73 protein-coding genes and 1 riboswitch (1 of these 74 running past the window's edge) are annotated in these 115,343 nt (G+C 60.3%); of the genes, 51 read left to right on the top strand and 22 right to left on the bottom strand.

The window, feature by feature from the left end; translation table 11 throughout:
• The 8 genes from Mal15_RS01890 to Mal15_RS01860 form a co-directional block, all read left to right on the top strand.
• Positions 1-155, top strand: partial view of a sodium-dependent transporter gene (locus tag Mal15_RS01890; protein ID WP_147866197.1) — the 3' end only. It extends 1,447 nt beyond the left edge of the window; the window shows 155 of its 1,602 coding nt (coding positions 1,448-1,602); its start codon lies beyond the left edge, outside the window; its stop codon occupies positions 153-155.
• Positions 156-183: 28 nt separating this feature from the next.
• Complete coding sequence (locus tag Mal15_RS34865) at positions 184-306, top strand: hypothetical protein (protein ID WP_261344583.1); 123 nt, start codon at positions 184-186, stop codon at positions 304-306.
• Positions 307-321: 15 nt separating this feature from the next.
• Positions 322-1,653 carry an alkaline phosphatase family protein gene (locus tag Mal15_RS01885; protein ID WP_147866196.1) on the top strand — a complete coding sequence of 444 codons (1,332 nt, stop codon included), beginning with the start codon at positions 322-324 and terminating at the stop codon, positions 1,651-1,653.
• Positions 1,654-2,281: 628 nt separating this feature from the next.
• On the top strand, positions 2,282-20,698 hold the full coding sequence (locus tag Mal15_RS01880) for a beta-propeller fold lactonase family protein (RefSeq protein WP_167546584.1): 18,417 nt from the start codon (positions 2,282-2,284) through the stop codon (positions 20,696-20,698).
• Between the two features lie 200 nt (positions 20,699-20,898).
• Positions 20,899-22,095 (top strand): amino acid aminotransferase, encoded by a 1,197-nt coding sequence (locus Mal15_RS01875; RefSeq protein ID WP_147866194.1) that lies wholly within the window; start codon positions 20,899-20,901, stop codon positions 22,093-22,095.
• The gene (locus tag Mal15_RS01870) at positions 22,092-22,910 is read left to right on the top strand and encodes a hydroxypyruvate isomerase family protein (protein WP_147866193.1); all 819 of its coding nucleotides are present in this window, start codon (positions 22,092-22,094) and stop codon (positions 22,908-22,910) included. The genes Mal15_RS01875 and Mal15_RS01870 overlap by 4 nt, the downstream gene beginning before the upstream one ends.
• Positions 22,911-23,768: 858 nt before the next feature.
• On the top strand, positions 23,769-24,809 hold the full coding sequence (locus Mal15_RS01865) for a ferrochelatase (protein ID WP_147866192.1): 1,041 nt from the start codon (positions 23,769-23,771) through the stop codon (positions 24,807-24,809).
• 271 nt (positions 24,810-25,080) lie between these two features.
• Complete coding sequence (locus Mal15_RS01860) at positions 25,081-25,989, top strand: tetratricopeptide repeat protein (RefSeq protein ID WP_147866191.1); 909 nt, start codon at positions 25,081-25,083, stop codon at positions 25,987-25,989.
• 244 nt (positions 25,990-26,233) lie between these two features.
• Here the strand turns inward: Mal15_RS01860 and Mal15_RS01855 are convergent, their stop codons facing one another.
• From Mal15_RS01855 to galE, 9 genes are all read right to left on the bottom strand, one after another.
• Positions 26,234-27,076, bottom strand: a complete 843-nt coding sequence (locus Mal15_RS01855) for a hypothetical protein (RefSeq protein ID WP_147871802.1) — start codon at positions 27,074-27,076, stop codon at positions 26,234-26,236.
• 344 nt (positions 27,077-27,420) lie between these two features.
• The gene (gene fabF / locus Mal15_RS01850) at positions 27,421-28,710 is read right to left on the bottom strand and encodes a beta-ketoacyl-ACP synthase II (protein ID WP_147866190.1); all 1,290 of its coding nucleotides are present in this window, start codon (positions 28,708-28,710) and stop codon (positions 27,421-27,423) included.
• 180 nt (positions 28,711-28,890) lie between these two features.
• Positions 28,891-29,136, bottom strand: a complete 246-nt coding sequence (locus Mal15_RS01845) for an acyl carrier protein (RefSeq protein ID WP_095739641.1) — start codon at positions 29,134-29,136, stop codon at positions 28,891-28,893.
• Positions 29,137-29,400: 264 nt separating this feature from the next.
• Positions 29,401-30,159, bottom strand: coding sequence for a 3-oxoacyl-[acyl-carrier-protein] reductase (gene fabG / locus Mal15_RS01840; protein ID WP_147866189.1), 759 nt, complete (start codon positions 30,157-30,159; stop codon positions 29,401-29,403).
• Between the two features lie 54 nt (positions 30,160-30,213).
• The gene (gene fabD / locus Mal15_RS01835) at positions 30,214-31,134 is read right to left on the bottom strand and encodes an ACP S-malonyltransferase (protein ID WP_199773798.1); all 921 of its coding nucleotides are present in this window, start codon (positions 31,132-31,134) and stop codon (positions 30,214-30,216) included.
• A gap of 121 nt (positions 31,135-31,255) precedes the next feature.
• Entirely contained in the window at positions 31,256-31,438 is a 183-nt protein-coding gene (gene rpmF, locus Mal15_RS01830; protein WP_147866187.1) for a 50S ribosomal protein L32, read from the bottom strand.
• Between the two features lie 276 nt (positions 31,439-31,714).
• On the bottom strand, positions 31,715-32,731 hold the full coding sequence (locus tag Mal15_RS01825) for a class I SAM-dependent methyltransferase (RefSeq protein ID WP_147866186.1): 1,017 nt from the start codon (positions 32,729-32,731) through the stop codon (positions 31,715-31,717).
• 196 nt (positions 32,732-32,927) lie between these two features.
• Positions 32,928-34,880, bottom strand: coding sequence for a c-type cytochrome domain-containing protein (locus Mal15_RS01820; protein ID WP_167546582.1), 1,953 nt, complete (start codon positions 34,878-34,880; stop codon positions 32,928-32,930).
• 95 nt (positions 34,881-34,975) lie between these two features.
• Positions 34,976-35,968 carry a UDP-glucose 4-epimerase GalE gene (galE, locus tag Mal15_RS01815; RefSeq protein WP_147866184.1) on the bottom strand — a complete coding sequence of 331 codons (993 nt, stop codon included), beginning with the start codon at positions 35,966-35,968 and terminating at the stop codon, positions 34,976-34,978.
• Positions 35,969-36,095: 127 nt separating this feature from the next.
• Between galE and xerD the strand changes: the two genes are divergently transcribed.
• A complete protein-coding gene (gene xerD, locus Mal15_RS01810; RefSeq protein ID WP_147866183.1) occupies positions 36,096-37,049 on the top strand; it encodes a site-specific tyrosine recombinase XerD in 954 nt (317 codons plus the stop codon).
• A gap of 5 nt (positions 37,050-37,054) precedes the next feature.
• On the opposite strand, the gene Mal15_RS01805 is transcribed toward xerD, so the two are convergent.
• Together Mal15_RS01805 and Mal15_RS01800 are read right to left on the bottom strand one after the other, a co-directional pair.
• Positions 37,055-37,717: an FHA domain-containing protein gene (locus Mal15_RS01805; RefSeq protein WP_147866182.1), complete on the bottom strand. Its 663-nt coding sequence runs from the start codon at positions 37,715-37,717 to the stop codon at positions 37,055-37,057.
• Positions 37,718-37,806: 89 nt separating this feature from the next.
• Positions 37,807-39,030: a class I SAM-dependent rRNA methyltransferase gene (locus Mal15_RS01800; RefSeq protein WP_147866181.1), complete on the bottom strand. Its 1,224-nt coding sequence runs from the start codon at positions 39,028-39,030 to the stop codon at positions 37,807-37,809.
• A 177-nt stretch (positions 39,031-39,207) separates the two neighbouring features.
• Here Mal15_RS01800 and Mal15_RS01795 point away from each other — a divergent pair, with 177 nt between their 5' ends.
• A complete protein-coding gene (locus Mal15_RS01795) occupies positions 39,208-39,486 on the top strand; it encodes a ferredoxin family protein (protein ID WP_147866180.1) in 279 nt (92 codons plus the stop codon).
• Between the two features lie 149 nt (positions 39,487-39,635).
• On the opposite strand, the gene Mal15_RS01790 is transcribed toward Mal15_RS01795, so the two are convergent.
• Positions 39,636-40,241 (bottom strand): HNH endonuclease, encoded by a 606-nt coding sequence (locus Mal15_RS01790; protein ID WP_147866179.1) that lies wholly within the window; start codon positions 40,239-40,241, stop codon positions 39,636-39,638.
• Between the two features lie 573 nt (positions 40,242-40,814).
• Between Mal15_RS01790 and Mal15_RS01785 the strand changes: the two genes are divergently transcribed.
• From Mal15_RS01785 to Mal15_RS01705, 17 genes are all read left to right on the top strand, one after another.
• Positions 40,815-42,677 carry a DUF2339 domain-containing protein gene (locus Mal15_RS01785; protein WP_147866178.1) on the top strand — a complete coding sequence of 621 codons (1,863 nt, stop codon included), beginning with the start codon at positions 40,815-40,817 and terminating at the stop codon, positions 42,675-42,677.
• Between the two features lie 272 nt (positions 42,678-42,949).
• A complete protein-coding gene (gene gltX / locus Mal15_RS01780; protein ID WP_147866177.1) occupies positions 42,950-44,500 on the top strand; it encodes a glutamate--tRNA ligase in 1,551 nt (516 codons plus the stop codon).
• An 87-nt stretch (positions 44,501-44,587) separates the two neighbouring features.
• Positions 44,588-45,940: a cytochrome c gene (locus Mal15_RS01775; protein WP_147866176.1), complete on the top strand. Its 1,353-nt coding sequence runs from the start codon at positions 44,588-44,590 to the stop codon at positions 45,938-45,940.
• A 185-nt stretch (positions 45,941-46,125) separates the two neighbouring features.
• A complete protein-coding gene (locus Mal15_RS01770) occupies positions 46,126-47,832 on the top strand; it encodes a glutamine--tRNA ligase/YqeY domain fusion protein (protein WP_147866175.1) in 1,707 nt (568 codons plus the stop codon).
• A gap of 154 nt (positions 47,833-47,986) precedes the next feature.
• Positions 47,987-49,732 (top strand): dockerin type I domain-containing protein, encoded by a 1,746-nt coding sequence (locus tag Mal15_RS01765; protein WP_147866174.1) that lies wholly within the window; start codon positions 47,987-47,989, stop codon positions 49,730-49,732.
• A 44-nt stretch (positions 49,733-49,776) separates the two neighbouring features.
• Entirely contained in the window at positions 49,777-50,898 is a 1,122-nt protein-coding gene (locus tag Mal15_RS01760) for an aminotransferase class I/II-fold pyridoxal phosphate-dependent enzyme (protein ID WP_233903230.1), read from the top strand.
• Positions 50,899-51,071: 173 nt separating this feature from the next.
• A riboswitch (cyclic di-GMP riboswitch) is annotated at positions 51,072-51,148 on the top strand.
• A 60-nt stretch (positions 51,149-51,208) separates the two neighbouring features.
• A complete protein-coding gene (locus Mal15_RS01755; RefSeq protein ID WP_147866172.1) occupies positions 51,209-51,640 on the top strand; it encodes a response regulator transcription factor in 432 nt (143 codons plus the stop codon).
• 69 nt (positions 51,641-51,709) lie between these two features.
• The gene (locus Mal15_RS01750) at positions 51,710-52,000 is read left to right on the top strand and encodes a hypothetical protein (RefSeq protein WP_147866171.1); all 291 of its coding nucleotides are present in this window, start codon (positions 51,710-51,712) and stop codon (positions 51,998-52,000) included.
• A gap of 32 nt (positions 52,001-52,032) precedes the next feature.
• Positions 52,033-52,578, top strand: a complete 546-nt coding sequence (locus Mal15_RS01745; protein ID WP_147866170.1) for a chemotaxis protein CheW — start codon at positions 52,033-52,035, stop codon at positions 52,576-52,578.
• Positions 52,575-53,990, top strand: a complete 1,416-nt coding sequence (locus tag Mal15_RS01740) for a methyl-accepting chemotaxis protein (protein WP_199773797.1) — start codon at positions 52,575-52,577, stop codon at positions 53,988-53,990. The genes Mal15_RS01745 and Mal15_RS01740 overlap by 4 nt, the downstream gene beginning before the upstream one ends.
• A complete protein-coding gene (locus Mal15_RS01735; protein WP_147866168.1) occupies positions 53,987-57,010 on the top strand; it encodes a hybrid sensor histidine kinase/response regulator in 3,024 nt (1,007 codons plus the stop codon). Before Mal15_RS01740 ends, Mal15_RS01735 begins: the two co-directional genes overlap by 4 nt.
• Before the next feature lie 82 nt (positions 57,011-57,092).
• Positions 57,093-58,748, top strand: a complete 1,656-nt coding sequence (locus tag Mal15_RS01730) for a response regulator (RefSeq protein ID WP_167546581.1) — start codon at positions 57,093-57,095, stop codon at positions 58,746-58,748.
• Positions 58,745-60,430 (top strand): FHA domain-containing protein, encoded by a 1,686-nt coding sequence (locus tag Mal15_RS01725; protein ID WP_147866166.1) that lies wholly within the window; start codon positions 58,745-58,747, stop codon positions 60,428-60,430. The genes Mal15_RS01730 and Mal15_RS01725 overlap by 4 nt, the downstream gene beginning before the upstream one ends.
• A gap of 47 nt (positions 60,431-60,477) precedes the next feature.
• The gene (locus tag Mal15_RS01720; protein WP_147866165.1) at positions 60,478-61,368 is read left to right on the top strand and encodes a hypothetical protein; all 891 of its coding nucleotides are present in this window, start codon (positions 60,478-60,480) and stop codon (positions 61,366-61,368) included.
• Between the two features lie 15 nt (positions 61,369-61,383).
• Positions 61,384-62,430: a formylglycine-generating enzyme family protein gene (locus Mal15_RS01715; protein WP_147866164.1), complete on the top strand. Its 1,047-nt coding sequence runs from the start codon at positions 61,384-61,386 to the stop codon at positions 62,428-62,430.
• A gap of 88 nt (positions 62,431-62,518) precedes the next feature.
• Complete coding sequence (locus tag Mal15_RS01710) at positions 62,519-63,427, top strand: TRAFAC clade GTPase domain-containing protein (protein WP_147866163.1); 909 nt, start codon at positions 62,519-62,521, stop codon at positions 63,425-63,427.
• A gap of 5 nt (positions 63,428-63,432) precedes the next feature.
• The gene (locus Mal15_RS01705; RefSeq protein ID WP_147866162.1) at positions 63,433-64,206 is read left to right on the top strand and encodes a GAP1-N2 domain-containing protein; all 774 of its coding nucleotides are present in this window, start codon (positions 63,433-63,435) and stop codon (positions 64,204-64,206) included.
• A gap of 55 nt (positions 64,207-64,261) precedes the next feature.
• Here Mal15_RS01705 and Mal15_RS01700 read toward each other — a convergent pair whose 3' ends face one another.
• Positions 64,262-66,109 carry a M64 family metallopeptidase gene (locus Mal15_RS01700; protein ID WP_167546580.1) on the bottom strand — a complete coding sequence of 616 codons (1,848 nt, stop codon included), beginning with the start codon at positions 66,107-66,109 and terminating at the stop codon, positions 64,262-64,264.
• Positions 66,110-66,405: 296 nt separating this feature from the next.
• Between Mal15_RS01700 and Mal15_RS01695 the strand changes: the two genes are divergently transcribed.
• The 3 genes from Mal15_RS01695 to Mal15_RS01685 all read left to right on the top strand — a co-directional run bounded on the left by Mal15_RS01695 (position 66,406) and on the right by Mal15_RS01685 (position 74,359).
• Positions 66,406-72,648, top strand: a complete 6,243-nt coding sequence (locus Mal15_RS01695) for a lamin tail domain-containing protein (protein ID WP_167546579.1) — start codon at positions 66,406-66,408, stop codon at positions 72,646-72,648.
• Between the two features lie 131 nt (positions 72,649-72,779).
• Positions 72,780-73,538, top strand: coding sequence for a PEP-CTERM sorting domain-containing protein (locus Mal15_RS01690; protein WP_167546578.1), 759 nt, complete (start codon positions 72,780-72,782; stop codon positions 73,536-73,538).
• A gap of 38 nt (positions 73,539-73,576) precedes the next feature.
• Positions 73,577-74,359 carry a hypothetical protein gene (locus Mal15_RS01685; protein WP_147866158.1) on the top strand — a complete coding sequence of 261 codons (783 nt, stop codon included), beginning with the start codon at positions 73,577-73,579 and terminating at the stop codon, positions 74,357-74,359.
• Positions 74,360-74,406: 47 nt separating this feature from the next.
• Here the strand turns inward: Mal15_RS01685 and Mal15_RS01680 are convergent, their stop codons facing one another.
• The 3 genes from Mal15_RS01680 to Mal15_RS33870 form a co-directional block, all read right to left on the bottom strand.
• Positions 74,407-75,603 carry a DUF1552 domain-containing protein gene (locus tag Mal15_RS01680; RefSeq protein WP_147866157.1) on the bottom strand — a complete coding sequence of 399 codons (1,197 nt, stop codon included), beginning with the start codon at positions 75,601-75,603 and terminating at the stop codon, positions 74,407-74,409.
• A 126-nt stretch (positions 75,604-75,729) separates the two neighbouring features.
• Positions 75,730-78,144 carry a DUF1592 domain-containing protein gene (locus tag Mal15_RS01675; RefSeq protein WP_147866156.1) on the bottom strand — a complete coding sequence of 805 codons (2,415 nt, stop codon included), beginning with the start codon at positions 78,142-78,144 and terminating at the stop codon, positions 75,730-75,732.
• 121 nt (positions 78,145-78,265) lie between these two features.
• Entirely contained in the window at positions 78,266-78,802 is a 537-nt protein-coding gene (locus Mal15_RS33870) for a Uma2 family endonuclease (protein ID WP_167546577.1), read from the bottom strand.
• 287 nt (positions 78,803-79,089) lie between these two features.
• On the opposite strand from Mal15_RS33870, the gene Mal15_RS01665 reads away from it, so the two are divergent.
• The 9 genes from Mal15_RS01665 (at position 79,090) to mscL (ending at position 91,869) form a co-directional block, all read left to right on the top strand.
• Positions 79,090-80,466 (top strand): sulfatase-like hydrolase/transferase, encoded by a 1,377-nt coding sequence (locus Mal15_RS01665; RefSeq protein ID WP_147866154.1) that lies wholly within the window; start codon positions 79,090-79,092, stop codon positions 80,464-80,466.
• 106 nt (positions 80,467-80,572) lie between these two features.
• On the top strand, positions 80,573-81,070 hold the full coding sequence (locus Mal15_RS01660; RefSeq protein ID WP_147866153.1) for an EF-hand domain-containing protein: 498 nt from the start codon (positions 80,573-80,575) through the stop codon (positions 81,068-81,070).
• A gap of 722 nt (positions 81,071-81,792) precedes the next feature.
• Positions 81,793-83,049, top strand: a complete 1,257-nt coding sequence (locus Mal15_RS01655) for a metallophosphoesterase family protein (protein ID WP_147866152.1) — start codon at positions 81,793-81,795, stop codon at positions 83,047-83,049.
• The gene (locus tag Mal15_RS01650) at positions 83,046-86,879 is read left to right on the top strand and encodes an AAA family ATPase (protein ID WP_147866151.1); all 3,834 of its coding nucleotides are present in this window, start codon (positions 83,046-83,048) and stop codon (positions 86,877-86,879) included. The genes Mal15_RS01655 and Mal15_RS01650 overlap by 4 nt, the downstream gene beginning before the upstream one ends.
• 493 nt (positions 86,880-87,372) lie before the next feature.
• Positions 87,373-87,903, top strand: coding sequence for a prepilin-type N-terminal cleavage/methylation domain-containing protein (locus Mal15_RS01645; protein WP_147866150.1), 531 nt, complete (start codon positions 87,373-87,375; stop codon positions 87,901-87,903).
• A 189-nt stretch (positions 87,904-88,092) separates the two neighbouring features.
• Positions 88,093-89,103: a hypothetical protein gene (locus Mal15_RS01640; RefSeq protein ID WP_147866149.1), complete on the top strand. Its 1,011-nt coding sequence runs from the start codon at positions 88,093-88,095 to the stop codon at positions 89,101-89,103.
• Positions 89,096-89,707: a hypothetical protein gene (locus tag Mal15_RS01635; RefSeq protein ID WP_147866148.1), complete on the top strand. Its 612-nt coding sequence runs from the start codon at positions 89,096-89,098 to the stop codon at positions 89,705-89,707. Before Mal15_RS01640 ends, Mal15_RS01635 begins: the two co-directional genes overlap by 8 nt.
• Positions 89,708-89,958: 251 nt before the next feature.
• A complete protein-coding gene (locus Mal15_RS01630; RefSeq protein ID WP_147866147.1) occupies positions 89,959-91,194 on the top strand; it encodes a hypothetical protein in 1,236 nt (411 codons plus the stop codon).
• Positions 91,195-91,338: 144 nt separating this feature from the next.
• Positions 91,339-91,869, top strand: coding sequence for a large conductance mechanosensitive channel protein MscL (mscL, locus tag Mal15_RS01625; RefSeq protein ID WP_147866146.1), 531 nt, complete (start codon positions 91,339-91,341; stop codon positions 91,867-91,869).
• A 200-nt stretch (positions 91,870-92,069) separates the two neighbouring features.
• On the opposite strand, the gene Mal15_RS01620 is transcribed toward mscL, so the two are convergent.
• Together Mal15_RS01620 and Mal15_RS34480 are read right to left on the bottom strand one after the other, a co-directional pair.
• Complete coding sequence (locus Mal15_RS01620; protein WP_233903228.1) at positions 92,070-92,675, bottom strand: DinB family protein; 606 nt, start codon at positions 92,673-92,675, stop codon at positions 92,070-92,072.
• 21 nt (positions 92,676-92,696) lie between these two features.
• Positions 92,697-93,227, bottom strand: a complete 531-nt coding sequence (locus Mal15_RS34480; RefSeq protein WP_233903227.1) for a hypothetical protein — start codon at positions 93,225-93,227, stop codon at positions 92,697-92,699.
• Positions 93,228-93,416: 189 nt separating this feature from the next.
• Between Mal15_RS34480 and Mal15_RS01610 the strand changes: the two genes are divergently transcribed.
• From Mal15_RS01610 to Mal15_RS01590, 5 genes are all read left to right on the top strand, one after another.
• Positions 93,417-95,468 (top strand): efflux RND transporter periplasmic adaptor subunit, encoded by a 2,052-nt coding sequence (locus tag Mal15_RS01610; RefSeq protein ID WP_147866145.1) that lies wholly within the window; start codon positions 93,417-93,419, stop codon positions 95,466-95,468.
• Positions 95,469-95,521: 53 nt separating this feature from the next.
• A complete protein-coding gene (locus Mal15_RS01605) occupies positions 95,522-96,478 on the top strand; it encodes an efflux RND transporter periplasmic adaptor subunit (protein ID WP_167546576.1) in 957 nt (318 codons plus the stop codon).
• Between the two features lie 79 nt (positions 96,479-96,557).
• Entirely contained in the window at positions 96,558-98,801 is a 2,244-nt protein-coding gene (locus tag Mal15_RS01600; protein WP_233903226.1) for an HlyD family efflux transporter periplasmic adaptor subunit, read from the top strand.
• Between the two features lie 287 nt (positions 98,802-99,088).
• Positions 99,089-99,490 carry a DUF3467 domain-containing protein gene (locus Mal15_RS01595; protein ID WP_147866143.1) on the top strand — a complete coding sequence of 134 codons (402 nt, stop codon included), beginning with the start codon at positions 99,089-99,091 and terminating at the stop codon, positions 99,488-99,490.
• Positions 99,491-99,823: 333 nt separating this feature from the next.
• Positions 99,824-100,408, top strand: coding sequence for an LURP-one-related/scramblase family protein (locus tag Mal15_RS01590; RefSeq protein WP_147866142.1), 585 nt, complete (start codon positions 99,824-99,826; stop codon positions 100,406-100,408).
• A gap of 281 nt (positions 100,409-100,689) precedes the next feature.
• On the opposite strand, the gene Mal15_RS01585 is transcribed toward Mal15_RS01590, so the two are convergent.
• The gene (locus Mal15_RS01585; protein WP_147866141.1) at positions 100,690-100,914 is read right to left on the bottom strand and encodes a hypothetical protein; all 225 of its coding nucleotides are present in this window, start codon (positions 100,912-100,914) and stop codon (positions 100,690-100,692) included.
• Positions 100,915-101,477: 563 nt separating this feature from the next.
• On the opposite strand from Mal15_RS01585, the gene Mal15_RS01580 reads away from it, so the two are divergent.
• A complete protein-coding gene (locus tag Mal15_RS01580) occupies positions 101,478-101,894 on the top strand; it encodes a secondary thiamine-phosphate synthase enzyme YjbQ (RefSeq protein ID WP_147866140.1) in 417 nt (138 codons plus the stop codon).
• A gap of 126 nt (positions 101,895-102,020) precedes the next feature.
• On the opposite strand, the gene Mal15_RS01575 is transcribed toward Mal15_RS01580, so the two are convergent.
• The gene (locus tag Mal15_RS01575; protein ID WP_147866139.1) at positions 102,021-104,759 is read right to left on the bottom strand and encodes an MGH1-like glycoside hydrolase domain-containing protein; all 2,739 of its coding nucleotides are present in this window, start codon (positions 104,757-104,759) and stop codon (positions 102,021-102,023) included.
• A gap of 516 nt (positions 104,760-105,275) precedes the next feature.
• Positions 105,276-106,472 carry a phosphoglycerate kinase gene (locus Mal15_RS01570; RefSeq protein ID WP_147866138.1) on the bottom strand — a complete coding sequence of 399 codons (1,197 nt, stop codon included), beginning with the start codon at positions 106,470-106,472 and terminating at the stop codon, positions 105,276-105,278.
• Positions 106,473-106,748: 276 nt separating this feature from the next.
• Between Mal15_RS01570 and Mal15_RS01565 the strand changes: the two genes are divergently transcribed.
• The 3 genes from Mal15_RS01565 (at position 106,749) to Mal15_RS01555 (ending at position 110,054) form a co-directional block, all read left to right on the top strand.
• On the top strand, positions 106,749-107,837 hold the full coding sequence (locus tag Mal15_RS01565; RefSeq protein WP_147866137.1) for a hypothetical protein: 1,089 nt from the start codon (positions 106,749-106,751) through the stop codon (positions 107,835-107,837).
• A 258-nt stretch (positions 107,838-108,095) separates the two neighbouring features.
• Positions 108,096-108,782: a DUF2461 domain-containing protein gene (locus Mal15_RS01560; RefSeq protein ID WP_147866136.1), complete on the top strand. Its 687-nt coding sequence runs from the start codon at positions 108,096-108,098 to the stop codon at positions 108,780-108,782.
• A 66-nt stretch (positions 108,783-108,848) separates the two neighbouring features.
• Complete coding sequence (locus Mal15_RS01555) at positions 108,849-110,054, top strand: nucleoside monophosphate kinase (protein ID WP_199773796.1); 1,206 nt, start codon at positions 108,849-108,851, stop codon at positions 110,052-110,054.
• Positions 110,055-110,187: 133 nt separating this feature from the next.
• Here the strand turns inward: Mal15_RS01555 and Mal15_RS01550 are convergent, their stop codons facing one another.
• Positions 110,188-111,081 (bottom strand): hypothetical protein, encoded by an 894-nt coding sequence (locus Mal15_RS01550; protein WP_147866134.1) that lies wholly within the window; start codon positions 111,079-111,081, stop codon positions 110,188-110,190.
• Positions 111,082-111,589: 508 nt separating this feature from the next.
• Between Mal15_RS01550 and Mal15_RS01545 the strand changes: the two genes are divergently transcribed.
• The 3 genes from Mal15_RS01545 to Mal15_RS01535 all read left to right on the top strand — a co-directional run bounded on the left by Mal15_RS01545 (position 111,590) and on the right by Mal15_RS01535 (position 115,085).
• Positions 111,590-113,530, top strand: a complete 1,941-nt coding sequence (locus Mal15_RS01545) for a preprotein translocase subunit SecA (protein WP_167546575.1) — start codon at positions 111,590-111,592, stop codon at positions 113,528-113,530.
• A 242-nt stretch (positions 113,531-113,772) separates the two neighbouring features.
• Positions 113,773-114,258, top strand: a complete 486-nt coding sequence (locus Mal15_RS01540; protein ID WP_167546574.1) for a methylated-DNA--[protein]-cysteine S-methyltransferase — start codon at positions 113,773-113,775, stop codon at positions 114,256-114,258.
• Positions 114,255-115,085, top strand: coding sequence for a class I SAM-dependent methyltransferase (locus Mal15_RS01535; RefSeq protein WP_147866131.1), 831 nt, complete (start codon positions 114,255-114,257; stop codon positions 115,083-115,085). Before Mal15_RS01540 ends, Mal15_RS01535 begins: the two co-directional genes overlap by 4 nt.
• Positions 115,086-115,343: the final 258 nt, after the last annotated feature.

Here is a 115,343-nt window from a genome sequence, read left to right as displayed (position 1 = left end):
CCGTCACTCAGGGATACCTGTCAAAGATCGCCGGCGACGAAGTCATCCTGATGTCGCTGTTGTTCATCGGAGGCACGATCGCGTTTTTGGCAGTGATGGTGCACGTGGCCGGAATTCGCTGGCGACAGCAGGGCCGATTCGACAATTTGAAATGAGTTACCTGAAACCTGGACTTTGAATTCAATGAATACCTATGGCTGGATCGTGATGACGGCCTCGGTCGGCTCGGTGGTGACCTTGTTGACGTATTGTCTGTACCGCGTGCTGACGATGCCGCCGGTCCCCGATGACGATCCCGAAACCTGAAGCGGACCTGAGTGAATGGATCGGGTTTGTGTGATCAATGTGGTCGGGCTGACCGCTCGGCTGCTCGCCGACGCGCCGGCGATTCGTTCGCTCGCCGGCAACCCGTCGCGTGACGCGCTCGCCGCGGGCGGCAAGAACTTCATGCCGTGGACGAGCCCGTTGCCGGCGGTCACGTGCACGTCCCAGGCGACGATGCTGACCGGATTGGCGCCACGCGATCACGGCGTGGTCGGCAACGGTTGGTACTATCGCGAGACGCAGGAGATTCGGTTCTGGCAACAAGCCCGCTCGCTGGTCCAGGGGCCGGCGTTCTATGACGGCTTCGAAACCGCAAAGATGTTTTGGTGGTTCAACCAGTCGTCGACGGCGCGATACAGCTGTACGCCCAAGCCACACTACGGGTGTGACGGCAGCAAAGTCTTCGACGTCCTGGACCACACCGAGTGCGACTTGACCGCGCGGCACGGCGCGTTCCCCTTTTTCACCTTCTGGGGCCCCGGTGCCGGGTTGCCGTGCAGCCGCTGGATCGCCGAAGCGACGGCGACGGTGATGCGTGAAAAGCAGCCGCAGATCGCGCTCGCCTATCTGCCGCATCTGGATTACGACTTCCAACGGTTCCCCGATCATGATCCGGCCCGCGTTGCCGAAGTCGACCAGTGCGTCCAAACCATCTTGTCCGCCGCCGATGACATCGGGGCGCAGGTGGTGATTGTGTCGGAGTACGGATTGGTCCCCGCCAACCGCCCGATTCACATCAATCGAATTCTTCGCCAGGCCGGATGGCTGTCGGTGCGGAACGGTCCGTTCGGTGAGGTGCTGATGCCGGGGGAATCGAAGGCGTTTGCAGTCGCCGACCATCAATTGGCGCACGTCTACGTCAACGACCCGGGCTCGGTTGCCGCGGTGCGAAGGGAACTGGAATCGGCCCCGGGGATCGACGGCGTGTTTGAACCCGGCGAACTTGAATTGGATCATCCACGCAGCGGCGAACTGATCGCATTAGCCGATCGCGATGCCTGGTTCACGTACTACTACTGGAACGACGACGCACTGGCACCCGATTTCGCCCGCACGGTGGATATCCATCGCAAACCGGGCTACGACCCGTGCGAGCTGTTCATGACCAGCAAGGCACGGATGGCGGGGCGGTTGCTGCAAAAGAAGCTCGGCATGCGCTACAAGATGGACGTGATTCCGTTGGATGCGACGCTGGTCCGCGGCAGCCATGGTCTGCACCCGGATCCGATCGACGGCCCGATCGTGATCGGACCTTCGGACAAGCATCCGCTGCCGGCCGACATGCGAGGCTTTGCGGACTACGTCCGGTCGCTGCTACGCGGCCGTTGAACGCGCCGCCCGCGTTCTGTCGCCCTCGTCCCAAGGCTCCGCCTGGGAACGCAAATGCCGGCGTGGCTCCGCCACACGTCGACTGCCATCGCGAGGCGGAGCTGCCATCGCGAGGCGGAGCTGCCATCGCGAGGCGGAGCCTGGGCTGCGCAAGATCGGGATCCTGCGGTGGTTCAGAATTCAAGCGAAATCATTCCGCGACGAACGGTCGACTCACAGCAGCTATCGAGCGACGAAACACGCGTAACATCAGCCGATTCGCGCAAGCGTTCGGGCCGCAAGCATCGATGGAGGCCCAGCGTCCATGAAGCCCGTAGGCTGGCTCCATACGGCTGATCCAATCAACAGGCCGTGGCGCTTCCCGCTGGCATGCGGCTGGAAACACCGCCCTTGGCGGGGACCCGCCAGTTTTTTGCGGCGCGGCGCGGCAACCGTTAAGCTAGCGGACCACTCATACCACCGGTCTGCTTCCCTTCCTCCTCCTCCGGATCACCAAGCCTCCGCGTTCGCTTTCCCTCCCGGCGACTCGGTGGCTGGTGCGCTCATGATGATGCACTCCCCACGCAAGCTCCGACGCTCAACGTCTCGCCGTGTCGCCTCGCGACAGCCTTCTCAATCACGACGCCGGATGCTTTACGAGGCATTGGAAGCGCGTCATTTGTTGACGGCGTCGATCGAAGGTTTGGTCTTCGGCGACACCAATCAAGATGGCATCCAGAACCTTGCCGAAACGGGGATCGCCGGCGTCACGGTCTATTCCGACTTGAACAGCAACGGCACGCGGGACGCCGGCGAGCCGTTCACGCAAACCACGGCCGATGATCCGGGAACGCCGGGCGTGGACGAACTCGGCCGCTACGTGATCGACAACCTGAGCGAGCAGACCCATCACGTGACGATCGAGCTGTCGGCGAACACGCGGCAGACCGCGCCGTTTTCACCGGCCACGGGCATGGCGTTACGCCTGTTCGAAGACGCGATTCGACCGGTCCAAACCAACGGCTCCGGGCCGTCGGACATTCAGGTCTCCGCCGACGGTCAATTTGTGTTTGTCGGGTGGGACCAAGGGCGACGGATCACGACGTTTACCCGGCGTGTCCAAGACGGCCAACTGGCGTACCAGTCGGAATTGTACGACACCGAGTTGTATGGGATTCGTCGCAGCGTAGCATCATCGGACGGAAACTTTCTGTACGTTCCGGCGGAGTACTCCGATGCAATCAACGTGTTGCAAATCGATTCGGCGGGAACGCTGTCAGTCGTCCAAACGATCACGATCAGCGCGGACAGCAACCTGGACCGGGTCAACGCATTAACGCTTGCACCGGACGGATCACAACTGCTGGCGACGTCAACCACAACAAAATCATTGTTGATCTATGATGTCGATTCTGCCTCCGGCACACTGACCTTGTCGCAAACCTTCAAAGAAGGCGTTGACGGTGTCACGGGTTTGAATTTTCCGGCTCAGGCGAGAGTTTCCCCCGATGGAACGTTGGTCGCCGTCGCAACCCAAGCGAGCGGTAATCCGCTGACGTTGTTGGACCGCGATCCGGTGACGGGAATCGTCACGCCCAGCGGCACGAGTCTGGCGTTGGGGTCCAACCGGGACGTCATCTTCTCCGACGACGGGCGGTTTCTATACGTCGCCGATTTCAATGGGCGGCTGTGGACGTTGACTCGGGACGAAGTCAACGGGGATGTCCAGGTCCAAGGTTCGATCAACCTGGGCACGAAGCGTTTGGACAAATTGGTGATGCGCCCCGATCAAGCCGGGATCTACGCGACGTCCAGCTACACCGATTCACTTTTGACATTCCATCGCGACCCGGCCAGCGGCGCAGTGACGTTGGACCAGACCTTTGACCCGAGCGATGTGTCGGGGTTGTCGGACGCCGAGGGCATTGCGATCAGCCCCGATGGCAAGCATCTTTACCTAGCCTCGCAACGTAGCAATCGAATTCAAACCTTTTGGACGAACGCCACGGGGCAGACTCCGGTGCCATCGTTGGTCACCACGATCAGTGGGCAAACCGTCACGGACATCAACTTTGCGGTCAGCGACGCTTCACCGCGGGTGACGGAGATTTCAACGACGTCGGTCAGCCCCGAACCTGCCGACTCGGTCACCTTTGCCGTCGTGTTTGATGAGGCGGTGACGGGCGTCGACACGAGTGATTTCCAGCTGATTGACAGTGGCTTGCCTCAAGCGGCGATCACCTCAGTCAGCGGCAGTGGAACCGACTACACAGTCACCGTATCCACACCGAACTATTCGGGCAATCTGCAACTGCAACTGGTCGACGACGACACGATTGTTGACGTGAATTCGGTTCCATTGGGCGGCAACGGCACGGGGGCGGTGGCAGCTCGGACGGCACCACTTCTGGTCGATTCTCTGCCGCCGCAAGTTGTCGCCCTTGCGGCGTCCAACGATGTCGCTCCGATGGCACGTGCCCTCTCGTTCTACGTGACGTTTGACGAATCGGTCAGCGGCGTCGATGTCACTGACTTTCAAACCATGGACGCCGGCGGCGCGGTGGGAACGGTCGACGCCGTGGTCGCAACGGGTGATGCGAGTGTCTACCGGATCGATGTCAGCGTAAGCGGTACGGCGGGAAGCGTTGCGCTCCGGCTGATCGACGACGACACGATCGTTGATGTGGCTGCCAACCCGCTCGGTGATGTCGGCACCGCCGGCGGTGCATCCGGTGACGGATCGTTTCAATCGTCCGCAGCCGTGATCGATGATGCCCGGATCGTCGGACGCGTTCGGATCGATGGCAACGGCGATGGCTTATTCGATTCCGACGAGTTCGGCCAACCCGGTATCACGGTCTACGCCGACACCAATCTGAATGGAACGCTGGACGCGGGCGAACCATCCGCGGTCACCCAGAGCGATGACCCTGGGACAAGTGAGGTCGATGAATCCGGGACCTACGAATTGACCAGCCTTGCGACGGGAACGACGTACTCATTGCGTATCGATTCGTCTCAACATCGTCAAACCACACCTGTTTTGTACGCCGTCGATGATGGGACGCTGACGTTTGCGGATTCTGTTTTTGGGGGCTCCAGCACGTCGGATTCCCTGTATAGCGTTGACGGCATCACGGTGACCAACGACGGAAAGCAGCTCTATGCGATCTCGCCGTTTGGTAACAAGGTCAGCCTGTTCACGCGTGAATCGGTCAGTGCCCCGTTTGCTTATGAAACCTCTTGGTCGGACGCCACACCAGGGTTTTCGGGACTGGCAAGTCCAACCTTGTTGATCTTCCGTCCCGATGAACAGTTCGGGTACCTGTTGGCGGGCAATACGATCTATGTGGTCCAGCGCGACCGCGTCAGTGGTGAATTGAGTGTCACCAGCACGGTCGACGGTGCGACCAGTGACGACAGCACGTTTCACCGTATTTTTTCTGCGTCGATCAGCCCCGACGGTCAGTATCTCTACACCGCCGGTGTTTATAGCGACACGCTTTCGGTGTATCGGATCGACGCCACGACGGGGGCGTTAGCGCTGATCCAAGAACTGCGACAGGGAGTCGACGGCGTCCAAGGCTTGGACTATCCCGACAGGGTTCAGGTCTCGCCAGACGGGGCGTATGTCTTTGTCCATTCCTTCTTCAAAGCGGCAATGACCATCTATGCCGTCACGCCGGGAAGCGGCCGTCTGGTCGAATCCAAGTTTTTCGCGTCGGTCCCCTCCGCTTTCGACATCGCCTTTTCGCCGGACGGAGATTTCGCCTACTCCACCAGCCAGTCCACCACATCCGACAAGATCCGAGTGTTCCACTTGGACGCCGGCCAATGGACGCAACTGCCCGGCACCAGCGTCGGATTGAACAACCCGCGTGATCTGGAAATCAGTGCGGACGGACGTTTTGTGTATGTGGCCGATGCAACGGCGGACGCTGTCATCGCCTTTTCGCGTGACACCCAATCCGGCGCGCTGACGCTGTTGCAAACGCTCAACGACGTTACACCACACGATTCGTTAAACGGTGTCGAGTTCATCAAGTTGTCGCCGGACGGGCGAGAATTGTTTGCCGCCGCGTCGCAGGATCACAGCTTGACTCGGTTGACGCGGCTCAGCGGCGCCGTGACCGAACGACCACACGCGATCACGACGACCCATCGCGAAACCGGCGGCGTCGACTTCGGAATTCGCAATTTGTTTCCTTCGGTCACCGATTTCGTCTCAGCCGTCGCCGGCCCGATCTCGGATCCGACGCTGACGTTCACGGCAACGTTTGACGAAGCGGTCAGCGGAGTGGGGCCAGAGGATTTCCAGATCGAATCGACGGGGATCCATGATGCATCGATCGTCGAGGTGACCGGCGGACCGACACAGTACAACGTCGTGATTGACACAGGCAGCGGCGACGGAACGCTGCAGTTGCGACTGGTGGATGATGACAGCATCGTCAATGCGGCATCCTATCCGCTCGGCGGCGTCGGCGCGGGCAACGGTGGCCTGCTTTCGGATCCGGTAACGATTCAAAAAACGGGGAACATCGCCGGCCGTCTGGTTCATGATGTGGATGAAGACGGCTATGCAGACCTGGGCGAAGTCGGGCTTGCCGGCGCCACGGTCTTCGTGGATGTCAATGCCAACGGTGTGCTTGATCCGGACGAGCCGTTTGCAGTGTCGCTCGCCGATGATCCGGCGACGACAGGTGTCGATGAAGCGGGGACCTATCGCGTCCAGGGTGTCGCCCCCGGGGATGCCGTGATCGTTGTGATCCCGCCGCCAGGCTTTGAACTGTCCAACCCGGCGAACCGCGCCGCACCGGTCGGGAACACGTACTTCGTCCGGTCGATCAAAGATGGGACGTCGGGGGCGAACTATTTGGATGAAGCCGCCGGGGTCACGACCAGCCCGGACGGCAACTACTTGTACGTTGCGTCCTTCAACGACGATTCGGTCACGGTGTTTTCTCGCGATGCCGTGACGGGGCAATTGACCGTCGTCCAGCAGGTCGTCGACAACGTTGGTGGCGTGTCAGGTTTATGGGGCGCCCAGTCGATCGCGATCACACAGGATGGTGAAAACCTGTACGTGGCGTCCGCGCTCGACAACGCCCTGGTGATGTTCGACCGCGACCCGCTGACCGGTCAGTTGACGTTCCTGGGGAAACTGACCGACGGAATCGGTGGAGTGGATGGGCTTAACGAAGCCGTCGGAGTTCAAGTCAGCGACGACGGCATCCATCTGTACGTCGCGGCAGTGGGCGACGATTCGGTCACCGCGTTCACACGCGATCCGTCCACGGGACTGGTTTCTTACACGCGAAAGTATGTCGGCAGCACCAATGGCGCCTTTGCCGCCGAAATCAGTCCCGACCAACGACACGTTTATGTTTCCGGAACGAGCAGTTCGGCGATCACCGTTTACGATCGTGACGCGTCGAGCGGATTGTTGAGTTTGAAACAGACCGTTCGTCAGTCGGACGCGGGCGTCGATGGACTCTCTGGCGTTGTCGGCATGTCGGTCAGCCCCGACGGCAAGAACGTGTACGCGGCAGGATATTATGGCGACAAGATCGCCGTGTTTGATCGCGACACCACAACCGGTTTGTTGTCGTTCCTTCATACGACTGCTGATCCCAACGGCGGTTCAGTTGCGGGTCCAATTTCGGTGTTGGCCAGTCCGGACGGACACCATGTCGTGGCGATGTATGAATTGTACGATGCCATCCAAATCTTTGATCGTGACCCGTCGACCGGGCAGTTGACGTTGTCACAGCAGTTCCGCGACGGTGTCGGCGGCGTGGACGGTTTGAATGGCGCGTGGGACGCCGAGTTTTCCGATGACGGGCGCTCTCTCTATGTGGTCGGTGCCTACGACGACGCCGTCGTCATTTTTGACCGCAACGCCGGTCCATGGGTCGCGGCAACGGTCCAGGCGTCCGTGTCGACCGGGACGACGACCAACCTGCCCGAATTCGCAGCGTTCAACGTCGCCCCACAAGGTGTCTCGATCGACTACGACGGTCCCCTTCCGGTCACCGCCGACACGATCGACGTCCAGATCACCTTCAGTGAACCGGTGGTCGGGTTTGACGCCGACGACGTGCAACTGGGCGGTTCACTCACCTCGGCAACGGTGACCGACGTGGTCGGATCGGGCAGCAATTACACCGCGACGATCTCCCTGGGTATCGAGCAGGGCACGCTGGTCGTCACGGTGCTGGACGACGGATCGATCGACGACGCCTACGGACTTGACCTGGGCGGCCCCGCCATCGGCGACGGCACGTTTTCTTCTCCGGTGTTCGATGTCGACCGACTCGCTCCGGTCGTCGCATCCATCGAAAACATCGTCAACGCCGCGACCTCGATCCGTCGACTGGAGTTTGAGGTAACGTTCAGCGAACCCGTCACTCAAGTCGACACAAGTGACTTTCAAGTGGTTGCCAACGGACTGTCGGATGTCGCGATCGATTCGGTCACCGGTGCTGATGATCGCTACACGGTCGTGGTCACCAACACCGCCGGCACGGGAACCTTGACGCTCAGTCTGGTTGACGATGACACCATCATTGACGTCGTCGGGCTCCCGCTGGGTGGGACAGGTTTGGGCAACGGAGACTTCGCCGGTGCGGCCCAACAAGTCGAACCAGCGTTGTTGACCGGCCGCATCTTTCACGACCTGGATGACGACGGATACGGTGATGTCGCCGAACCGGGGATCGGAGGCATCACCGTCTATCTGGATGAAAACACGAACGGCATCCGAGACGCCGGCGAACCGTTTGTCGTGACGGCCGATGACGATCCGGGAACGACCGGCATCGACGAGTCGGGGACCTATTCGATCACGACCGAACAAACCGGCCCGGCGACGCTGGCCATCGATCTCGCCTCGTCGCAATACCTGCAGACCTCGCCCCGGCAATTCAGCGGTGGCACGGGATTTCTGACGCACCAGCAAACCATCACCACCGACCCGCTGGCGGTGACTGTGTTCGGCAGTTACGGCGTCGAAGTTTCACCGGATGGCAACTTCGTCGTGCTGCAGGTGACCGATGATGGGGGCGGTATCGCGGTGTTTCGACAGCACTCTGAAGGGACGTTGGAGTCATTGCACTGGTATCCTGCGGGCAGCTTGACCGATTTTGGCGATCCGCAATCGCCGACGTTCTCCCCCACCGGCGAGTTTCTGTTCCTCTATTCCAAGCAGAGTAAGCGACTGCAAACCTATGCATTTGACTTGGGCGACGGTTCGCTCACGCAGGTGCAAAGTCTAGATCTGGCGGCGGCCATCCCCAGCAATTTTGCCAATCTGGATCTGCGGATCAGTCCCGACGGAAAAAACCTGTACGCGACGTCCTATTCCGAAAGCACGCTTCGCGTGTTCGGCGTCGATCCGGCCACGGGCGTGGTCACACTGCTTCAGACCTTCCACGACTGGGCCGAAACGCCGCGACTGCAAAACGCATCGGGACTGACGATTTCTCCGGACGGCCGGCACGTCTATGTCGGCAGTTTTGCCGAATACTACATCAACGCGTTTGATCGCGATCCGATCGATGGCACGCTGACCAAGATCCAAGAACTGCCCGATGTGCGTCGTCCGTCGCGGTTACTCAGTTCACCCGACGGCGAATTCATCATCGTCAGTGCTTGGGACACCTTCACGGGTCAGGACCTGGTCACGTTGCGGCGCGATCCGGAGACGGGGTTATTGAGCGTTCATTCACGACGCGTGATGCCGGCGACGCCCTCGGGGGCGTCACTGTCGCCCGATGGCACGTCGCTGCACTATGCCGACGACGATTACGCGGATTTGAACACCCTGACCCGCGACCCGGTGACCGGTGCGTTCACGGCGCTGGATGTGTTAACCGATGATGTCGACGTGCCAGGAATGCGCGGCGTCGATGACACCGCCGTCAGCCCCGACGGCAGGTACCTGTATGCCGTCAACGGGTTTGAACGCAACCTACACCTTTTCACGCGTGACCAGGGAAATCGCAGCGTCATCCCTCACTTGACGTCGCTTGAATTTGGTGCCCAAGACACAACCTTCAACTTTGGAATCTTCAACCCGCCGCCGACGCTGGTGTCGGCGACTTCAAATCGCAATGACCCGACCACAGAATCCTCGGCGACGATCAGCATCGAATTCGATGAACCGGTGACCGGATTCGATTCCGACGACTTGTCCTTCACCGCCGCGACGTTGACGGAGTTCCCGACAGCGACGATCGGAACCGTCACCGGTGGGCCGTCGACGTACTCGGTCACCTTGACCGGACTGGCGGGGTCGAGTCAGGTCGAGTTGATTTTGAATGATGATGATACGGTGGTCGACTCCCTCGGCGCACCGCTCGGCGGAGTCGGAACCGAAGCCCTGTCCTTGATTTCGTTTTCGGTCGACAATGTCGCTCCGTCAGTGCAGGGATGGCTGCCCGGTGCCGGGACCACGACGACCGACGCAGTGATCGCGTTTACCGTGACCTTTGACGAGCCCGTCCAGGGTGTCGACGTCGATGATTTCCAGCTGGACGCCGTCGACGTCACCGGGGCGTCGATCGTGGATGTGACCGGGGCCGATGACACGTACACGATCAACGTCAATACCGGCAGCGGCGACGGAACGCTGACGGTGCAACTGGTCGACAACGATTCGATCACCGACCTACTGGCGCAACCGCTGGGCGGTCCAGGTGTCGGCAATGGCGATTCAAGTTCAAATGCGGTGACGATCATCAAGACGGGGACGATCACGGGAACGCTGTGGCATGACTTCAACGAGAACGGCGTACGTGACCAGGCCGAAGGCGGTGTCGTCGGGGTCACGGTTTATCTGGATCTAAACGACAACGGTCAGTTCGACGCCGCGACCGAGCCGAGTGACGTGACCGATGCCGACGATCCGGGCACCGTGCAAGACGACGAAGCCGGACGGTATCAACTCTTCAACGTCGATCCGGGCGAGTATTCCGTGCGTGTCGACTCCGCCGTGTGGAGTGCGTTGGCGGACACCGACTGGGAAAACGTGACGGCCAGCACGTACACGGACCAGGTAACCTTCAGGGCTGACAACAAGTCGCTGCGTCTGAGTCCCGATGGACGTCACCTGTACGTGTTTGATCACGTGACGAACTCAATTGCGGTCTTGGCAATGCCGCAAACCGCATCGGACTCCTTGACCGAAGTTCAAGTCTTGGCCGATCAATTCGACGAATTCACCAATTACGCCGGTGACATCGCGTTCACGCCTGACGGCGCGTTCATGTACGTGTCAGAAGACAGCAGCAGACGCGTCGCAGTGTACGCGCGGAATACCAGTGACGGCACGTTGGTTCGAAAACAATTGGTTTTGGCACAGGACATCGGCCCCTACACTTTGGAGGTCTCGCCCGATGGCAAGCACCTGTACCTCGGCGGAGGCTACATCGCGCCGTACGCGATCAACCCTGATGAAGGGACGTTGACCGGGCTTGCCAGAACCGACACGCCGGCACGGGTCCAAGACATTGCCTTCAGCAGTGACGGGACCAAGCTGTACGCCGTCGATTACGGCAACGTCCTGATGCGGGTCTACACACGCGACCCCGCAACCGGCGGGATCACGCAGATCCAGGCGACCGGCTCACAAAGCACCCCCAATCTTTACAGCAATTGGTCGGTCGAAATCGCCGACAACGACCGTGACGTGTACGTCGCGGCACCGCTGAATGATCTGGTCTGGCATTTCCACGCGGCGGCCGACGGGACGCTGTCGTACTTCAGCAAGTTGGATCTCGATCACGATGGGGTTCGTGATCTGCCGATGGACCTGCAACTCAGCCCGGATGGGGACGTCTTGTTCGCAGCGTTGGGATTGGACGACGCGATTCAGATTCTGTACCGGTCGCCCGATGGCAGTTTGACCGAGGGACCGATCTACGGCACCAAGGATCCTTCGATCACTAATATCTATCAAAACACGTCGTCCTTGATGGCGGTTTCTGCGGCGGGTGACGCCGTGGTTCGCGTCAATAACCGGTCCGGGTCGATCGAACTCTATCGCGGCGAGCGGAGGGAAGCGATCACGGTGACGGTAGCGTCGGCGACTGTCACTGACGCCGACCTGGGCGTCACCACACCGGCACCGGAAGTGGTGTCGGTGACGACCACGGCGACGAGTCCCTGGACCGGCGACTCGTTGCAGTACGAGGTCACCTTCAATGAAGACGTCACCGGTGTCGATGCCGGCGATTTCCAAATCCTGTCGTCCTCGATCAGCGGTGCGGCGATCGATGCGGTAAGCGGAAGCGGGACGACGTACAGCGTCACAGTCGACCTGAGCTCTGCTTACGGACAAGGTGATCTGTCGATCGAACTGATTGACGACGACACGATCAGGAATGATCGCGATGTACCGCTGCTGGGATACGGCGTCGGTTCGGCAGCGGTCTCACCGGTGATTACGATCGATTTGCCCGCGCCGACGTTGGATTCATTGGTGTTCACCAGCGGGACGGCCAGCGAGATGCAGTTCACCGCGACGTTCAACCAGAGTGTCACGGGCGTCGACGTGTCTGATTTCGACTTGGAATTCGTTTCCGGTGATTTGGCGGGAGTTTCCATGGCTTCGGTTGCCGATGGCCCGACCGTTTACACCGTCACGGTGGACCTTGCCTCCGTCACCGGACAAGGCGAATTTTACGTGTTCCTGAAGGACGACGACTCGATCATCAACGGCCGGTCGATCCCTTACGACGGCGTCGGGGTTTCACCGACCACGCCTCGGTCGGACACGGTCCAAGTTGATTTTTCCAACCCCTCCGTTTCGTCCATCACCGCCGATCCGTCGCCGCTGTTGGATTACTCCGACATCCTGTTCGAAGTCACCTTCTCCGAGTCGGTGTTTAACGTCGATGCCGCAGATTTCTCGATCCTCCGGTCCGGCGTTGTGGGGACATCGATCCGGTCCGTCACCGGACTTCCCGACGGCAGAACGTTCCAGGTGCTCGTCGATTCGGGATCTTTGGATGGCACCATCCAATTGTCGCTGGTGGACAACGACACGATCATCGATGGGCTCGGCAATCCGCTGGGCGGACCGGGGCTCGGCAATGGTGACCATTCCAGCGAGATCGTGCCCGTTGAGCGATCCCCTCGTCGCGCCCTATCGGGGCACATCTTCTTTGACACCGATGGGGATGGTGTCCGTGACCCGGGGGAACGCGGAGTCGACGCGGCGGTGGTCTATCTCGATTTGGACAATGATGGTCAACGTGACGCGAATGAGCCGGTCGGCACAGCGGCCAGCGATAACCCGCAAACGCCCGGCGTGGACGAAGGCGGATTCTATCGCTTCGGCAGCCTTCCCCTGGGGCAGTACATTTTGCGTGTCCGGCCCGATGTGCGTTGGATCGATGACATCAACAACTTTACGTCCGTGACACTGGAATTCACGACGACTGAAGGAGTTGCCGATTTAGGCGTGACGGAAAACCTGGCGGCGATCAACGGCCTGGTTTATGACGACTTGAACCGAGACGGCGTGCTGGACGCGGGCGAACCCGGATTGGCAGGATGGACGCTGTACATCGACGATAACCAAAACGACCAATTGGACGCGGGCGAACGCACGGCGGTGACGTCGGCCGATGACCCGCAAACCCCCGAGGATGAAACCGGACGGTATTCGTTCTCGCCGCTCGAATTCCAATCACACCGGGTGCAGTTGGTCAGCCGGCCGGAGTTCTTTTCAACGACACCTACGTATTTGGACCGCACGATCGCCGGCGGGACGAGTGTCGAAATCGCCAATTTCGGGACCACTCCGAATTTGACGCGAATCAGCGGCGCGGTTTTCAACGACAGCGATGGCGACGGCATTCGCTCGGCCGGTGAATCGGGGCTGGCCGATTGGACGGTGTTCCTGGATGAAAACCAGAACGGTCAATGGGATTCCGGCGAACCGACGATGCAGACCTTGGCCGATGATCCGGGGACGACGTCGATCGATGAAGCGGGGATGTTCGAGTTCACGACGATCGGCCTGGGAACCCATGTGGTCTATGCGTCGCAGCCCACGAGTTACTTGAACACCAGTCCAAATCCGGTGTCCGTCTCGTTCACGGCCAGCACCGACACGGCAGACGTCAGTTTCGCGTTGGTGGCCAACGACACAACGCTTTCCGGTTATGTCTTTGACGACGTCGATCGCGATGGCGTCCGGGATGCCGGAGAAGTCGGGGTGTCCGGTGCGCGGGTGTATTTGGATCTCAACAACAGCGAATCCTACAATGTCGGGGAACCGTACCAATACAGCGCTGCGGACGGACATTACGAATTGCTGCATGTCGTTCCTGGCGACTATGTCTTGCGTGCAACGCTGCCGCCGTTGCACGAAGCGACAAGTCCGGCACACAACGTAACGGTCGCACTCAATCAGGTGATCACCGATCTGAATTTCGGCGCACGTTACCTCGGCTACCAAATCTCCGGCACGCAGTTTGATGACTTGAACGACAACGGAGTGCGCGACGCGGGCGAACCACCGCTGAGCGGCGTCGTAGTGTTTGCCGATTTAAACGACAACGGTTTTCCGGATTCCGGCGAGCCACAGACGACATCGGGATCCGATGGCGACTACGTGCTCACCGGGACGCAACCGGGAACGTTCACCATCCGCGCGATTTCACCGGAGTATTATCGTCCCAGCGCCTCGTACCCGTCGCGCGAGCGATTGTTCGGCATCTCCGACCGACACTTCCAGTTGGGAAACCACAACAAACTGACGCTCTTCGAATTCGACCCGGTCAGCGGGGATGTGTTGGGGGAATTCGTTGTGGATAATCCAGACACAACCGAGACCACGCTCACCTTCGACGGACAGAATCTGGTTCTGATCAACAGCGATGCTCACGAGCTGAATCAATTGGCGTTCGATGGAACGGAGATCCTGGAGTTCAAACTGCCGCGAGAAGCGACCGGGGCCCCCTACCCGGTCTTCGGCGTGTCCAATCCGGTGATGATCGGCGGGTTTTTGTTCATCGTTGCCGGTTCGAGGACGGACAACATGGAATTGTGGCGAACGGATTTGTATCCCGATGGATTGGGCGCAAATTACATTTCCGCCGGCGACTGGAAATTCCTCGGCCCGATCACGTTGACCAATCCACCGGCAACACAGGGCGTGACGCTGTCGCTGATGCGAGCCAGCACGACTTCGGCCGACGGGCGAAACATCCTGGTCGGCGTGAACGCCTCGGCGCCGTTTCTGAACCATTGGCTGCAGATCGATCCGTACTCGCAGACCGCCGTATTGGTCAACGATTTCAACACCGCGGATTATGAACGCGGCATGGCGCGAATCGGTGACGAAGTGTTCGTGGCCTACCCGGTGCCGTTCACCAACACGGACGGCCAGATCATCGTTTACAACAACTCCGGCGGCATCAACCGAACATTAAACGGATTCCCGGCGCAGCAGGGACTGGCCGGCGGGCTGTACCGCGACAACGGGATTGTCGTCACCCTGGCCGAACGTGAATCGGTTGCCGATGTCAATCATTTCCATCACGCCGAATTGGGATCGATCAGCGGCAACGTTGCCAGGGATCTGGACGTCAGCGGGACCATCGATGCGGGTGAACCGGCGCTGGCCGACGTGACGGTGTATATCGACCTGAACCGAAACTGGCAATTCGATCCCGGCGAACCCTCGGCGGTCAGTGACCCGAACGGTGACTACACGATCGGCGGATTGATTCCCGATCGATACACCGTTCGTCAGGTTGCACCGGCCGATCACGACGGGTTTGCCGTCGCCGACCCGATCACCCGACTGTTCACGCAGGGGACCGACGACGGTGTTTCAACGATCTATGAAATCGACACCGATTCGGGGGCGGTGGTGAATCAGTTCCCATCGCCCGGAGCCGTCGAAGCCCACGCCGGCATGACGATGTACGAAGGCGATCTGTATCTGGCCAAGTCGAATCAATTGTTCCGCATCGATCCGGACAGCGGTGAGGTCTTGGAAACGATTCCCACCACGCCGGGGTTGAAAGACGCGATCGAAATCCGCGAAGGCATCGCCTACATGACTCAATACAACGGCGAGGGGATCGAACAATTCGACCTTCGCCGCCGCCGCTTGATCACGCAGCTTGACATTCACGCGATCAACAACATCACCGGACTCGGATATGTCATTCGCACCCAAGGAGCCGCGGTCGACCGCGAAAGTTTCATTCTCGAGATGCGTTCGGGAACGTACAACGTCGACTTTCGCACCGGGCTGATCATCCCGCACACGCCGGCCCACAGTTTCCCCTGGAACGCTTACTTGGCCGCCGCCGGAGGTGAATCGTTTACCTTCGCCACGCAAGGCTTCGTTCTGCGGACGATCGCGACGACGTCCACCGAACCGTACAACGCGCCCGGGGCGGTGACGTATCGCAACCTCTATTCCGGGGTCGCTGGAACGGTCAGCGACTATGGCGCCGAAGTCGACCTGGCCGCCGAGCACACCGTCTGGGTGACGCACGGTGATTCGGTCACCGGGATCGATTTTGGAAATCAGCCCGAGGTGGGCACGGTCAGCGGTGTGCAGTTCAGCGATGACAACGGCAACGGCATCCGCGACGTCGGTGAATCGCCGTTGGCCGGCGTCACCGTGTTTATCGATGAAAACGCCAACGGGTTTGCCGATCCCGGGGAGCGGCAAACCGTCAGCGCGGCCGACGGGACGTACCTGTTTGCCGATGTCCCGGTGGGCCAGCACCTGATTCGCGCCGAGTCGCCCGATCTTCATCGCCCGACCAATTTCAGCGGCGTCCGCGACCGACTGTTCGGTGTCTCAGCCGTCAGCAACACGGAAAGTCCCACCGGCAACTACCTGCAGATTCGTGAAATCGACCCGGTCACCGGGGATCGGATCAGCACGATCGACACGACGATCGCGATGACCGTGGCCCAAACCGCCGCATTTGATGGGCGACGATTGATTGTGGTCGACAACAACCTTGACCTGCTGTTCGAAGTCGGGCTGGATGGAACCCTGATCGATCAAACGCCGCTGCCTGGGCAAGATGGTGCGACCGTCTTTTCGCAGGGGCCAGTGGTGATCGACGGGACGATCTATTTGATGACCGTCGGCGGTTCGATGCCAATGCAGTTGATCCGTTACGACGCCGACGCGAACACGTTCTATGGGGCGATGCCGATCTCGCGCTACATCGATTCGGCCAACGAACTGAACGGATTGCCGCAATTGTCACTTTCACTGAGCGAATCGCCGGACGGACAATCGATCCTGGCGTTTTCCATCATCGATTCACGCGTGTTTGTGATCGATCCGCAAACCGCGCGGATGACGACCGTGATCGATTTGCCACGCACCGATGGTGGCGATTGGAGTGTGGGGGCCGTCGGCGGCGAATTATTCGTCCGGTCCTCCAGCATCCAAGGCGCCGTGGATGTTTACGACAGCCAGTACAACTTGGTCCGCACGCTGGCCAATCCCGGGACGTCGGGAATGGGCGGAGGGGGCTATGTCGATATCGGAATCGTCGCGACAGTCACCGCCACCGATGCCACGACGGGGATCGACCTGGGGCACCAATCCGACGCAACGACGATCTCCGGGACGGTACGCGATGACTTTAATCAGAACCGCGCCGCCGACGACGGTGAGCCCGCTGTGGGCGGCGTCCGCGTTTATTTGGACTCCAATCGCAACGGCCGGTTCGACAGCGGAGAACCCGAAACCCTGACCGACGCCGACGGGACCTATTCGTTTGTGGATCTTGCACCAGGGGATTACACGGTGCGGGTCGATCAGCCGGCCAGCTTGAAAGCGCTGACCGACACCGATGGCGTGGAATTGTTCTCCTTGGAAGTCGACCAAGGCGTTTCGACGATTCGCAAGTACGATCCGATCACCGGCCAGGTGTTGCGTGAATTCCCGGCTCCGGGAACGAGCACGACGTTCGCCGGATTGGCGTTGGACGATTCGGGGTTGTTTTATTCGGCGAATTCGACGCTCTGGAAACTTGATCCGGATGACGGAACGATTCTCGATTCCGTCCAGCTCCCCGCGGGTGAATACGGCGGCTTGGCAGCAATCGACGCTACCGTGTATGCGATCGATGCGTCAAGCAATGTGTTGTACAAAATCGACGTCGACACGCTGCAGACGATCGAGACGATCGATGTGAACGCTGTCAATCCGCCCGGACCCTCGGGAGTCGACTTCCAAGACAACTTGGGCGAAACACCTGACGTGACGCGATTGATGACGCGTTTGCATTCCGGCGGCGGCACGATCGTTTTGGATCCCGCGACGGGAATTTACGAACCACGCATCCCCACAAATTCGGGCACGACCGGAATCTCCGGGGCGGGGGGAGAGATCTACCGCGTCATCAATGGACGGATCCGCGTGGAGTCAATGTTGGAAGGCTTGATTCGCGACGTGGACCCCCTCCAAACGCCGTATGGAATCGGCGCCGCATCGGTGCCGTTGAGTGAACACGTCGTGCGGGCGGCGCCGGGTGTCGACCACGTTGATCTGGATTTCTATCAACAAGTCACCGGGCCGGCGTCCGTGGAGGGTGTGCTGTGGGACGACGCGAATGAAGACGGCGTGATCGATGCGGGCGAAGACTTGTTGGCCGGCCGAACCGTGTTCTTGGATGACAATCACAACGGCGTGCTGGACAGCGGCGAGCCCTTCACCGTGACGCTGACCGATGATCCGGCGACGACGGGAATCGACGAAACGGGACGCTACCGATTCGACGACGTGACGCCGGGGACTCATGACGTTGTTCAGGTGTTGCCGCCCGGTTGGAGGCAAACCTATCCCAGCACCGGTGCCTTCGACATCCATCGAGTCGCCGACAATGGCTATGTGGCGGGCCAAAACAACGGTGCCAATCGTTTCTATGATTCGGCCGCCAGTGATGATGGTGCATTCATTGCGTTTTCAACCTTCAACGCTCTGTTGCCCGAAGATACCAATGCCGAAACCGACATCTATGTCCTGGAGACGGCGACGGGCCAGCTGGAATTGATTTCTGTCACCTCGGATGAGGTCGTCGGCGACGACCGAAGTGTGCATCCGGCCATCAGCGCTGATGGCCGATACGTTTTCTTCTTGTCCGCCGGCACGAACTTTGTTGCCAATGACAACAACAACGCGCGTGATGTATTTGTCCGTGACCGTCAAATGGGGACCACGTCGTTGGTCAGTGCGGTCGATCCGACGTTGTCGACCGGAGGTGCTTCGGGCAATGGTGAAAGCTTTGCCTATCGCTTTGGCATCAGCAGCGATGGTCGCTATGTGACCTTTCAGTCCAGAGCGACAGACTTGGTTCCCGGCGATACGAACGGCCGGGCGGATTTATTTCTCCGTGATTTGCAACTGGGGACAACCGAGCGACTCAACCTGGCACCCGACGGCGGCCAGGCGTCCGGAGGAGACACCTATGACGGGCACCTCAGCGCCGACGGTCGATTCGTCGCATTTTGGAGTTGGGCTGACAACTTGGTGCCCGACGATACCAATGGAGTCTCGGATGCGTTTTTGCTGGACCGTCAAACCGGTATCACCGAACGCGTCAGCACCTCTTCGGCGGGCGGACAGAGTGACGACAACGCGTTCGATGTCAGCATTTCCGACGACGGACGGTACATCGTTTTCCATTCCCGCGCCAAGACACTGGACGATGTGACCGGCAGCGTGGGGCCACAAGTGTTCTTGAAAGATCGAACAACGGGCGATCTCAAAGTGCTGGGACGCAATTCGTCTGGCGTGTCTCCCGATCAAGCGACTGTCACCCCGTTGATCAGTGGCGACGGACGATGGGTCGTGTTTAATTCGTGGGCCAACAATTTGGTCGACAACGATTCGGACAGCAATAGCGACGCATACCTCTATGAGATCGAGACGGATACCGTGACGTTGCTCAGCCAATCGGTCTCGGGCGGATCCGGGGACGGCACCAGCGACTGGGTGCGGATCTCCAATGACGGTTCGACGGTCACCTTCAACTCTGCCGCAACCGACCTGACGACGATTCCACAGGGCGGTGGTCTGTATTCGGTTGACTTGAACCAGCTTGCCGCCGAGACCAGTTGGCACTCCGTTTCGGTCGGGGTGGGACAGGTCGTTCAAGGTGTCAATTTCGGGTCCATCTACGACCCGATCGCACCGAGCGACATCGTGCTTTCCAGCTCGTCGATCGTCGAGAATCTTGACACGTCTGCCTCCGACACGCTGATCGCAGAGCTTTCGACCGTCGATTCGGACACGCCCACCGGACACTCCTATGAACTGGTTTCCGGCGCCGATGATGGGGACAATGCACGATTCAGAATTGTCGGAAACCAACTGCTGCTCAAACAGGGCGAAGTGGTCGACCATGAATCGCAAGACGAGTATCGCATTCGGTTGAAAGTCACCGATACGACCGGGCAAGCGTTTGAGAAAGCGGTGGCCTTGGACGTCGTCGACGTGCTGGAAATGGCGCCGATTGCTCTCGGCGACGGGGCTTCACCAGAACATTCTTCGCTGACGTCGCTATCGATCGCATTTGACGGCCAAGTCGACGTGGATCCCGGCGCGTTTTCGATTCGTCACCGCGGCAGCGATGGCATGGTGGATGTCGTCGTCTCGCTCGAACACAGCGGCGGCAAGACGACCGCGACGTTGACCTTCACCGGGGCGTACGCCGAGACGGGAGGTTCGCTTATCGATGGCAACTATCAGCTGACGATCGACGGCACCAAGATCCGCTCTGCCGGCGGGGGCACAAACTTCGATGCCGACGGAAACGGCACCCCCGGAGGCCTGTATCACTTCGGTGAAGAAGCCGCCGACGGTTTTTTCCGACTGTTCGGTGACAGCGACGGAGACCGCGATGTCGATGGCCAAGACTATGGACGGTTCGGGCTATCGTTCTTGAAGAGCGAAGGGCAGCCGGGGTTCGATGACGCGTTCGACAGCGACGGAGACGGTGACGTTGACGGACAAGACTATGGACGCTTCGGCCAACGCTTCCTGCAATCATTGCCGTTTGAGTGAGACGCATCCGCGTCCGGCGGCACGCCGGATGCGTCGGAGACGAGCCGGCATGCCGGGCCCGCCGAGGGGGGAACGAACATCGAAAATGACGGCCCCGAGGGCGGGCAGGATAGCCGAAATGCCGCCGTTGCACTACGATTCGCCGAAATCGGCACTGTTCCTTTCAGGCCCCAGGCCTAGCCCGCGTGCGAGCCAACCTCATGAGCCATCGTTTTTCCGTCATTCAAACCGCTCCCCCGGATTCGATCCTGGGGCTGACCGAAGCATTCAATGCAGACCCGAACCCGAACAAAATGAACCTGTCGGTCGGTGTCTACAAGGACGAAAACGGACAAACCCCGATCCTGAAATCGGTCAAAGCAGCCGAGCAAAAGATCTTGGACACGGAAGCGACCAAGGGCTACCTGTCGATCGACGGTTTGCCCGAGTACCGCGACGATGTCCGCAATCTGGTGTTCGGCCAATCGCTGTCGGCCGATCGTGTGGCGGTGCTGCAGACCCCCGGCGGCACCGGGGCGTTGCGAGTCGCCGCCGATTTCATGCGGACCCAATTACCCGCAGCACGAATCTGGATGCCGAACCCCACGTGGGCCAATCACCCGGCGATTTTTGAAGCGTCCGGGCTGCCGACCGAAACCTACCGCTACCTCGGCGACGATCGCACCTCGCTGGACCTGGACGGCATGCTCGGTGCGCTCAAAGAGAACGCCAAACCCGGTGACGCCATCTTGTTGCACGGTTGCTGCCACAACCCGACCGGCATCGACCCGACGCCCGAGGATTGGAAACAGATCGCAGCGGTGGTCGCCGAAAAGAACCTGTTGCCACTGATCGATTTCGCCTACCAGGGATTCGGCGACGGAATCGAACAAGACGCGGTTGGATTGCGAACGATTCTCCAGCACGTCGAAGAAGCGATCGTCTGCACCTCGTTTTCCAAAAACTTCGGCCTGTACAGCGAGCGTGTCGGCGCGGTCTCGTTGGTCGCCGCCGATGCCCAACAATGCGGCGCGGCGCTCAGCCAACTCAAACGGGTCGTTCGCACCAACTACAGCAATCCGCCACGCCACGGCGGCGCGATCGTCGCGACGATTCTGGCCGATGACGATCTGACGAAGCTTTGGAAAGAGGAACTCGACGCGATGCGTTCACGAATCACGCGTCTGCGAGAGCAGTTCGTCGAAACCATGAAGTCCACCGGCGCCGGCCACGACTTTTCATTCCTGCTTCGCCAGCGAGGCATGTTCTCCTACAGCGGACTCAGCCCGCTGCAAGTCGACGAGCTGAAGAGCAAGTACGGCATTTACATCGTCGGCAGCGGTCGGATCAACGTCGCCGGAATGAACGAAACCAAAATGAACTCCCTTTGCGAGGCCGTGGCCTCGGTGATGTCATGAGCAGCGAAACGTCATCCGGTGAATCAACAACGGGTCAAACCAAACCGTCTGTACTCCGTCCATCGGTATGCATCGACGCGGTCTTCGAAGACGTCGCCCGCCGCGACGCGATCGCCCGCGTCAAAGCGTGTGGGATCGATGCCTTCGAATTCTGGGGCTGGTGGGATAAAGACCTTGCCGAGATCCAGGACGCCGCGGCCGAGCACGAAATGAAGATCGCCGCCTGTTGCACCAAGTTCATCAGCTTGGTCGATCCGGCGACGCGGGCGGAATACCTGGACGGGCTGGGCCAGTCGATCGAAGCGGCCAAACGCCTCGGATGCCCGACGCTGATTTCCCAGGTCGGTGACTTTTGCCCTGACACTTCCCATGAAGCCCAACACGATTGCCTGGTTGATGGCCTGCGCGAAGCGGCGCCGATGCTGGAGCAGGCCGGCGTCACCCTGGTCTTTGAACCGCTGAACGATCTGATCGACCACGTCGGATACTACTTGGTGCGAAGCGAGCAAGCGTTTGCGATCGTCGACCAGGTCGACAGCGAAAACGTGAAGGTCGTCTTTGACATCTATCACCAGCAGATCAGCGAAGGCAATGTGATTCGCAACGCGACCGCCAACATCAATCGGATCGGCCACTTTCATGCGGCCGGAAACCCGGGTCGGAACGAACTGACACGGGGCGAGCTGAATTACGCCGAGATCTTTCGCGCGATCCGCGAAACAGACTACGACGGGTACGTCGGACTGGAATACTGGCCTGTTGACGATGCGGAGGCCGGCTTGAAGGAGGCGACTCGATTGGTCAGCGGCACCTAGCGTCTTGTTCCAATTCGATGTTCGTGTTGATGGGTGGTCCGCGAAAAGCCAGATACGAATGGCCCGGGCTGAGTGAGCCGACGGCACTCGCCGCGGGCCATGGATTGCTCTTCGCGACTTGTAAGGCCCGAGGCTAGTGCCTACATGTAGCGCCCGAGGCTAGCGCCTACGGCTCAGTTTTTCGCTCGAACGTTCCGGGTACGATGTCACCTCGGGGCGTCGCTGGCAGAACTCTTTCGGGATGACCAACGTTAGAATGTCTTGCAATCATCCACGCGGTACGGAATTTCACCAGGGGGACTGGCACCTTGTTTGCCAGCATGGAAGGTTTCCCGCCATGGCTTGCGGATGTGCACCCATTCTCGAATCGAGACGATCTAGGTCGCGGTGAACGAGCCCATGCCCGGTACTGGTGGGAACTTGGTGTTCCCGGACTTTCTGCCGGATCGCGACTTTCGCTGCGACATTCCTTCACGAGAGGAATATCGGCGGCGGGCCTGTGCCAGGTTTCTGACCAGCCTCGATTCTCTCAGATCGAGACGGTCATCCAGGAGTGCGACTCGAACAGAATTCAAGACCAGCAAGAAACTGACGAAAAATACCGATGCGATCAAGATCCAACCCATGGTGTCACCCCAACCTAAGACAGAGTACCCCGACGGTGAATGATTTGACGCATATTTCATGCCAATCAGCGTTAATCAGGCAGTTAGCCACATCGAGTCGTTCCCACGCGCGTCCGTCGCCCCCCCGAAACCCTGACCTTGCGTTCAGTTTTGAGTGGCCCACTGACGTCTCAATTGACCATCGGTGAAAATGACGCAGAAGCCCCGATTCCTTCGTACCCGCTCCCCATCAATGCCTGACCAAGCCCTGCCCTACGATTCGTTCTTGCTGGTTTCCTTTGGTGGCCCGGAAGGCCCCGAAGACGTCATGCCCTTCCTGGAAAATGTGCTGCGTGGAAAGAATGTGCCACGCGAGCGGATGCTGGAAGTCGCCGAGCACTACAACAGTTTTGGCGGGGTCAGCCCGATCAACCAACAGAATCGCGATCTGCTGGCGGCGATCAAGGCCGAGTTCGAAGCCAATGGAATCGATTTGCCGGTGTATTGGGGCAATCGGAATTGGCACCCGCTGTTCCCGGACACGCTGCGGCAGATGAAGGCCGACGGCTGCAAACGCACCATCGCGTTTTTCACCAGCATGTTCAGTTGTTACAGCGGTTGCCGCCAGTACCGCGAGAACATCATCGCGGCTCAGCAGGAGGTCGGGGAGGGAGCGCCGATGGTTGAAAAAGTGCGGATGGGGTTCAATCACCCGGACTTCATCAACACCATGGCAGACAGCGTTCGCAAGTCGCTGGCGGGACTGGGGGCGGAACCCGGGGCCGCGACGGTGTTGTTTACCGCGCACAGCATTCCGATGGGGATGGCAGACAACTGCGACTATGTCAAACAGCTGAATGAAGCGTCGCGTCTGGTCGCCCAGGCGGCCGGGATCGACAAATGGCGTTTGGTCTATCAAAGCCGCAGCGGCCCGCCACAGCAGCCTTGGTTGGAGCCGGACGTGTGCGACACGATCGCGGCGATGGACGATGCAGCAGACAATCCGCAGCACCTGGTGATCGTACCGATCGGCTTTGTCAGCGACCACATGGAGGTGCTGTACGATTTGGATGATGAAGCCGCGACACTCTGCCGAGAGCGTGGCATCGCGATGAGCCGTGCCGCAACACCGGGCACCAGTGCCGGTTTTGTCAGCATGATTCGCAAGTTGGTGGAGGAGCGAATCGGGCGACGCGAGCAGCGGGATGCGGCCGGCGACCTGGGGCCCTGGCATGACGCCTGTCCGGCCGACTGCTGTCTCTACACGCCGCGGCGGCCTCCGGCACGAGCGTAGTGTTACGTTCCCTTTCGACGCCCGGGGTTCATGGGTGATTCGCGAAACGGCGTCTGGGCAAGCGCTAGTGGACGACGCGACGAGTCCCCGCAGTGCGCAATCAGAATGGATTCGTCGCCTCGTCCACTACCCCAAAACCAAGCAACGACCGAGACGCTCTTGACGCGATCGGCCCGGATTTCTTATCGCCTGGGGGATGTTTGCCGATCGCTTTCGCCGACTCTCCTGCGCCTTGCTGGTGGCGTGTTTCACGCCGCTTTGCGGTTGCCGCATGGGAGCTCCGATTCACGTCTGGGCACCGCCGACGCTGCAATCAACGGTCGGACATTCGGTGATGGTGCCAAAGATCGTCGGCCCTCGCGAGCTGGCCGATCCGATCCATGAGAAACTGTTGCAGGCGGCGCCGAACGATGCGGGGCGATCGACTCGATTGGTCTCTGCCGAAGAAGCCAGCCGATCGACGAAGGAGGGCGATTCGGGCATCGCGCTGGTCTCGTACAGCGTCGAAGACGAGAGCGATTTGGCGCTGGCAAAAACCGCTCAGCAGAGTCGCATCGACTTTATCCTGCGCGGCGAGATCTTGCCGGACCGGCGTCCGCGATCGATCACCGAAGCGGGCAAGCAGCTGACCGTCTCCTGGCGATTGATGCCGGTCGGTGCCGACCGCCCGGCGCAGTCCGCGGGGCGACCGCTGGGTCAACCGATCGTGGTGGAACTGGAATCCGCCTTCAAACGTTATCCCGATTTAGCTTTGGCCACGGACCAGGACCTGGCGTTGCAGGCGGCAGTCGTCCGCGACACCCTGCCATTGATCACCCCGACGGTCTGGCGTGACCGGGTGCAATTGGAGATCCCCTACTTGATGCCCGGCACGCAAGCGATCCGCCAGGGCAATGCCTTGGCGGTCGCCGGCCGCTGGGGCGAGGCGGAAGCGAGGTGGCAGGAGGCCCGTGATCGCTATCCGTTCTCCTCGGTCGCGGTCCACAATCTGGCGATCGCCGCGGTCGCCCGTCAAGACTTTAGTCAAGCCCGGTCGCTTGCGCGACGTGCCGTGCGGATGAAGCCGACCAAGCTGCACCAGCAAACGTTGGTCTGGGTCGAGCGCAGGCAGCGAGCGTATCACAAGGCGTTCGGCTTGCCCGATCCGCCGGAGGGCTGGTCGGTGACGCGAGCGCAGTGACCTTTCGATCACAAACTGAGCCGCAGGCGCTAGCCTCGGGCCTTACAAGTCTCGAAGGGCAACCCAAGGCCCGCGGCTAGCGCCGTCGGCTCATAAAGCAGGTGGAACCGGGCGTTAGCCTACGGGCCTCCATCGACGCTGGGGGCGCGAATCGGCTGATGCCACTCGTGTTTCGGCGCGCGATGGCTGCTGTGAGTCGACGATCCATTGTCATGCACCACCTTCTGGCGAAGGCAGCGACTGCTCACTCGGGCAGATTCAGGCGATGCTTGTTTTGCTCGTAGAACTTGGTGATATCCAGTGACGCCCGGCGCTCTTCTTCCATCAGTTGGATCCGCGCCTCCAGCCGCTCGATTCGCCGGGCCATTTGCGGAATCAATTCCTGTGTCGTCTCGGCCGGCTCGGGCTTGGGAACGGCGGGATAACCGAGGTGCCGCTGGAGGGCGCTGAACAGATACAGCGGGTCTTTGCGGCGATTGGCCAAGGCAATCCGGCCTTCCTTTTCGCCGAACAAGAACGGGCCTTTGTCTTCGGTCGGTTTGCCGGCGGCGCTGAGCTTCTTGCGATAATCTTCGCTGACCAGGAAGACCAGATCGGCGAAGTCGACCAGCCCGATTTGGGCTCGCAGCCCCAAGATCCAACGGCTCCAGCGGTCGTCAAAGATCGGGTCTCCGCTCATCGCCGTCAATCCGCGATCGTAGGAGAGACGATTTCGGCACAGCACCTCGAACTGATAAAAGAACATCCCGGCCGGGGTGGCCGTTTCGACCCGATACTCGGCCTCGGCCCGCATGATCTGGAAGGCGGTGTTCATCATGAACCGCCCCGTGTCCAATTCGCTCTGGTCGATCAAGTAAGTCTGAAACGGCGTGAAGTAATGGGCCAGCTGCCGCATCGCCGGGCCGAGCAACCCCGAATGCCGGACCTCGGTCAGCATGTACTCCATCGCCATCGGCAACCGAGTGGTCGCCAGGACTTCATGACGAAGCTGTTCGAGCAGATCTTGAATCGGGAATTGGCCGCCGGCTTGCTCGTGCAGCAGTTCGAACAGGTGGGCCTGTTCAATATACTCCTCGCGATCGAGGATCTGGCCCCGCTCGGGCGGCTGGGTCGGCTGTTTGGGGTTCAGACGTGGCATGCCAATAGGGTAACAACCGATGCGGTGTTCGGGTCACGGGCGACGCGACGACGTTCGCCAGCGTGTGGAACCGGGGAACCGCCTTCTGGCGAAGGCAACGACGTTTAGGCCGCCCACGATGACCACGCCCTGGTCGTCGACCGCAATGCAATTTGCGCACTTGACGATGCGTACCGAGTGTCGCCGTGTTCTCCGAACTCGGCGTGCGCGAAAAAGCGAAGCTTGGCCCCGAGCCGACCTCGGAAAGGACGGCGACTGTCCGGCACAATCGAAAACCAAGCTGCGGCGGACCACTAGCCGTCGAAGCGACCAACAACGATGCAGGCGTTGTGGCCGCCGAACCCGAAACTGTTGCTCATCGCGATCTTAACGGCCCGCGACTTGGCCTGGTTGGCGGTGTAGTCGAGGTCACAGTCGGGATCCGGCGTTTGCAGATTGATGGTCGGCGCGATGGTTTCCGACTCGATGGTTTTGCACAGGATCACCGCCTCCATTCCTCCACTGGCACCGAGGGAGTGGCCCAGCGCGGACTTGGTGCTGCTGACGCTGACCTGGTAGGCAGCGTCACCGAAGACGCGTTTGATCGCGGTGGTTTCGGCTTTGTCGCCCAGCGGGGTGCTGGTGCCGTGGGCGTTGATGTAATCGACCTGCGTCGGTTGGATGCGGGCGTCGGCAAGGGCCGCCGTCATCGCGGCGGCCGCGCCGATGCCGTCGGCGTCAGGGGCGGTGATATGACCGGCGTCGCTGGTGGTTCCGTACCCCAGCACTTCGCCGTAGATCTTGGCGCCGCGTTTCTTGGCGTGCTCGAGCTCCTCGAACACCAACACCCCGGCACCTTCGCCGAGCACGAACCCGTCGCGATCGGCGTCAAAGGGACGGCTGGCCGTGGTCGGTTCGTCGTTCCGGGTCGAAAGCGCTTTCATGTTTTGGAACGCCGCCAATCCCATGCGGGTCAGCGCCGCTTCGCTGCCCCCGGTGATGACCAGATCGGTTTCGTTGAGCCGGATGCTGCGCAGTGCGTCCCCCATCGCGTTGGTCGCGCTGGCACAGGCCGTCGCGACGGCATAGTTGGGCCCTTTCAGGCCGTAGGTGATCGACAGATTCCCGCCGGCGGCGTTGACCATCATCTTGGGGACGGTGAACGGGCTGACCCGCGAGGGGCCTTTGGTCAACATCCGTTCGATCTGGTTTTCGATTTCGATCAGCCCGCCGATGCCGCTGCCCAGGATGACGCCGCAACGTGTGCGGTCGAGCGTGGCGAAATCGACGCCTGAATCCGTGACCGCTTGATGGCCGGCGTGCACGGCGAATTGGGTGAAGCGATCCAAACGCTTCGCTTCGCGGGGATCGACGACACCGTCGAGCGTGAAGTTCCAAACCTCGCCCGCAAAGTGGACCTTGTAGTCCGACGTGTCGAGCAGTTCGATCTTCCCCACACCGCTTTCCCCGGCGATCAATCGCTCCCAGGTCGTGGAGACATCCAGGGCGAGCGGAGTGACGGCGCCGATGCCAGTGATGACCACACGGCGATCACCTCGGAAAACTTGTGGTTGTGACACGGTGTCGGATGAACCCTGGGTCATCGTGATGCCTTCAAGTGATCAATACAGCGAACGTGAAGCTAAAGCGACGTTCGAGGAGTCCGAATGAAAAATGCCGCCCACGATTGATCGGCAAGCGGGCCCGGTGGGCCGGTTTACCATCTGACCATGAGGCGGCAATGCGATTGAACAACGGGGGTGCAAACGAGGGGCGGGGGAGAATCAGGCGTCTTCGCCCTTGGCATTCTCGATGAAGTCCACAGCCTCGCCGACCTTCTGAATCTTTTCTGCAGCTTCGTCAGGAATGCTGATGTTGAATTCCTCTTCAAGCTCCATCACGAGTTCGACGGTATCCAACGAATCGGCACCCAGGTCGTTCACGAAGGACGTCTCGCGGCTGATCTTGTCTTTTTCGACACCAAGTTGTTCAGCAACGATATCGACCACGCGTTCTTCGACGGTAGCCATAAGCAATCTCCAATGGTTTGATCGGCAAAGGGAAGTTATTCGAGGGAACGAAACGCCCCTCATCTGTAGGGAGGAACGAGACGGCAAGGGTTGGAGCCCGGAGACGCTTCGTTGATTCGCCGAAAAGATAGGGGAAACAAGCAAAAGACGTCAATATCCCGGGATTCTGCACTCGCCAACTCGGTCGTGTTTTCAGGTTGAACGATGGACTGCGAAAGCCGTGGCGACGCCCGCGGTGGGGCAGCCGGCGGGCAAATCGGCCGGTTATCCGGTGATGCCCCCATCGACGACGATCGTTTGTCCGGAAATGTAGCCGGCGTCGCGAGAGGCCAGGAAAAGCACCGCCGCGGCGACATCTTCGGGGTTTCCGATGCGTTTGGCGGGAATCGTTTTGACGACTTCGTCCAAGATCCCGGTCGGAATCGCGTCGGTCATCTCGCTGGCGATGAAGCCCGGGGCGACCGCATTGACGGTGACGCCGCGATTGACCAATTCCTTGCTCATCGTTCGCGTCATGCCGATCATCCCGGCTTTGCTGGCCGAGTAATTCGCCTGGCCCTGGTTGCCCATCAGCCCCGAGATGCTGGCCATGTTGATGATCCGGCCGTATTTCTTCTTGCGCATGATCCCGGCGGCCGCCCGACAGCAAACGAAACAGCTGGTCAGATTGGTCGCGATCACGCTGTCCCACTCTTCGTCGCTCATCCCACGCATCGTCTTGTCGCGCGTGATGCCGGCGTTGTTGACCAGGATGTCCAGCCGGCCGTGCTCCTTGGCGACCCCTTCGATCGCAGCTGCGGTCGCTTGGCGGTCGGTCACGTCACAGGCCAGTGCGATCCCTTTTCCGCCGGCGGAATCGATTTCAGCAACCGTCGCGGCCAGCTTTTCCGCGTTCCGCGCCAGGCAGGCGACCGTAGCGCCGTTGGCGCCCAAGGCGACCGCGACGGCTTTGCCCAATCCTTGTGACGCGCCGGTGACGATCGCAACTTGGCCGGACAGGTCGGCTTTGAGTGTCAGTTCCATGTTTTTTGTCTGGGGGGAAAGAATGTCGTGTGGGAGCGGGAAGGGGCGAAAGGTCTATTCGTCGCCGAAACCGTCGGTGGGGATTTTACGCTGAATTCGCTTGAGCGTGCCCCGCAACACACGCCCCGTGCCGGCTTCCAGAAAGCCTTCGATCCCGTCGTCGATCATCCGACGGATGCTGGCTTCCCACATCACCGGCTGGGTGACTTGGCGGCTGAGCAGGTCACGGATCTCGTCGGCCGACTGGTGCGGCGCCGCATCGACGTTGCTGTAGACCGGGATCCGGGTGTCACGGATGGGGATTTCGGCCAAGGCCTGCTGGAGCGATTCGACGGCCGGTTCCATCAGCGAGGTGTGAAACGCACCGGCCACCGACAGCGGCACGACCTTCATCGCCCCGGCTTCCAAAGCGGCCGGTTGCAAACGCTCGATCGCGGTCAGGTGCCCGGACACGGCGATGTTGCCCGGACACAGCAGATTGGCCGGACGCAGGACTTCGTCTGCCTCGCGAACGTCGTCGCACAACGCTTGCAGGGGTTCCAGTTCCATCCCCAACACGCTGGCCATCCCGCTTTGGACGGCGTCCGAGGCTGACTGCATCGCTTGGCCGCGACGCTGGACCAGTCGCAGTGCGTCAGCAAAGTCCAGCCCGCCGGCAAAACAAACCGCGGTGTACTCGCCCAGGCTGAGCCCCGCGCTCGCGCTGATGTTGCTGACCCGCTGGGGATGTTCGGCGGCCAAAACGCGGGCCGCAGCGATGCCCACAGTGAACAACGCCGGCTGGCAGAACTCCGTCGCGTCGAGCTTTTCCGTGGGGCCGTTCTGGCACAAATCCGCCAGGTCGTAACCGAGCACCTCGCCCGCTTCGGCAAACAGATCCTTCGCGATCGAATAGTTGTCGCACAACCATCGGCCCATGCCGACGCCCTGCGCCCCCTGGCCCGGAAATAGAATCCCGGCGGAATTTACGTCCATTGGTAACAGCCGCTCAAAAAGAAAACCGCCGAGCGAGATCGTGCGGCGCATCAAAACAGGACACGATGCACCACGGCGCGGCGGAAGGCGTCAAAAAGAGTCGTTCAAACGTGACGGTCGACTATTCGTCGGTCGGCTCGACAACGGTACGCCCCTGGTAATAACCGCATTTGGGGCAGATCGCATGCGTCGGCACCGAACTGCTGCACTGCGGGCAATAGGCAATTTGGCGTTTCTTGACGCGATCGTGGCTGCGGCGTTTGCCGGTTCGACTGTTGCTGTGTTTTCGCTTGGGGACAGCCATGGCTGCTTGGGGGGTAAGGATGGAGTTGACGCTAAATCAATTTTGGCTCAGCATCGTAGAAACGCCGAGCCGGTTTCGTCAATCCACGATCGAAAAAAAGGACCGGCGAGAGGACAAGTAACCTTCGCGCCGCTGTACGCAGCAGGCCGCAATCCGGGGTCGCCCTGTCCGTAGCCCGTCTGCTGGATGCCAGGGCGAAGCGTGAGCGAGGGGCGTGGCGCAACCCCTCGCTCACGCTTCGGGCTGGCATTGATGCATCGATTGCAGAAGCACCACCTACGGCCTTGCGGCGACCATCATGCCCAGCCCCGCTTCGCTGGCGGCCAAGTAGGTGAACTGGATTTCGCCCAGCCCCGCGGCCAGAAACATCGCTTGGCATTCGCGCAGATCCCGCACCCGGCCCGCGGGGGTGGCCAGATGGACGGACAGCCGCCCCAGCGATTCCTTCAATCCGGCGCGGCTGGGACCCAGATAGAAGTCTGGTGCGGCGATCCGGCCGCCGGATTTGAGGGCTGCGGCGGATTTTTGCAGCAAACGCGCTGCCTGGTCATCGGAGTACCCTGACAGCGATTGGGCCAACACGACGAGGTCAAATTGCTGCTCGCCGACCGTCGCCGCCAACGGATCGCTCTCAATCGTCCGAAATCGATCGCTCAACCCGATCGAATCGGCCGTGCTGCAAGCCGCCTTCAGCGCCGCGGCTTCGTCAACAGCCACAACCGTCGCCCCCGCGTCTCGATGGGCGAACGCACAACTCCAAACCGCCGAACCGCAGCCCAGGTCCAAGATCCGCGGGGCGGGCGTGGCTGATTCCCCGCCGATGTCCAAAATCTCCGCCGCCTGCATGGCCGCGGCGGTGTGAATCCACTGGGTCGCAGCGATTCGGGCCCGGTGGGCGGCGGCGTCCACCTCCGCCAGACCGCGGTTGTTCAGTCGACCGACCAGACGTTCCCAGCGGCTGTCACCCAGATCGTCGTCGTACTGGCAGAGCAAATGCCCGGCCCGGGCCAGGGCGAAATCCTCTTCATACTGTTCGACAAACCCGATCGCGACCAACCCGTCAAGCAACAGCTTGGTCGTTTCGGTGCACAGCGACAGTGATTGGCAGAGTTCGTCCAGCGTGTGCTGTTTTTCGCGCAAGCGAGCCGTGATCCCGGATTCCCGCGCCGCCCGCATCAAATGCGCCGCCGCGTTGGTCTGCATCCAATTCTCGTACTGCTGGATCGTGCGATCGCCGGCCGCACGGACGGCCGACGCCTGGCTTGCTTGGGCTTGTTCGGGACTGGAGTTCATGGGGTGGATTTGATGCTGCGGGGAGGAAACAAGTCACGCCCATCAACGGTAACCGATCGACGGCAGGATGCTCACCCCATGAGCCGCAGCGGAAGCCGCCAAGGCCGTAGCGGAAGCCGCCAAGGCTTTCGGCGCGATCCGCAGCGGGTGCGAAACTCTTGACGCGTTCCGCTACGGGAGATCTCCCTCCCGGCGCTCACCGGGCGAACTGCAGCAATTGGTCGATGTACACCGTCGGGGTCACACCGAATCCGCCGACGAAGGCATCGTCAAACGACTTGCCATCGCCGAGCAATCGCAACGTGGCTTCCAGGCCTTTGCGGCGGTTGCGCTCGAGCATCGACATCGCCAGCGCGGTGCCGAATGAGTCGGCCTGCTCGGGTGTCAGTTTGTTACCCAGGAAGGCTTTGGCATCTTTGACCGAGGATGCCGCTTCGACCGCCAACGTCCGCAGCTTTTCTTTCTCGCTGCGACTTTTGGCATTTTGCTGCATCGCGGTGGCCGCCCCCAGCCCTTCGGCGAACCAGCGCGGCACGTCGCCGCCACGGGTGGCGACGGCCAAGCTGACGATCGGCGCCAACAATCTGGATTCGATCGCCTCTTCGTCTTCGGTTTCCGATGCCACGGTGGCGACATAGGCATCGATCCCGTCGAACTGCCAGTGGGCCGACCAATCGCTGGGCACGCTGCGTTGTTCAACCATCTTGGCAAACTCGCTGTAGTCGTATCGGCGTGGCAAGACGAAGATCGTCGCGTGGCCGCCGAAGTAATCTTCGTCGGAAGTCGACGACTTCGGCCGTGCCACCGACTTGGCGACCTTCAAATGTTTCTCTGCCGCCAAGCCGACCACCTTCAACGTCTCCTGCGAGCCGGAACCGACAACGCGGAAGTGATCGGTCTGGTGCTCGGCCAGCGGCGCCGACGGGTTGGCAAGTTTGAAGTTTCGATCGGCCAGTTCGGCTCGCTTGGCGGACTTCTCCGCACTCGTGGCGCGTGAGGCCCAGGCCAGCTTGCTGATCACCTTGATCGGTTGTGACTCGTTGGCGTCCAGTGTCGCCCCCTCATCGATCCACTTGGAGATCAACGCGATCGCATCGTCGCCCAGTGGTGGTCTGCCGCCGGCCGGCATCCGCTCGCCATCGGTCGCGGTGCCGCGCAGCTTTTTCACCAGCAGACTCGCTTCACCACGTCCCGGCGTGATGATCGCTCCGCTGTCGCCGCCGCGCATCATTTGCACGAACGAATCCATTCGCAATCCGCCCCGGACCTGCATGGCGTCGATGTGACAACCGCCACAGTTTTCGACCAGCAACGGGGCGATATCGAAGGAAAAACTGACGGTTTCTTTGCCGGTCGCCTGGGTGATCGCCGGCGGCTTGGTATCCATGGCCGGAGTTGGCGCCGTGCCGGCGGCGAGCATTTGATTCGGATCATCGCCATCGAACTTGGCGCCTTGGGCGATCCATTCTTTCAGCGTCCGCAATTCGTCGGCGCTGACCTTCGTGCCGCCGCGTGGCATGTCACCGGTCTCGATCGTTTCGATCAATCGACTTCCGATGACGTCGCCGGCGAACACGACGACGCCTTCCGGTGGCCCTTTCATCAATGCGGCATAGCTCGATGCGCTAAATCCGCCGCGACGCTCACTGACGTGACAGCGACCGCATTTGCCGCTCAAGATCGGTGCGACGTCCTTGGTAAAACTGACCAGCGTGCCGGAGGTGTCAAAGAACGGTGGGGCGGGTGAACCCGGGGCGGGAGCGTCGGAGGCGGACATCGATGGGGTGCCGGTCGGACGCGCCGGGCGTCGAAAGGGCGGCAGCGACACGCCTTCTAATTCCAGCATCGCGTGAGCCCGCGAGATTTTATCGATGTGGACGACGATCGCGTCGTACAGTTCGGGGCTCCCCAAATCGACCGCCCGCTCGACTTGCTCCAGCGCCTTGCGAATCTCGTTTCCCGACGACTCGTACTTGCCCTCAAAATAATCCTTGCCGGCCCGCGTGATGGTCGCACCGATTGTCGAGACGATGGCTTTTTGGCGTCGATCCAGTTCCACCGCCTCGGCCGCCCCTCCGACCAGGATGTCGCCCATCAGCACGACCAGTAACACGGTGCAACGGAACGGGAGGGGGATGATTCGATTCATCTTCATGGCATTTTTGGGCGGGCTTGGGTCGCGTTCTTGCGACGTTTGGGCTCAAAGGGGCGAACGAAATTCGCGGCCGCAAGAGCCCAAAAATTTTAGTGCAAAGCCTCGGAATAGCCGTTCGGGTGGCTCTGATGCCACTTCCAAGCGGTTTCGACGATGCGTTTGACATCGTTGTATTGGGTTTTCCACCCCAGCACCTCGGCCGCCAAACGTGCATCGGCGACCAATTCTGGCGGGTCACCGGCTCGCCGAGCCCCCATCACTTCGGGGATCGGGTGCCCGGTGACCTCGCGACACGCCTGGATGATCTCGCGGACGCTGGTCCCCCGCCCGGTCCCCAGGTTGACGCAGATCCCTTTCCCCGGCTGCAGCTTTTCCAGCGCCGACAAATGCGCCCTGCCGAGGTCGTCGACATGAATGTAATCGCGTACGCAGGTCCCGTCGGGTGTCGGGTAGTCGTCACCGAACACGGTGATCGATTCGCGTTGGCCGAGCGCCACCTGCAAGACGATCGGGATCAAGTGCGATTCCGGGGTGTGGTCTTCACCGATCGTCCCGTCCGGCCGCGCCCCGGCGGCGTTGAAGTACCGCAGCGCCGCGTAGCCGAACCCATACGCCGCCGCGTAATCGGCCAGCGCCTGTTCAAAGACCAGCTTGGTAAATCCGTAGGGATTGATCGGCTGTTGAAGCGTGGTTTCGGCGATCGGAATCACCTCGGGTTCGCCGTAGGTGGCCGTCGTGCTGCTGAAAACGATTTTCTTCACGTCGGCGTCACGCATCGCATCAAGCAATTCGATCGCGGCAACGACGTTGTTTCGATAATAGAGCGCCGGATCGTTGACCGATTCGTTGACCAACGCGAAGGCCGCAAAGTGCATCACCGCGTCGATCTGTTTCTGTTTCAGCACGTCGACCAGCTTGTCGCGATCGGCCAACTCGCCTTCGACCAGCATGCCCGGCGGGACGGCCTGCCGATGCCCGCGCGACAGATTGTCGTAAACGGTGACGTTGTGACCGGCTTCAACCAATAAGCGTACGGCGTGCGAACCGATGTAACCGGCACCACCGACAACCAAAACATTCATGGAATTCACTTCAGGCAAAGAGGACAACGGGTGTGCCGACGCGGTGTGCCGACCCTAAACGTACGGAATGGTGACTTGAAAACGCCCCTTCGAATCGGATCCCCCCTCCATACGGACTCATTGATCAGTGGCCAAACGAAAAACCAAGCTGCAACTGATCCGGGAATCGGGACCGCCGAAAAAACCGTCCCACTCGGCCGCCTCCATCCGAGAGGAATTCTTAAGCTATCTTCGCGGCGAATGCCATCTGGCCGACAACACGATTCAAGCTTATGGCCGGGATCTTAACCGGTTCATCGATTGGCTGGGAGACAAACGGTTGGATTCGATTCGTGTCGGTGATTTGACGCGGTTCATGGGCACGCTGTCCGAATCGGGTCTTGCGCCGGCATCGGTCTCCCGCGCCGTCGTTGCGATTCGCACGTTTTTTAAATACCTGCAACTCGAAGGGGTGGTCACCGAAAACCCGGCCGAACTGCTGGCGGCGCAGAAGATGTGGCAACGGATGCCGGGCGTGCTGTCGCAGCGGCAAGTCGATGAATTCTTGCGGGCCCCGCGCCGAAGCGATGCGTTCTGGCTGCGTGATGTGGCGATGTTGGAAGTCTTGTACGCGACCGGATGCCGGGCCAGCGAAGTCTGCTCGCTGCGGGTCCGCGACCTGTCGTTGGACCAAAGACACCTTAAATGCACCGGCAAGGGCGGCAAACAGCGCATGGTCCCGATCGGCAGCCAGGCGATCGCCGCCATCAAACGGTATTGTGAAGAGCTACGCGGCGAACTGGCTGCCAAGATGCCTCACCCGCCGGACGAGCTGTTCCTTTCTCGCAGCGGACGACCGCTGGACCGCATCCAGCTTTGGCGTCTGGTCAAACACTATGCCAAACGCGCGGGCATCGATTCGGACATCAGCCCGCACTCGCTGCGACACAGTTTTGCCACGCACCTGCTGGCCGGCGGTGCGGACCTGAGACAGGTTCAAGAGATGCTCGGACACGCCAGCATTCAGACGACACAGATCTACACCCACGTCGAACACTCACGGCTGAAACGGGTTCACCAACAATACCACCCGCGGGCCTGATGCGATCACTCGCCGTCCCAATCCGGGTCGGCGATCTTGCGGTGCATTTCTCCCAGCCGCGCCTGAACGCCCAACAGCCGCTGCCAGGAACTCAGCTTCAACGTCACCGATTGGCTGGTTTCGTCGATCTTGGCCGTTTCGACCAGTTTGCAAAGCCGGTGTTGCAAGAAATCCAAAATCTCACACAACTGAGCTTTCTGGCCCGGACTCAAGTTGTCCGGGATCGAAGGGATCTCGCGGACTGACGCGATGTCCATCTGAAAAGGCGATTTCTCCTGACTCAGCTCCAACGCGACGGAGCTTTCCGAGGAAGACATTTCGCGCGACATCGTCGGGTTTTCGCTCCCCAGTGCCGCCAGCCGCTGTGCGATTTCCTCCTCCGAACCGACCAGCATCAAACTGCGACCGACTGAAATCAAATCACCGCTGCGAAGGATTTTGAGCGGATATTCCACTCCGTTGACCTTGGTCCCGTTGGTACTGTCCAAGTCCGTCAGCACCAAGCGGTCGTTGTCGCGTTGGATCTTAAAGTGACATCGGCTGACACGTTCATCGTTGAGCTGGATGTCATTGACTTCTTCTCGCCCCACCGTGAATGGTGGAATGAGATCGCCGAACACTTTTCCGCGATCAGCGCCGTGCAGAACTTTCAACGTCACACCCGACATGGGCAGACCCCGAGATGATGAGGATCGAGAGAGAGAATTGTCGTGATGCATTAATATATCTGGTTGTTTGACGTCCGTCTGCCAGAAATCTACGCCACTTGGGCGATCACACATTTTAAGTAGTCGCTTTCCGGGCAGCCCACGGCCAGCGGGTGATCCGGGGCAGGTCCCCGATTTTCCAAAATGATCAAGTCGCGACGCCCGCGACGCCCGACGTCGACCAACATGTTTAAAAACTCACTGCGGGATACTCGCCCGCTGCAGCTGCATGTGACGAGAATTCCCCCCGCTGGCAGCAACGCAACGGCCAAGCTGTTCAAGCGTCGATAGGCCCGCAGCGCCTGGTCGACCTGATGTCGCGAGCCGGCAAATCGCGGCGGATCCAGGATCACCGCGTCAAATTTCTGCCCCTCGTCACCAAGCCGTTTCAGCGCGTCGAAACAATCTTCCTGCAAAAACGACATCCGCTCAGCCACGCCGTTACGCTGGGCCGATTCGGTTGCCGCCGCAATCGCCGCAGCACTGGAATCGATCCCGATCACCTGATCGGCCCCCTGCCGTGCGGCCACCAAGCCGAATCCGCCCGTATAACAGCACACATCTAAGACGCGTTTTCCGCGCAAATAACCCGCCGCGGTTTCGTGGTTGAGCCGCTGATCCAGGTAGCCGCCGGTTTTCTGCCCGCCGACCAAGTCGACCGTCAGATCCAGTCCGTTTTGGCGGTAGCCGACCGGCGCGGTCAATTCCACGCCGGGGATCGCCAGCGTGGCCGGCTCGGGATCCAGACCCTCGTACTTGGCCGTTTTCTCATCGACCCGGACCACGATTTGGCGGCACCCGGTGACCTGTTGCAGGTGTTCCAGGATCGTCGAACGCCATTTCATCAACGCACCGGCGGTGAACTGGACTCCCAAGCAATCGGCGTATCGGTCGACGATCAATCCGCTGATCAGGTCCGACTCGCTGAATACCATTCGTTCGGCTTCGTCTTTTTCTGGCGTCCGGGTCAGACGACGCCGGCCGATCGCCGCGTCAATCCGCTGTCGCCACAACGCCTCATCGATCGGCGTCGTGTCCTCGTATGTGTACAAACGCACCCTCAATCGACTGTGGGGATTCACCAGACCCCGGCCCAAAAAATTGCCGTCCATGTCGACCAAATCAACGACGTCGCCGCGTTGCAGGTCGCCGCCATCGCTGAATCGATTCCCGTCACTGATCAACGCATGGGCGTGGACCCAGGGGTGCCGAGAAAGAAACGGAAACTGACGCCCCGGTTTGACGCGGAGCTGTTGGGGGGTGGAGGGTGACACGGCGGTCCGGGGTGCGAGTCGAAAGGGGCTGGAGCCGAAAGGTCGGATCAGAATCTTGGAAGAATGACCGATCGTTGCCCGGTTGCCCAGGTTGGGGTGCAGCCAATTGCTTGTCCGACCGATATATTGGTCAAAGACTGTTTCTTGAGTGGTTCCCGTAACGAAAGGTTTTTGAACATGACTCACATCGTCGCCGAACCCTGCTCGGGTTGCAAATACACCGATTGTGTCGTCGTTTGCCCGGTGGAGTGTTTCTACGAAGGCGAGCAAATGGTTTACATCCACCCCGAAGAGTGCATCGATTGCGAAGCCTGCGTGCCGGAATGTCCGGTCGAGGCGATCTTCCACGAAGACAATCTGCCCGAGGAGTGGAAAAGCTACATCGAACTCAACGCCAAGATGTCCGAAGAGTGCGATGTGATCACGGAAAAGAAGGAACCGCTGGCAGACGATTGATCTGGACCGGATTCCCGACCCTGGTTGTCTGGCGACGCGGGTTTGACCGATTCCAGATGGCCGCATTTCAACGCAAAAAGCCTCGCCGGTGTTTTCACCAACGAGGCTTTTTTAATTCCGCACCGACGTTGATCGGGCGAGCGACTCGATCAGCCGGCTGCCGGCAGGAACGTCTTCCAACAATCGTAGCGTGGGTCGTCGACCGAATGCGTCACCAGCGGGTTGAACCGCGGCTTGGACGGCTTGGTCCGCAGCTTCATCCCCGCCTGCTTGGGCGTCCGCCCCCCTTTGCGGCTGTTGCAGCGCAGGCAACACGCGACGATGTTTTCCCACGTCGTCGGCCCACCTTGGCTGCGTGGCACGACGTGGTCCAAACTCAACTTGTGCGTCGGATAGTCCTTGCCGCAATACTGGCAGGTGTGCTCGTCGCGGGCGAACAGGTTCTTGCGGTTGAAGCGAACCGTTTGCAGCGGCATCCGATCGAAACGTGTCAATCGCGCGATTCGCGGCACCTGCATCTCAAAGCCCACCGCTTGGATGAAATCATCACCGGGCTGCTTTTCGATCGCATTGAGCTGGCTCATTTCACACCAGCTGTCGAAGTCATAACTGATGAACTGGCCCGCTTCGTGGCTGATCACTTCGGCACACTGGCGATACAACAGCGTCAACGTTCGACGGACATCGACCACCCGAATGGCCATGTAGAACCGGTTCAAGATCAAAACGTGACTGTCAAGCAAACTCTGACTCATCTCAGCGAAATCCTTACACTTGTTGCAAGGCCCTGGGGCCATGCCGGGGTGACACGGTCGGGATGATGTTGCGCGCTATCAGCATCCACATTCTAGTCAACACGACCGCGGTGATGGGCCCCCAATTAGGCATCAATCACGCTCTGAAACGCGGAGTTTTTCCAAACCTTCATTTCCGAGGTCGGCTTTCGGCGGTGCGACAGCACATCGGTGTGCCAGCGAGACACTTAGGGGGCCCACCGGGGTTCGCCGCCCAGCCCTCGGTTTCGCGGGATCTTTCCAGGCATATTCGGCGTCGAGTTGTCGGTGCGTACGGAGAGTCGCCGTGTTCTCCGAACTCGGCGTCCCGAAAGCGAAGCTTTGCCCCGAGCCGACCTCGGAGAGTACGGCGACGGTCCCGCAAGGCCGGACACCAACATTGACCCCAGCCCACGGTTTTTCGTAGTCAGTCATGTTTGCGGAGGATTCCGCGCGCGCCACTGGCGGGCGCCACGCATCCGGCCTCCCTTTCGACGCGGCCCATGCAATTGCTAGCGCCGTGGTTGCATCCGACCGATTCGACCGCCCCCCTTCATGTCTCAACTTCGCCGAACCAATGATCGCCGTCGACGCGTGCTGTACCACTCGCACGTGTCCCCGCACACACCGTCGACGCCGGCGACACGCCGTGCCGCGGCGGAATTGCGCGCCGCACGGCAACCGGCGCAACCCTTCGGATCTCGCGTGCATCAGCATCTGCGGGGCCGTTGGTTTTCACTGGTACCGGTTTCTCGGTTGGCGATGACGACCTCGGCGGCGATCATCGCCTCGGTTTCGATCCTGCTGACATCGCTCCATCATCTGGCGTTTGTCTGGCCGGCGCTCGCGTATCGCCAAGACCTCGCCCGCCCGTTGCTGATCGATCGTCCGGACGGCTTTGCCGCCTGGTGGACGACGATGCTGTTGCTGCTTGCGGCCGGGGCGACGCGACTGATCTTTGTCCTTCGTCGACACCGACGCGATGACTACCGCGGTCACTATCAATTGTGGCAGTGGACTTTGATTGTGTTGTTGGCGGCGAGTGTCCATTCGACCGTCGATCTGGTCGGCTGGTTGGGCGCATCGTTGGACCTGTTGGTCGGAAACCGGGCCGTGCTCTCGGGAGCGAACTGGCTGCGGATCGTGTTAGACGTCGGCGGCATCATCCTGGCGATGCGGTTGATCGCCGAACTCTCTCGCTGTCGACCGGCCTTGGTCCCGATGATCCAGGCGGGCGCCTGGATCGGTTTTTCCGAACTCGCCCATTGGCAAATCGTCGTCGTCGATGGCCCCCTGATGGCAACCTTGGTCACCGCCGCGCCGATGCTCGGCTGGACCTGTTTCCTGGTCGCCGCGACGCTCTACCTACGCTCGATGTACCGCCAGATCCGCAACATCCCCGATGCCATTCCGATCCGCCAGCGGATCACCGAGTGGATCGCCGAACGGCGAAACGGGGATGCCGACTTCCGTTCTGAATTCTTCGACGCACAGGACGCGCCGCGTCCGGCGGTCGCAAGTGTCACCACCACACGCGCCGCTGCCCCAAACGCGAAGCCGAACACGGTGACGAAACCCGCCGCCAAACCCGTGCGGACAGCCGATGCCGATGCCAGTGAAACCGAAGTAGACGAAACGGACATCGACGACTCGCCGGCACAGGACCGACCGGGATGGTTTGCCCGGCTGAAACGTCGCATCAGAAAACCCAAGCCAGAAACCGAATCGAGCGAGTCAGTCTCGGGGGACACGCCCGAGCAGGATACTCACGATGAGGACGCCGCGCCCGACCGCGAGGTCGCAGACACCGACAAACCCAAACGCCGTTGGTTCGGCCTGCGATCGGCACGCCGGATCGATCCGGAGGACGCCGACGGCGACGGCGATCGCGACGAAGACGAAGAACCCGAGAGCCGATCCGGCGAGACGACGGAGCCACCGCCGAAAAAGAAACGCTGGTTCTCGCTGCGGTTGAAACCCCAACGCACCGGCGACGAGACCTCCGATCAGGATGCTGACGCGACGACCGAGGAGAACGAAGTCGACGACGTCGTTGCCAAGAAATCCTGGTTCAGCCGACTGCTTCGACGCAAGCACGCCGACGAATCCGAGTCGCAAGCCGCGGACGAGTCTGCGGATTCGGATTCCTCGACCGCCGCATCCTCCCACCCGCGTTCCAGTCCAAACGCCGGGAAACCTCCGGCAAGATCTCAAGGGCCGCTCCATGCCGCCACGCGGGGGCGTCAATCTTCGTCGGCCCAATCGGCCGGAACCCCGTCGGCTGAAACATCACGAATCACTCCGGCCGAAGTCGCCGCCGGCGAGGTCGATCCGGACGACATCGACTGGGAATCGATGACCAAAGCCGAACGGCGGCGGATGCGAAAGACGCTCAAACGCGCCGGCCGAGCGGCCTGATCCTTCGTCACACCAGCGGTACGACGGCCCTTCCGGGCCGTCGCGAACACCGCTTCGCCCCGCGCGTACGATGGCCCTTCCGGGCCGTCGCAAACACCGCTTCGCCCCGCGCGTACGACGGCCCTTCCGGGCCGTCGTCGTGAGCGATTCTCCGCGACGACCTAGAAAGGACGTCGTCCAACGATCCGCCGCGGGCGATCCTCCCTTCGTTTCCGCCGCAGGCGCTGATATCGTGTCGCCATTCCCCTTCAACACGTTTTCTCCCAGATTCCATGATTCGAACCCGTTTTGCGCCCAGCCCGACCGGTTACCTGCACATCGGTGGCGTCCGTACGGCCCTGTTCAACTGGCTGTTGGCCAAACAATCCGGCGGTCAATTCATCCTGCGGATCGACGACACCGACGCGGGACGCAACGTGTCCGAGGCCCTGCAACCGATCCTGGACGGATTCAAATGGCTGGGCCTCGACTGGGACGAAGGGCCGGAGGTCGGTGGCCCCAGCGGCCCGTATTACCAGTCCCAGCGGATCGAAGTTCACAAGGCCGCCGTCGCACAATTGCTCGCCAGCGGGCACGCCTATCGCGATTATGCGTTGCCCGAAGAGTTGGCGGCCGAGCGTGAGGCCGCGGAAAAACGCGGCGAACGTTTCTTTTATGACCGACGCTGGATGGCGGCCGACGACGACGCGGCCAAGGCCTACGAAGCGGAAGGACGCCAAGCGACCATTCGGCTGAAGATGCCGCGTGAAGGCGATTGCGTGATCGAGGACCTGGTCCGCGGGACCGTGACGGTCGCCTGGCAGACCGAACAAGATCACGTGATCGCTCGAACCGATGGCAGCCCGCTGTATCACTTGGCCAGCGTGATCGACGACCACGCGTTTGGGATCACGCACGTCGTTCGCGCCGAAGAGCACCTGCCCAACACGCCGCGACAGATTTTCATCCTCGAATCGCTCGGCTACCCGCGGCCGCAATACGCCCACCTGCCCTACGTCGCCGAACCCGGCGGATCGGCCAAGCTGAGCAAGAGAAAACTGAACAAGTATCTGAAGAACAAAGACTTCGCGGACCTGCTGGAACACGGCAATCGGATCGCCCGGCGATGCAACGTGGCCACCAGTGACGACACCTTCAACCCCGTCATCGTCGACTTCTATCGCGACATCGGGTTCTCCGCCGATGCGTTGTTGAACTACCTGTTGCTGTTGGGTTGGTCACTTGACGGCGAGCGTGAAAGGTTCTCGGTCGACGAGATGATCAAGCTGTTCTCGCTCCAGCGCGTCACCAAGTCGCCGGCCTCGTTCGATCCGCAGAAGCTGATGGCCTTCCAAGCCGACCACTTCGCCGCACTGCCGGCCGAGGTTCGCTTGGACGCGGTCGCGCCGTTTGCGGTCGCGGCCGGTCTGGTCGAATCGAAGGACGATCCACGGCTCGCCGCCGTCGTCACCGCCGCCGGCGATCGGCTCAAGGTCGCCGGGGACATCATCGATTTCGAATACTGTTTCCTCGATTCGATCGAGTACGACCCCAAGGCATTCAAAAAACGGATCAGCAAACCGGAAGACGCCTGCAACCTGCTGTCCGGCTTCCGCGACGTCGTGCTGGCGGCCGACACATTTGACGCCGCAGCGGCGGAATCGCTGCTGAAAGACTATTGCGAATCCGCCGAAATCCAGATCGGACAGATCATTCATGCGGTTCGAGTCGCCGTGACCGGGACCGCGGTCGGTTTTGGGATGTTTGACACCCTGGCGATTCTCGGTAAAGAGAAAGTGGCCGAGCGGATCGAAAAGGCGTGCAAAAAAGCCGCAGAAGCTTGATTCAACGCCGCAAATGGCGCAGGTTACAGAATCCGGCCATCCGCCGATTGTCGGCTTCCCCCCGATTTCCGATCTCGTCGAAATCCCATGAAATACACCATCCTGTTCGCACTGACCGTCGTTCTCCTGGCCGGATGCAGCCGAGAAAAAACCGAATACACCGCCCAGTTTGAACCGAATCTGGTCCACGCGATGAAGTACCAGATCAAGGAGGGCATTCCGATGGAAGAAGCTCTCAAGGATGCCAACTGGATCATCGATGGGATGTTCGGAACCCCCGACGAGCCGACGCTGCCGGAGGTGTTGCTCGATGACGACTTTTCCGACCTGATCTCGCTGGACCGCATCAAACGCGCCGCCGGTCCGATCGGCGAAAACAGCGGGCTGTATCGCAAACACTGCGTCAGCTGCCACGGCATCACGGGGAACGGACGCGGCGAGAATTCCGCGATCCTGGATCCGTATCCGCGAGACTACCGTCACGGGATTTTTAAGTTCAAATCGACCAAGCGCGGCTCGAAACCGGTCCGCGAAGATCTGGCGCGGTCGATCCGCGACGGCATCGACGGCACCGCGATGAAAAAGATTCCGGAACTGACCGAAGAAGACATCCAAGCGCTGGTCGACTACGTGATCTACCTGTCGATCCGCGGTGAATTGGAACGCACGCTGATCGACGACGCGATCTTTGAACTGGATCTGGAAGGCGGCGACCGGATCGTGGATCGACAGATCGGGGAAACCATCGCCGCCGAAGGGCGCGAGCAGTTGGAGAAGCAGGTCCAGGCGTGGGAACAGGCCGGCGAGCCCGAGGGCGAACGGGGCGAGGAGATCGCCGAGCGTTTGGACAACTTTGACGAGTCGATGGAAATCGCCCAGGAAATGCTCGAGGACATCGCGTTTGATTGGCTGGATGCCGAAGAAGACGTCGTCGAAGTCCCCGAGCCGCCGGCCGACATCCCTGTGGCAGACAGCTACGAAGAATTCGTCGACCTTTCCACCGGCGACCAGGCCGAAGCGTTGGCGGCATCGATCAAACGCGGCCAAGCGATCTTTACCGGTAAAGTCGCCTCCTGCAGCAAATGCCACGGCGAAAAAGGGCACGGCGACGGTCAGAACAAGGACTACGACGACTGGACCAAGGACTGGACCACGCGCGCGGGGCTGAAACCCGAAGACACCGACGCTCTGATTCCGTTGATGGCCCGCGGCGCCATGCCGCCCAAGAACGCGCTGCCGCGGAATTTTTCCGAAGGCGTTTTCCGCGGCGGAGCAGCCGCCGAAGACCTGTACCGTCGCATTCTGCAAGGCATCGAAGGCTCTCCGATGCCCGCTTCGACGTTCGTCCCCGGTGAGTACGAAAAGGACGACATCTGGCACCTGATTAATTTCGTCCGCTCGGTCAAGAAACCCGAACCGGAGACGTCGGAGGCCATTTAGGCATTGCCCGGGTGGAATGGATCGGGCATAAGTGTTGGTGTCTAGCCTTCAGGCGATTCCCGGTCGCTGCGACGCAGCGACGTTGGTCGCCTGAAGGCTAGGCACCAACGTTTGCTGAATCCCGTTTTCCGTGTTCCCGTGCCATCCGGGTCACTCCGCTTTTTATTCCACGCATAGCCGACGCCATGACAGACAGCCCCAGCGAGACCGGTGCCGAATCGTCACGCCCGACCAAACACTTTATCGAGCAAGCGATCGACGCGGACTTGGCCGCCGGAAAGGCGAAGGGCGTGTTCACCCGGTTCCCCCCTGAACCGAACGGTTACCTGCACATCGGCCACGCCAAAAGCATCTGCCTGAACTTCGGGCTGGCCAACACCTACGGCGGAACCTGCAACCTGCGTTTCGACGACACCAACCCGTCGAAAGAGGAAACCGAATACGTCGAATCGATCATGGACGACGTCCGCTGGCTGGGGTTCCAGTGGGACTCGCTGCATTACGCCAGCGACTATTTCGGGCAACTGTACCAGTGGGCTGAAAAACTGATCCAAGACGGACACGCCTATGTCTGTGACTTGAATGCCGAACAAACCCGTGAGTACCGCGGCACACTGACCGAACCGGGAAAGAACAGCCCCTACCGCGATCGCAGCGCCGCCGAGAACTTGGAATTGTTCCGCAAGATGAAGGCGGGCGAGTTCCCCGACGGAAGCCGCACCCTGCGGGCCAAAATCGACATGGCGTCGCCGAATCTGAATCTGCGAGATCCGGTGATGTATCGCATCATGCACGCCCACCATCATCGCACCGGAGACGAGTGGTGCATCTACCCGATGTATGACTGGGCGCATGGACAAAGCGATTCGATCGAGGGGATCACGTTCTCCATCTGTACGCTGGAGTTCGAAAACCATCGACCGCTTTACAACTGGTATTGCGAATCGTTGGGCATCCATCACCCGCGGCAAATCGAATTCGCCCGTTTGAACATGACGTACACCGTGATGAGCAAGCGCAAACTGTTGCAACTGGTCAAGGAAAACCATGTCAGCGGCTGGGATGACCCCCGCATGCCGACGATCAGCGGGTTGCGGCGACGCGGCTACACCCCCCAGTCGATCCGCAACTTCGCGACCGACGTCGGCGTGGCGAAATTCAACAGCACGATCGATGTCGTGCGTTTGGAAAACGCCGTGCGGGAACACCTCAACCGTATCGCGCCGCGCCGCATGGTGGTGTTTGACCCGATCAAGTTGACGATCACCAATTGGCCCGACGGCAAGGTCGAAATGGTCGATGCGATCAACAACCCCGAGGATGAATCCGCCGGCACCCGATCGATTCCGTTCAGCGGAACCCTGTACATCGGGGCGGATGATTTTCGCGAAGAGGCACCGCGGAAGTTCTTCCGGCTCAAAAAGGGTGGCGCCGTCCGGCTCCGCAGCGGCTACATCATCGATTGTCACGACGTCGTCAAAGATGATGACGGCAACATCGTGGAAATCTTATGCACGTACGACCCCGAGACGAAATCCGGCCAAGACGATTCGGGGCGCAAGGTCAAAGGCACGATTCACTGGGTCAGCGCCGAACAAGCGATCCCCATCGAGGTCCGCAACTATGACCGTTTGTTCGCCGTCGAAAACCCCAACCAAACCGACGAAGGCCAGACGTTCTTGGATCACCTGAACCCCGATTCGCTGTCGGTGACCGAAGCCTATGCCGAACCCGAACTGGCGGCCGCACGTCCGGAGGATCGGTTCCAGTTCGAACGACTGGGGTATTACGTCGTCGATCCCGACTCGACCGACGAAAAACTCGTTTTTAATCGAATTGTCCCGCTGAGAGACAGCTGGGGTAATATGGTTGCAAAGGGAAAGACGAACTAGCATTCCGTCTCGCTTGACGAATTCGGGTGAACGGTAGTGGACGACGCGAGGAGTCCTTGCGGTTCGCAATCCGAAAGGACTCGTCGCCTCGTCCACTACCCGAAAACCAAGCTGCGATGGAATTCACGCAGCGAACCGTCGCCGAGGCTGTGTGATGAATCGAATCAACCGTCAGCGACGAAGCAGCCGCACACGACCGCTGACGTTCCAGGCGGTTGAACCACGTCGCGTCATGGCCGCCTCGGCGATGGAGATCTATGCCCTGTCGGTCGTCAATCAAGTGCGCGCCGACCCACCGGCGTTCGGCACCGCGTTGCAGGGGATGATCGACCAAACCGTTGATTCCGCTCACGGATACGCAGCCAGCGATCCCGTTTGGACCGACCTTCGCGACGCGATCAGTGTTTCGCTGACGCCTTCCAACGTCGCCGCGGCGATCGATCTGCTGCAATCGACCGATCCGCTTCCTCCGTTGACCTGGGAAGACTCACTGCAGGCCAAGTCGGCCGTTCACAACGACTGGATGCAAAACCATTGCTTCACCCATAGCACGCCGGCTGGTGCGTCGGCGTTGCCATGTTTTGCCGCGTTGCCGGGGCTGACCTACAACCCACAGGGCGCCGCGGCGAATCCGGATATCATCAGTGCCGAAACCATGGGGCCATGGAGCAGCGGCAGCTACAGCGAAAACATCGGCTACCAGTCCGGCCCCAGCATGCCCCGCACACGCGCGGCACATGCCGTCGGCAGCGTCGGTCATCGTCAGCGTCAAGCGTATTACGACATCGTCAACTTCGTGTTGGAGTTCAATTCATCCAGTCTGGGCCATTTAGAGGCACTGTTGCAGGACCGCCGCGACGCGATCGGAATCGATTACGCATTGCTGGACGGGTTTAGCAACACCTCGTCGGCGACGAACTTTTTGGCCACCCACACGCTCTCGCGGAACAAAGATTTTGGCGGCTACTTGACCGGATTGGCGTACACTGATTCAAACCAAAACGGCCTGTACGACGTCGGCGAACACACCGGCGGCTGCGTGACCGTGCTGGACATCGCCGCGGGAACATCGACCGAACACTGTGTCGCGGCGGGAGACTATGGGCGGCTGTCCGTGTTTCTTCCCGCGGGGCAGTATCAGGTCACCGGCGGCGCGACAACCATCGCAGTCGACATCGGTTATGTGTCGGAAAATCAGAACGTCGACGTCACCGCCGCGCTCAATGACACCACCGTGATCGACCAACCGCTGGATCTGACCGGATACCAGGCGTTGTTCAGCTCCTCGGTGGTCGGGACGCATCAATTGTCCGGGAACGATCCGTACCATGTCCTCATGTTTGACGCGGACCGCGACGCGACGCTCAGCGTGCAGCCCTCTTCGGCCGGTGCAACGCCGACGTCCCAACAGGTCTTTGTCGTCGACGAATCGTTGATTGACATCTCCACGACCGACGCCGCGGGCGTCACCGCTGATGTTGTCGCGGGCGGGCGATACGCGATCGTTTTCTTGGGAAGCGACCAGATCAGGTCGTTCGACGTGTCGGTCTCACCGGGCGATGGCGTACGACTGGGCATGACGAATTTGATCGATTTCGCGGACGTCAATGGCGACGGCGACGTGAGTCCACTGGACGCGCTCAACGTCATCAACGAACTGGCGCGACGGCAGGGCCCCTCGCCATCCGACGCATCCTTTTTCTACGACGTCAATCAAGACGACGACGTGACACCGCGAGACGCACTCAATGTCATCAACGAAATTGCTCGACGCTCCGCACCCGGAGAGCCAGAATCACCGCTGTCGCTCCAATCGCCGCTCCTGACGCTGTCTCGGTGGCGACCGAGCACCAACGATGGGACCGACGAAGTGATGAACCAAATTGGTCTCCTGTTTTGACGCACCGCTCCTTGGTGAAAGTGTAAACCGCGATGTGGGATGACTTGAACGATCGCCTTGACGATTTGCGGCGTCGCGGGAGGATGCGTCGCTTGCATCCGCGGCGCATCGAGGGCGTTGATCTGATCGACCAATCCGGCCGGCGATTGATCAATTTCGGATCCAACGATTACCTGGGGCTGGCGTCGTTTTTGGCGTCCAAGACGATGCGCGTTGATTCGGTCGGGGCGCGGGCGAGCGGATTGGTTTGCGGCTGGACCGATCGGCACCAGTTGCTGGCGGAAAAAATCGCCGAGTTTGAAAGGACCGAAGCGGCGGTCGTTTTTCCTTCCGGTTTTGCCGCCTGTTCGGGGACCGTTTCGGCCCTTTGCCGCCAAGGCGACTTGATCCTGAGCGACGAACTGAACCATGCCTCACTGATCGATGGCTGCCGACTCTCCAAAGCCGACCGCATGGTTTACCCCCACCGTGATGTCGACTCGGTCGCCCGGTTATTGTCACAGCACCGCAAGCAGCACCGGCGTGTTTGGATTGTGACCGATTCGGTGTTCAGCATGGACGGCCATGTCGCGCCGTTGCGTGAACTGTGTGTCGTTGCATCCGATCACGACGCAACGCTGATCGTCGATGAGGCTCACGGGACCGGAATCCTGGGGGACCGCTTTTCGGGAGCCTGCGAATCATTGGGCGTGAAGGATCAAGTCCCGATCCGAATCGGAACACTCAGCAAAGCGCTCGGCGGCCAGGGCGGTTTCGTCGCTTGTCCCCGTGTGGTCGCCGAGTTCTTGGTCAACCACAGCCGTCCGTTGATCTACAGCACCGCGCTGTCAATGTCGGCGGTCGAGTCGGCGATCGTCGCGTTGGAACATCCCGGCGAAATACGGCGACGACGAGATTTGGTCTGCGCGATGTCGCGACAACTGCGATCGCAATTAGGGCTCGCGTGCCCGGCTAGCGAATCCGGCATCCCGATCATCCCGATCCCGATCGGCTCCGACGCCGATGCGGTCGCGGCATCGCAACGGTTGTATGAATCGGGCATGTTCGTACCGGCAATCCGGCCGCCAACGGTCCCCGAAGGCCAGGCGCGCCTACGGATTTCACTCTCAGCGGACCACAACACCGAAATGTTGGGGCGATTGATCGAGGGTTTGCCGTCTTTCTGATTGACGGACACTTTTCACAGTTTTGCTTGACTCTCTCGTGGAGTGACCAACCCTTCACCAGAACGACCCGGTGTTCTCGTCACGATCAAAGGCGAGCTTACCGAGCGTTGATCGATCGATGATTCCGTGTCATCACGGGTCTTTCGAGCGAGGCGTGCGGCCGCAAAACGGCGCTCGCGAAAAGGCAAGCCGGCCGCGAGGCCGTGCACGCAAAGTGACGGGTCTCTTGCGAGACGGCCGCACTACCGAACGAAACAACCCCACGTCTTCGCCCGCGACTGCCCCGTTGCAGGCATGCCGGAGTCAATTGATGACTGCTACGAAACCGACCCCCGGTACCGCCGTTTGTGTCGGATCCCGATCGACGCCGTCGAACCGCACGATTCTCGTCGCCGACGACAGCCGGACCGTCTTGCGGCTGGTCGAACGCACGCTCTGTGAAGCCGGTTATCAAGTCGCCTTGGCCGCCGATGGACGTCAAGCAGTCAACGTGGCGATGGAAGCCAAGCCGGACTTGATCATCTTGGACATCAACATGCCGGTCCTGGACGGCTATGGCGTCTGCCATGAACTGCTGGCCGACAAGGCATGGGACGGGGCGACCCCGGTGATCTTCTTGACCAGCGCCAACGCGCCCCACTTGGAAACACTCGGCAATCAGCTCGGGGCGTTTCTGTCCAAGCCGACCGAACCCGAGCGGTTACTGGCGACCGTCGAATCCTTGCTTGCCCGCATCGCCTGACGGCAACAGGAAACGTTACCGAACCAATGCTTCTCCCTGTCCCGAATCCACTGCCCTGATGTGTTTGCGATGAGCACCGGCCCTGAACTATCGACCGACGACGATCTCGAGCTGAGCCTGGAAACCCTGGACCAATGGGAAACCGAACTCGATCAGTTCGCCGCCGGCATCATGAAACGGCTGTCCGAAGCCAGTGGCAAGACGATCGACGTCAGCGGACTGATCCCCCAGAACCAGGCCGGTGAGCAGAACCAGGCCGGTGAGCAGAACCGGGCCGGTGAGCAGGAAGTCCCCCTGCAAGCGGACGAGAACAGCGAGGCTTTGCGTTTGCTGAAGTCCTTGCGTGAAATGACCCAGTAACCCGATCCTTTTTTCAGCCCCCAGTAGTTCCGATGGAAAGCGTGATTTCCAATCAATCGCGAATCGCCAACCTGAGCGACAAGCATTGCATCTTCCGATGCGGTGACGTGATGTTCTCGCTGCCGGCGACCGCCGTCCGCGAGGTGACCATCATGCCGACCGTGGTTCCGGTGCCGCTGAGCCACCCGTCGCTGGCGGGAATCGGAAACCTGCGCAGCGAGTTTTTGCCCGTCATCGATCTGGAACCGCTGATCGGAAACCAAGCCCGATCGGCTGCCGACACCAAGCAATTGTTGGTGATCCAGTGCCCGCTCGGATCGTGGGCCATCGCCATCGACAAGGTGATCGCGATCGACGGCATCGAAACACATATCGACGCCGGCTGGCGCAATGAAAACGCCATGTCGGTCTTGATGGGCACCGCAACCTATGACGGCAAAGTCATCAGCGTCTTGGACGTCAACGGGCTGCAACGAATCGCACAACAGACGCTTGAGGACCAATGGCATGGGTCCGTGCAGGCGTTTCCCTCCACCGTCCCCACCACATCGTCCGCTTCCAAGTGGAACGCCGTATGAAAACCAACACCACCTTTTTGACAAGTCACTCCCTGGTCGCGGTTGTCGCAACGGCTGCCGCGATGGCCGGTTCATCACTTTCGACACACTACCAGTGGGCGATCGTCATGGTCGCCGCGTTGGCAGCCGCCGGTGCCGCTTCGCTATTGCTCGGACACAAGGTCGGCAAGGGCATCGGGCAGCTGAAGAAGATGCTGGTCGAGCGACAACAAACCATCGTCTCCAGCGGAATTCGCGAGATCGATGAACTCGGATCCACCGTCATGCAAACCTCGTTGCGGTACGACGAAATCGAAGTCGCCAGCCGACAAAACGCCCGCGAGCTGCAGTCCATGTTGTCCCGCCTGTCGCGACGCGACGGATACGACTCGGCCGACATGGGTGAGTTCAAGACCGTCCTCGGCGGCGTCGGCCGATCGCTCAGCGAACTGATGGGCCAGATCGAAAAAGACGTTGTGGAAATCAGCCGTTGCAATGCCGACATCAACAGCGCCAAGCAATCCGAGGCGACCTACCGAACGACCGCGCTGCTGCAAAACCTGACCAACGGCGTCGAACGCGTCGCCGACCGATGTGCCCAGTTGCAACAACAAATCGGTTCGGCCGAAAAAGCCGTCGCCAAAGCCATCGAAAAGACCAACGTGCTGACCGAGGGTGTGCACCGCATCCGCAGCTGCAGCGAAACGAGCAAGAAAAAACTTCGCTCGCTCGGCGACCCGACACGCCAGATCGGCAATATCGTCGGCACCATCACCGACATCGCCGCCCGCACGGAGATGTTGGCCCTGAACGCTTCGATCGAATCGATCCGTGCCGGAGAGCACGGACGCGGTTTCGCCGTGGTGGCCGACGAAGTCCGAAAGCTGGCCGAACAAACCTCGCACTCGGCTCGCGAAATCGGCGTGCTGGCCGAATCGTTGGAAATGCAGACCACCGATTCGCTGGCCGTGCTCAGCCGAGAACAAAACGAAGTCGAATCCGACATCGCCGTGGTCGAAGCCATTCGGGAAACGCTCAACGAGCTGTCTCAGGTCACCGCGGCCGGGATGTTCGTCGTGTCGGATCTGTCACAACAGGGCGACCAACAACAAAACCTGGTGCAAGGGCTGGCCGGTGGCATCGACTCGATCGCCTCGGCCCATCAAGCCGATCGGAAACGGGCCGACCACGCCTCGTGGGCGATCAAGTCGCTCGCGAAAACCGCCATCGATCTCGATTCCAACATCCATCGGCTACGCGGCTGCACCAATCCCAATCTGGACGTCACCCCGGCCGAACGACGACAGTTGTTGGAACTGGCCAACCAAACACGGGCCGACGCGACGCCCGATGCGGCCGGTCGCCAGGAACCCGCGGGTCGACATCAAGCCGGACGACATGAAAACACCCGCGTCACGGAGGAGGCCAAATGAGCACCGAAGAGACCTCCTCGGGCGCATTCACCGACCACGTTTTCTCTCAGGAAACCGGATCAGGCGATGCACCGAAACCAGACAACTCCGGCCGCATGGCGGACTTTTCCACCGCGGTCGACTTGCTTCACGAGCTGACCCATGCCGGTCTGGAAGACATCGACGTGTGCTTGCAAGACACCGTCGAAAAACTTGGCCAGCTGGCCGACAATGTCGAACACTCACTCTCGGGCTTCAATGACGATGATCCCGACGTCCTGGAGTTGGTCGATTTCGTCGTCCAAAGCAGCCACTCCGTCCGTTCGGTCGCGCTCGGAGATCAATCCGGCGATCTGGATCGCGAGCAACTGGAACTGCTGAAAGAGGCGGTCGAGCTGCGACTGGAATCCTGCGACACCAGCGGCGGCTTCGAAGGAAGCGATTTTGAAGACGGCGATTTTGAAGACGGTGAAGACGCGCGATCCGAATCCGGTGGTGATTGGGACGGCGGCGACGCAGATCCCACCCCGGAACCCGATGTCGTCGCGCCGACTCAAGCCGAAATCGCCGAACTGCTGCGCAGCCTGAGCGCCCAAACCTCTGGGATCGTGCCCGATGACGCCGCCGCCGAAACGGCTGCCGCGAACGATCTGGACGTCCCGGCCCCATCGGCCGAATCACTCCCGGACCGGTCTCCAAACACCGATCTCAACGACGACGCCGATCCCACCGATGCGATCAAAGTCGGCGGCAGCGCCATCGCGATGCCCGCAGTCGACGAGATCGAAATCGACGACGAACTGCGCGAAGCCTTCATGGACGATGCGACACGCGGGCTTGAGTCGATGGAGCAGGCGCTGTTGGATCTGGAATCCGATCCGAGCGACGAAGGCCCGATCAAAACGATCAGCCGCGAGCTACACACCATCAAGGGCGCGTCGGCCAGTATCGGCATGTCCAATCTGGCCGACTACATCCATGAAGTCGAGGAACTGATTCGCCAAACGCAAGACGCCGGTCGGCCGGTCACGCCGGAATTGTTGTTGCCCCACGTCGATCTGATTCGCGCACGCGTCGATGGCGATGACGCCGAAGAGACGACGACGCAACCCCTCGCCGCCGCTTCTGCTCCGCCGTCAAACGCCGCATCGGCTCACAGCGCTCCGGCACCCCACTCTCCCGCTCCAAACTCTCCGGCACCCGGATCGTCGGCGGCCAGCGCTCAACCGGCCCCGACCGCGCGAGCGGCCAAAAAGACCACGCTTTCGGACAGCCACGGCGACGACGAAACCGTCCGCGTCAAAGCGTCCCAGCTGAATCGGCTGATGGACATGCTGAGCGAACTGGTGATGCTGCGAAACCAGCGTGACACGGAGATCTCGGAACTCAAGGGCATTCACGACGAACTGATCCACAGCGTCACCCGGATCCGCATGCTCAGCCACGAAGGTGAGGCGTTGTTGGCCGGTGACTGCTTGGCCAACCCGGTCCTGGCCGAAGACGGCGTTTCGTTTTCGCACCTGAACGAAGTCGCCAACGACGTGCTGGAATCCGCCCAGCGGTTGCGCGACTGCTATCGCCCTGTCGCTGACGGCAACCAGGCGGTGTCGCAATTCATTCGCAACTTTCGTCTGGAGTTGGTGCAGTTGCGACGGATGCCGGTTTCCGGATTGTTCCGTCGGCTTCACCGTGCGATCAGCGACGCGGCGCGCACCGAACAGAAGCAGGTGCGTGTGGAGTTGGTCGGTGAAAACACCGGCATCGAACGTTCACTGCAGGAGAGGATCTTTGAGCCGTTGTTGCACATCGTCCGCAACTCGGTCAGCCACGGCATCGAAACGTCGCAAGAACGCGTGTCGGCCGGCAAGACACCCCAGGGCGTGGTCCGGCTTCACGCCCACTCGGGTCCCGACCTGTTGGTGATCGAAGTCAGTGACGACGGTCGCGGGCTGGACTTTGATGCGATCCGCCGACGCGGCATCGAGCGTGGCCTGATCGATGGCGACAAGTCGGTCAGCCATGCCGAGCTGTCACGTCTGATCTTCAACCCCGGTTTTTCGACACGCGAAGCCGCCAACCAACTCTCCGGACGCGGCGTCGGGATGGACGTCGTCGCATCGACGCTGGAAAGGATGCGGGGATGGGTCGAAGTCGACTCGCAGCACGGAACCGGTTCGACGATCCGATTGTCGCTGCCGCTGCCGTCGATGATTCAACACGCGATGGTGTTCCGATCGGCGGGACAGCTGTTCGCCTTGCCGGCCCAGTCGGTCCGCCGCACCGGCGAGTTTGACCCCGAGTATTCGCCGATCGATTTGAATGAAATCCTGTCGCTGTCGGGCAACGATCGCCTTGCCCAGGGCGACCACTCGCGCCGTGCGATCATTGAACTCGCCAGCGGAGCGGCTTCGGTCGAGGGCGAAACGGGAGGCGACTTCGCGCTGCTGGTCGACCGAGTCCTGGGACCGGAAGAGGTCGTCGTCCGGCCGATGCCTCCGATGCTCAAATCACATCCGCTGTGCATCGGTGCGACGCTTTCGGGAATGGGAGAAGTCGTCCTGCTGCTGGACCCGCGTGGATTGGCCGAGGCTTCCAAAGGTGGTCGCCAAGTTGTTCTGCCGGTGCCTTCGGAAAAGCGCCCCGCCGACAAAGATTTACCCAAAATCTTGGTGGTCGATGATTCAAAAAGTGCAAGGCTTCGAGTGACACGTGCACTGGCCAAGTACCCGGTCAACGTCATCCAGGTCGACGACGGCCAGGCGGCGATCGAGATGCTGTCCAAAGACAACTTTGTCACCGTGTTCAGCGACATCGACATGCCGCGGATGAGCGGGCTGGAATTGCTGCAAACGATCAAGGGCGATCCGAAATTGGCGTCGACCCCCGTGATCGTGATCAGCAGCCGCAGCCTTGAGACTGCGGGCAAGCAGGCCCGCCAGTTCGGCGCAATGGAGTACATCCAAAAACCACTCACGCCCGAACGATTCGACGATGTCGTCGCATCACTCGATTGGGCAACCCCATCCCCAGACCACCATTGAGCTCTTCCGACCGCGGCGCGTTGCCCGAACCGAAGACCCTATTCAACACTCGTTCTTTTTCCGTCACAGAGGAATCAGTTTCATGGCCGAAAAAAAAGTCCTGGTCATTGATGACAGTGCCACCATTCGCAAGTTGGTCGATACACACCTGAGTCCGGCCGGCTATGCGGTCACGCTGGCGCCGACGGCCGAAGACGGTTTGCAATTGGCCGAAGAAATCCGGCCGGATCTGATTCTGCTGGACCACCAACTGCCGGGAACCACCGGCTTTGAAGTCTGCCAACAACTGGCCGCGTCATCGACGCTCAAATCGATCCCCGTCGTGGTCAGCTCGACGCTTCGAAAGAAGGCCTATGTGGAGTACGCCGATCTGGACAACGTGGTCGACATGTTGCCCAAGCCCTACACCGAAAACCTGTTGCGGACCACGGTCGAAAACGCGATCGAAACCGCCGCGATGATTGTCGAATCCCAGACCAAGGGGTCCGCCGTCCCGGAGATCATCGGCGAGACCTCCGAGCCCGATCTGGCCGGCCGATTCTCGGTGTTCGGGATTCGCGAAGTCGTCGACTTTCTCAACAACGGCCATAAACAAGGCGTGCTGGAAGTCGAAGCCGAACGCCTGCGATTGTGGATCTATCTGGATCGTGGACGCGTCCAGGGAATCAGCGCCACCGGGCTGCAACCCGACGAGACCCAGATGGTCGTCGAACGGCTGCCCGATTCGTTGCAAAGCCTTGCCGAAGTCTTGCGATTGACCATCGCCGGACGTGGCACGGCCGAATTCGACGGCTTCGTGCAATTGATGGACAAACGCGTCCTGGACCCCCGTTTGACGGCAAAGCTGTTGCGTTTCCAAGCCGCGATGCTGATCGGGCTGGCCATGAAACGGCCGTTGAAAGGCTACCAGTTCCGTGCGACGTCCAACTTCCCCTCGCTGCAACGCGATCTGCCGCTGGAAGTCAGCTTGATGGGATTGCTGGTCGAACACGCCCTGCACTGCGATCTGTCCGAGATCCAGGCCGACGATTCGGCGCTGCGTTATGTCCGCCGCGCCATCCGCGGACAAAACTTGGACCGCGCCGGTTTGTCGGCCAAGCACATGAAGGTCATGAATCTGTTGAGCGAACCACGTTCGGTCGATGAGCTGCAGAAACGACTCGGATGGGACCGCGATGAAGTGCGACGCGTCCTGTCCGGCTTCGTCGCCGCAGACATCCTGGAGTCGCGTCGCGATGAAAGCGAAGGCAAATACATCGCTTATGAAACCAACGCCGTTGCCGCCGCACAGCTCCGCGGCGGACTGAAACAAGCGTCCGGCAAATTCGTCGGCAAGATCGTCCGCGACACCTTGACGTTGCAGTTGCTGGTCAAGCGAACCAAACCCGATGCGGTCTTCTTCGGGATCGACACGCCACAAGGTTGCGACGCCATTCGCGAAGCGTACACGTCGGCCCGCGAGGCATTCGGAGACGCCCGAAAAATCGTGCTGGCCCCGGCCAAGGTCGTCGACGACCCCAACGTCCCCTGGAAAAAGCTGCTGGGATTCACCCCCGATCGGCTGCTCCATTCTCCTTACACGTGCGACACCCTGATTCAAACGATGAACGAACTGGATTCCATTGCGGTCGTCGACTCGCCCAACGAGGACGCCCCGCAAGATGCCTCGCCGACCGCCTCCGCCCCCGCCGTGGTCGCGACCGATTTAGAGACCCCTGTCGCGGAGACCCTGTCATGATTCGATCGACGCAAGCCACCCTGGCGGGATTCAAGATCCGCCTGACACGACAGAGCGCCTCGCCGATCGACCATGCGTTGGAAGAGGGCCGAAGCGTCTTTATCGGACAAAGCTCGTCCTGTGGGATCCAAATCAAAGGCGACAAGGTTGCCGAAATCCACTGCCTGGTCGACGTCAATGACGACGTCGTCTCCATCCAAGATTGGGCGTCCGACGCCGGAACCAAGATCAACGGTGTGGCGATCGACGACAAGACCGAGATTCAGGTCGGGGATTCAATCGTCATCGGATCCGTCACCTTGGAATTGGTCGGTGGACCCAGCGGCCAAAAGGATGCCCAACGCAAAGCCCTTGAACTGGCTGCGAAAACCGCCGAGGCCGAACGAGAAGAATCGGTGGGTATGGAAACCTTGGGATACGATGATCCTCTCCCAGTCAGCCCGCCGACAGCGGCCCCGACTCCGCTCGCCCCGCAAACCGGCGGGCGACTCAGCGACGCGTTCGTCGAACCGACCGCCGCACCCTGCGATGGCGATTCCGGCGAGGCAGTGACCGAGGCGTCTGGAGCGGCCGCGACGGAGCACGTCACGTCAAAGTCGGACGCGGTAAAGACGGACGCACCAAAGCCGGAAGCACCGAAGCCGGACGCGCCCGCGCCGGACGCGCTGACCGTCGATGAAACCGAGGTCGTGTCGAAAATCAACGACGCCGCCGCGGAATCCGAGGATGCGTCGCTGGACGACGATTTCGCGCCGAACCACTTCACCGCCGATGATCTCGACTGGGATCCTTCCGCGTTTGAAGACGATGAAGTGGACGCCGAGATCGTCCAGTTGCTGAAATCCGAAATCGAAGACCTGCGCATTCAGCTGGCTGAACGCGACGAGCAATTGGCCGCGTTGGAAGGACTGGGCAACGACGCCGATCCCTCCGCCGTGTCGTCTAAACCTCGTTCGACCGACGATGATTTCGGCGGCAACGAATTGGTCGGCCGCGTCGACGACCTGCTCGCCGAATTGGCCGAGCACGACGAACGCGTCTCCACGCTACAGGAGCTGTTGCAGACCGCCGAAATCCAAAACCAGGCCGAACGCGAAGAACGCAGCTGTCTGGAAAACTGGGTCGGCGAAATCGAACAGCGGATCGGCGAACGTGAATCCGAATGGCAAGCCGAGCAGGATGCGCTTCGTGATCGTTTGGAGGCGGCCAACCAGGAACGCGACGAGATTCAACAGCAGTTGCACGTCGCCGCCAAACGCTATGGGCAAGCCTCGGTCGGCGAGATCGTCCCGGATGAAACGCTGAAAAAACTGCAGAAACAGAACGCCGAACTGCAAACCGCACTCGAAGAATCACAGAAACAGTGCGTCAGTTTGAATCGCCAGATCGAACGGCTGCAAACCGAAGAACCGGAATCGCTCCAGGAACTGCGTGCCGAATTGGCCCAGGAGAAAGCGTCGGTCTCGCGGATGCGATTCCAGCTTTCCAAACAGCTCCAGGAAATCGACTCCGACGCCGCCGCTCCGAATCATCCGGACGGTGAATTCACCTACAAGCTGCAAGCACTGCGACAGCATCTTCGTGAAATCCACGAAGAAGAAAAGATCGAGCGAGAACAGAAGGGAGAATCACTGTTGGGGAGAATCTCCAATCTCTGGAAACGCGTCGATGACGAGTATTGATCCGCTCCTGCAGACTTTGTCGTAGCAATCCCAAACCCTGAATCGATATGACCGATCGAAACGAACCGTTTGCCCCGCCGGGTCTGGCAGTCGGAAACGACTTGCCGGTCGCGGGCCAATCCCATTCGAGTGCGCCGCCGGATCACTCGCAAGCCGAAGCGATCGGTTCCATCGTCTTTGACGTTGAACATTTCACCAGGGGATGGATCGGTCGCATTCGTCGACTGATTCACCGGTCGAGTCAGCTGATCGAACGCGAGTCCCTGCTGGCCGGCGCGATCGCACGACTGGACCAGCAGAAAACGGAATGGAGCAAGCGGACCGCCGCCAAGGAGGAAGGACTGCGGGACCAGTCCAAACGGCTGACCGAAGCCTGGTTGGAGGTCGAATCCGAACGCCGCAAGGCGATTCAAGGCGCGCGTGCCGCGGCGACCGGGGGGAGCAATTCGGGCGTCGGCCCCGTCGTCGCAACCCCCGTCGCTCCCGTTGCCGGCGTGCCGGTCAATCCGCCCTCGCCGATCGCTGCGAAAACCAACGTCGCCCCCGCCGCCGCGCCGCAAACAGGCGTGCAACCTTCGCCACCGCCCGGACAAGGCCAGCCGCCCGGACAAGGCCAAATGCCGGCGGCTCCTCCACCGGTCAGTGTCAACGTTCCGGTGTGCGCAACACCTAACACTCTCGCCGGCGATGGCACCGCAACCGCTCGCGTGATGCCCGTCGGAAATGCCCCGGTCTTGCCCAACCAACCCGTCGTCGGCCGGCCCAATGTCGCCGATCACCAAGGCGGCGGCCAGGCCACGAGTGACCAGGCTGCCCAGGACCGAGTTGCCATGGAAAGAGCTGCCCAGGAAAGGGCCGAAGCGGCACGGCGACAGAAGATTGAAGAATTCAAACGCATGCAACGCACCATCCAATCCAACCGTAACCATTCGAACTAATTGCTGGAGACCATTGTGCCATTCGCCACCCTATTCAGCCGGCCACTGAGTGTGTTTCGCGCATCGTTCTCCGCAGCGAAGCCCGACGGCTCAGCGGCGCCTCCGCCGACACTGGATTTTCCTGACGCACCACCGGACATCCGAAAACTGGTGCGTCAGCGGCAATACGCCCACATCGTTCGCCCGATCGATGGCATTGCCTTTGACCCGGACTCGCTTCGGTACGCCTGGAAGGCGATCGATCACGACATGGCCTATGTGCCCGGCGGCGACGTCACATTGCACGGTGAGTACGCGACGACGTCCGACGAAGGGTTCGTGCTCGTCCCGCAAGTGATCGGAACCAGCCACACCGAAGCGATTTACTTGGACCGCTGGTGTGTGACCAACGCCGACTACCAGCGATTCGTCGCCGACGGCGGTTACGAAAACATCTCTCTGTGGCCCGAACAGATCCTTGAATCGGTGCTTCGGTTTGTCGACAGAACCGGTCGCCCCGGACCCGCACAGTGGGAAAAAGGCGCGCCCGCCAAAGGCACCCTCGCGCATCCGGTCGTCGGCGTCTCGTGGTACGAAGCCAACGCGTACGCACAGTGGGTCGGGAAACGGTTGCCGACCAGCGCCGAATGGCAGCGGGCCGGCACCTGGGGAACGACCAGCAGCGACACGTTGAAAGAACCCAAGTACCCCTGGGGCAATTCTTTCGACCCTCAATATGCCAACACCTGGGCGTCGGGGCGACACCGCACGGTCTCGATCCACGAGTGCCAAGGCGGCAACACCCCCAACGGGATTCGACAGTTGATCGGCAACGTGTGGGAATGGATGAACACGCAATACTTGCTGGCGGCGACCGAAGAAATCACGGTCCACATGACCGACCCCATGGCGGAGATCCGCGGCGGTGCGTTCGACAGTTACTTCCATTCGCACACCAGTTGCCAAAGCCGCAGCGCCCAGTCGCTGCTGTCACGAAAAAACAACGTCGGATTTCGATGTTGTTTCTCCGCCGAAGGCCTCGACCCCTGCGGCGAGGACGATTCGCCATCGACCGATGGCTGATTCTTTACCGATCCCGGCGCAGACCCTGCACCGATTCACCCCGACTCCATCTTGTCCCCGACGTGCGTCTTGACGACGAAGAACCATCATGAGTAACAGCGAAAGCTACAACACGGCGTTGTGTTACCAGGACGCCCCTCCATGCGTCTGTTGCGATTCGCAAATGACCAGCATGGACGACTATTGCGAAGAATGCCAAACCCCGGCGGAAATCACGCAATCGGTTTCCCAACGCCGCGCGCGACCGCACTTCATTTCCGTGGTCGGCCCCAGCAACGCCGGAAAAACGGTCTATCTGGGGCTGCTGTTGGACATGCTCTGCGGCGGGGCCAAGGATTTGAAGGGTGTTCCCAACGGTGCCTTTTCGATCAAGCTTCAGGAACAGGTCGTCTCCGCATTGGAAGAACGGCGGTTCCCGGAAAAGACGCCCAATGAATCCGACCTCTGGAAATGGCTGCACTGTGTCGTCACGGACTCGTCACAGCGCAAGGAGAAAACGGTGGACTTTGTCGCGCCGGATTTCGCCGGCGAAGCCATCGCGACCGAACTGGAGCAACCGGGCACGTATCCCGCCGTCGGCCACATCGTGCAACGGACGTCGGCTTTCTTGCTGCTGTGCGATTCCGCCGAGGTGCGAGACAACGGCGCGCGGGAAGACCTGTTCGCGATGAAGCTGGGCTCGTACATCTCGCAGCAACAATCGCTCTCGGAATTGGGCAAATCGCGTGACCTGACCCCGGCGATCGCCGTCGTCTTCACCAAGTCGGACACCTGCCCCGAAGCGGCCGCGGATCCGAAACGCTTCATGGCCAACAACATGCCCCGCTTTCTCGATTATTGCCAACACAACTTCCCGCGCCATGCGGTGTTCAGCGCCAGCGTCGTCGGATCGTCGGCACTGCTCAGCAACGACGTCGGCGGCGTCGCCCGCGTGCCCTTCCATATCCAGCCCCGCGGCGTGATCGAACCCTTGCACTGGGCCATCCAGAACAGCTAAGTGAAATGCAAGTCGAACAAATCAGCTACGGTTCGCTCAAGCGGCGACGCATGAAGGGGTACCAGATCATCGGCAAATCCCCCGGTGTCGATGCGACGGTGTCGAGCGAGTTTTGCAAGTGGGCCCCGTCACACAATTCGCTCGAGGTGGCCGGCGATGCCGCCGCCCAAGACGCCTGGGGATTGAGCTTCTTTCCGCTGTCGGACTATTTCTATGCCGTCGCCCGCAGCGTCCACGGCGGCCCCGAATACAGCGGACGAGGCGGGTTGGCGGTGGTTACCAGCGCGCTGGTGATGACCCGAAAACAACTCGTCGCCTACGAGTTCCACGCCGTCGACACCGCCCGCACGGCGCTGGCGCTGGGGAACCTGATCCTGCGGATGGACCAGGACGAAACCCTGCCCACGGTGACGCTGACCGCACGCCCGCTGTCGCTGCAGCAACCGACCAGCGATTTCACGGATTCCAAACCGGCACTGCTGCCGGGACATGCGGTCAACTGGATCGCTCGCGAAACCGTCAGCCTGCTGCGCGACAATCGCAAAGTGATGATCGTCGGGAAATGTGATCCGCTACCGATCTTGACACTGGTGCTCGACCAATTGACACCCAAGGAACGCAGCGAAACCAGTTTTGCCTGTGGCCTGAAACCTTCCAGCCGACGCGACTTTCGTGTTCAAGTCACGCAAGACCCGATGTCACCCAAACTGCAAAAGGAACTGGACCGATCCGGCATCGTCCCGATCGACGTCGCACGCGTGCTCGTCGAAACCAAGTGACGTGCCCGCCGACGTGCCGCCCGCCGGGCCGCCCGCCGGGCCGCCCGCCGGGCCGCTAAAACGGGATCGTCTTTAGGAACCGTTGGCCCAATCGACCGTAATCTTGGCCATCGACGTCGCCATCGCCGTCTTCGTCAAACCAGGGATCGAATCGGTCGCTTGTCGCCGATTGCAGAAACGTTTGTCCGAACCGCCCGTAGTCTTGTCCATCGACATCGCGGTCGCCATCCCGGTCGCCGAACAATCGAAACAACGCGTCGGCCGCCTGATCACCGAACAAATCATCCTCCGGCATCGGATGATCGCCGACGGTTGTCGTGACCGCCGACGCGATGACCCGCAAGGTGTAATTGCCATCGACCAGCGAATGCGTTCCGGTCGCCTGACGCTGAAGCACCGAATTGCCAGGCAAGAATCTCAAGTCGGCCACCGTGCCGGTCGCCGTCGATGACGTCGTGACCTCCAACTCGATTCCTTGCTGCCTCTGGCGATTGGACAGAAGAAACGACGATGCCGAGACATCGACAAAGGTGTCAAATGTGACCTGGATCGACGTCACAAGCGACCGACTCGGATCGCCACCATTGACCTGGACGCTTTGCACCTGGGGCGGCGATTGGACCTGCACCGTCCAGTGGATCGTTTGTTCCAGTTTCGATGATTGATGCCGCACCCAATCGGTCGGATCATAAACCCGCACCGAAACGTCATAATTGCCGGGTGCGAATCCGGCGTCGCGCAAGTTGAAGCTTTCGTCCGTCGCGCCGAACACCTCGACGCCGTCGACCGACCATTGAATGTCCTGGACGTCCAAGTCGACCGCCCGCACCCAGACCTCCGGCGCAATGCCTCGGATCGTTTGGGTGTTGTCCAGCCAATCATCGACGGGATCCACCAATTCGTAAATGTCCAGGATGATCTTCTCGCGGCTGACCGCATCGAAGGGTCGTCCCAGATTTCGCATCTTTGAATTGTGCGACGGACGAAAGATGCCTTGATCGAAGTATCGGGCACCCTCGTAGGTATCGATCGTGCCGATGCCGGGCTGGTCGTATCCCAGCCAACGTTGCCACTTACTCCCTTGCGGATCCGTCGTGACGTTGACCTCGGGAGGCTCCGACCCGGTGTAATTGGGCGACCCGCCGTATTCATCGGCCAAGTTGTTGAACGAATGCGCGACTTCATGCAATGCCAGCTCGTTGGCCGAACTGTTGGCACCGGCAAACACAGCGTAGCTGCCGCCACTGCCACCGTACTTGGAATCGTTCACCGAAACGAACTGCATTTCGGCGCTGAAACCTGCGCCGGCGAGCGCCGTGTTCTTGGCGTTGTTGGCTTTCGTGTTGTTGATACAAATCAACCGTTCGATGTTGCCACAAAAGTAATAAGCATCAAACGCCGTGTCGACAAAGATCTCGTTGGGTGGCTGATCCGCCCCAGATTCATTGGAGACCGTGTTGATCCGATGGGCATTAAAAAAGTTTGCATAGCGCGGGTACGGATCCTGCCCCGCATTGAACAGGTACTCCAGCATTCCATTGACGTGGTTCGCATAGACCGTGTCGATCTGTGACGCCGTGTACCCGTCACCGAGAATCACGAGGTCCACGCGGTTGTCCGATGGGCCGTTGTCAAGCACGGTGTCAAACCCCGTCGTTTGAGACGGTGATGAATCGCCCGCGGGCAAACTCAATTGCACCTGGGGTTCAAACGGTCCGATTTTCCAACGGTCCGCACCGATGGCGGTGGACTCGATCGGAGGCGCAGTTGCTGGATCGATGGATTCGCCGGACGAGAACCCGGCGGCCAACAATCGCCGCGCTTCCAACGGCTCAAAATGCAAACGCAATCGGCTTGTTCGTCGATGACGCACGATGGTCGGTCGGTGGAAGGAACGTGACATGGGGAAAAACGTGGCTCGGGGAAACCTCGACGACATCCTATTCGTCTCAATTGCCACCTGGGGTTCATCGCAACAAAACCGCTGCGGTCCGATGGTTTACCTTTCCTATGGCTCGGGGTGCAACACCACTCCCGCTGCGGGGGTGCACGTTGAAAAGGGGGGTGCCGGCAGCTACGATCGGACCGCTGCAATTGCACTTATCCCTCCATTCCGCCCGCCTTACGGTCTCCATGGTGCCTTTTCATCGTTTCGGGCGAGTCTCCGACCGCCTCCGATCTTCAGCGACTCCGATCCGGGTGAATCCAACGCGATACCGATCCTGGCACCGAAAACGACGCCTGCTGGCCGAGCGATTGGAGTCACGGCGGGTCTTGGCCGCCACGCCGGTGATCAGCGAATTCCTGGCTGCCAATTCCGGTGGTTTAGAAGATTCCGATGGCGACAGCAGCGATTGGATTGAGGTCTACAACCCGACGAACACGACCTTTGATCTGGCCGGTTGGCATCTGACCGATGACGCCGACCGACTGGACCGCTGGACGTTTCCCAACACGATACTCGGCCCGACCGAGACGGTTGTCGTGTTCGCCTCGGGGAAAGATCGCGCCGTCGCCGGTGACGAGTTGCACACCGATTTTGAACTCAATCGAGGCGGGGAATACCTGGCGCTGGTGGATCCCCAGGGTGTCGTCGCCAACGACTATGCACCAGAGTACCCTGATCAAAGCACCAATGTTTCTTACGGGTTGCAGTTTGTCACCGAAGACCTGGTCCGGTCCGGCAGCGCGGCCAAAACCTTGGTGCCGGTCGATGGTGCACTGGGCGACACGTGGCAGCAACCGACGTTCAATGACGACACCTGGATCGACGGACCGGTCGGCGTGGGTTTTGGCGTCATCCAACCGGGCTTCGATGTCCGCTACGTCAAAGCACAGGCCTCGGGTAATTTTGACGGTGCTGTCAACACGTTGGCGATCGCCGAAGACGTCCTTGCGACCCCGCAATACCAATCGCTGTCTGTCACCGAGCGAACCGACGTCATCAATTTTCTGGGCACCGGCGGAGGTGGTCGATTCGAAAATGACCTGGCCTTTCCCACACAAACGGTCGGCGAAGATTTCAATCATTTCGTCATCGAAGCCACCACCACGATCGACATCCCGAACGCCGGCCCATGGTCCTTCGGCGTCAATAGCGACGACGGCTTCGGATTGACGCTTTCCAAAGATGGGGTCGAGTACAGCAGTTCGTTTCCCAACCCACGTGCCGCCAACGACACGATCAACACGTTCGACCTTGTCCAGCCCGGTCAGTACGAAGTGCGGTTGGTCATGTTCGAGGCCGCCGGGGGCGCCAGCGTGGAACTGTTTGCCGCAGCCGGGGCGCACGCGTCATTTTCGGGCGTGTTCGATCTGGTCGGTGACGTCGACAACGGTGGCATTGCTGCATTTACGCCCTACGTTTCCGGTCAAAGCCCCTGGGTCGCGACCGATGTGGCCGCATCGATGTTGGGAATCAACGCGTCGGCGTATGTGCGTGTCGAATTCGACGTCGCGGACGCAAGTTTGATCGAGTCGTTGGTGCTGAACATGCGTCATGACGACGGATTCGTCGCGTTCATCAACGGTGTGGAAGTGACGCGGGCCAACGCCCCGTCGACACCGGCGTTCAACTCGGCGGCTACGCAATCGCGCCAAAGCTCCGACGTGCTGCAACCGACCCGATGGGTGCTCGACGATGGGGCCGCCGCTGCGGTCCAAACGGGCACCAACGTGTTGGCCATCCAAGGCCTCAACCATTCGAGTCTGGATCCGAGTTTCCTGGTGTACCCGGAATTGACCAGCACACGGTTGCTCGATCAGACACCCAGCTACTTTGCGACGCCGACCCCCGGAGAGTTGAATCGGGATCCTGTGCTGGGCGTCCTGCAACGGGTTGCAATCGACCTGCCGGCCGGCTTTTACGACACGCCCCAAATGGTGACTCTGGCGTCACCGGATGCGGCCGCTCAGATCGTCTACACCACCGACGGAAGCGAACCGAGTGCGACCCATGGGACGGTCTACACCGCACCGATCCCCGTCAGCACGACGACCACCTTACGCGCGATCGCGGTGGCGACCGATTATGTGTCCTTACCCAGCGTGACGCGGACCTATCTGTTCCTCGATGACGTGTTGAACCAATCCGGTGACGGATCGCCGCCGCCGGGTTGGCCGGCGACTTGGGGCGGCAATGTCGTCGATTACGGCATGGATCCCGATGTGATCGCCGCGGAAGGTGCCGCAGCGGTGAAACAGGCACTCCTGGCGTTGCCGACGCTCTCGTTGACGACCGACCTGGACTATCTGTTTGACCCGACGATCGGCATCTATGCCAACGCCCAGCAAGACGGGCGAGACTGGGAACGCCCCGCATCGGCCGAATGGTTGAATCCCGACGGTGGCGAAGGTTTCCAAGTCAACGCGGGGCTGCGAATCCGCGGCGGTTTCAGCCGCAGTAACAACAACCCCAAACACGCATTGAAATTGTTCTTCCGCGGCTCCTACGGTGACCCCGTACTGGACTATCCGGTCCACGGGGATGAAGGGGTTTCTGAATTCAAAAAGCTAGACCTGCGTACGGCACAGAATTACTCCTGGAGTTTCCAGGGGAACGCGAGCAACAATTTCGTCGCCGAGGTGATGGCCCGCTACAACCAGCGCGATCTCGGCCAGCCCTACACGCGATCCACCTGGGTCCATCTTTACCTCAACGGCCAATACTGGGGCATGTTCCAGACCCAAGAGCGCGCCGAAGCCAACTACGCGGAATCGTACTTGGGCGGAAAAGCGGAGAACTATGACGTTTTAAAGCCCGAACGCGGGGCCTATCAGAACATCGCCACCGACGGGAACTTCGATGCCTACACGCTGCTCTGGGAACAAGCCGATGCGCGTGCGTCCGACGGCATCACACCGGCCTTTGTTGACGACGCCCAATACATGCGTGCCCAAGGCAAAAACCCCGACGGCAGCGAGAACTTGGACTATCCGGTCTTACTGGATGTGGACAACCTGATCGCGTACATGATCGAAACGTTGCGCGGCGGCAACCTTGACGCACCGATCTCCAACTTCCTCGGCAACACTCGACCGAACAACTACTTCGCGATCCGTGACCGCACGGGACGCGAGGGATTTCGATTCTTTCAACATGACGCCGAGCACACGATGCGAAACGTCAACCAGAATCGCAACGGGCCGTGGAATTCGCCGAATTACGAAGGCGGCGTCGCTTACTTCAATCCGCAATGGCTGCATCAACAATTGATGGCCAATGACGAGTACCGGATGCGGTTTGCCGACACCGTTCAATGGGCATTCTTCAACGACGGACCGCTTAGCGAAACCGCGTTGATCGAAAAACTGGACCACGAAGCGGCGAAGATCGAAACCGCCGTGATCGCCGAATCCGCTCGCTGGGGCGATGCAAAACGCGGCACGAATCCCCCGCTGACGCAAGCGGATTTTTTGAACGCCGTCGCGGGATTGCGAAACGGTTATCTGACGGCCCGTAACCCGATCGTCATCGATCAATTTCGAAACACCAATCTGGTCCTCAAAGACGCGTCGGGCGATTACACGGTCGTCGTCCCCGCCCCGCTGTTTCCCAGTGTCGATGCGCCCCGGTTTCTGATCGATGGAACCGCACAGCACGGCGGGCAAATCACGACGGACAGCGAAATGCAGTTCGATGCGACGGAAGGGTCGGTCTACTTCACGACCGATGGCAGCGACCCGAGATTGGCCGGCGGCGGGATCCACCCCGACGCGCAGGTGTATGACCCGATGCAGGTCGACGTGACGGTGGTCAATTCAGGAGACACTTGGAACTACCTGGACGATGGCACCCAACCGCCCGCCAACTGGGCGTCGATGGCCTTTGAAGACCAGTCGTGGAAAAGCGGCCCGTCCGAACTGGGGTACGGCGACGGCGATGAAGCCACCGTGGTATCGTTCGGTGGCAATTCGTCCGACAAACACATCACCACGTACTTTCGCCGACGCTTCAACGCGGACCTGTCAGGCGGCAACTTGACGACGGCCACGCTACGGGTTCGCCGCGATGATGGGGTCGCGATCTACATCAATGGCGTCGAAGCCGTGCGAAACAACCTGCCCGCCGGGCCACTGACCTCCGCCACAACGGCCAGCGGGGTGGTCGGCGGCGGAGACGAAAGCACGTGGTATGAGTTTTCGATCGACCCCGCGCTGCTGCACAACGGCGTCAACCTGATTGCCGCCGAAGTGCACCAGGTGTCCGGAACCAGCAGCGACATCACGTTCGACGCCGAATTGATCGTCAGCCGTCAAAACGCATCTCCGATCCCACTGACCGAATCGACTCGGGTCAAGGCGCGGACGCTCGGCGACGGCGCCCAGTGGTCTGCACTCAGTGACGCGTTTTTCCAAGTGCTGAACGTTCCCGCCTCGCCCTCGAATCTGCGTCTGACGGAAATCAATTATGACCCCGCCGTCGACGGCGATGCGGAGTACCTGGAACTGCGAAACATCACGTCGGCCGACACCGCCGTGACGATCGATCTGGACGGAGTCACCGTGACCGATGGCCCCAGTTTGCCCTTCACCATCCCCGTCGGCACGACGCTGTTGCCGGGCGAGTCCGTCTTGCTGGTGCACGACATCGCTCAATTCACCGCCGCCTACCCCAACGTGGATCCCGACCGGATTGTCGGCCAATACTCCGGCAAGCTGTCCAACGGCGGCGAGCGGATTCGAATTGAGGACGCCAGCGGCCAGGAAATCGCCGATGTCAACTACGGCACGGGCGACCCCTGGCCCAAATGGGCCGATGGCGTCGGGGGCTCCCTCGTGCTTGAAAACCCTGCCGATGTTCCCGTCTCCGAAACGGGAAAACCATACCACTACCGCGGCAGCGTTGAATTCGGCGGGACTCCCGGATCGATCGAACAGCGGCCGTTCGGAATCGAGATCAACGAAGTCCTCGCGCACACCGATGCCCCGCTCCATGATGCGATCGAGTTGTTCAACCCCACCGCATCGGAGATCGCCATCGGTGGTTGGTTCCTCAGCGATGACGGCGCGACACCGAAAAAATACAAGATCCCCGCCGGGACCACGATCCAAGCCGGCGGATACATGTTGTTCGACGAAGCGGATTTCAACCCACCGCTGCCAAATGCCCAAAGCCTGATCCCGTTCGCACTCAGCGGATCCGACGGTGATTCCGTTTGGCTGTTCACCGGCGATGGCAACGAACCGACGGGGTTGGAAGACCACGCCCGATTTGACGCCACCTTCAACGGTGTTTCTCAGGGGCTGATTCCCGGTTCCGCCGGTCGATTGGTTCCACTGGCCAATCGCTCCCTGGGCATGCTGAACGGCACGTTCCAGACGTCCCCGATTGTGGTTTCCGAAATCAACTATCACCCGGCACCACCGACCGCCGCGGCGCTCGCGATCGATCCGTTCCTCAGCGAACAAGACCTGGAGTTCATCGAACTGCACAACGCATCGGCGATCACGATCGACCTGGAAAACTGGCGACTGCGCGGCGAAGGGGACTTTGACTTTGCGGCCGACGATCAAATGGCACCGGGCGAAACCGTGGTGCTGATTTCCTTCGATCCGACACTCGCCGTCAACACGAACAAGCTGGCGGCGCTGCGGCAGCAGTATGGAATCGACGCGGGTGTTCGCATCGACGGTCCCTTTTCCGGCTCACTGAGCAACAGCCACGGCGTGATCAAATTACAGGCCCCCGATACCCCGCCGGCCGATGATCCGTCGCTGACACCGCGCGTGATGGTCGATGAAGTGTTCTACGACGATCTGTCGCCCTGGCCGACCGAAGCCGACGGCAATGGTCCGTCATTACAACGACTCGCCGCAAGCACGCTGGGGAATTATCACGATAGCTGGGTCGGTGAAACGCCAACCCCCGGAATGATTCCCGGGCGGCCGACCGTCGAATCGATCGCCATCAACGACGGATCCGCCTCACGATCGTCGGTCACCAGCATCACGGTAACGTTCGACCAAGAAGTCGACGTCGATGCATCGTCATTTGTGGTTTCCCAGCGGTCCTCCGGCACGGCGGTGGAGAATCTGCAAGTGACCGCCCAGCACATCGGAAACAAGACCGTTGCTGTGATCACGTTCGCCCCCGGCCCCATGGTGGTCACTCGCGCCGAAGGCGGAAACTCGCTGGTCGACGGGACCTATCAATTGACCATCGTTGCGTCGAAGGTCCAAACCACAGCCGACGATGTCCGCATGGCGGCGGACTATCGATTCGGCCAGTCCGACTCGGATGCCTTTTTCCGACACTACGGTGACACCGACGGAGATCGCGATGTCGACGGTCAGGACTACGGACGATTCGGAGCGACTTTTCTGCGTCAGTCCGGCGACCCGGCGTTCGATCCGGATCTGGATTTCGACGGTGACGGCGACGTCGACGGCCAGGACTACGGTCGCTTCGGCCTGCGGTTCCTCCGCACCATGCCGCATTGACCGGACTCACTGGCCGGCCCCACTGACCGGACTCACTGGCCGGCCGTGAACTTGATTGAATCCGTCGCACCGTCGAACCATACTTGAATCCTCCCGACAGCCTCGTTTCCGTAGCCTCCATGAGTTTTGTTGTGCCAATTCGATCCCGTTTGACACCGCTCGCTACCGTTTGCATCCTTGTGCTGTTCGCGGCGCCCGCTCGTGGAGATGTGATCGCATTTTGGGATTTCAACAACGGATACGGCGTGCCGGACGAATCGATTCAGATTGTCCATGCGGCAACGGTCGGAAGTGGCACGCTCTACCAGCAGCGCGGCGACACCGACGGAAACGGGAAAGACGGCTTGGCATTTTCCGCCCCCGGGCTGGGAATTGACACGATCGATGGACAGGCGATGGCGTGGGACGACATCGCCAAAAGCGGCGACAACGATGCGGAGTTCTTCGTCGAATTCTCCACCGTCGGATTCACCGACATTCAAGTGCGTTTCGATTTGCGTGGCAACGGCGACGGGGCCGATGAAATCGTCAGCTATGACTTGAAGTACGATTTGAATCCGCTGGACGACATCGCCTTCTCCGGTGGCACCATCAAGGACTTTGCCGGCGGCCTTTCGACGTCGCTGTTGAATAACCAGCCGATCAATGCAAACGGATCAACGTTCATTAGCGAGACGGTCGATTTGGCCGGCGTCACCGCCATCAACCATCAGCCCAACGTGGTGATCCGTTTTGACGACTTTCGAGAGAACGGACAGATGCGAATTGACAACGTGTTGATCACCGGAATCACGGCCATTCCCGAACCGACATCGCTCGGATTACTGACACTCGGCGGCGGATTGATGGTGCTGCGACGAGGACGAAAGCGCGTTAAACTTGCAGAATGACCTGCCCGAGTTCGCTTTTCTGACCGCTGGATTCTCTCATGCTCGAAGCCTTTACCAATCGAGTCCTTGCTGTCGTCCAGCGCGAGTTTCCGACCCGCGGTTTCCGGCTCGGCGAGGAATTGGGCGTCATCACCAACGGGTCGGCAAAGTTCGGGATGAGCAACTTGTGGGCGCAATTCCAACAGTCCCCCATGCCCGATGAAGAGTTCGACCGGGTGATCATCGAAAACTTCGCCGGGGCGTTGAAATTGATCGACGGTGCGGTCGACGCGATTCCACAGGCGTGGGAAGACGCCAAGCCGCGGCTGCGAGTCCAATTGGTCAGCGCCAAAGTCACCGATGTGGGTCGCGCGATCACGTTCCCGTTCGCCGACGATGTGCATTCCAGTTTGGTCAGCGATTGTGACACCGGCTATGCCTACATCAGCAACGAAGACCTCGAGCGATGGGGGCAATCGGCGGTCGACGCGATCGAAATCGGAAAAATGAACATTGTCGCATCCAGTCCGACGTTGCCGATGACGGTGATGCCCGGTCCGGCACCGCTGGTGGCCATCCAAACCGGCGACGGTTACGACGCCGCTAGAATTCTGATCCCGGAAATCCGCGCTCGAATCATTGCCGAATTGACCGGTGACGAAGAGGGCGAAGTGTACGCCGGGGTCCCCAACCGCGACTTCTTGGTCGCCTGGCCGATGACGCTTGATTCCGACCTCCACCAACAGCTCAGCCAGACCGTCGCGATGGACGCCCGCCGCCAATCCCACCCCTTGAGCGAACGCGTCCTCCGTGTGACCAAAGAGAAGATCGCGATCGCCTGACTAAAACGGTCTGTCGCGGGCATGAGTGTTGGTGTCTAGCCTTTTCGCTACACCTCCAAGCCGCGGAGGTTGTCGTTGGTGCTGGATCCGAAGTGATCGACTTCCAAGCCCATACGTCGGGCCAGCGGAACGAATAGATTTGCAAGCGGCGTGTTGTCCTTGGCGTCATGCGCGACATAGTGACCGTGTCGGTAACCCCCACCGGCCAGTAGAATCGGCAAGTTGTGCCAGTCGTGCGCCGACGCATTGCCGAGGTTAGATCCGAACAGCACGGCGGTGCGATCGAGCAAGTTTTGGTCATTCTCGCCGACCGCCTTCAAGTCGGCTAAGAATCCCGAAAACGCTTCGAACTCGGCTTCTTCGATCAGACGGAGCTCTGCAATCTTCGCCTCATCTTTGCCGTGATGCGAAAGATTGTGCCAGTCCGTGTTCACCCCGGGAATATTGCTCGGGACCGCGTTCATGCCTCCCAACGATAACGTGATCACGCGCGTCGAATCGGTCTGCAGTGCCAACCGTATGATGTCGTACATCAATCGCTGCCGGGCGATGATATCCTGCTTATCGGCGATGTCTTTCGGCGGCGGATCGTCCACGTGCGGCTTGGGGCGCTGGGCCCACTGCCGCGCTTGCCCGATGCGCGTTTCCAGATCGCGAATGGATGAGTAGTACTCGTCCAGTTTTTGAACGTCTTTCGGTCCCAGCGATCGCTGCAGTTTTTGGGCGTCGCCGCGGACGGTATCCAGGATACTGCGGCCCCGTTGGAGTTCGCGCATCTGGGACCGGACTTCTGATTCAGAACCGTTGACGAACAGTTGCTCGAACACCTTCGCCGGTGAAGATTCCGCGGGAATGTTCACGCCGCCGGAGGTCCATGACAACGAACCACCGCCGTTGGACAGACACAGGTAGGGAAAACGTGTCGCACCGCCCAGGTGGGCGGCGATCTGCTGGTCCAGCGAGATCGTGTTCTTGAACCCCGCCAGCCCGGGACGTTGGGCCGACGTCAGCCACGTCATGCTGGAGGCATGCCCGTTGTTCCCGTTCTGATTCGGATGCGACAAGCCCGAAAAAAGCGTGAAGTCGTCGCGATGATCCTGAAGTTTCTCCAAATACGGCGTCAGTTGATAATCGCGTCCCGGCTGGTCGGGAAACAGAAACGGGGCGTGAAATCCCAGCCCACCACAGATCGCAATGAACCGCGGCAGATCGGGTTCACGCGAATCACCAAGGGCCGGTTGCATCGCACCGAGCAGCGGCAAAGCCACACCCGCCCCGGATCCCCGAAGAAAGTGGCGCCGAGACAATGCGAGATTTCGAAAGGGTGGTTGATTCACGATCTGGCTCGTCAATTGATGACAGAACAATGCTTACTTTGACAGGAAAATTTTGCTCGCCACCGCGGCGTGAAGCAGGTCTCGGGCGCGGTAGTGATTCTCCGCAGCAGCGGTGACGATCCGATCGATCTCCGGTCGATCGGAGAACCCGAGCTCACGCCCGGTCGCAAACGTCAACAGCTTGACCACAAACGTCGTGGCCAACAGACGTTCCTCGCCGGCCAGGGCACGGCGAAACTGGCGGAATCCGGCAAACGCAGTTCCGTCGAATTCGCCTGAGGCATCGACGGCCGGCCCGAGTCGGTAGCGGACCTTGCGCCCGTTGACTTCGGTGTCGACGCGATTGCCCTCGCCGAGCGATCGATAGCGATCCCGATAGCCTCCGATCGGGTTGAAGCACTCCAGCGCAAATCCGGGAGGATCGATCTTGGCGTGGCACGAGCGACAACTTTCCGAATCGCGGTGCCTGTCGAGCAGCTCACGTAACGTCGTCGCCCCGCGGATGTCCGGTTCGACTCCGGGAATCCCCGGCGGCGGAGGTGACGGCGTGACCCCTTGGATGCGTTCCATCACCCACGCCCCGCGCGTCACCGGTGACGTATTGGTGCCGTTGGCCGTGACTTTCAATAGGCTCGCTTGGCTGAGCAATCCGCCGCGAATCGAATCGGCGGGCAGGGAAACCTTGCGGATCGCAACGCCATCGATCGGCGGCAACGCATAATGCTCGGCCAGGCGACTGTTGAGCATCGCAAAGTCGGATTCGATCAAATTGCGGACCGGCAGGTTCGATTCGATCATCTCGCGCAGGAATGCCAACGTTTCACGCGGCATCGAATCGCGAAGAAACGGGTCGAACTCGGGAAAGAGCGTTTGATCCGGGGCGGTGAGGTCCATTTCACGAAGGTCCAGCCAACTATCGGCAAAGTCGACCAGAAAGCGTTGGAAACGTTCGTGCCGGATCAATCGATCGGTTTGGGAACGCAGCCCCGCGGCAGCGGTCAGTTGGCCGGCTCCGGCCGCGTCCATCAGCATTCCGTCGGGCAGCGTCCGATGCAGAAAGTAGGACAATCGGCTTGCCAGGGCATAGTCGTCAAGCGCGCCGGCCGGTTCTTGCAGGTACAGAAATCGAGGCGAACAGAGGATCGCAGTGACCGCCGTCCGAAGAGCGTCTTCGAACGATTCACCTTGATCGACTTGCTGGGAAAAAAGCGAGACATACGGCGCCAAGTCATCGTCGGAGACCGGTTGTCGCAAGGTAGCTTCGGCGACACGGCGCAGGGACGTCGTTGCGGCGGCGACCGGGTCCGACGGTTCGATCGAGAACTTCGGAACGTACCAGGGCTTGCTGCGGTCTCGCGGATTCCGCGGCGGGATTTCGATGCGATCCAGGCCGTCAAAGATCAGGTGATGCCCAGGCGACGGGTATTGATCGACCAACGGCCCCTCGACCGTCACTTCACCGATTGCCAACCCCGGGCCGTCGTATTGATCAATCGAATCTCGTTTGTACCGCCCTGGGTCGTGAATTCCGTAGGGCTCAATCGCCAACATGTAGCGTGGCTCGATCCAAGTTTCGAACTCAACCGTCGTCGGCTGGTTCGGTCGGGCTTCAAAAAACGCATAGATCGGCTTGTCGCTGCCGGCGGCGAAACTGGTTCCACCGACCGAAAACGTGATCGGTTCTTCGGATTGATAGGCGTACCCGGTGACCCGGACGCGATAGCGTCCCGCTTCGTTGACGCCGCTGCCGCGAAGCATCCCGGTCGGATAACCGCCGCCGGCGAAGCGGACGACGAAACCGTCATCGAGCAGTTTCCATGCTTTGCCGACATGCTGTTGAGCTTCGCGTGTGTCCTTGTACCACGCGGTCAGCGTTTTCGGCTCTGGTGCAGCGGTCTGTTTTGCGATCGCCGTCTCCAGCACCAACTTGGCGGCATCCATGTAGCGTTGCAGGTGAACCATCGACAAGCCGAGGGCTTCTCCGACGGTATCAAATTCGTGCGACCGGGCATCTTCGGGAAGCAGCGATTGCAGATCCAGATTCGTCCCGAAGACATCATTGAGCGTGTTTTGGTATCCGCGACGGTTCAGCCGCCGCAGCACGGTCGACTTGCTCGCCGCATGGACGTCGGTCAGCGGTTTGGAAAGCAACGCGGCGAAGGTGTCGACGTCTGCCGAGTGCGGTTGATCGGCATCGGCCGGCGGCATCTCTCCGCCCCTGACACGGTCATAGACCTGTTCCCAACGCGCGAACGTGGCCGGATCGGTCAAGTCGACGAGCAACCGCTCCGTTTCAAATCCCCCCTCGTCTGCGCCCCCGGCGTGACAGTCGTTACAGTACTTGGAAAAAAATGTTCGCAGCGGTTTGTCGAAACCGGCGTGGTCCTTGATGGCAACTTCGAATCGATCTGCATCCGGTTCGGCGGAAAACGCAGTCGTTGCAGACAACTCTAGATGCAACCAAACGGCGGCTGCGCAAAGGACGGCTCGCACGAAGGCGCGAGGCCAACCGGAGGTGGTGGAAATCGGTAGAGTCACGGGGGGATCTTCCAATCAGATTGCCGATGGATCAAAACAGATCGGCCAGGCGAACGGTCACGGTACAGGTGTCGCACAACGTGATCTGAAACGAGTCGACGACCGGCTCGGAGGTCCACTTGCCGTCTTCTCCACGTCGGTAGACCTGGACCGTCTTGTGCTCCGGGTCCAGGATCGCGTAAATCGCGACGCCTTGTTCGTCGTACAGATCGCGTTTGAAGGTGCGGTCACGCTCAGACGTCGATTCTGATAAGACCTCGGCGACAAATCCGGGAGTCGTTTCAATGTGCTTTTCGGGAACATCGCCACACAACACCACGACGTCCGGTCGGACCACGGTGTCGCGAGAAACGATCCAGTCGATTTCGCCCAGCACGACCGCATCACAATCCTGGGCCAGCAACTGCGTTCGGAGCTCTGCCGCGAGATTAAACAGCACCAGTTGATGAACTCCAAACGGGCTGGGGCTCATCGACACGGCGATCCCGTCCCAAAGCTCCCAGTCGCCTTCCCAGGTCGCGTAGTCATCAACGGTGTATCGCGGAATGTACTTTGGAACGACGGACATTGGATTGGTCAAAGTGGGCAGGCGTCGGGCGGATGCCATCGCAAGTATAACACGGGGCAACTTACCATGGCTCCCTTCTCCCCCGGCTTTGCGGGGGAGAAGGGCTTGGGATGAGGGGACCAGCGGCTGGACAAACGTGACTTCTGTCGACACCGTCAGCCTGGAACGCCACTTGATGCCGTTGCCCTCGCGGGTTCGACACCCGACTGGCACCATTAGTTTTGCAACGACAATTAAAATACGGCGGATCCCCCTTCTTTCCCCAAACCCGTCGACCGAGACCACTGATGCTTCGTTTGTTGATTCCACTTGCCGTTCTGCTCGGCGGACCATTTCTTTCAGCGGCCGCTGCAAAACAGCCCGACATCATCCTGGTCATGGCCGACGATGTCGGGATCGAGGGGCTGGGATGTTACGGCGGCGTGTCCTATCGCACTCCGAATCTGGACCAAATGGCGTCCGCCGGGGTTCGCTTCACACACGCCTACTCCCAACCGCTGTGCACCCCGACGCGGGTGGAGTTGATGACGGGCAAGGACAATCATCGCAACTGGACTTACTTCGGGATCCTGGATCCGCGTGAACGAACGTTCGGACATGCGATGACCGATGCCGGCTACGCGACCGCGATTTTCGGCAAGTGGCAACTGCAATCCTACGATCCGCCCGACCTGCCCGGTGCCGAGCAGCGACGCGGCAAAGGCATGCACCCCAAGGACGCGGGATTCGACCAGTACGCATTGTTTCACGCGTTGCACACCGAAGACAAAGGATCACGTTACGCCAATCCGACGATGTTAGAAGGCACACGAGGCAACGAAGGCACGCTCAAGAAGTACGACGGTCGATACGGCGAAGACGTTTGGGTGGAAAAGATCCTGGCATTCCTGGACCAGCAAACCGACAAACCACGGTTCGTCTATTACCCGATGGCGCTGCCGCACTGGCCGTTCGTGCCGACACCCAACTCCGCGGATTGGGATCCCGGCAAACCGCAGGAAGAACATCTGCGTTATGGGAGCGACATGATCGAGTACATGGACACGACGATGGGAAACCTATTGCGTGGCTTGCGCCAGCGGGATCTCGATCGCGAAACGATCGTCATCTTCTACAGCGACAACGGCACCCACTTGCAGGTGACGTCCAAGATGAGCGATGGCCGCTCGATCCCCGGCGGCAAAGCGATGCCCACCCAGACCGGCATCCATGTGCCGCTGATCGTGCATTGCCCCGGCCGCTACAAACCCGCCGTGGCCGATGGCATCGTCGAAGCCTCCGATTTTTATCCGACCCTGTTGGAACTGGCAGGAGCGGAAAAACAGAACGGAAAACATACCGACGGCACCAGCTTCGTGCCTCAACTGACCGGCCGGCCGACGCCACGACGCGAGGCCGCATTCTTTTGGTACGACCCGCGACCGGGCTGGGATAAAGAAAAATTCAACCGCCACGTTTTCGCACTCAACAAGACCCACAAGCTGTTCCGCGACGGTCGACTGTTTCGGATCGGGGAACTGCCACTGAAAGAAACGCTCGTGCAGCAAGACGACGAACACGACCGCTCGGCGCGAGCCGAATTGCAAGCCGTGATCGATCGAGCGATGGAGGGTGTCAGGGAGCCGCCGTTGGTCGACTCCCACGGTAATCCGCTGGAATTGTGAGCTTTGCCCGGTAGCGGCCCATCGGACGCAACTTCAATGGCGTGTCAGGGTTATCAAACAGGCTGAGTCTACAACGGCAAGCTGCTCCAATCCGTGCAAGAATCTCATGCCCCAGCATAAGTATGCTGCCGCGATCGGCTTCGCGCTCCTGCTCGCCTGTAACAACGCAGTCGCGCAAACCGAGGGTCCTCAACCATCCTCCCGCGACCAGGCTGCCGAAACCGACCCGCTGTCGGTCGTGGATTCGGTCGAAGCTGCCTTGCCGCTGTTAATGGACCACGCCAAAAGCGATGACCCTGAAATCGCGGCCTGGGCGATGGCGCAGATTCCTGCGTTGATCGAACAAGTCCGCAAACTGAAGCAGCAATCAGACCGAATTGCCGAACAGAGACGCCTGGGGATCGAAGGGCTGGACACCCAAATGGTGCAGTATGCGAAACGACTGATCGGCAGGTATGACCTTAATGGCGATCAGGAACTGTCGCCGGAGGAGTACGCGAAGCTGCTGCAATCCCCCGCCGAAGCCGACACCGACGAAAACGGGCGAGTCAGCTTGGGCGAATACGCCGCGTGGTTGCAATCCCGGCACCGACGCCGTCAATGAGGGCTCAGCCGAAGGAAAATCATTCCGCGATGGATGGTCGAATCACAGCAGCCATCGGGCGACGAAACTCAAGTGACATCAGCCGATTCGCGCAAGCGTTCGGGCCCCAGCAACCGTGAAGGCCCAGCGTCTATCGAGGCCCAGCGTCTATTGGAGACCCGTAGGCTGGCGCCAAACGGCTGATCCCAAAAGGGTTTAGCGAAATCGAAAACGCCAAAATCCTCCGAACCAAAACGCGAACGAATCGAACGATCCTGCGCAGCCTAGGCTCCGCCTCGCAGAACACGCGGTGTGTGTGGCGGGAGCCACACCTGCATTGCGTTCCCAGGCGGAGCCTTGGAACGAGGAAATACGGTCTGCCCTCGTCCGCATCCGCTGCCCCATTTTTTGACCACCCCATTTTTTGACCAGAATCTCCCCGCCTCTCGCCCTTCGCCTCCAAGTATTGCTAGCAATCCCATGAACCAAATGTTTCACGCATTTGTTCCGAGAGTCCGGAAAACTGGCTTGGTGGTTTTTTCGTCTTTTCGCTAAACTCGCAGGACCGCGCGGCCGACGGGCCTGATTTGTTTCACGAATCGGGCCCGAAAACGGGGCGAACACGTTGTTCGTTCTCGCCGCGATCACGGGATTGATGAGGGAGCATCAACGAAGACTACGAAAGTCTTTCGCTTCGTTCATCAGTGACGCGAGCACGCTCAAAGCGTAAACGGAGGGAACCGATGCCGGGCGAATCTTTTCGATTCATCCACGCGAGTGATTTTCATCTGGAAAGCCCACTCGGTGACTTGGATGAACTGCCTCCACCGCTGCGCGACCAAATGGCCACCGCGCCTCACGAAGCCGTCAAGGCGGTGTTCGAGGCTGCGCTGTCGAGCAACATCGACTTTGTCGTTCTCTCCGGCGACCTGCTGAACCCGCAGGCGGCCGGACCGTACGGAATGAACCTGCTGTTGGAGCAGTTTGAAAAACTCAGCGCCGCCGACACCCCGGTCTACTGGGCGGCGGGCAACGTCGATGATCCCCAGAAGTGGCCCGAGGCGGTCGTGATCCCGCCGAACGTGACCCTGTTTCCCAAGGATCGCGCGAGCGACATCAACATCAAACGCGGCGGCCGAACGATTTGCCGATTGATCGGACGCGGCAGCGATGGTCGATCTTCGCTGCACGTGCCGGGATACGAATGCGAGCCCGGCGACGAGTTTGCCATCGGCGTCGGCTATGGCGATGCGTCGCTGGAAATGCTGGACGAAGCACGCTTCGACTTTTGGTGCCTCGGTGGAAAGCACAATCGGCTGGAATTGGAATCCGACGGCGAGGTCGTGGGGCTTTACAGCGGTTCGCCTCAAGGCCGATCGTTAAACGAGCCGGGTTCGCACGGGTTCTCCGTCATCGACGTGGATGCCGAGCGGAATGTTCGGGTCAGCGAAATGCCGGTCGATCTATTCCGCTACTGCAACGTTCGGCTGCGTGCCGACGAAATCGCCGCGGTGGGCAGCATCGAGAACCTGCTCGGCGAACGGATCGTACGTCTGCAACACGAAGCCGGCGGCAGACACCTGATCATCGGCTGGGACATCACCGCCGACAGTGGCGAGTCGTTGATTGAGATCGGCGACGGTGAAGCGCTGTTGGAATGGGTCCGCCATGAATACGGCCACGGTGCTCCGGCCGCATGGTCGACTTCGCTACGGATTCGACCACCTCAAAAGTATCCCAAATCGTGGCACGAAGAAGACACGATCCTGGGCGACTATCTGCGAATCGCCGCCGAGCACCGCAAAGCGGACGGCAAATCGGACGGTGCGGCGGTCAATCTGCTGCCGATGACCGAGGAACATCCGGGACTGCCGGCCAGCACGACCACGTTGCTGGCCGAGATCCCGCAAACACGTCGAATCGAAACGTTGGACCAGGCGACACTGCTGGGTGTCGAACTGCTCCGTGGCGGCAAGCCAAACTGGGTGAACAAATCATGAAAGTCAAAGACCTGAACATCGATGGCTTCGGCGTCTGGACGGGGCTGAGCATCGATTCGCTGCCGGACGGCATGACGCTGTTCTACGGGCCCAACGAGGCCGGAAAGACGACGGTGATGCAATTCCTGCGCTCGATGCTGTACGGATTCACCGCCGAACGCCGCGAAAAATATTTGCCGCCGATCTACGGCGGAACACCGGGCGGGGCGGTTCGCGTGACCGGACCCGGCGGCGGCTATCAAATCCGCCGCCACGCCAAGATGACCGACGAAAGTGTGGTCGGCCAATTGGCGGTCACCGGCCAAGACGGATTGGCCCAAGGCCAACACCGGTTGAGCATGCTGCTCGGTCAGATCGACGAACCGATCTTTACCAACGTGTTCGCCATCGGCATGCGCGAGTTGCAGGAACTCAACACGCTCGATGACACCGCCGCGGCAGACGAACTGTACAAGCTGTCCAGCGGACTGGATCGCGTGTCGCTGGTCGATGTGATTCGCTCATTGCGAGACGGCCGCAAGTCCCTGATCGGACAATCCTCCAAGAACGCCAAAGCCGATGCGGACAAGCTGGAATCGTTGCTCCGACGGCGTGAAGACCTGCGCGATGAAGTCCAACGGCTGACCGGCCAGAGTCGTCGTTGGAGCGAATTGGCCAGTCTGCGCCAAACTCAGCAAAAGGAAATCAGTGACCTGCGCACCCGGATCACCGCCTGGGAACGCGAATCACGACACGTCGAAGCGGCGATCAGCGTCTTTGATCAGTGGACCGATCGGACCCGCATCGCCGGCGAGATCGCGGCGATCGAAGCCGAGACGCATCTGCCCGACGAGGCTCCCGGCCAACTGGTCCAGATCGAAGCGATGATTCAAGATCGTCGCACCAAGCTGGAAGAGGTCAAAACCAAGCGGCGGTCGCTGCGGGACAAGGCTGCCCAGCTGCCCGTCAGCGCCGGCATGCTGGACCTGCAAGGGCGAATCGAAGCGGCGACCGAACAGGCGACCTGGGTCGAATCGCTCGAGGAGCAGATCGAGAAGGTCGACACGCAGATCCTGAAAGCACGCAACCAACTGGTCGCCGACGCGGAAAAACTGGGGCTCAGCGATGAAGACCGCCAATCGATCATCAGCGGCGATTCGACGCAAATGCCCGACCTGTCGCGGCAAACCTTGTCGGCCCTCTCCGGTCCGGCCAAGCGAGTCAAAGAGCAACTGTTTCTATTGAAGCAGGCGCGCGGTGAAGGCGTCGAGCATAAGAAACGCATGGAGCACTTCGACGAAGAGCTCGGCGAGGTCTTGCAGCGCACGCGGGCGACGGACTTGCAACAAGCGATCCGTCAGGAAAACGAACACCTGGCTTCGCTCCGCCGCGCGATGCAGTTGGGCGAACACATCGAAAAACTGAAGCGGCATTACCGCTCGCTGGAAAACGAATCGGTCGATCTGTCCACCGCCGAAGTCCTGCCGATCGACAGCCTGTTGCTGATGGGGTTGCCGTTCGTCGTCGGCGGGGCGTGCTTGATCGTGGCGTTCTCCCACTTTTTGGGAATCACCTGGTTCTTGGCGGGCGAACCGACACCGACCGCCGGCATGGTCTGGATGCTGTTCGGATTGATGGCGATCACGCTGTATTTCTTCAGCAAACAGAACAATCATCGTTCGACGACCGTCGACCGCGAAGATTGCGACCGTCAAATCGACCTGCTGAGAAAACAGATTCGTGAGCTGGAAGCCGAAGAGGACGACGTCGAATCGGAGTTGCCCGGAAGCAGCCAGCCGATCGAATTTCGCGTCCGCCAGGCCGAACTGCTGCTGACCGATCTGGAGGCCAGCATGCCATCCTACCACGCCCACGCCGCGGCCAAACAGGCCTACGAGACGGCGCGCGCCAAAGCGGTCAAGGCCGCCGAAAACCTGAAAGCCGCCCGACGCCAGTGGTCGGCCACGCTGCGCAAACTCGGTCTCGCCGATTCGATGTCACCACGAAGCGTTCGCAAGCTGAGCGAAGGCTACGAAACGCTGCAAGGCAGTCTGCGACGTCTGGAAGAACTGCAGGCCGAAAAAGACCAACGCGAGCGCGAACGACAAGGCATCGCCAAACGGATCGAAGCACTGTACTCGGAATCGCTGCAGATCAGCGAAAAGGATCAACAGCAGGCCAGCAACGATGACCACTCCGACGACACCGCTCGGGAAGCGGCGGCGGAACCCGCACCCCGACGCGGCAGCCGGATCGGGCCGCTGGAGCAACTGAACCACCTGCAAGAAGAGATCCAGCGACAACGGCATTGGATCAAACGCCGTCGCGACCTCAAGGACCAGGACGCACAACTCAAACGCCAGCACGCGTCGCTCGCCCGTGCCATCGAACGCGGCGAACAACAACGTCGTGCGCTGTGGGCCAAGTGCGGCGTCGCCACCCCCGAGCAGTTCTATCAATTGGTCGACAGCAAAGCGAGTTTGGCGCAGCTGAAAGAGCAACATGCTGCGGTTGACAAACAGATCCGATCCATGATCGGCGGCAACCTGTCCTACGACGATGTCAGCCGCGAAATAAAGGACACGACACAAGCAGATCTGGAACGCAAATGGGAACTGCTCTCCTCACGCACGACCGAAACCCAACAACGCATCGCGACGTTGCAAACCCAGATCGGCGAATGCGTCGCCGACATGAAACACCTGGCCGACGACAATCGATTGATGGTTGCACAACTGGAACTCGGCTGCGTCAACCGAAAAATTCAATCGCTCGCACAGCGTTGGCAGACGTTGGCGACCGCCAGCTGTCTGGTCGAAGAGGTGTGCGGCAAGTTTGAACGCGAACGCCAACCGGAAACCCTGCGTGAAGCGTCTTCGTTCCTGGCCCAATTGACCGACGGAAAGTACACACGGATTTGGACCCCGCTGGGCACCAACCAGCTGAAAATCGATAGCGCCGACGGCAACCCTGTCCCCTTGGAAGTGCTCAGCCGCGGAACCCGCGAAGCCGTCTTCATCGCGCTGCGGTTGTCGTTGGCGGCGGCGTACGCGCGGCGTGGCGTCATGTTGCCGCTGATCCTGGACGACGTGCTGGTCAACTTCGACGGCGATCGCGCCTTGCACGCCGCCGAAACTCTGAAGACCTTCGCCGAACTCGGTCACCAGGTGATGATGTTCACCTGCCATGACCACATCGTCGACATCTTCCATTCGATCGACGTCGAAGTCCGACAGTTGCCGGCCCAAGGTACACCGGGACGGGCGACCATCCTGTTGCCCGAGGAAGAAGAGGACCAGTACGAAGTCGAGGAAGAGGAAGAATACGTCGACGAAGAATTGCTGGAGGAGGGCGAGGAAGAACTGGCCGAGGAGCCCGAAGCCGAACCGGTGGAAGCTCAATTGCCTGCCGAGCCTGAACCGAGTCCCGAGCCGGAGCCCGAACCCGTCCTCCCGCCGGAGCCTGAACCGGTCGCCGTGGAACCGCCCGCCCCCGAGCCCCCGCCGGCTCCCAAAGTCAAGCCGATCGAAAAACCGCGTCCGCCGGTCAAACGCAAGCCCAAACCCGTCGTGGTCCGCGACGACTTTGATGACGAAGCGGAATACGAGACCGACGAAGTGGACGAGGAACCGATCGCCGCCGCGTCGCCTTCGATCGGCTGGGCATGGTTCCAACGCGAACCGGCCGACGGAAAAATCAGCACCGAAGAGCGCGCGGCCGAAACGCTCCGAGCCGCCCACCGGGCGGTCAATCAAGAACTCTTCGAAAGCGAAGCGGCCCAGGAAGAGATCCCCGAGGAAGTTTGGAATCGCAACGACGCCTGGTGGGACGGCAGCCGCGTGACGACGTAAAAGTCCACCGCAGCTTCGTTCTCGATTGGCCTCGACAGTCGCCGTCCTCTCCGAGGTCGGCGTGGGGCAAAGCTTCGCTTTTTCACGCACGCCGAGTTCGGAGAACACGGCGACAGTTCGAACGCTGCGTCAACCCGAGGATTCAGCTGCGGTAGACGACTAGCGCAATGCTCCAATTCGATACTCGGGTTCACCTGTCTGCGGTGCCCCCTGCCCCGCGGCCGACGGTTTAAAACGGTCGATCGGGTTGTGACGATCTTGCGGGGGTCGCTTTCGGAAATCCTTGCCGGGATGTTGGTCGAGAACGTTTCCAGCGACGCCAGTTGCTGACGTAGGTTTCTCTAACCAGCGACATTCCCCGAGTGTTCTGCCGCAGCTTGGTTTCCGAGCAGTGGGCGAGGCGACGAATCCATTCGGATTGCGATCCTGCGAGGACTCCTCGCGTCGTCCACAACTGCTTACCCGATCGTCCCCGCTTGCCCTCCCGGTATTGATGCGCCCTCGTCGACGTGGATTGACGTTCTTCGAATTGACCGTGGTCATGATGATCATGGCGGTGCTGGCTGCCGTCGCAGTCTCCCACTTCGCCCGCTCGTTGCAGGCCCGAAACGCGCGTCACGCCGCGATCCAGCTGGCTGACTATGTGGACTACATTCGCAACACCGCGATCAACGAAGGCCGGTCGACCAGCCTTTCGATCGATCCGGCTGGCGACCGTTTCTGGAGCACCGATGTGGACTTCCCGGACCAAGTCGGTGTCCCGATCAGCGTCCTCGTCAAAGACCGGTTCGATGACCGTCTGGAAATCACCGCGTCCTTTGATTCCGCAACGACGTTGACGTTCAATCTGGAAGGAACGCCGACCGTTGGCGGAACACCACTCGTGAACGGAGTGATCTCGATCGACACCCGCGAGGTGGCATACGAGATTCGCATCGGTGCGGGGCCGGGCAGGGCCAGCATTGTCGAAGTCGAACCGGAGACACCGGCCGAAGCCAGCCAGACTCAAAGCAGCGGGTCGTAAGCAGTGCCTCCCCGACCAGCAACACAATACTCACGCGGCATCGCCAATCGCCGTTCAGACGTAGCGACCGTCGCCAGAAAATGGATCCCCGGTGTGACACACGCCCTGGCCAGCATCGCTAGATCAACACCGCGCTGCACGAAGAGACATTCCCGATGCGGATACACTCTGATCGAAATGATCGCAGCGATGACCGGGGCCACTCTGCTGATGGTCTCCCTGGCCTCGACGGTCATCATCTCGACATCGTTGGTCGAACCCACCGATGAAGACGGCCGGCGGACCCGCGACCGTGTGATTTCGGATCGAATCAACCATGACCTTCGCTATGCAACCCAGATCGACGCGACGGGCAGCTACAGCGTTTCCGTCGAGCGACCGGATCTTGGCAACCAGTCCCAAACGCTGGTCTACGAAGCCTACCTGAACGGATTGACGCGATCGGTCAGCGGTGGTGAGAGCACCCAGCTGGATCCTGCCGCCCCGAGCGTCAATCTTCACGTCGACGGATACACCGCGCCCACCGCCGGTTTGCAGACCATGCGGCCACGGATCCGCGCCGTCTCGACCGCTGTGACCGGCGGATGGTCATCGTCGTCGTTGACCATCGACCTGCCCGATGGGGCACGCCCCGGTGATCTCCTGCTGCTGGCCGTGGTCTCCCGAAATGCATTCTTCGTCAGTGCATCCCCGAGTGGATGGCAGGATTTGGACTATCGGTTCAACACCGGGATTTTGTTGGAGCTGTATGGACAATGGATGACAGCATCAACGCCGGGCACTTACACGCTGAACTACTTTTGGGGCGGCGACCTGGCGGTGGCGATGCTGGCCATCGAGCACGCCAACAGCTCCTGGCCGTTCGGATGGGCGGGGGCGAGTTCCGGCACGTCCGTTGCCGGAGTTGCATCGACCTACCCGCGCCCGCTGGAAAACACCGCAACGATCGGCGAGCGGACGCTCAATTTGCAATTCATCGCATCGACAAGGGCGCCGACGCCGCAAACGTCCCTGGGAATCGCCTCCTTCACCGATTGCGTCAACCGCGTCGGGTCTCCGGGAACCACCGGAGAGTGCTCGCTGGGGATCGCCTCTCGCACCGGGCCGATGCCGTCTCTGACGACCACGCCGCACGTGCTGCATCAACAGTCCGCCAGTTGGGTCACGATCGCTGTGGAGGTGGAGGGTGACGATGAATAGACGCCAAGGCCTGTCGATGCTGGAAGTCATCGTCTCGCTGACCCTGGTCACGACCATCCTGCTCGTTTCGCTCAACGCGTCGGCCACCATCATGCAACACCGGCTGGAAAACGGCGAAGCCGTCGAAAGCCAAATCCTGGCCGGCTATTTTCTCGATGAGATCTCAACCCTGGATTACCGCGAGACGAGCGATGAAGCCGTGTTCGGGCCCGAGACGGGGGAATCGGCGACGAATCGATCCACGTACGATGACGTCGACGATTTCGCCGGCTTTCAACAAGTCACGCCGACGTTTCGCGACGGTGAATCGATTCCGGGCTATCAGAACTGGATGGTCGATGTCAGCGTGACACCGCAAAGCGTTTTCGGCAGCGGTTTCCAAACCGTCGCCGATGCGAACTCGCACTTCCGAATGGTAGCCGTCACCGTGACCAGCCCCGAGGGTTCGTCCCAAACGTACCGAGTCGTGGTCTCCAACACACCTTCAGACCGCCCCGCCGACGCCTCTTTCGAAAGACTGCGCCGCGTCGAACTGCAGTTCTCCAGCGATCGGCAACTGAACGTCGTCGTTCCGCTCCGCAACACCCCCGAGCCGGTTTATTAGCGATGCGCGGCAAGAGAAAAAAGAACGTCGGCGTGTGGGGGTCGTCTCGATTTCATCGCCATGCATCTGCCACACGCTGGCGTCCACTTGTTCCACCATGGCTCCCTTCTCCCCCGGCTTTGCGGGGGAGAAGGGCTGGGGATGAGGGGGCCAACGACCTGACAGAAGCGCCAAAAGCGGCGAGGCTCTCTCCAACCTCACGTCGCCGCCCGCGGCGCGCCACACGTGGCGGCTACCTGTACGTCGCCGTCTTGTTCACCGCGTTGATCGTTGCCGGTGCGGTGGCGACCGCGATTTCGTTGGACACCGCCAGAATCAAGACGCTGGGCGCCGCGACCGACCGCCAATCCGCGATCCGTTTGGCCGAATCGGAACTGCATCGCGTCTCGGTCCAACTGGCTGAAGATCCAAACTGGCGTGACGATCTGACCAACGGGCAATCGTCGGCATGGATCGACTACGCCGCAATCGCCGGTACGGCCGATGCCGCCGCCCGGTATCGTGTCAGCGATGTCGACGGCGATTTGGCTGATGACCCCTTTGACGAAATCGAAGTCGTCGCACACGCGCGTTTCGGCTCCGCCCAAGCCGCCGTCTCGGTAACGCTGCAGACCGGGTTCGCTCCGCTGGACTGGTTGCGCTACGGCGTGACCACGTTCGACGACCTGCACTGCGATAGCGGGGCAACGCTTGTCAGTGAACGCCCCGTCCAAGTCTATGATGACTGCAAGACGGGCTCCAGCGGCGATCTGACCACGTCCACGTTGGAGTGTTCCGGAGCGATTCAGTTTCCCGTCCGCGGTGACATCAGTGGCGGGAACGTTCAGCGTCCAACCTTTGATGTGGTCGGACGCTACCAATTGGCGGGAACGGAAATCCCGCTGGAATCCCTTTCCTACTATGGCGGTCTTCGCGCTGTTCATGCGACAGTGCTTTCATCAAACACCAATCCCTACGGCCCGCTCGATCCAGAGGGCATCTACTGGATCGACGCCCAGGGGCAAAGTGTTCGGATCATCAACGCCCGGATCGTCGCCACGTTGGCGATCCGAAACGCCAGCCGCGTCTACCTAAACGGCGCTCTCTCATGGGAAGCCCCCGGCGAATCGGGAGCCATTCTGGTGACCGACGGAGAAATCGAATTTGATGTGATCGAATCGACGCTCGACGAAACCACGCAAGGGGTCAACTTCAATCCGCCGTCCACTCCGTATCGGGGCAGCGATTCAAACCTGGCCATCTCCGATCGATTCCCCACCGAATTTCGCGGCATCGTCTACACCAGCAACAATCTGCTCGTCCGCCCCACGGTCAGCGGAGAACCGCTGGCGATCACCGGGCTGGTGATGTGCCGTGACCTAAGGCTTTATCACAGCGTGTTCGTAAGTTCGTACGACGAAGTGCTGACCGACGTGCCACTGGGGTTCACCGATCCGCGACCGCTGCGATTCAAATCCGGGACGTTCCGCCGCGTCGATACGCTGTGATGCGGTTCGATAGGCGACCGCGATGGTCGGATTTGATCCAACGGCGGTGTGTGCATCTAGGCTTTTCGAGATTGGCATACTGATTGCGTGAGGGCTGTGTGACACGCGTGCATTGACAACCTTTCAACCGTCGAAGGCATCAAAATGAGCTTGGTCGAGGATTTCAAGAAGTTTGCCCTCCGCGGCAACATGATCGATTTGGCGATCGGCTTTACGGTCGGTGCCGCGTTTACGACCGTCGTGAAGTCGATGGTCAGCGATATCATCATGCCACCGATCGGATTGCTGACCGGCAACGCAGATTTTTCAGATCTGTTTCTTGTCCTGGACGTTCCGGAGGGAGTCTCGGAGCCCGAGAACGGATTTCAAACACTGCAGGCCGCCCAGGAGGCCGGCGCCGTCACGATCAACTACGGCCAGTTCTTCAACAACTGCCTTTCGCTACTGATCGTGGCCATCGCAATGTTCATCATCATCCGCGTGGTCAATCGCATGGACGAAAAGCTCGATGAAGCATTCGGCGACAAACCGCCCGAAGACGAACCGAAAGAAAAGAAGTGTGATTTTTGCCGAACGACGATCGCCTATCGAGCAAGCCGCTGCCCGAACTGCACCTCCGAACTGCCGGCCCTGCCGCCGGTGCAACAAGACGGCAGTTTGGCTGGATCGCATTAGTGCTGCGTTCACGGCTCACATTGATCAATTCGATATTCCGAATCGGAGCCGACCATGCCAGCCCGACGCGTCAGCGAGGGGCGCCGCCTGGCCCCTCGCTGACGCGTCGGGCTGGGATCCTTCGCGCGAACTCTTGTCGCACTGATTCTTGTCGCACTGATCGACCCCACAAGCCGTCCGCTACCGTCACGACCGGGGCCTTAACGCACCGGGTCCAATCCCAGCGCTCGGCGAATCAAACCGATCTGCCCGGCGTGAATGTGCTCGTGCAGCGGGCAAAACAGAATCGCGCCTAACTTGACCGGGTAAGCCGCATAGGGCATGTCGATCGGTTCGAGTAGCACGTCCGGCGAAACCGATTCGAGTACCTTCAGCCCCGACTCATAGACCCGGCCGAGACGCTCCAGCAGTTCGTCCGCACTCGGTTGCCCATCGGCAGTCGACTTGGGCGTCGACCCGCGACCGTACGCCTTGCGAAACCGACCCGGGATCAACTCCAAGTCTTCGCTTTGCCGCCCGCGAATTCGGAACATCAGCAATCCGTACTGGCTGACTGTCAGATGCCCCACCTGCCAGGCGATGTTGGTCGGCAAGCCATCGGGGATCGTCCACCAATGCTCTTTCGGCGTGGCGTCGAGTAATTCAAGCGTGTAATTGCGGGCGAATCGGATCTGTCCGATCGCGGCGGTCAGCATTTCTGCGGCCGACTGCGGCGATGGCAAGGTTTCGATTGACGCCGACGCGGATTGGTCTTCGGTTTGGCTCATGCCGCGATGATAACACATCAATACAGATGCTTCGTCCATCCTCGAATCACGGGTAGACGACTAGCCGGCCTTCTTCTCGCCCCGCGGTTTGCGCGCCGGTTTGGCAACCAACCGGATCTCCGGCATTTGGATCCTCCCCCCGTGGAACGTGCGACGACCGTCGATCGTGTGGTCGAACACAAACACCCCCGCAGCGGCCCCCGAACGCGGCGAGACCCGCAAAATCGCCGGGTTCCCGCAATGCGTGCAACGCACCCGTAACCCGTGGGCGTCGAGCATTTCTTGGATCGACCGGGCCAATTCGCGGTTCGCCTCGATGCTCCCCAGCGATTGCCCGGCCATCCGGCCCAACTGGGCCTGGATCGCCAGCCGGATTTCGCGCTGCAACCGGTTCATCTCCCGCTTCAGCTCGGCCAGCAAGGCCGCCGCATGCTGGGGGGCAACCGCAGAAACCCCCTCCAGGGCAGCACCACCACCCTCCGAAGAACTGTTTTTCGTCGACGATTCATCCGCGACAGGATCGCCGTCCGGCTGGTCTGGCGGGGGATTGAGCAATGGATCGGAGCTGGGGCGTCGTTGAGGTGCATTCATATCGGTAGACAATCATATACAAACTGTATATGATGTCGAGCCGAATCGCCAAAACCGGTACATGACGCCCCCCGCGGCGGCCATTCATGTCGCATCGTTCAGGTCAACATGGAAACGGCTCCTAAGATTTACTACTGTCGCCTGACTCCATCCCCTTTGTCCTTTTTCATTGCAGGGCTCTCCTGATCCATGTCGGTTAACCAGCAAACCGTTGAAGAAACCAAGGCGCAGATCCGCGGCTTGGTGAACGAGATTGCGGCGCTCGCCAAAAGCGGCGCGACCGCGGAGGAGTTCTATCCGGAGCTTCTCAGCCGGATCATCACCGCGCTGGCCGCGGCCGGCGGTGCAATTTGGTTGCTCGACGACGACAAGCATCTCAAGCTGCAGTACCAGATCAACGCCGAGCCGTCCGTCTTGGCGTCCGATACCGACGACGCCGTGCGTCACTCGCGGCTGATCAGTCGGGCGGCCAATGCAGGCCAGTCGGTGCTGGTCCCGCCGTACAGCGGCACGACCGACGGCGACGCCGAGGGCAACCCGACACGTTATCTATTGGTGCTCGGGGCGCTCGCCCACGACGGTCACAAGGACGGTTTGATCGAAGTGTTCCAGCGGCCCGACACGGCCCCGGAAACGCAGCGTGGTTACTTGCGGTTTCTCGAACAGATGTGTTCGCTGGCTGCGGAGTGGTTGCGTAGCCAAAAGCTGCAAACGCTCGGCGACCGTCAAACGCTGTGGCAGCAAGCCGATGCGTTCGCGCGTGCGGCGCACGAATCATTGGACTTGAAAGAAACCGCCTATGTCGTCGCCAATGAAGGCCGCCGGCTGATCGGTTGCGACCGCGTCAGCATCGCGATCAAGAAGGGCGGCAAGTGCAAAGTCGAGGCGATCAGCGGGCAGGACACGATCGAAAACCGTTCGAACATCGTCGCAGCACTCAATAAGCTGGCGACCCGCGTTTGTGCGGCCGGCGAGCCGTTGTACCACGACGGGGCGACCGAAGATTTGCCGCCGCAAATCGAAGAAGCCTTGGAAGATTACGTCGATCAGTCGTACGGCCGAAACATCGCCGTGCTGCCGTTGCGTGAGCCGCAACGCAAGCTCGGTGCAGAGGAAGACACCGGTGCGGCCGGCGAGATCGACCGCGACGACGCGCACCGCGGCGAAGTCATCGGCGCGTTGATCGTCGAACAAATCGAAACCGACATCCCCGAACAGATCTTCCGGCAACGCTGTGACCTGGTCTACGAACACGGGACGCGGGCGATCGCCAATTCACAATCGCACAGCAACCTGTTCCTGATGCCGATCTGGCGAGCACTCGGACGGGCGACCTGGATCCTGCGGGCCCGAACGCTGCCCAAAACGATCGGCATCGCCGCATTGGTTTTGGCGGTGATCCTCGGCCTGACCTTCATCAAGAAAGACTTCAACCTGTCCGCCGAAGGCAACTTGGAACCGACCGTCCGCCGACAGGTGTTCGCGGCGATCGATGGTGAAGTCATCGATGTCTTGGTGCAACGAAACAGTGTCGTCACCAAGGGCCAAGAACTGGTCCGGCTGCGCAACCCCGAAATCGCGATCCAGTTGGAAGAACTGGAAGGCCAACTGCGCAGCACGCTGGCCGAACTGCGGAAGGTCAAAGCACAACAATTCGGCCAACTGGAACCTGCCGATCGAACCGCGTTGCAAGGGCAGGAGTTCGAACTGGAAACCAAGCTCGCGTCGCTACAGCAAAAGCTCAAACTGCAACGCGAGCGGGAAGCCCAGTTGATCATCCGCGCCCCGATCGACGGTGTCGTGACGACCTGGGATGTCGAAGAAACGCTACGCAGCCGCCCGATCATGACCGGGCAGGTGTTGCTGGAGGTTGCGGATCTGACGCAGCCCTACTCGCTGAAGTTGGAATTGCCCGAAAAACGCGAAGGCCACTTGGATTTGTATGTCAAAGAAACCCAAGAATCCGAGTCGCTGAAAGTGACCTACATTTTGGCGACCGATCCGACGATGGATCCGCTGGACGCCACGTTGCCGATGGGCAACATCTCGCCGCGTGCCGAAGCGCACGAGGAACACGGCGCGGTCATCCCGATGGAGGCGTTGCCGGATCAACAACCGTTGCGTGAGCTGAAACCCAGCCCGGGTGCATCGGTGATCGCCAAGGTTCACTGTGGGCGGGCCTCCAGCGGCTTCGTCTTTTTCCACGAGATCTGGGAATGGCTTTGCAAGTTCTTCTTCTGATCCGCTCCCGCCAATCATCTGCTCGGCTACTCAACCACAGACCACCGACATCCATGTTTAAACGAAACGCATTCTTTTTCGGCACGTTGCTCGGCAGCGTGATGGCCATCGCCGTTCACGTCGCACCGGCAGGTGCCCAATCCGCCGGCCAACCCTCCATCGACAGCGATGCGGGCATCTTGGTGGAAAACTGCATGGTGCGGTTCATCAACAAGACCAAGGTGCCCTCGGAGTCGCAGGGCAAGCTGACACAGTTGTCCGTCGAAGAAGGCATGTCGATCAAGAAAGGGGATGTCATCGCGATCGTCGATGACCAACAAGCACGATTGGCATTGGAATTGAAAGAGGCTGAGGAACTGGTCGCCAAACTGAACGCGCAAAACGACGTCAACAAACGCGATGCGGTGCAAAGCGAAGTGATCGCCCGCCAAGAAGCGGCCGCCTATCGCGACCTGTATGCCAAAGGCGCCGCACCGCAATTTGAAATGCTCAAGAAGCAGGCCGAAGCCGATCGTGCGATTCTGCGTATCGAACTGGCCGACCTGAACGAAAACACCGCGATGGCCGAGTATGTCGCCAAGAAGGTTGGCACGAAGCTTGCCCAATCCGACATCGAGATGCGAACCATCCGCGCCGAATTCGACGCGTATGTCGAAAACCGCTTCGCCCAACTCGGTGAATGGGTCCAACCGGGCAGCCCGATCGTCGAACTGGTGCAAATGGATTTCGTTCGCGTCGAAGGGTTCATCGACGCATTTCGCTACGCCGGTCAAATCCAAAAAGGCGCTGACGTGAAAGTCGAAATCACTGTCGGTGGCACAAGCACCAATCCGGTCATCCAGACCTTCGTCGGAAAAATCGACTACGTCAGCATGGAACTTGACCTCAACAAGCGGCATCGTATTTGGGTCAAAGTCCCCAATCAACGCGACGGTGACGATTGGTTGATCAAGCCCGGGATGCGGGCGACGATGCAAATCATGCCGCCGGCGGCCGGCGGGTTGTTTTAGGGGACAGGTCTCAGGTCTCAGGTCTCAAGTTCCAGGCTTGAGATTCGCGTTCGTTCTTTTGGGTGTATTGTCGAAATAGATGGCCACACTTGCCGAATCACTCGTCAGCAGTTCGTCGCGCCCGCTCACGGTGCGCAAACGTCCTGATTTGACGGCCAGTCGACATCGCTACCAAGGGACCGGCTACTGGGTGCTGAAAGAACCCGTCGGGCTGCAGTACTTCCGTTTCCATGACGAGGAGTACTTCATCCTGAACATGCTCGATGGGCACGTCAGTTTGCAGCAGATCAAGGACGGATTCGAACAGCGATTCGCTCCCCAAAAGATCACCTTCGGCGACCTGCAACAATTCATCGGCATGCTGCACCGCAGCGGGTTGGTGATCAGCAATTCGCCCGGCCAGGGAAAGGCACTGCGTCATCGCGGGCGAAAGAAAAAGAACAAAGAAATGATGGGCAAGATGGCCAACGTCTTCGCCCTGCGGTTTCGCGGCTTCGACCCCGAACGCATCTTGAACGCGATCCTGCCGTGGTTCGGCTGGATGTTCACCGTCCCGGCACTGCTGTTTTTCATCGGGCTGTTTCTGACCGCGTCGCTGATGTTGGCGACACAATATGAAACGGTCTATTCGCGGCTGCCGACGTTCCAACAGTTCTTTGCCGCCGACCGTTGGCTGATCCTGGCCGCGACGATGGCGATCGTCAAAGTGTTGCACGAATTCGGGCACGGGCTGAGCTGTAAAAAGTTCGGCGGCGAGTGTCACGAGATCGGTTTCATGCTGTTGGTCTTCACACCCTGCCTGTATTGCAACGTCTCCGATTCATGGATGCTGCCGAACAAATGGAAGCGGGTCTGGATCGGTGCCGGCGGGATTTACGTCGAAATGATCCTGGCCTCGATCGCCGCCTTCGTGTGGTTTTTGACCGAATCGGGAACGACGATCAACGACCTGTGTCTGAACATGATGTTCTTGAACGTCGTCAGCACCGTGTTGGTCAACGGGAACCCGCTGCTGCGGTTCGACGGTTATTACATTTTGATGGACATGTTGGAGATCCCCAACCTTCGTCAAAAGAGCACCGAGGTCCTGAAACGCTGGTTCCAGAAAACGTGTTTGGGGTTGGAACTGCAAGACGATCCGTTTTTGCCGACGCGGGGGCGCGTCTATTTTGCACTCTTCACCATCGCCAGCGTGATCTATCGTTGGGTCGTCGTGTTCTCCATCTGTTGGTTCGTCATCAAAGTGCTCGAACCCTATGGCTTGGAAGTGATCGGCCGGATGGTCGCGGTGATCGGTTTTTCGGGACTGGTCGCTCAGCCCGTGATTCAAACATGGAAGTTCTGTCGAACTCCTGGGAGACTTTCGAAAGTGAAACGTTTTAATGTGATGGTCACCCTGTCGGTCGTCTCATTGATCATTGCCGCGGTGTGCTTCATCAAGCTTCCGCACCATATCGACTGTGCCTTCGAAATTCGACCGACCGAAGCAGGCCGCGTCTACGCGGGCAGTGTCGGCCAAATCGTCGAAACGGTCTCACCGGGCCAAGTCGTCCAGGTCGGCGACACGATCGCGGTGCTGAAGAATCCGGACCTTGAGATGCGGATGAAGGATCTGGAGATCGAGGAGGCCGTCGCCAGGGTTCAACTGGAGAAACTGGGCGACCGGGTTTTCTCGGATCGATCGCTTGCCGCTCAGCTCGAGACACAGCAAGAAATCCTGGACTCGATCACCGAACTGAAGAAAAAAACACAAGTCGAGATCGACCGTCTGACGATCACGGCGCCGATTTCCGGCTACGTCATTCCGCCGCCGCGGCGTCCCGAGCGCGAAGGTGACGACGGCCAATTGCCCTCCTGGTCCGGGTCTCCGTTGGAACTGTGCAACCGAGGCGCGATGCTGACCTCCGACGACTTGCTATGCGAAATCGGCAACGCCGACGACTTCGAAGCGATTTTGGCGATCGATCAAGGCGACGTCCAACTGGTTCGCGAGGGACAAGCGGTCGACATGAAGCTCGACTCGCGACGACTGGAAACGTTTTCCGGAACAATCAGCGAAAAGTCTCGCGAACCGCTGCGGATGACGTCGACGTCTATGTCCAGCCAGACCGGCAGCGATCTGCAGACCGAAATCGATCCCGCCACCGGCCAGGTCAAACCGCGCAGCGTCACCTACCAGGCCCGCGTTCCCTTGGAAACCGATGCCACGGACCTGCCGCTCCGCCCCGGCTATCGCGGCAGTGCCAAGGTCCACGTCGACAAGAAATCGCTTGGGCAACGGCTCTGGCGCGTGATCGCAAAGACCTTCAATTTTGAGTTTTGAATCGGTGATGCAATCTGTTTTGCCCGCTTGCTCCCTTTTCCCTATTTAAACCTCCGTTTTTCCTAGTCCACGTACTTTGCCTCTACTTAACTCATTGCAACAAGCGTGAATTGAATTTCCCTTGCGGGTCGGTTTCCGTAGCCAATCGTGATCGTTAGGATGAAACCTCGCGGTGTCGCGATCGGTGATAGCCGACCCCAGAATCGACCTTTCCCCTTTTTCAGCGATCTGCCTCCAATCGTCGGATCACGATCGCGACCCTAACCCCGAGTGGAGAATTTTCATCGATGGCTGATGAAACCAAAAAACCTGAAGCAGCAGCACCGCCCGCCGAACAAGCGCAGACGCAACAGCCCGTGCAAGTTCAGGTCAACGACAACAACACGATGGCGACGTACGCCAACTTCTGCCGCGTGACCGGATCACCGGAAGAGTTGATCGTCGACTTCGGTCTGAACCCGCAGCCGATCGGTGTTCCGAAGGAGCCGATCGAAGTCAAGCAACGCATCATCGTCAACTTCTACACGGCCAAGCGTCTGCTGGCTGCCTTGCAGATGTCGATCGCTCGTCACGAAGCCGTCTTCGGCGTTCTGGAAACCGACATCAACAAGCGTGTCCGTCCCGGATTGGCGCAACAGCAACAGTCGGCGCCCCAGCAGCAATCTGCACCGGCTCCCGCAGCCGAGTAGTCGCGTCGTCGGCGACTCATTCGCCGTGGCCCAGAAATTTTGTAAACCGCGTGCCGTCAGATTCCGGCACGCGGTTTTTTTGCGTCCCATCGGTTACAACAAGTAGCCCACCGCGGCTTCGTTTTCGATTGGGCTGGACAGTCGCCGTCCTCTCCGAGGTCGGCGCGGGCAATGCTTCGCATTCGCGTGTGCGCCGAGTTCGGAGAACACGGCGACAGTCGGAACGCCTTGGCAAATTCGCAGATTGAGTTGCGGTAGACTACGATTCCGTTGCTGACGCCTCGCGCCACTCCTCATGACGTTCCCCCGTTCTTCTCGTTTGAGCCCGATCCCATGCAGTACCCTCTTCAGCTCAGCTTCAAACTCCTGACGTTCGGCCAGCGGATCGTTGCCACCGACGCCGGCGGCAACGTGTTGATGTTCATCAAACAAAAGATGTTCAAGCTGAAAGAGAAGGTCGAGATCTACAACGATGAGAAACAATCGCAACTGATCTTTCGAATCGAAGCCGACAAGGTGTTGGATTTCTCGGCCAACTACAGCTTCACCGACGCGGCCGGCAATCCCTGGGGATCGGTCCGCCGCAAGGGGATGCGATCGTTGTGGGCGGCGCACTATCAGGTGATGCAAGACGGCGAAATCGACATGGAGATCCACGAAGAGAGCCCGATGAAAAAGGTCCTCGAGAGTATCCTCGGCGAGATCCCGATCCTGGGCCTGCTCGCCGTCTACTTGCTCAACCCCACCTACATCGTCTCCCGCCCCGACGGGACGCCGCTGCTGAAATTGATCAAAAAACCGGCGGTGTTCGAAGGCAAGTACGTCATCGAAAAGATCAACGACATGCCCGAAGACGACGAGCTGCGCTCGCTGATGGCACTGCTGATGCTGGTGCTGTTGGAACGGCGTCGGGGATAAGGGACCGTAGCGGAAGCCGGCTAGGCTTTCGGCGATCCGCCAAGCGCAATGGTGCCAGCCCGACGCGTGAGCGAGGGACGCCCAGTGGACCCTCGCTCGCGGGCCCCTCGCTCACGCGTCGGGCTGGCATGGGGGCTTGAGGTCGAATCGATCAACGACCCGTTTGCGAATTCCGATACCTAATGCAACCGCACGAAAAAACCCCGCGAGCATGACACTCACGGGGTCTCTGGGTCGGTTGTTGCGATTCTGGCCTGCTGACAGGCCCGCGACGTGCGATTCTACTCGCGGGGGCGGATGGCGCCGGTCAGGCCGCTGTAATCGACGCGGTCGGTGTTGTGCCACAACGGCTGGCCACGCTCCACTCGGCTTCGCAGTACTTCAATCTTCTCCGGGCTTCCCGCCGGCGCGTCGGTCGGCGAGAATCGATCGTCTTCATGGGGCACGAAATCTTCATCGTGACCGTAACGAAGGATGGCTTCGAAAACGTTCTTACAACGCGTCATGTCTTTCATAGGGTTCCGCTCAAAAATGTTAGTAAGGGTTCGGCCGTCAGGCCTGAACATTTGTCGCGCGTCGGACCTTTCCGACCCACATGTATGGTGAATGTTCGCTCGCTGCCCTCGCGCGTTTTTCCGCGCAAGTCGGGCTGGGACGAGGGGATTATTAACGTTGGTAGACGGGAGTCAAGAAAATTGTCGGGTGGTTCCGAACCTCCGGGGTGTACCCGATAGAGGCCGTCCGCAACGATTTTCGGGTTCCCACAGACGACGATCCCCGCCGGCTGATCGGCCATCAAGCGGGACCCGAATCCGGGTTCATCGTCCCTTTGCGATCCAAGGGGGCGGATCTTAACATAGTCCGCACGCCGCGGTGAAACAGTTCACCTGCAAGCCGTCAATGGGGGCGCGACAACAAAAGTGCATCCGCGGGTGGTGTCACCTTGCCGCCCCCGAGAAAACGGGGCACAATCGCTAGGTTTCAGATCCGATCGCGGTCGAAAAAAAATCCGTTTTTTTCTTTGTCGCACTTTTTTCGGTTCGACTATTTCGCAACGGTGAGGCAAGGCATGTGGGTTCAGCGAACTTTGACACTTTCGGCGCGGCCCCGCGGATTCCATTTGGTGACCGACGAAGTCGTGGACTGTGTGCCCGAGATCGCCACCGTGCAGACCGGCATGCTGCATGTCTTTATCCAACACACCAGCGCTTCGTTGACCATCAATGAAAACGCGGACCCGGATGTTCGGACCGACTTCGAAACGGCGATGAACCATGCGGTCCCGGAAACCTTGCCCTACGTTCACACCCTGGAGGGCCGCGACGACATGCCGGCCCACGTCAAAGCCAGCATGATGGGGGCCAGCGTCCAGATCCCGATCGGCGGCGGCCGGTTGCTGTTGGGATCCTGGCAGGGCATCTACCTGTGCGAACACCGCAACCACGGCGGCTCCCGCCGACTCGTGCTGACCCTGACCGGGCTGTAGCTGGACAGCGCCACGTTGACGTAGCTACGCTCGCCAGAGCGTGGTATTCGCTGGGGATCCACCTTCTGGCGAAGGTAGCTACGTTCGCACGGCGAGTTACGATGCATTTCGTCCCCAAGCGGCGCGTCAACCGCGTCCGGGGATCAGGGTCTCGCCAAGATGCTTGGGCACGTCGGCCTGACTGCGGATCATCGACGCCACCAGCGCCGTCCAACCGGTTTGGTGGCTCGCCCCGAGCCCTTTTCCGTTGTCGGCGTGGAAGTACTCGTAGAACAGAATCAGGTCTTTCCAAGCCGGATCGTCGCTGTAACACGATTCCTCGCCATGCGACGGGCGGGCCCCCGTCTCATCGCACTCGAACAGCGAAATGCAGCGGTCCTCCAATTCTCGGGCGACTTCCATCAGCGTCATACGGTTCCCGCTGCCGGTCGGACATTCGACCTGGAAGGATTCGCCGTAGAAGGCGTGGTAACGTTTCAGCGACTGGATGATCAGGTAATTCATCGGGAACCAGATCGGTCCGCGCCAATTGCTGTTGCCGCCGAACATCCCGCTCTCGCTCTCCCCGGGCACGTACTGGACTTCGTGGTGCTGGCCGCCGAAATCGAACACGAATGGCTCGGCGCCGTGGGCGGCCGACATGCTGCGAATGCCATAGGGTGACAAGAACTCCGTTTCGTCCAGCATCACGCTCAGCAAACGTCGAAAGCGATCTTCGCTGGGGATCGCCAACAAGCGGCGAGTGATCGTCGTCTCCTCGGGATCCTCGCCCTCCATGTACGTCATGTGTTGCGTCAGATCGGGGCGGCTGTTCAGGAACCATTTCATCCGTTTCTTGAAACCCGGCAGCTTGTCGATGACCTCTTCTTCCAGAATCACACCGGTGGTCAGCGGCAGCAATCCGACCAGTGACCGCACGCGGATCGGAATCGATTGGCCGTCGACGAACAGATGGTCGTAATAGAAGCCTTCGGATTCGTCCCACAACCCCGAACCGTCCATGCTGTTCATCGCTTCGGCGATGGCGATGTAGTGCTCAAAGAACTTGCTGGCCATGTCGCCGTAGGCTTCATTCTTGTCGGCCAACTCGATCGCCATCCGCAGCATCGTGCCACAGTAAAACGCCATCCAAGCCGTCCCGTCGGCTTGCTCCAAATGACCTCGCGGCAGCGGTTTGCTGCGATCAAAGACCCCGATGTTGTCCAGCCCCAGAAACCCGCCGGAAAAAATGTTCTTGCCACGCGGGTCCTTGCGGTTGACCCACCAGGTGAAGTTCAGCAGTAACTTTTGAAACGCCCGGGCCAGAAACAGTTTGTCTCTCTGGTGCGGCGGGCCGCTGGCCTTGTAAACCTGCCACACGCCCCAGGCGTGGACCGGCGGATTGACGTCATCGAGGTGCCATTCATAGGCCGGGATTTGGCCGTTGGGATGCATGTACCATTCGCGCAGGAACAGGATCATCTGGTCCCTGGCGAATCCGTAATCCAGGTGCGCCATCGGAACCATGTGAAACGCCAAGTCCCAGGCGGCGTACCAAGGGTACTCCCACTTGTCGGGCATCGAAATCACGTCGCGGTTGAACAGGTGACGCCATTCGCTGTTGCGTCCGAGCCGCCGTGCGTCGCTGATGGCCGGACCGTTGGGGTCACCATCCAGCCAGGTGCGGACCACGTAATGATAGAACTGCTTGGTCCACAGCAGCCCGGCGTAGGCCTGGCGGATTACCGGACGCCGGCACTCGGGAACCGAATCGGGGATGCGGGTGGCGTAGAACTCATCCGCCTCCGTTTTTCGCTGCTCGAACATCGAGTCAAAGGACTCGCCCAATGCCAGAGCCGAGTAGCGTTTGATGTCGCCGCCGCAGTCCTTCGTGACGATCGATTCCTCGGTGCTGGACAATCGCATCTTGATCGTCTTGGTCACGCCGGGTAACACCAGATCCAGTCCATAGGCGGCGCACTTGGTGCCCCGTTGATCCGGATTGACCGTGCTGACCTCACCCTTGACGACGAACTGGTGAAACGCGTCCTTGTAGTAGTCGGATTCCGATGCCAGATCGGGGTGCCGAACGGCGTTGGTCTCGTTGTCGGTGAACAGCCACGCCCAGGTCTCCGGGGTGCCCATGCAATCACAGGCAAACCAGAACTCGTTAAGCGTCTCGTGAAACGTTTTGACGACGTCGCCGACCAGTTTCATCGTCGGCCGTGTGGTGCAACCTTCGTCGGTGCATTGCCACGTCCACGTGTTGCGGAAGAACAGCTGGGGCAAGACGTGCAGCACCGCCGGCTGGGGCCCACGGTTGGTGATGTTCAACCGGATCAGGATGTCGTCGGGACCGGACTTGGCGTATTCGACTTCGACGTCGAAGTAACGGGATTGGTCAAAGACGCCGGTGTCGGTCAGTTCGTATTCCGGCTCGGTACGTCCACGGCTGCGTGAAACGTCGACCAATTCGTCGTAAGGAAAGATGGCATGCGGGTACTTGTACAACGCCCGCATGTAGCTGTGCGTCGGAGTGCTGTCGAGATAGTAATAACACTCTTTGACATCTTCGCCATGGTTGCCTTCCGGGCCGGTCACGCCGAACAGGCGTTCTTTGAGAATCGGGTCGCGGCCGTTCCACAACGCGACCGAAAAGCACAGCCGGCCTTCGCGGTCGGTGATCCCCAGCAGCCCGTCTTCACCCCAGCGGTACGCCCGGCTACGCGCGTGATCGTGGGGGAAATAGCTCCAGGTCGCATCGCCACCGTCGCTGTAATCTTCGCGGACCGTCCCCCATTGTCGCTCCGACAGATACGGCCCCCAACGCTGCCAGTTTTGAAGTCGTTGGGCGCTTTCTTGCAGGCGGCGATCTTCGGCGGTCATGGGCAGCGGATCCGTGTGGTCAAGAGGGGTGGATGGCAGACGGTGATGCGATCGTCAATCGAGCCGACCACACGGAGAGGGTTCGCTGTGGGACAGAGTCACTTGAGGACCATCGATCGCCTCAACTCTCCCTACCACGGCATAAGTATCTACACAAGTTACCATGACACCCTTCTCGCCCGGACTTGCAGGGGAGAAGGGCTGGGGATGAAGGGGCAAGCGGTCTGACAGAAGCTGTTGAGAGGACGCCTGAAACTGCTCGAGTGCCCGGCCCCCCTCCCCGGCCCCTCTCCCCGAAGCGGGGCGAGGGGAGCCAGCGTGAATAAACGTGACTTGCGTTGAACGGAAGTTTCCAGAGGCTCCGCCTCTGGTTGCACGCGGTTGGTGCGGCAGGAGCCACACCTGCAGTGCGTTCCAAGGCGGAGCCTGGGAACGAGGCTGGCAGGGTGGCACCCTTGAACTCGTACGTCAACGCCGCCCTTCGCCTTAGGCCCCCTCGCCCTACGCCCCCTCGCCCTACGCCTCGTCCAGCAGGTCGACCGCGGCGAACGACTGGCCCTCGAGCATCGCCAAACTGGCGCCGCCACCGGTGCTGACGTGGCTGACCTTGTCGGCGAACCCGAGCTGGTCGACGGCGGCCGCGCTGTCGCCGCCGCCGATGATGCTGATCGAATCGCTGTCGGCGACCGCTTGGGCGACGGCCTTGGTCCCGGCGTCAAACGGCGGCTTTTCGAACACGCCCATCGGGCCGTTCCAGACGATGGTCTTGGCCGAGGTCAGGATCTCGGCGTACTTGACGCTGGTCGCCGGTCCGATGTCCATGCCCTCAAATCCGTCTTTGATTTCGCCCGACGCGACGACTTCCTTGTTGCATCCTTCGGGGTCACCGAAATCATCGCCGCAGTGGGTGTCGACCGGCAGCACCAGTTTGTCGCCGCCCTTGGCGATCAGTTCCTTCGCCAAATCGACCTTGTCTTTTTCGACCAGCGAGTTGCCGATCGCGCCGCCTTGGGCCAACGAGAACGTGTAGGCCATCGCACCGCCGATCAGCACATAGTCGCAGATGCCCAGCAGATTGTTGATCACGTTGATCTTGTCGCTGACTTTCGCCCCGCCCAGGATCGCCACGAAGGGCCGCTGGGGGTTGGCGATCGCGTCGCTCAGGTATTGAATTTCCTTGGCGACCAGGTGTCCGACGACGCGTGGTTTGCCTTCCATCGCTTCGGGGACCGCGACCATCGAGGCGTCTTTGCGGTGGCAGGTTCCGAAGGCGTCGTTGCAGTACACGTCGGCCATCGCGGCCAGTTTGCCAGCGAATTCGGCGTCGCCTTTCTTTTCACCGTCGTTGAACCGCAGGTTTTCCAGCACCAGCACGTCGCCGTCGGCAAGCGCCGCGGCTTTGGCCGACGCATCGTCACCCACGGTGTCGCTGGAGAACGCGACCGACTTGCCCAACAATTCGCCGAGCCGTTTGGCGGTCGGGGCGAGTGAAAACTTGCCGGCGTCCGACGGATCTCCCTTCGGGCGACCGAGGTGGCTCATCAGAATCAGCTTGCCGCCGCGATCGACCACGCTCTTGATGCTTGGCAAAGCCATTCGGATTCGTCGATCATCGGTGATCGTTTGTGTGTCATCGAGGGGGACGTTGAAGTCGACTCGCATCAGCACGGTTTTGCCTGCCACGTCAACTTGATCAATCGTTTTCTTCGCCATCGGTCGTTCGGGTGTGTGAGGGGTGGAGAGTATTCAGCATCGCTGGGATGCGATTATCGAGATCCGCTGTGCAGTGTCGAGTCCCGGCAACTTGAACGAATTCGAGGAAGAATGTGGAAATCGTTGACGTTTGGCCGAACCCGACGAACGTCAAAAGGCCCGGCCGGGCAGGCGCGCCGGTTTTGACTCAACTCCCAGACCGCCAATCGCCGAATCCTAACCGGTGGGATGGTGGCCGGCGCGGCCCCAAATCCGACAGACGACGCGCACCGACACATGACGCGTTCCGAATACGACGCAGGGATTTTGGTGGCCAAGACGAGGGGACACACGATCGCGGGCCTTTGGCACGTCTCCGGACCGTCCGCCTCGCGGCCGCATGCCTCCGGGACGTTGTGCGTCTCAGGGATGTTTTGCGTCTTGGTCGCCTGTTGGACGCTCGCCACTTCGCCCTGCGCCGCCGAAGGTCCGGCCGGCAAATCACGCTACCGCTCGACCACCCACACTCACTCGTCCGCCCACGACCACTCGGCTGACGAAGACGGCGACCGAGACGCCCCCTCGTCCCATCCCGATCTGTTCGGGTTGCGGTCGCTGTTGGGCGGAAAGCCCGGTGGGACGTCATCACGCCAGAATGAATTGCTCAGCGCCCTGCCGATGGAGCGTCTGACCGAGCACGCGAAAGAAAAGCTCGCCGCGGTGACGGAAAAACCGACACTTTTCCGCCGTCTGCCCACCCAAGCGATTCGCTGCGACGAAGAACTGTTTCTGTTTCTGACCCGACACCCCGAAGCGATCATCGGCATCTGGGACCTGATGGGGATCACCAAGGTCCAGGCGACACGCGTGGGCCCTTACCGTCTGGACGCGGTCGACGGCAGCGGGACGACGTGCCAAATCGACTTGCTGTACGGTGATCGCAACCTGCACGTTTTCCTGGCCGACGGGATATACGACGGCAAATTCGTCCAAAAACCGATTCTCGGCAAGGGCGTGTTCGTCTTCAAAAGCACCTACGCGGCCGCCGCGGACGGATCGACCACCGTCACCGGCACGTTGGATTGCTACATCAAATTCGAAAGCCTGGGCGCCGACATCATCGCCCGTTCGCTGGGCGGGTTGATCGGAAAATCGGCGGACCACAACTTCATCGAAACCGCCAGCTTCATCAGCCAGGTCTCCCAAGCCTGCGAGAAAAACCCCGAGGGCATGTTGGAGATGGTCGATCGGATGCCGCAAATCGACGCAGCCACCCGGGCCGAATTCGCCCGCACAATCATCCACGTGTCCCAGAGACACTTGGCAAACACGACGCCGGCAGCCAAACTCGTGCAAGACCGCGGGATCACCCCGACGCAACGTTAGCGCCGTCGATCCTATCCTGCGGCGCTGAGCATCGTATTCCACTTTCGATCACAAACTGAGCCGCAGGCGCTAGCCTCGGGCCTTACAAGTCTCGAAGGGCAATCCAAGGCCCGCGGCTAGCGCCGCCGGCTCATAACGTGGGTGGCAATGGGCAGGCGCCAGACGGCTGAGAGGCGCTTGACACCAGCCGGTTCGGCCCTGCGTGAGGGTCCTGCGCGATCCCACGATGCGACGTCTCCCCCCTCACCGGTGGTCTGTATGAGTCACGGCATTCTTCCCAAATCGCTTTTCTCGTTTCTTCGCAAGTTGAAACAGAACAACGATCGCGACTGGTTCGCCGAGCACAAGCACCTGTACCAGCAAGACGTGCTGGGGCCGGCGGTCGAATTGGTCGCACGGCTGGAAAAACCGCTCGCACGTTGCGCCCCGATGCTGCATGTCGTCCCCAAGGCGCACAACGGTTCGATCATGCGGATTTACCGTGACACCCGATTCAGTAAGAACAAGGACCCTTACAAGACCAACGTCGGGATTTCGTTTCGCCATCAGGCGGGCAAGGACATTCACGCCCCCGGCATCTACTTGCATCTGGAGCCGCGTGAGTGCTTCATCGGGGCCGGCAGCTGGCGGCCCGATAGCACGGTGCTCTCGTCGATCCGGGCCGCCATCGACGCCGACCCGAAAGCCTGGAAACGCGCCCGCGACAACAAGACCTTTCGGGCGGACTATCAATTCGTCGGCGAAAGTCTGAAAACGGCACCCCGCGATTACCCCAAGGATCATCCGCTGATCGATGATTTGCGCCGCAAGGATTTCATCGCGATCGCGCCGCTGAGTGAGGCGGAATTGACCGGCGACGCGATCGTGGATTTGATCGTCGCGCGGGTCAAACAGGCCAAACCCTTGATGCGTTTCTTATGCGATTCGATCGACGTGCCGTATTGATCCGAGCGTGCTAACCTATACCCTGCCGATTCCTCGTCCGTTCCGCCCAGCCCAGACCCTTGCATCGTGAACCCTGCTGCTGATCCCGAACCCAAGCCGAATCCGCCGGCCGATCTTGAGGTCAAAGACGCGCAATTGATCTTCAATTCCGTCTGGAAAGAGTTGGAATTCGAAAAGGGGAAACTGAACCTTCGCTTCCCCACCGAATTGATCCTGCTGGGCGGAGCCCCCGGTGCCGGCAAGGGCACCAACACCGACTTCATCCGCCAGGTCCGTGACATCACCGCCGAACCGATCGTGGTCAGCGAGTTGCTCAGCACCCCCGAAGCGCAACAGATCAAAGCCCGTGGCGGCATGGTCGGCGACCGCGAAGTCGTCTCACTGGTGTTCCGCAAGCTGTTGGAACCGGAGTACCAAAACGGCGCGATCCTGGACGGTTTTCCTCGCACCAAGGTCCAAGTCGAATGCCTGAAGGCACTTTACGACCGCATGAAAGCGCTCCGTCGTGAGCTGATCGACAACCCGCACCTGGTGCAGATGAAACCGCCGGTGTTTCACATCATGGTGCTGTTCGTCGACGAATCCGAGAGCGTCAGACGTCAACTCTACCGCGGTCGCCAAGTCATCGCTCACAACGAAGAGGTTGCCCGCAGCGGGATCGGCGAACTGTGGGAAGAACGCGCCACCGACTTCAACGAGGCGCTGGCGAGAAACCGGTATCGCGTGTTCAAGGAAAAGACGTACGACGCCCTCGTCTCGCTCAAACAGATCTTTCACTTTCACTTCATCAACGCCCAAGCCGATCTGGTCGTCGTCCAGGAGAACATTCTCAACGAACTGGAATACCAGAGTTCGCTGGAGCTGGACCCGAGAACGTTCCATGCGATCGGCGACATCCCGCTGGCCAGTGACATCATCCAACACGCGCGCCGTGATCTGGTCAGTCGACTGGATGCCTACGAATACGATCACGGAGAAATCTTCCATGCCGTCGTCGAATTGATCGAAGCCAAGCTGGTGCCGATCATCTTGCGGCACGCCATCTCCGGCCGCGCGACGATCAGCAGCGAAGACGAAATCTTGGACAACCCGCTGGCGCTGCAGATGTTGATCGACATCTTTTCCGAACGCGGTTACCACGCGATGATCGACGTCCGCCGCCGGGCCATCCCCGAAAAAGTCAACCTGGAAACCGGCAAGATCACCTGCCGTCAAAAAAAGGTGTATCGAATCGCGCTGTATTTCAAAGGCAGCGAAATCCGCCGCGGCTAGCAGCGACGTCGCTATCGCAGGATTTCTTAATCCTGCAATCGGTGGCGTTCACTCAATCGCCAAAACCGTAGGAGCGGCAATACGACGACTCTTCTTCCGCCCGATTTGATTTTGTTCATTCGTTCCATCGGAATCACTTTTCCCGCGCTTCCAACGCCTCGAGCATTGAAGGCTGAAAGGGCTGGCTGATCATCCAGTAAGTATGGTCTGCATTGTGCGACATCGGATTGTTGACGTCGCGCTCCGAAGCCCAGACGTCTCGGCCTTTGTAGCTGGCGTACAGATTGTGATGGGAAAAGCGGGCCAATGACCAATGCCACCGTGGCCCATCATCGGTCTGAATCGCTGTGAGTTGCAAAAACGCTTCAGGATCCGTGCCAACGGAGCAAACGAAAGCAAACAGCGCGCCATCCAAAATGGATGGATCCGTGCTTTGAGTTCGATAAAAAGGCTGGGGAAGCAGTCTCAGATGAACTCGATCACCGGACGCTGATACCGAATCCAGGGCAAAGTTGCGACCGATGGTCCGCATTTGTTGGAGTCGCGCCACAGGCCTCTCCGATACCTGGCCGTCTGACCCAGCGATCGGCAGCAGGCTTGCGCCGGAATGAGTTCGCCATGTATCAAAATCTCCTTCGGAGCGAATCTTTACCGGAGACAAAGAATGGAGTTCGTGCACGATGGCACGCTGTCCGCCGGGGTTCACATATCGCCACAAGCATGCCACCGCTTCGGCGGATCCCTTGTGAGTCCACACATAAACGGCCCCGTAAGTTGATCCTTGCGACTGGGGACGTCCCCACACGTAAACCGGGCCTTCAGCGAGTTGCAGCCTGGATGCGTCGTCGGAATCAGCCTCGCGCAGAAGCTGATACTTACGAGAAATCGAATCGAACAGCAGTCGCCATGATGCTTCGGAATCCGTCTCGTCGGCGAGACAAGAATTGGCGGTGAACGCGATGACCAACGAAGCAAGTTGGATCGCGACTGGCAAGTGGAATACTGATCGTGGCATTGAACGGTTCAAGGATTTGCGGATGCGAATTTGAAGCCTGACGCGAAGTGACGCGCTTCCTGACAGGGTGCCCAAAGGGAGTCAAGCACGTTCACGTTAAAGGTGATTCGGGCGATTGACTTGGTGTATCGTGTTGCCGTGCCGGGGGCAGTATAGACGACGCGTCTTTATCTTGCAAAGTCTTCCGGGATCCCCCCGGCAGGCCGGTGCCCGTTCTGAACGTGTACCAGCGGGGCCTGTTCCGACTAGCGACGTTCATGCCGAACGTGCCCAGATGTGGTTCGCTGACCGTCCCTGCGCTTTGCTCCGATTGAGTTTTTGGGATCGCCGAGCGAAATCGGCTCACCTGCAGCGACCGATCAGCGCGACTGGTTATTCCCGCCGGAACGATTGTCATATCCGAAAACTCGCTTTTTCCGTCCTATCCGACCGGCGCCCTGAAGACACTTGGAGTGCGCGAAGTGAATCCGTCGATTTTAATGACGTGTCTCCTTCGGTTTTCACGCGTCACGCCCCGCCCATGCTCCGCTCACGCCACACCATCACCAGCTATCGCGGCCTGACCGGGCAACCGAAGCGTGGCATGCAAACGGTGTCGCAATCGACAGGACAGTGGATCGAACAGGTTCGCAACCGCGGTCGACAACTCGCCGCGCTGGACGATCGATCCTTTCGCGCCGTCGCCGGCCAATGTCGCGATCGGATTCGCACCCGCGACCAGGCCATCCTGGTCGAAAACGCCGTCGAGTCCTTCGCATTGACCGGCGAAGCGTTGCGACGGGTGACGGGCATGTCCTACTACGACGTCCAACTGTGCGGCGGTTTCGCTCTGGCCGCCGGGACCATCGCCGAAATTCAAACGGGCGAAGGCAAAACGATCACGACGGCGCTGCCGACGGTGCTGCACGCTTGGTCTGGGGGGGGCGTGCACGTCGCGACCACCAACGAATACCTGTCTCGACGCGACCACGATGAACTCCGTCCGGTCTACGCGATGCTCGGCTTAAGCGTCGGTCTGCTGCAACCGCAAGGACCGACCGACGAAAAGACTCAGGCGTACGGGTGTGATATCACCTACGGTCCGGGGTACGAATTTGGCTTTGATTTTCTGAGGGACCAACTGGCCCTTCGCGCGCGGCATCGACGTCGACTCGGCGATGAATTCCTTCGTTCGTTGCAGGGGTTCGACGCCGGTGAAATCTCTGTCGCCCAGCGCGGTCACGCGTTCGCGATCATCGACGAAGCCGACAGCGTGTTGATCGACGAAGCCACCACGCCGTTGATCCTGAGCGGAGGCAAGAGCCGCGCGGCGACCGCGCCGGCGCTGTATCAATTCGCCCGTCGTGTGACCTTGGGGTTGAACGAAAACCGAGACTACGTCATCGACACCGTCAAACGCACCATTCGATTGACAGCCGAGGGTTGGAAGGTCATCCACGAAGCATTCGACGGTCGTCCCGCAGGCCAGCTCGCCCGCCCTTGGAGTCAATTGGTGGAGAACGCGCTCCGTGCAGAGTTCATGCTCAGGCGCGACGTCGATTACGTCGTGCGAGATGATCAGGTCATGATCGTCGACCAGAACACGGGCCGCATCCATGACGAACGAAAATGGAGCGGCGGGTTGCATCAAGCTGTTGAGGTCAAAGAGCACGTCGAAGCGACCGCCGAAAACGAAACCCACGCTCGGATCACCCGTCAGCGCTACATCGGGTTTTACGACGGTGTGGCCGGACTGACCGGGACGGCCGAAGACAGTGAATCGGAGCTGCGCGAGTTTTATCGATTGCCCGTCGTCCGTGTCGAAACCCACCGCCCCTGCCAGCGGAAACAGCTTCCGCTGCGGTGCTTTGATTCCTGTGAAAACAAATTCGACGCGATCGCCGACGACGCAGCCGGGCGAAGTCGACGTGGCCAGCCGGTGTTGATCGGGACGCGGACGATCGACGAGAGCAAGCAGCTGAGTGGACGGTTGGCCGCCAAAGGCATCGCGCACGTCGTCTTGAACGGTTTGCAGGACGATGAAGAGGCGTCGATCGTCGCCCGAGCCGGCGTCGCGGGAACCGTCACCGTCGCCACCAACATGGCCGGACGCGGAACCGACATCAAACTCGATCCCGCAGCCCTGGCCGCCGGCGGGTTGCATGTCGCCGCCGCCGAAATGCATGCCTGCCGACGCGTCGATCGCCAACTGGCCGGACGCGCCGGACGTCAAGGCGATCCGGGAAGCTGCCAGTTCTATGCCTCCGCCGAAGATGAAATGGTGCGTGCCCGCGCCCCAGAACTCGCGGCCGAAATGGTCGCCGCGGCGGGCCCGACCGGTGAGTGCCGCAAAGATTTCTCGGCGCCGCTACGAAGGTTGCAGCGACATGCCGAAGCCGACGCGTTGACCCAACGCCAACGCATGGTCGCCCACGACGACTGGGTCGAGTCGGTGCAATCCTCCCTGGCAAAGCGCGCCTAGTGCTCTGTCAGCGATAGGTTTCGCGGCCGGGTAACGGTAGTGGACGACGCGAACAGTCCTCGCAGGATCGCAATCCGAATGGACTCGTCGCCTCGTCCACTACCCAAAACCAAGCTGACCGCCGTGGGTGGGTTTTGTGCGGACGAGGGCGAACGCTATAACAGAGCCTCTCACGCCCCCCCAATTCCAATCTCTCCGGCGGATCCATCATGGCAGTGACCACCACCCCAGCGACAGAGACGATGTCTGCACCGTCCGTCGTGGAATCGCTCCACACCACCGTGCTGGGAACGATGACGTCGACGTGGACCACCGCGGGACTCTTTTCCTTGCGATGGGAAGACCGTCAAACCGACCGAGACGGCGTGGACTTCTGCGACGGGCGAGCGGAAGATCTGGATCAACGGTTGCACGAGTACTTTGGCACCGGTCACGCGGCGTTCGATGGCGTCACTTTGGACGACCAAGGTTGGACAGAATTCACCAAACGTGTTTACCAGTGCTGTCGCGCGATCACGCCGGGAACGACGATCACTTACAAAGAACTGGCACATCGAGCGGGAAACGGTGCCGCCAGTCGCGCCGTCGGCGCGGCGATGGCCCGCAATCGTGTGCTGCTGGTCATCCCCTGCCACCGGGTCGTCGGTGCCGGAGGCGGATTACGGGGCTTCAGCGCCCCCGGCGGGCTTCAAACCAAACAGTTTCTACTGGACTTGGAATCCGAATGAGTGAAGCGCGGTTCGCATTCGGCGAAAACTGGGCCTCCTTCTTAAACCAGCTGGACGATCAACGCATCGACCAAGCCTGTCGTTCCCTCGCGGAGCTGTTGTGCCTTGAAGACGGCGGCGACGGAAAACCGCTGCACGGCCGGCGTTTCTTGGACCTCGGCAGCGGCAGCGGACTGTTTTCGTTGGCCGCCTCTCGTTTGGGCGCCGACGTCGTCTCGATCGATTTTGATCGACAGTGCGTCGCCTGCACCGAGCGTTTGCGCGAACGTGATTCAGTTCCGCCCTCACGCTGGGAAATCCGCCAAGGGTCCGCGTTGGATGAAACGCTGATGGAATCCCTGGGGCGGTTCGATGTCGTCTACAGCTGGGGCGTTCTGCACCACACCGGCCAGATGCAACGCGCGATTGAGCTGGCCGCCGCACGTGTGGCCGACGACGGACGACTTGCGATCGCGATCTACAACGACCAGGGCGGCGCGAGCCGACGTTGGCTGTGGATCAAACGAACGTATCATCGTCTGCCGAAAGCGGTGCGGCCGATTTGGGTTGCGGCCGTTGCGGCGTGGTACGAATTTAAATTCGCACTGGCTCGACTGGCCAGAGGGCGCAATCCGCTGCCCTTTTCCGATTGGAAACGAAAGCGTGCCGATCGCGGCATGTCGGCATGGCATGACTGGGTCGATTGGGTCGGTGGGCTGCCCTTCGAGGTCGCCAAGCCCGAGGACGTCATCCTGCCGCTGGTCGGCCGGCGGTTACAGCTGATCAACTTGACCACCGTCGGCAACGGCTGGGGCTGCAACGAATTCGTGTTTCGGAAAGCAGGCTAGTACTTCGCCGCCTCGTTCTAAAGGCTCCGCCTTGGAACGCACTGCCGCTGTGGCTCCCGCCACACACCCCGCGTAACCGGAGGCGGAGCCTCCAGAGATTCCCGTTCCCAGGCGGAGCCCGGGAACGAGGCATAACCCCTCTTGGGATCAGCCGTTTGGCGCCAGCCTACGGGCCTCCATCGACACTGGGCCTCCATCGACACTGGGCCTCCATCGACACTGGGGACCGAACGCTTGCGCGAATCGGCTGATGTCACT

The organism is Stieleria maiorica (assembly GCF_008035925.1).
Taxonomy (GTDB): Bacteria; Planctomycetota; Planctomycetia; order Pirellulales; family Pirellulaceae; genus Stieleria; species Stieleria maiorica.
Note: the sequence above shows the minus strand (reverse complement) of the source record. Positions and strands in the feature narration are given on the sequence as shown.

What these genes read in the sequence shown, in the direction of transcription:
- Mal15_RS01560 (WP_147866136.1), top strand. Translation starts at nt 108,096, where the DNA reads ATGAGTCACGGCATTCTTCCCAAATCGCTTTTCTCGTTTCTTCGCAAG.
- Mal15_RS01735 (WP_147866168.1), top strand. Translation starts at nt 53,987, where the DNA reads ATGAGCACCGAAGAGACCTCCTCGGGCGCATTCACCGACCACGTTTTC.
- Mal15_RS01565 (WP_147866137.1), top strand. Translation starts at nt 106,749, where the DNA reads ATGACGCGTTCCGAATACGACGCAGGGATTTTGGTGGCCAAGACGAGG.
- Mal15_RS01680 (WP_147866157.1), bottom strand. Translation starts at nt 75,603, where the DNA reads ATGCAACCGGCCCTTGGTGATTCGCGTGAACCCGATCTGCCGCGGTTC.
- Mal15_RS01685 (WP_147866158.1), top strand. Translation starts at nt 73,577, where the DNA reads ATGCTCGAAGCCTTTACCAATCGAGTCCTTGCTGTCGTCCAGCGCGAG.
- fabF (WP_147866190.1), bottom strand. Translation starts at nt 28,710, where the DNA reads ATGACCCAGGGTTCATCCGACACCGTGTCACAACCACAAGTTTTCCGA.
- Mal15_RS01635 (WP_147866148.1), top strand. Translation starts at nt 89,096, where the DNA reads ATGAATAGACGCCAAGGCCTGTCGATGCTGGAAGTCATCGTCTCGCTG.
- Mal15_RS01535 (WP_147866131.1), top strand. Translation starts at nt 114,255, where the DNA reads ATGAGTGAAGCGCGGTTCGCATTCGGCGAAAACTGGGCCTCCTTCTTA.
- Mal15_RS01710 (WP_147866163.1), top strand. Translation starts at nt 62,519, where the DNA reads ATGAGTAACAGCGAAAGCTACAACACGGCGTTGTGTTACCAGGACGCC.
- Mal15_RS01620 (WP_233903228.1), bottom strand. Translation starts at nt 92,675, where the DNA reads ATGGACGAAGCATCTGTATTGATGTGTTATCATCGCGGCATGAGCCAA.
- fabD (WP_199773798.1), bottom strand. Translation starts at nt 31,134, where the DNA reads ATGGACGTAAATTCCGCCGGGATTCTATTTCCGGGCCAGGGGGCGCAG.
- Mal15_RS01790 (WP_147866179.1), bottom strand. Translation starts at nt 40,241, where the DNA reads ATGAGTCAGAGTTTGCTTGACAGTCACGTTTTGATCTTGAACCGGTTC.
- fabG (WP_147866189.1), bottom strand. Translation starts at nt 30,159, where the DNA reads ATGGAACTGACACTCAAAGCCGACCTGTCCGGCCAAGTTGCGATCGTC.
- Mal15_RS01665 (WP_147866154.1), top strand. Translation starts at nt 79,090, where the DNA reads ATGCTTCGTTTGTTGATTCCACTTGCCGTTCTGCTCGGCGGACCATTT.
- Mal15_RS01650 (WP_147866151.1), top strand. Translation starts at nt 83,046, where the DNA reads ATGAAAGTCAAAGACCTGAACATCGATGGCTTCGGCGTCTGGACGGGG.
- Mal15_RS01870 (WP_147866193.1), top strand. Translation starts at nt 22,092, where the DNA reads ATGAGCAGCGAAACGTCATCCGGTGAATCAACAACGGGTCAAACCAAA.
- Mal15_RS01820 (WP_167546582.1), bottom strand. Translation starts at nt 34,880, where the DNA reads ATGAATCGAATCATCCCCCTCCCGTTCCGTTGCACCGTGTTACTGGTC.
- Mal15_RS01660 (WP_147866153.1), top strand. Translation starts at nt 80,573, where the DNA reads ATGCCCCAGCATAAGTATGCTGCCGCGATCGGCTTCGCGCTCCTGCTC.
- Mal15_RS01745 (WP_147866170.1), top strand. Translation starts at nt 52,033, where the DNA reads ATGGAAAGCGTGATTTCCAATCAATCGCGAATCGCCAACCTGAGCGAC.
- Mal15_RS01750 (WP_147866171.1), top strand. Translation starts at nt 51,710, where the DNA reads ATGAGCACCGGCCCTGAACTATCGACCGACGACGATCTCGAGCTGAGC.
- Mal15_RS01645 (WP_147866150.1), top strand. Translation starts at nt 87,373, where the DNA reads ATGCGCCCTCGTCGACGTGGATTGACGTTCTTCGAATTGACCGTGGTC.
- Mal15_RS01825 (WP_147866186.1), bottom strand. Translation starts at nt 32,731, where the DNA reads ATGAACTCCAGTCCCGAACAAGCCCAAGCAAGCCAGGCGTCGGCCGTC.
- Mal15_RS01860 (WP_147866191.1), top strand. Translation starts at nt 25,081, where the DNA reads ATGGGAGCTCCGATTCACGTCTGGGCACCGCCGACGCTGCAATCAACG.
- Mal15_RS01610 (WP_147866145.1), top strand. Translation starts at nt 93,417, where the DNA reads ATGTCGGTTAACCAGCAAACCGTTGAAGAAACCAAGGCGCAGATCCGC.
- Mal15_RS01730 (WP_167546581.1), top strand. Translation starts at nt 57,093, where the DNA reads ATGGCCGAAAAAAAAGTCCTGGTCATTGATGACAGTGCCACCATTCGC.
- Mal15_RS01600 (WP_233903226.1), top strand. Translation starts at nt 96,558, where the DNA reads ATGGCCACACTTGCCGAATCACTCGTCAGCAGTTCGTCGCGCCCGCTC.
- Mal15_RS01880 (WP_167546584.1), top strand. Translation starts at nt 2,282, where the DNA reads ATGCTTTACGAGGCATTGGAAGCGCGTCATTTGTTGACGGCGTCGATC.
- Mal15_RS01765 (WP_147866174.1), top strand. Translation starts at nt 47,987, where the DNA reads ATGAATCGAATCAACCGTCAGCGACGAAGCAGCCGCACACGACCGCTG.
- rpmF (WP_147866187.1), bottom strand. Translation starts at nt 31,438, where the DNA reads ATGGCTGTCCCCAAGCGAAAACACAGCAACAGTCGAACCGGCAAACGC.
- Mal15_RS01640 (WP_147866149.1), top strand. Translation starts at nt 88,093, where the DNA reads ATGACCGGGGCCACTCTGCTGATGGTCTCCCTGGCCTCGACGGTCATC.
- Mal15_RS01605 (WP_167546576.1), top strand. Translation starts at nt 95,522, where the DNA reads ATGTTTAAACGAAACGCATTCTTTTTCGGCACGTTGCTCGGCAGCGTG.
- Mal15_RS01770 (WP_147866175.1), top strand. Translation starts at nt 46,126, where the DNA reads ATGACAGACAGCCCCAGCGAGACCGGTGCCGAATCGTCACGCCCGACC.
- Mal15_RS01885 (WP_147866196.1), top strand. Translation starts at nt 322, where the DNA reads ATGGATCGGGTTTGTGTGATCAATGTGGTCGGGCTGACCGCTCGGCTG.
- Mal15_RS01755 (WP_147866172.1), top strand. Translation starts at nt 51,209, where the DNA reads ATGACTGCTACGAAACCGACCCCCGGTACCGCCGTTTGTGTCGGATCC.
- Mal15_RS01785 (WP_147866178.1), top strand. Translation starts at nt 40,815, where the DNA reads ATGTCTCAACTTCGCCGAACCAATGATCGCCGTCGACGCGTGCTGTAC.
- Mal15_RS01795 (WP_147866180.1), top strand. Translation starts at nt 39,208, where the DNA reads ATGACTCACATCGTCGCCGAACCCTGCTCGGGTTGCAAATACACCGAT.
- Mal15_RS01700 (WP_167546580.1), bottom strand. Translation starts at nt 66,109, where the DNA reads ATGTCACGTTCCTTCCACCGACCGACCATCGTGCGTCATCGACGAACA.
- Mal15_RS01575 (WP_147866139.1), bottom strand. Translation starts at nt 104,759, where the DNA reads ATGACCGCCGAAGATCGCCGCCTGCAAGAAAGCGCCCAACGACTTCAA.
- Mal15_RS34865 (WP_261344583.1), top strand. Translation starts at nt 184, where the DNA reads ATGAATACCTATGGCTGGATCGTGATGACGGCCTCGGTCGGCTCGGTG.
- Mal15_RS01540 (WP_167546574.1), top strand. Translation starts at nt 113,773, where the DNA reads ATGTCTGCACCGTCCGTCGTGGAATCGCTCCACACCACCGTGCTGGGA.
- Mal15_RS01570 (WP_147866138.1), bottom strand. Translation starts at nt 106,472, where the DNA reads ATGGCGAAGAAAACGATTGATCAAGTTGACGTGGCAGGCAAAACCGTG.
- Mal15_RS01590 (WP_147866142.1), top strand. Translation starts at nt 99,824, where the DNA reads ATGCAGTACCCTCTTCAGCTCAGCTTCAAACTCCTGACGTTCGGCCAG.
- Mal15_RS01865 (WP_147866192.1), top strand. Translation starts at nt 23,769, where the DNA reads ATGCCTGACCAAGCCCTGCCCTACGATTCGTTCTTGCTGGTTTCCTTT.
- Mal15_RS01725 (WP_147866166.1), top strand. Translation starts at nt 58,745, where the DNA reads ATGATTCGATCGACGCAAGCCACCCTGGCGGGATTCAAGATCCGCCTG.
- Mal15_RS01805 (WP_147866182.1), bottom strand. Translation starts at nt 37,717, where the DNA reads ATGTCGGGTGTGACGTTGAAAGTTCTGCACGGCGCTGATCGCGGAAAA.
- Mal15_RS01740 (WP_199773797.1), top strand. Translation starts at nt 52,575, where the DNA reads ATGAAAACCAACACCACCTTTTTGACAAGTCACTCCCTGGTCGCGGTT.
- Mal15_RS01585 (WP_147866141.1), bottom strand. Translation starts at nt 100,914, where the DNA reads ATGACGCGTTGTAAGAACGTTTTCGAAGCCATCCTTCGTTACGGTCAC.
- Mal15_RS33870 (WP_167546577.1), bottom strand. Translation starts at nt 78,802, where the DNA reads ATGTCCGTCGTTCCAAAGTACATTCCGCGATACACCGTTGATGACTAC.
- Mal15_RS01655 (WP_147866152.1), top strand. Translation starts at nt 81,793, where the DNA reads ATGCCGGGCGAATCTTTTCGATTCATCCACGCGAGTGATTTTCATCTG.
- Mal15_RS01845 (WP_095739641.1), bottom strand. Translation starts at nt 29,136, where the DNA reads ATGGCTACCGTCGAAGAACGCGTGGTCGATATCGTTGCTGAACAACTT.
- gltX (WP_147866177.1), top strand. Translation starts at nt 42,950, where the DNA reads ATGATTCGAACCCGTTTTGCGCCCAGCCCGACCGGTTACCTGCACATC.
- mscL (WP_147866146.1), top strand. Translation starts at nt 91,339, where the DNA reads ATGAGCTTGGTCGAGGATTTCAAGAAGTTTGCCCTCCGCGGCAACATG.
- Mal15_RS01595 (WP_147866143.1), top strand. Translation starts at nt 99,089, where the DNA reads ATGGCTGATGAAACCAAAAAACCTGAAGCAGCAGCACCGCCCGCCGAA.
- Mal15_RS01705 (WP_147866162.1), top strand. Translation starts at nt 63,433, where the DNA reads ATGCAAGTCGAACAAATCAGCTACGGTTCGCTCAAGCGGCGACGCATG.
- Mal15_RS01720 (WP_147866165.1), top strand. Translation starts at nt 60,478, where the DNA reads ATGACCGATCGAAACGAACCGTTTGCCCCGCCGGGTCTGGCAGTCGGA.
- Mal15_RS01875 (WP_147866194.1), top strand. Translation starts at nt 20,899, where the DNA reads ATGAGCCATCGTTTTTCCGTCATTCAAACCGCTCCCCCGGATTCGATC.
- Mal15_RS34480 (WP_233903227.1), bottom strand. Translation starts at nt 93,227, where the DNA reads ATGAATGCACCTCAACGACGCCCCAGCTCCGATCCATTGCTCAATCCC.
- galE (WP_147866184.1), bottom strand. Translation starts at nt 35,968, where the DNA reads ATGAATGTTTTGGTTGTCGGTGGTGCCGGTTACATCGGTTCGCACGCC.
- Mal15_RS01580 (WP_147866140.1), top strand. Translation starts at nt 101,478, where the DNA reads ATGTGGGTTCAGCGAACTTTGACACTTTCGGCGCGGCCCCGCGGATTC.
- Mal15_RS01775 (WP_147866176.1), top strand. Translation starts at nt 44,588, where the DNA reads ATGAAATACACCATCCTGTTCGCACTGACCGTCGTTCTCCTGGCCGGA.
- Mal15_RS01545 (WP_167546575.1), top strand. Translation starts at nt 111,590, where the DNA reads ATGCTCCGCTCACGCCACACCATCACCAGCTATCGCGGCCTGACCGGG.